Here is a 114,630-nt window from a genome sequence, read left to right as displayed (position 1 = left end):
GTTTCGGCCGCGTACTTGCGCCTTTTCCCCCTTCGCGGGCGGCCGTTCGTCGTAGCAATGTTGCCCCAAAGGGCGTCAAGGCTGCCTCCGGCGGCTGTCCGGTAGTGACAACCGATGGTTTGTCATCCAGGCCGAACGGCTGTTGGAGCAGGGCCCCGACCTCGCGGTTAGCTGTTCCCATGGCCGGAAAACACCGGTTCGGACCGGGAGAGAAGAACGATGAGTGTCGACCTGAGCGAAGCCGTTCAGCGAGGCGGCCATGGCGGCGGCGTTGCCGAGGCGGGACCTGCACGCGTGGCGGGTGCACCTCGGGTTGCCGATGACCGGGAAAGGGTTCCCCGAGGGGGATTCGAAGCGTTCTTCGGGCTTGCCACCGAGGACAACGTGCTCAACGTCGTGGAACCGTTGACCAGGCAGGTCGAGGCGGAGTTCCCGGCGGCGCCGGCCGGACCGCGCTCGCGACTGTCCATTGAGGACGGACCGATCGGCCTGGTCGGCGGCTCGCAAGTCGGCGGGGTGGCACCGCGGATGCTGACCAACGCCGAGCTCCCGGTGGCGGCGGCCGCGCTGGTGAATCCGGTGACGCAGGCGGCGCCGGTGATCGCCGCGAACGAGCTTCGAAAGGCAGGACACGCAGGTTGAGATCGGCGGAGAGGTCCATATCCGCGCCGGCGAGGTGATCCGTTGCTTGCCGTAGCGGGTCTGCTCCAGCGTGTGCCGGAGGTCGTAACTGACGCCGGACTGGTCGATCGGGACGCCGAATTCTTTGCATAGGCGTTGCAAATAAGAAAGCCATTCGACCGGGCCCGCCAATTGCGGGATCCAGCTCCCTTCGTCCTTGAGATCGGACAAAGGGGGGACCTGTTTCTTCGTCAGCGGATGTTCCGGGGGCAGGAGCGCGACCAGCGGTTCGAGCCGGACGAGCCGGTGGTCGAGTTCGGCGGGCACCTCACGGGCGAGGTCCGCGACGCGGCCGAACACGAGGTCGATCTCGCCGCGGACCAGCGGGTCGAGCGAGTTGGCCAGTCCGCGCCCGGCGACCCGTTCGACGGACCGGTTGGTGCGCCGGAAGAGCTGGGCCGACAGGGCGTCCTCAAGCTTCCGGACCCGCTTCGACAGCGCTTGCTGGGTCAGGAACAGGGATTCTGCCGCTCGACCGAAAGGACTGGTGGCCGGCGGTGGCGGCGAACGCCCGCACCTGAGCCGTGTCGAGGACTACCGCGGCACCGTCCTGCTCATGTGTCAGGAAAGGGTCTTTCAAGACGTTTTTCGTCCTGAAAGACCCTTTCCTGACACTCGGCAGGCTATCCGGTCAGGCGCCCGGCGGCCGTTCCCGTACGACGCAGGTCAGCCGCGCCGTGCACGAACGGCGTCCCTGGTCATCGGTCAGCACGATCTCCGCGGTGATGGTCCCGCGGCCGACGTGCACGGGCGTCGCGACGCCGGTCACCCGGCCCGAGCGGACCGCCCGGTGATGCGTGCACGAAAGTTCGAGGCCCATGGTGGCCTTGCCGGTGCCGGCGTTGAGCGCGGCGACCATCGAGCCGAGTGCCTCGGCGACGACGGCGTTGGCGCCGCCGTGGAGGAGGCCGTAGGGCTGGAGGTTGCCCTCGACCGGGATGCTGCCCACGACGCGTTCGGGACCGAATTCGCTGATTTCGAGCCCGATCTTGTCGTTGAGCTGCTGGCCGGCGAAGGCCGGGTCGATCCCGGCGAAGGATTCGAGGGCTTGTTCGGTCACGCAGAGCTCCTTAGCATCGTGAACCCGCGACCGCGCTCGCGTCGCCGGGGCGCACGTTATCGAATTTTTCTCACGTCCTGCCCTGCCGCCCCGATCCCGGGGCCTTCGGCCAGGCGAGTTCCCGCGCTGAGGGAGCCGAGCAGCTCCGCCGACAGTCCGCAAACGACACGACAGGGAGAACTGTCAGACCCTCACCCTAGACTCGCTCTTGTGAGCCCGAGTGAGAACACGACCGTTGCCAACGCCACACCTGCCACCGCACAGGCCGAGCGGCCCAAGCTGCTGCTGATCGACGGCCATTCGATGGCGTATCGCGCCTTCTTCGCGCTGCCCGCGGAGAACTTCAAGACGAAGACAGGGCAGACGACGAACGCGGTGTTCGGGTTCACCTCGATGCTCATCAACCTCCTGCGCGACGAGGCGCCGTCCCATCTCGCGGTGGCGTTCGACCTCTCACGCAAGACGTTCCGCTCGGAGACGTTCAAGGAGTACAAGGCCAACCGCAGTGCCACGCCGGACGAGTTCAAGGGCCAGGTCGGGCTGGTCGAGGACGTGCTCAAGGTCCTCGGCATCCCCGCGCTGACCAAGGAGAACTACGAAGCCGACGACATCATCGCCACGCTCACGACACAGGCGACCGCCGAAGGCTTCGACGTCCTCATCTGTACGGGTGACCGTGACGCGCTCCAGCTGGTGACCGATCAGGTCACCGTGCTGTACCCGAAGCGCGGCGTGTCGGAGATGACCCGGTTCACCCCGCAGGTGGTCGAGGAAAAGTACGGCCTCACCCCGGCGCAGTACCCGGACTTCGCCGCCCTGCGTGGCGACCCCTCGGACAACCTGCCCAGCATCCCGGGTGTCGGCGAAAAGACGGCCGCGAAGTGGATCAAGCAGTTCGGCTCCTTCAACGACCTGATCGACCGGGTCGACGAGGTCAAGGGCAAGGTCGGCGACGCGCTGCGCGAGCACCTCGGCGCCGTGATGCTGAACCGCCAGCTCACGGAGCTGGTCCGCGACGTCGAGCTGGAGCTGGCCCCGTCCGGGCTCGAGCTGCGTCCCTGGGACCGCGAGGCCGTGCACGCGTTGTTCGACGAACTCGAGTTCCGGGTGCTGCGTGACCGTCTGTTCGCGACCTTGCAGAGCGCCGAACCCGAGGCCGAAGAGGGCTTCGAGGTCAAGGGCGAGAAGCTCGCCCCGGGCGCGCTCACGGCCTGGCTTTCCGCGCACACCGGTCAGAACACGCCAACCGGACTGGCGTTCCGCACCACCGGGGCCTCGGTCCGGTCCGACCTCAAGGCCATCACCTTCGCGGCCGCGGATGGCGAAGGCGCGTATGTCGACGTCACGGCCATGGACGCCGAGGACGACAAGGCGCTCGCAGCCTGGCTCGCCGACGAGAAGATCCAGAAGATCGGTCACGAACTCAAAGCCCCGCTGCACGCCGTCAGCGCGCGCGGCTGGACGTTCGCCGGGCTCGTCATGGACACCGTGCTCGCGGCGTACCTGGTCCGCCCCGGCCAGCGAACCTTCGAGCTCGACGACCTCGTGCTGCGCTACCTGCACCGCGAGCTGCGCTCGGAGGCCGACACCGGCGACGGCCAGCTGTCCCTGCTCGACGGCGGCGCCGAGGACATGGAGCAGAAGGAGATCCAGGCCGAGCTGGTCAAGGCCCGCGCGGTCGCCGAACTGGCGGGCGCGCTGACCGAGGAGCTCGGGGAACTCGGCGGCGCCCAGCTGCTCGGCGAACTGGAACTGCCGCTGCTGCAGGTGATCACCGGACTCGAAGCGGCGGGTATCGCGGTCGACATCGAGCACCTGACGGATCTGGAGTCGCATTACCTCAGCCGCGTCACGCAGGCCGCGGACGAGGCGTACGCGGTCATCGGCAAGCAGGTCAACCTCGGCTCGCCGAAGCAGCTGCAGGTGATCCTGTTCGACGAGCTCGGCATGCCGAAGACCAAGCGCACCAAAACCGGCTACACCACCGACGCCGAGGCACTGCAGAGCCTGTTCGAGAAGACCGAGCACCCGTTCCTGCAGCATTTGCTGGAGCACCGGGACGCGACCCGGCTGCGCACCACGGTCGAGGGGCTGATCAAGGCGGTCGCCGACGACGGCCGCATCCACACCACGCTGCTGCAGACGATCGCCGCCACCGGACGGCTCTCGTCGGTGGACCCGAACCTGCAGAACATCCCGATCCGCACCGAGGAAGGCCGCCGCATCCGCGACGCGTTCGTCGTCGGCGACGGGTACGCCGAACTCATGACGGCGGACTACAGCCAGATCGAAATGCGGATCATGGCGCACCTTTCGCAGGACGAGGGGTTGATCCAAGCCTTCAACAGCGGCGAGGACCTGCACACGTTCGTGGCGTCGCGCGCGTTCTCGCTGCCGCCGGAAGAGATCACGCCGGAACTGCGGTTCCGGGTCAAGGCGATGTCGTACGGCCTGGCGTACGGGCTTTCGGCGTACGGCCTTTCGCAGCAGCTGCGGATCTCGACCGAAGACGCCAAAGAACAGATGGAGGCGTACTTCTCCCGCTTCGGTGGCGTGCGCGATTACCTCTACTCGGTCGTGGTCGACGCGGCGAAGGTCGGTTACACCGAAACGATCTTCGGCCGCCGCCGCTATCTGCCGGATCTCAACAGCGACAACCGGCAGCGCCGTGAAATGGCCGAGCGAATGGCGCTCAACGCGCCCATCCAGGGCAGCGCGGCCGACATCATCAAGGTCGCGATGCTGAATGTGCACCGCGCGCTGACCGAGTCGAAGCTGAAGAGCCGCGTGCTGCTGCAGGTCCACGACGAACTCGTCCTCGAGGTGGCCGACGGCGAGCGCGAGGAACTGGAAGCCTTGGTGCGTCAGGGAATGGGCTCGGCTTACGACCTCGCCGTGCCGCTGGAGGTCTCGGTCGGCTACGGGCGGTCCTGGAACGAAGCCGCGCATTAGGGCGTGTCTGACAAATCTCGTTCGTGGTCTTCGCGCCCAGGTGGTTCCTGGCGGCGCGGGCCCTTCGACCGAGTACGTCCAGTACGAGGCCGAAGGGCCCACACCACCAGGGGCCGCCTGGATCACGAACCCCATCGAACAGATTTGCCAGACACGCCCTAGGCCTCGTGAGTGGTAATGGCGGCGAGAACCGTCATGACCACGCACGATCGGTAAGGTATTCCGGGTGACTTCGGAGCGCAGACGCTGGCGGGTGCGGCTGCGCGATTCCCGTGGGCGCGTCCTGGGTGCCGGGACGATGCTCGACGGCGAACACCTCCTCACCTGCGCTCACGTGATCGAAGGCCAGGACGGCGTCGCCGTGGATTTCGTGGCGCTTCCCGCTGTCGAGTCCGGATTCGCCACGCTCGTCGCGCAGGCCGTACCCATCGGCGACGACGGTGGGGACGTCGCGTTGCTCCGGTTGCGTGACGCCGAGGATCAGGTCACCGGCGCGTCACTGCACCGGACGGTGCTCGAAGACAACCAGCGGGTGCGCGCGTTCGGCTTCCCGCAGGGGTCGGACGGCATGTGGTCGCTCGCGACCGTCGTCGGCGACGGCGGGCACGGCCTCGAACGCGTCCAGTTGCACCGGACCCTCGACGCCGAGCCGATCACGCACGGCTTCAGCGGTTCCGCGGTCGTCGCGGACAAGACCGGGCACGTCGTCGGCATGATCGCGACCCGCTACGCGACCGAGGCCGCCCGCGTCTCCTGGATGATCCCGGTCGAGACCATGCTCGGCTACCTGCCGGACTTGCGCCGCTGGGCCGAAGGCAGTCCGGCGATCGACCCCGGTTTCGTGCAGTACCCGGATCCGCCCGTCATCGACAGGTTGTTCGCGCGTGAGTTCGCCGGCTGGCTCGGCGGGCACGGCCGGTCGGACGTCTGGGTGATCATCACCGGCGAGGATGATTCCGCCATCTCCGCCTCGTTGCGCCGCGCCGTCGTCCTCGCCGACCGGGAACAGGGTGCGGGGCGGAGCGCGTCCGGGCCGACGGTGCCGCCGGTGGGCAGCGTCGTCCTCGCCGTCGACGCGGTCGGCAAGACCGCCGCCGAGGTGCGCCGCCGTATCTCCGAACGGCTGGACGTCGTCGCGGATTCGCCGGCGGGCCATCACGGTCCGGGCCGGACGGTCGTCGTCTACGGGATCGACGAAGCGGCCGAACCGGAGAAGCTCGTCGGCGAGGTGATCGTGCCGCTGGCCCAGCGGGCGCATGAACTCGGGCTGCGGCTCGCACTCGCCTTCCACAAGGAGACTTCGCCGGGAGTGACCGTGGTCCGGTCGAGTACCGACGTCCTTCCCGCCGCCGAGGACGACGACGAGGGCCGCCTCGCGCTGCTGGAGATCCGGCTCGCCGAACTCACCCGCCTGGAGAAGGACAACCTCGGCGACGCGCCCCGGTTCACCGACGCCCCGGACTTCCAGGCCAAGGCCCGGCGGCTGAAGGGTGCCTTGACGCAACTGCGGGCGGCGGAGCAGGACGGTGAAGCCGAGTGGGTGAAACGGCATCTGCCCGCCTGCGAGCGGGCTGTCGCCCGGACCGGGGAACGCGCCCGCGAGCTCCGGCGCCTTCTCGACGAGAACCTCGCGCGGCGCGCGGAACTTCGCGCCCGGCTCGACGCGTACGGCGAGATGGCCCGTAACAGTGGCTTCGTCGAAGACGTCGAACTCGATGCCGCCTACGCTCCCGCCTGGCGGATGCTCTTCGAAGGACCGTGCGACCTCGCGGCCGCCGCGGACGCTGTCGAACAGTACGCGAACACCGTACGGAAACGGATCGACGGATGACGGCTTGCGGCCGGGACGGCTGCCCGGGTGTGCTCGGCAAGACCGGCTTCTGCATGGTCTGCGGCCTGCCACCGGGAGAGCCGGTGCGCGCGGAAAAGCCGACCCTGGTGATCCCCGGCCCCAGCGAGGCGCCGAGCAGGGTCGCGAACACGGTGGTCACCCGCTCCCAGCAGATGGCCGGTCACGCGACCGCGGACGACCGTGTCCCGCTGCCGATCGTCGAACTCCGCGACGTCGACGGGCGCCTGCTGACCGATCCGCGGGTGCCCGAGGAGGAACGGTTCTGCGGCAAGCACGGCTGCACCGGCACGGCGGTCGGCCGCTCGGTCGGCGGCGGGCCCGCGCCGACCGAGGGCTTCTGCCCGGTCTGCGGGACGCCGTTCTCCTTCTCGCCCCGGCTGAAGGCGGGCGACGTCGTCGACGGCCGGTACCACGTGCTCGGTTGCGTCGCCCGCGGCGGACTCGGTTTCGTCTACCTGGCAACGGATTCAGGCCTCGGTGGGCTGCACGTCGCGCTCAAGGGCCTGATCAACACGAACAACACCGCCGCCGTGCGGATCGCGGAGACCGAGAGCCAGGTGCTCACCGCGCTGGAGCATCCGAATATCGTCCGGATCCTCAACGTGGTGGAGCACGACGGCTCCCGCTACATCGTCATGGAATTCGTCGACGGCCTTTCGTTGCGGGAGATCAAGAACCGCGGCCGGGCCGGGCTGGATTCCCGCGAGGGACGGCTGCTGGTCGAACACGTCGTGGCGTACGGGCGTGAGATCCTGACCGCGCTCGACTATCTGCACGGCGAGGGACTGCTGTACTGCGACATGAAGCCGGACAACGTGATCCACGGCGAAAAGCGGATCAAGGTCATCGACTTCGGCGCGATCCGCAAGATCACCGACGACGAAAGCCCGGCCGTCGGCACCGAGCATTACCAGGTGACGCCCAGGGAACGGGCGAAACGCGGGCTCACCGTCCGGTCCGACATCCACACCGTCGGCGTGACGCTGCGCGAACTCTTCCAGGCCAGTGACGGCTGGTCGGTGACGCCCGACGCGCGTGGCGTCCGGTTCGGCATCGAGTCGTTCATCCGCGTCCTCGACCGTGCGACCGCCCCGTTCGAGCAGCGGTTCGCCTCCGCGCACGAGATGCTGGTCCAGCTCGACGGCGTACTCGCCGAGGTCCTTTCCTTGCGGGACAGGCAATCCCGGCCCGCCGGGTCGACGCTGTTCACCGAAGGAGCGGTGCTGCTGGACGCGGGCCTCGGCCAGGCGCCGCCGTTGGAACACTGGACCGACGGCGTCCCCGTCTCGCTCGGCGAACGGCCTGCCGCCGGGGAGATCGCCGTCGGCCTGCCGGTGCCGCGCGAGGATCCGGACGATCCGCAGGTGACGTTCCTGCGCAGCGTCCGCGCTCCCGACGCGGCGCGGCTGCTGAAGAAACTCGACAAGGTGCCCAGTTCGGCGGAGGTCGAATTCCGGCGGTGCCGGGCGCATCTCGAACTCGGGGCGACCGTCGAAGCCGCGCTGGCGGTGGCACAGGCGGAAAGACTGCTCGGGGAACGTGCCACCTACGACTGGCGGGTCGACTGGCATCGCGGCCTGCTCGCCCTCGGTGAGGGAGATTTCGAGGCTGCCAAACGGAAATTCGACGCGGTGTATCGCGACATCCCCGGCGAGGAGCCGCCGAAACTCGCGCTCGGCCTCTGCGAGGAGCAGCTCAACGGCGCGGCCGCCGCCGAGCGGTACTACGACGCTTTGTGGGTGCGGGACCGCGCCCAGGTCACTGCGGCGTTCGGGCTCGCGCGGGTCCGGCTGCTGCGCGGAAACCGCGCGGCCGCGGTGGAAATCCTCGACCAGGTCCCGGAGTTCTCGCGGTACGACGAAGCGGCGAGGATCGCCGGGGTGCGTGTGCTGTCCGCGCCGATGCCGGAGACCGGCGACCTCCCGCTGTCGGCCGAACTCGACGACGCGGTGGTCCGGCTGTCCGCATTGGACCTCGACGGCGACGCCCGCGACAGGCTGGAGACGGCCGTGCGTGAGACCGGGCTGGCGGGTGTCCTCACCGGACAGGACGGGATCACCGACGGTGAGATCCTGCGGTCGACCGAGAAGGGCGCGCGCACGGTTCTCGAAAGGTCGTACCGGCGCCTCGCCCATCACGCGCCGAGGCCGGATCAGCACGACGTCCTGATCGATCTCGCCAACTCGGTGAGACCGGTGACCCTGGTGTGAAAGGGGAGCGATGAGCGGGGAGCCGAGTCTGGGCCTCGAAATGCACCAGAACAAGTTCCTGGCCGAGGGGGACCGGGCGATGACCGCGATCGTCCGGGTCGTTTCGCGGGGCGGGGAGGCGAGTGCCGCCAAGACGGCCGCCGAGGTACTGATGATCGACTGCTCCAGCTCGATGCGCTTTCCCAGCACCAAGATCGGCGAGGCCCGGCGTGCGGCCGCGGCCGCCATCGACGTCCTTCCCGACGGGGTGCGGTTCGCGGTCATCCAGGGCACCGACCGCGCGACGATGCTCTACCCGGCCGAAGACGGACTGGTGACGGCCTCCGAACAGACCAGGGCGGAGGCACGCGCCGTCGTCGAACACCTCGCCGCGGTCGGCGGGACCGCGATGGGTGCCTGGCTCGCCAAGGCACGCGACCTCTTCGAGCGCGTCCCGGACGCCGTCCGCCACGCGATCCTCCTCACCGACGGCCGCAACGACTCACAGACCAGGGCCGACCTGATGACCGTGCTGAACAGCTGCGAAGGCCGCTTCGTCTGCGACGCCAGGGGGATCGGTGACGGCTGGGAGCCGGCGGAACTCACCCAGATCGGCCGGGTGCTGCGTGGGAACGTCGACTCGGTCGTCGAGGACGACGCGCTCGCCGACGATTTCCGGCGGCTCGTCGCAAGCGCGATGACGAAGGTGCTGCCCGAGGTCCGGCTGCGGATCGGCACCATGCCGTTCAGCAGGCTGCGGTCGGTCAAGCAGGTGTTCCCGGACGAGTACGACCTCACCGATCGATGCCGGGAGGTCGCCGTCCGGGAGGTGGAACTCTCCCTCGGCGCGTTCTCCGGCGACGAGACACGCGACTATCAGGTGATCCTCGATCTCGACCCCGACCTCGACCCGTCACACGGGCAGGACCGGCAGCTGGCGTGGGCGGAACTCGTGCCCTTGTCCGGGGCCGCGGTCGAGGGTGGCGCGCTGCCCGTCGCCGGGCGCTGGACGCACGATCCGGTCCCGCCGACGCTGATCGACCCGATCGTCGGGGGTTACCAGGGCAAGGCCAAGCTCGGCGAGGCGTTGACGCTCGGCGGCGACGCCCACGCGGCAGGGGATCACGTCACCGCCGCGCGGGAGTGGGGCGCGGCGTTCGTCTTGGCCACGGCGGACGGGGACGAAGACACGCTGCGGCGTCTCAAGGCCGTCGTGGAGGTTGTCGACGCGGAGAAGGGGATCGTCCGGGTGCGGGAAACGGCGCCGCGGTCCGCGATCCTGCATCTCGTCATCCCGTCGAGGGTTTCGGAAATCGCTCCAGGGCAGGAAGATCGGCCGATGTCCGAACCACAGGCCGGTTCCGAGGCCACGCCACCGCCGGTCGCCTGCGCCGAGTGTCCCGCGCTGTCTCCCGCCGGGGCGAACTTCTGCGTCGGCTGCGGCAGACCGCTCGCCGGGGCCGCGTCGTGAGGACGACCGCGACCAGGGTGACGCTGGTCCGGCTCCGCGCGGGCCTGCTGGTGCTGACCCTCGCGGTCCTGGTGACCTCGCTGTGGGCGTTCCACAGTGTCCAGAACACGGCGGAAACGGTCCGCGACCGGACTTCGCAGGCGGTGCTCGAAGTGACCGCCGCGCGGGCCGCGCTGGTGGCCGCCGACGCCGCCGCGATCACGAGTTTCGCTTCCGGTGAGGCGAAACTCGCCGGGCCGGGGCAGGAATACACGAACCAGCTGGCGCTGGCGAGCCAGAGTCTCGCGCAGGTCGCCGAGTTCAACCAGGCAGGCGATTCCGGCGGCAACGCACTGCAAGTGGTGGAGAGCCAGGTCGCGGCCTATTCGGGCTCCATGGGGCAGGCCGACGTCCATTTCCGGCAGCCGGACGCCGCCGTGCTCGGCGCGGTGGACCTGTGGAACGCGTCCCGGCTGCTCCACGCGCCGGGTGGCGTCCTCGACGGGCTGGAAACGTTGCAGGACAAGCAACGTGAGGCGCTGGACGGGCAGCTGACGTCGACCGGCGTGAGCCGCGCGATGCTCCCGTTGTGGCTCCTGCCGGTGCTGGCTCTGGTGATCCTGCTCGTACTGACCCAGCTGTACCTGAAGAAACGCTTCCGCCGGATGACGAATATCCCGTTGCTCGCGGCGACCCTGGTGATCGCCGCGATCGGGGCGGCGCTGGTGTTCACCCTGATCAGCCGGGACCGCCTGGACTCGGTCGGCGAACGGCTCGACGGCGTCGCCGTCGCGCGGAACACGCAGATCCAGGCGGCCGACGACCAGGGGCAGCGGAAACTCGCCGCCCTGCTGACCGAGTACTGCGACGAGGAGCAGGGATGCGGCGTGACCGTCGACGAGTTCCGGGTGAAGGCCGGGCAGACCACCACGGTGGCGACGGACAACACCCGGGTGGCAACGGCGGGCGCCAAGGCCGTGGCCGCCGACGCCGCCGGGGCGGCCGAATCCGGCGGGCGGGAGTTCCTGATCCCGGCGGGCACCCTGCTCGCCGGCGGGCTGGTCCTGCTCGGGCTGCACGGCCGGATCGACGAATACCGGTACCGGCCGTGAAAAGACTGCTGGCCTCGGTGATGGCGTTGTCGCTGGTCGCGGGCGGCTGCTCGGCGTCGGCGGACGACGAGGAGGTGGTCGTTCTCGCGTCGTGGACCGGGCCGGAGGAGATGGCTTTCCGGCAGGTGCTGGACGCGTTCAAAGCCGACACCGGGATCGGCTACCTCTACCAGGGCACCCGCGCCGTCGACCAGGTGCTCGCCTCGGACGTCCAGCGTGGCACCCCGCCGGACGTCGCCGTCCTGCCGAACGCCGGTGTGCTGGCGAAGTACCAGAAGACGGGCGACCTGCTGCCGCTCGACGACGACCTTTCCGCGACCGTGGCGGGCTCCTTCAGCTCGCAATGGGTCACCCTGCAGAAGATCGGCACCCCGAAGTTGTACGCGGTCGCGGTGAAGGCCGATCTGAAGAGCATGATCTGGTACGACCCGGCCCGGCTGACCGGGATCCGCCCGACGACGTTCGACGGTCTCCGCGCGTTCGCCGCCGGGTTGACGGCCTCGGGCAGCACGCCATGGTGTGTCGGGATGGGCGCGCCGCCGACGTCGGGCTGGCCGGGGACCGACTGGATCGAGGACATCCTGCTGCATTCGGCGGGACCCGAGAAGTACTGGCAATGGGCGTCCGGCAGTCTGAAGTGGACGTCGCCGGAGGTCAGACAGGCCTGGCTGGACTGGGGTTCACTGGTCGAGCCCGCCGGGATCCGCGGTGGCGCCGCGGCCGCGCTGCTGACCGACTTCGGCGACGCGGGCAAGCCGATGTTCGCCGATCCGCCGGGTTGCGTGCTCGAACACCAGGCGTCGTTCATCATGAGTCGCTACCAGGGCCATCAGCGCGCAGACGGGACGTCTCCCCGGCCCAGCGCCGATTTCGACTTCCTGCCGTTCCCCGGACGGGACGTTTCGGAGGTCGCCGCCGACCTCGCGGGCATGTTCCAGGACACCCCGCGGGCGCGGAAACTGCTTGAATACCTGGCTTCGGAGAAGGCGCAACGCGTCTGGCCGTCGATACGGGGCGCGAGCGCGTTCTCCGCCAACCGGAAACTCGGTCTCGACGTCTACACGGATCCGGTGAGCCGGAAGATCGCGGACACCCTCACGTCGGCACCCGCCCTGTGTTTCGACGCCTCGGACCTGATGCCCGCCACGATGACCGGCGCGTTCCACCGGGCCGTGCTGGAGTACCTGAGCAACCGGGACCGGCTGGACATCCTCCTGAAACAACTCGACGACATCCGGGCGGGCATCCAGCAGGGCGAATGGCTGAGAATCCACTGTGGACAGTAAGGAGCACCGGTGAACGACCTGACACGGTTCCCGCTCGACGGCGGCGGTTCGGTGGTCGTCGAGATCGATCCCGTCCCCGGTACGTCCCGCGTCTCCCGGCGCGACGACCTCATCGAGGACGCCAAGGGGTCGTTCGAGGCGGCGCTGGCGAACGTGCGGGACGCGGCCGCGTCAGCGCTCGACACCTTCCGTTCGATGACACGGGGACCGGACGAGGTGGAGCTCAAGTTCGGCATCAAGCTCACCGCGCAGGCGGGCGCGGTGATCGCGAAAACGGGGCTGGAAGGGAACTTCGAGGTCAAGCTGAAATGGGTCCGAGACCCGGAGGCCTAGGCCGGGTCGGGTCCGCCTCGGTCCCGCAGAGGCGCAGGGCACTCGTGGCGAGTGCTTCGGTGGCGTCCGTGAGCGTCATCCGGCCCGTGCTCACCGCGTCTCCTGCCGCGTGCCCGAGAGTGATCACGGCGGTGGCCAGCCAGGAGACCGGGAGGCCGTCGGCGAACTCGCCGGATTGCCTGCCCCGGGTGAGGACTCGCTCGAGATGGTCGAGCACCTGGTGGTGGCGGGTCTGGTCCGCTTCGGTGTCGGCCGCCGTCGCGGCGATGCTCAGGAGCTGGGGATAGCGCTGGAGTGTGCGCCAGCTGGCATCGAGCAGGCGGAGCAGCGCGGCGGCCGCCGTTCCCTCGTCCAGCCGCGCGGCGTCCATTTCGGCGGTCGCCTCGGCGGTGATCTCGTCGATCACCGCGTTGATGAGCGCCTCTCTGGTCTTGAAGTGAGCATAGACGGTTTGCCTGCTCACCCCGGCCGCCGTCGCGATTTCCCCGATATTCGCGTTCGGTCGCGTGGCAAGGGTTTCCTTGGCGGCGTGCAGGATCGCGGACGCGCTGCGGTCGGCGTCGGAGCGGCGTCGCCTGCGCCGGGACGTGTTCAGGTCGGACACGTTGTCAATGTTAACCGAGTCGCGACACTAGCGGCCGAGGCCCCGGATCAGCACCATCACCGATTCCCGCACGTCGGCCCGGGTGCGTTTCGGCTGGAACACCTGCCAGTCCAGGGCGACCACGAGCATCGTGCCGAACAGACCGGCCGCGGCCGTCGGGATCTGGACGCCGTCGGGCAGCCGTCCGGCGGCGTCCAGCCGGTGCAATTGGTCGCGCACGATCGAGATGATCTCCTCGCGCAGCAACGTCAGGGTCTCGTGCCACGTACCGGGCGTGCGCCACATCTCGCTCACCAGGATCTGCGAGAAACCGGGGTATTCGGCGATGAACTCCAGCGTACCGTCCACTTGCGACTCGATGACGTCCATCGGGTCGCCGTCGCCGGTGGCCGCGCGCAGGCGGGCGGCGAGCACGCCGACGCCGTAGCGCAGCAACGCGTCGACGAGGCCGTCCTTGCTGCCGAAGTTGTAGTAAACGGTGCCCTTGGCGACCTTCGCCTCGGCCGCGATGTCGTCCACCGTCAGCCCGACCAGGCCCCGGCTGGCCGACAACCTCAGTGTCGCCTCGAACAGCTTCTGCTTCGTCGCCTCACCCCGGGTGGTCACAACGCCAGCTCGGGTTTCAGCGCCGAAATCGTCCAGGTGCGCCGTTTCCGCGCCGCCAGCGTCGAAACCAGGATGCCGCCGACGAGGTAGGCGAGCAGGACACCGATGTCACCGAGGATTTCCATCGACGCGCCACTGTAGAGCAAGTTCCGGAACCCGTCGATCGCGTAACCCATCGGCAGCACGATGTGCAGCGGATACAGCGCGTCCGGGATGGTCTGCCACGGGAACGTTCCACCTCCGCTGACCAGTTGTAACACCAGCAGCACCAGGCCGAGGAACTTCCCGACCGCACCGAAGAAGGCGTTGAGCGCGTGCACCACGGCGGTGAAGGTGAGCGACACCAGCACGGCGAACCCGATCGCGCCGAGCGGATGGGCGACGTTGATGCCGACCAGCCAGGTCACCGCGCCGAACAGCACGATCACCTGCGCGATCCCCAGCACGGCCGAAGGCAGCCAGCCGCCGAGCGCGACCTTGAACGGCGACGCGCCGGCGGTCAGCGCGCGGGTCGAGAGCGGGCGCAGCAGCAGGAACAGCACGAACGCGCCGATCCAGGTGGCGAGGGAGATGAAGAACGGGGCGAGGCCCGCGCCGTAGGTCCCGGCCGAGGCGACGCCGGTGGAGTTGACCGCGACCGGGTCGGCGATGGTGTTGGCGGTGGCCGCGCGGGTGGGGTCGTCGGGGTTCGGGATCTCCTTGAGCCCGGCGGCGAGCCCGTCACGCAGCTTTACCGCGCCGTCGGCGAGCTGATTCGTGCCGGTGACCGCGGACTTCTCGCCGTCGTTCAGTTTCGCGGCGCCGTCACGGAGCTTGGCCGACGCGTCGGCGGCCTGCGCGATCCCACTGGTGAGCTGCGGTGTCGCCGCGGCCAACTCGTGTGCGCCGTCGGACACCTGTCGTGCGCCGGAGGCGAGCTGGGTGAGCTGACTGTTCGCGCCCTGGATCTTCGTGTTCGCCTCGTCCACCGGCGACCGGAGCTGGTCCAGGCGGCCCAGGATCTCCTGCACGTCGGCCTCGGCAAGACCGGCGTCGCGCAGGTCCTTCCCCAGCTGGGTTCGGTAGCCGTCGAGTTTGGCCTGGATGTCGCCGGACGCCGTCGCCGCGAGTGAGGCCGCGACGGCGACCTTCTGGTTTCCGTCGGCGACCTGACCGGCGCCGTCGGCGAGTTTCTTCGTCTGGGCGGGCAGCTGGGCGGTGCTCGATTTCAGCGTGCCGAGTCCGGTCGCCAGCTGGGAGCTGCCGGAGGCGAGCTGGGAAGCGCCGTCGGCCAGCTGTCGCTGACCCGACTGGAGTTTGCCCGCGCCGTCGGCGAGTTGCGAAGCGCCCGTCGAGGCCTCTTGGGTCTTGCCATAGATGGTGGAGAAGCCGATGAGGAATTTGTCCGCGGCCTCGCTGCCGACCTTCTCCGCGATCGTCTTGCGGACCTGCTCGGCCACCTGTTTCGCGATGGTCCCGGACAGATAGTTGTTGGCGTCGTTGGTGGTCAGCGTGATCGTCGCCTGCTGCGGCTGGAGGTTACCCGAGGACAGCAGCGCCGAGGAGAAGTCGCGCGGGATACCGATCGCGAACGAGTAGGTGTCGTCGCGGACGCCCTTGGCGGCCTCCTCGGGGGAGGTTTCATGCCATTGGAAAGTGCCCGACTTGACCAGTTCGTCGGTCACCTCGCGGCCGATGTTGCGCTCCGCGCCTTCGGAATCCTTGGAGCCGGCGTCGGCGGTGAACATCGCCGCGGGGAGCTTGTCCAGGCGCGAATACGGGTCGTAGTTCGCGTAGAGGTAGAAGGACGCGTACAGCAGCGGCACCAGGACGAGCGCGACCATGGCGAGTTTCGGGAGGGTGCCGGCGGACAGCCGGCGCAGCTCGTTGGCGGCGATCCGGACGGGGTTCATTCCTGGTCTCCTGAAGTCTTCTCGGTGTCGTCCGCCACGGTCGCTTCCAGCGTCGTCTCCGCCGGGGTTTCGGCGGGCGCCCAGCGCACCGGGGCGGGCTGTTCGAGGTCACCGCACCGGGCAGGCTGCTGTGGCAGGGCCGAAACCGGGGTGGTGGCGGTCAGCACGATGACGGCGAGGCCGCGTTCGGCGTGCTCGCGGGCGAGCCGCGCCCAGCTGTCGACGTCGCTGGTGTGCCGGTCCGGAGTGTCGAGCACGAGCACCCCGACGTCCTTGCGGCCCGCGGCGAGCGCGGTGAGCAGTCTCGTGCGCGTCACCGCCTCGATGTTCTCGAAGCGGGTGGTGGCGAAGGCGGCGACGTCGTGCCCGGCCAGCCAGCTCGCGACGGCGGCCTTGTTCGCCGGGCGTTTCGCCAGTTCGAGTTCCTCACCGACGACGACCTGCAGTGACAGCGCGCCGTCCGGTTCGCTCACGCCGGGGGAGTCGACGACCGCCACGACCTGCCGCGGATCACCGCCCTCGACGGTCACCGTCCCGGTGGCGGGCTTCAGCCGTCCGGCCAGCGCCAGCCCGAAGGCCGTCACGCCGACCCCCGGCTCGCCGTGCACGATCGCCAGCTCACCGCCCGAGACGGTGAGCGAAGTAGGCGACAGCAACGTGCCGTGGGGCCCGGTGACGGACACCCTGTCGGCTTGAACCCGCACGAAGAACTCCCAGGTCGGTGACTCGTGGAACTTTTAAACTGACTGGTCAGTTCAAAAGTTAACCCCGACCTGGGAGGCGCACAACCGTGCGGGGCCCACGTCACACGCAAGGGTGACGAAACCATCGCAAACCGGACGGCTAGCGCCGCTGGGGCTAGCGCAGGGCCGAAGCCGGATGGACCTCCCAGGACGTCCACAGTGGACGATAACCCTGCCGGTGCCAGAACACCGAAGAGAGCGGGTTGGTCGGGTTGTAGTACAGGTAGGTGCCGTCCGCGCCGTCGGCGGAGAACTCCTTGTGCACCACGCACATCAGGGTCCGGCCGAATCCGCGTCCGCGCAAGCCGGGCACGGTGACCACGTTGTTGACATACCCCCAGCGGCCGTGGGGGAGGAGTTCGGCCTCGGCGGACCCCGGCGTCGAGGCGATCCAGGCGGCGTGCGCGAACGCGGCGATCTCGCCGTGCCGCTCCGCCAGCCACAGCAGCGGCTTGTCCTTGTCGAGGGCGCGTTCCAGCGCCGGGGCGAGCAGTTCGGCCGCGTTCGGGCGCTGCCGGGTGGCGACCTGGCCGATGTAATCGTGCGTTGACACGGCCATGGCGAGCACGTCTTCGAAATCGTCCGGACGTGCCCGGCGCACGGCGACACCGTCGTCCTCCGCCTCGTCGCGGTGGCAGCCGGTGCGCACGGCGAGCGCGGACATCGGCACCAGCCCGTGGTCGAGGAAGGCGCGGATCGCCTCGGCGTCCCGGCTCGGCCAATTGACCACACAGGACGAATCCTCGCCGGGTGATTCGGCGTCCGTCCAGGCCCGCCACGCACGCAGCAGCACGTCCATGCCCTCGGTCCCGGTGCCCCCGATGAACGGGAACAGCTGGCGCACGTCGGCGGCCGACCAGAGCAGCGGGACGTCGTCCGGGCCGTGCAGCTGGCGCTGCACCACGCCGGTGACCTGGACCCCCGAGGACGTGGCGGCGTCCACGCGTTCACCGACAAGCGGGGGTGGCGCGGCCTCGGGCAGCAACCGGTCGATCGCCGCGAACCGCGTCCGGTGCGCGTCGAACAACGTCTTCTCGATTTCCATCCCGTCCCCAGGGGTCGACAACGCCGATCGCCGCTACCGCAGGGCCGTGGCGGGGCTCACCGCCCACGTCGTCCACAGTGGACGATAACCCTGCCGGTGCCAGAACACCGGGGACAGCGGATTGGCCGGATTGTACGAGACGAAGGTACCGCGCAGCGACGGCGAGAACAGCTCGTCGTGCGCGACGGCGGTCAGCGCGCGGCCGATCCCGCGCCCCCGGGCGGCGGCGGTGACGGCGAGCGTGCCGATGTAACCCCAGTCGCCGGGTCTCAGCCGTCCGGCCAGCGCGTCGCCGAAGGCCGGTGAACGCTTTCCACCGGTCACCATCCCCACGGTGAGGCCTTCTTCTTCGGCGATCCAGACGCGGCCGCCGAACTGCAATCCGCGGCGGACCTCTTCGGCGAGCAGTGCCCTGGCGCCGGGCCGCAGGACCCCGTGGCCGACGAACGAGGTGTAGTGGAGTTCCTCGAACCGCAGTCCGACGATCTCCTCCAGATCCCCGCGAGTCGATTCCCGGACGGTCACACCGGGCACGGAGTGCGGCCGTCCCGGTGCGGGCGCTCGGACGGCCAGCGCCAGTTGCGGCGCGAGCCCGTGGTCGAGCAGGGCGCGGGCGACCACGACGTCACGGCTGGGCCAGGTGACCATGCACGACGAATCGGGTTCGGCGTCGGCGAGCGCGATCCGCTCACGCCAGGCCGACAGCAGCGCGCTCATCCCCGCGCCGGCGTCCCGGCCGAGGACCGCGGAGAGGATCTGCAGCCGCGCGGGGCTCCAGAGCCGCTGCCACGAACCCGCCGCGAACCGCACGTGCGCGATCGTCCCGGCGGCGCCGCCCGCTTCGACGGGCTCGCCGGGCGGGAGCGGCGGGGGTGACGGGAGCAGCGGGTCGAGCGCGGCGAACCGCGCCCGGTGCGGTCCCGCCGGAGAGCTCATCCCCGCTGGGTGCAGAAGATCGCCGTGCCGGGGAAGAGTTTGCCGCGCAGCGGGCTCCACTGTCCCCAGGTGCGGGAGTGGCCATCCGGCCAGGCCGGCTCGATGAGGTCCGTCAGCGCGAAACCGGCGTCGGCGAGCGCGCGGACGTAGTCGCCGACAGTGCGGTGGTACTCGACGTAGGTCGCGACGCCCTCTTCGTCGACCTCGACGTAAGGGGTGCGGTCGAAGTACGGCTGGGTGACGGTGAGGCCCTGCGGTCCGGGATCGTCGGGGAAGATCCAGCGCATCGGATGGGTCACCGAGAACACCCACCGGGCACCCGGCCGGAGTACCCGGTGCACTTCGGCGAACACGGCGTCCACCGACGCCACGAACGGGATCGCGCCGAAGGCCGAGCACGCCGCGTCGAAGCTCGCGTCGGCGAAGGGCAGCGACTCGGCCGTCGCCTGCACGAGCGGGACGGCGGGACCGGTCCGCTCGTTGCCATCGCGGGCGTGCCGGAGCATGCCCGCCGACAGATCGGTGGCCACCGCTTCGGCGCCCTGTGCGGCGAGCCAGCGCGAGCAGGCCGCCTGTCCGCAGCCGATCTCGATGATCCGTTTGCCGCCGACTTCACCCAGAAGTGCGACATCGGCCTCGCGGACGCCCTCCGGGCACCAGACGAAGTCCGCGTCGCCGAGGAAACCGCCGTGGGTGGCCTGGTAGTCGTCGGCGTCGGCGTCCCACCATTTCAGGTTCGCGGCCGTCGCCTCGGGGGCCGAGACCGCCCGGTAGGCGACCCCCGCGGTACCGAGCCGTTCCTCGGCCTGCGCGTGCCTTTCGGCCTCCGTTTGCCGCTCGGTGGCGGACTGCTGGCTCAAACCGATATCCTTTCCGCAGGTCAGGGCTTCGACGGAGAGCTTATCCGCCCGGCGTGATCTCGGGGGCGACCCTGATTGTGCCGTGTACAGGGGGCCGCGTAGGATATCTGTTAGCGCAGTGGGTTCGCGCTACTCTTTCCCCCGGTTCGCTCAGCGTCCGGGTCAGGGGGTCGCGCACCGGATGTGGTGATGCTCGCGGTCGTTCCCTGTGGACGTTTGCTTATGCGGTCACCTCATGCCGGAAGAGCCCATGGTGCCCTAACCGCAAACCCACTACTTCCCATCCACCGGAGCAACCCGCCTAATGACGACCGACACCGCCACCGCCCCGACCGCCCCCATTGGGGCCCCGCAAGTCGCTATCAACGACATCGGGTCGGAGGAAGATTTCCTCGCAGCGATCGACAAGACGATCAAGTACTTCAACGATGGCGACATCGTTGAAGGCACCATCGTCAAGGTTGACCGTGACGAGGTCCTGCTCGACATCGGCTACAAGACCGAGGGTGTCATCCCCTCGCGTGAGCTCTCCATCAAGCACGATGTCGACCCGGCTGAGGTTGTCACCGTCGGCGATGAGGTCGAAGCCCTTGTTCTCCAGAAGGAGGACAAGGAAGGCCGTCTGATCCTGTCCAAGAAGCGTGCGCAGTACGAGCGCGCCTGGGGCACGATCGAGGAGCTCAAGGAGAAGGACGAGCCCGTCAAGGGCACCGTCATCGAGGTCGTCAAGGGCGGCCTCATCCTGGACATCGGCCTGCGCGGCTTCCTGCCCGCGTCGCTGGTCGAGATGCGCCGCGTCCGCGACCTGCAGCCGTACGTGGGCCGCGAGCTCGAGGCGAAGATCATCGAGCTGGACAAGAACCGCAACAACGTGGTCCTTTCCCGCCGTGCCTACCTGGAGCAGACCCAGTCCGAGGTGCGCAGCGAGTTCCTCAACGCGCTCGCCAAGGGCCAGGTCCGCAAGGGCGTCGTGTCGTCCATCGTCAACTTCGGTGCCTTCGTGGACCTGGGTGGCGTCGACGGCCTGGTGCACGTCTCCGAGCTGTCCTGGAAGCACATCGACCACCCCTCCGAGGTCGTCGAGGTCGGCCAGGAGGTCACGGTCGAGGTGCTGGACGTCGACATGGACCGCGAGCGCGTCTCGCTGTCGCTGAAGGCGACCCAGGAAGACCCGTGGCGTCAGTTCGCCCGCACCCACGCGATCGGTCAGATCGTGCCGGGCAAGGTCACCAAGCTCGTTCCGTTCGGTGCGTTCGTGCGCGTCGAAGAGGGCATCGAGGGCCTGGTGCACATCTCCGAGCTGGCCGAGCGCCACGTGGAGATCCCGGAGCAGGTCGTCCAGGTCAACGGCGACGTGATGGTCAAGGTCATCGACATCGACCTCGAGCGTCGTCGCATCTCGCTGTCGCTGAAGCAGGCGAACGAGGGCGTCACGCCGGAGACCGAGTTCGATCCCACTCAGTACGGTATGGCCGCCGAGTACGACACCGAGGGGAACTACATCTACCCCGAGGGCTTCGACCCGGACACCCAGGAGTGGCAGGAAGGCTTCGACAAGCAGCGTGAGGAGTGGGAGCGTCAGTACGCCGAGGCTCACACCCGCTACGAGGCTCACATGAAGCAGGTCGTGAAGGCCGCCGAGGCCGACGCCGAGGCAGCCGCCGACGCCGCGACCGGTGTCACCAGCAGCAGCAGTAGCAGCGACTCGGGCGAGCAGAGCTACACCTCCGCTCCGGCCGAGGCCAAGAGCGGCGGCACGCTGGCCAGCGACGAGCAGCTCGCGGCTCTCCGCGAGAAGCTGTCGGGCGGCGCGTGATCCAGGCGCTCAGCCACTAGCTGACAGACAGCGGCCCCGGTCCTCCACGGACCGGGGCCGCTTTCTTTTCTCCCCGCAAGTAGTCCTCTAGTGGCGGTCCATGCATGCGCAAATACCGCAAGTAGAGGACTACTTGCGGTATCGGCAGGGGTGGGTCAGGAAGTGGCGGGCCGGACGGCCGGCACCCAGACGCGTTCGAGCGCCGCGGCACGGGCCTTGCGGCGGAGTCCGGCGAAACTGTGCTTGGCGGGGACCAGGAGCGCGCTCAGCCACGTGCGCCGATATTCGGCGAGGGCTTCAGCCACCCGGCGATGGAGGACACAGTGCACCAGCCCCGGCGAACCGAGCCGGTGCCTTCCGACGTGCTTACCGTCTGCCATCTTTCCTCCGTGTGGGCTACCTTCGCCGCGCACGGTACGCAATCGAAGCGGCGAAGCCGCGTAACCGACCGGCGTGTCACCCGTAAAGGTTGAGTCACGCGTCACTATGAGCTTGCCTTTCGGTCCCCTTTGTGCCGGATGTACTCATCACGTGACCCTGAGCTGTCGCCCCAGGTAGCGCCGCTAAAGCGTGCCTGGCGAATCTGTTCGTTGGGGCCCGCGCCGCCAGGGCGCGAAGGCCGCGAACGAGATTTGCCAGCCACGCCCTAGGCTGATCGTCATGCTGCGTGTGGGCCTGACCGGCGGGATCGGCGCCGGAAAATCGACGGTGGCGAACCGGCTTTCCGAGCACGGCGCCGTCCTCATCGATTCCGACAAGATCGCCAGGGAGGTCGTGCGGCCCGGGACACCGGGGCTCGCCGAACTCGTCGAGGCGTTCGGGGACGACATCCTCGCGTCCGATGGTTCCCTCGATCGCCCCGCGCTCGCCGCCAAGGCGTTCGCCGACGAGGAGTCCCGCAAGCGGCTGAACGCGATCGTTCATCCCAGGGTCGGCGCGCGGACGGCCGAGTTGATGGCGGAAGCGGCGCCGGACGCGATTGTCGTCCACGACATCCCGCTGCTCGTCGAAGGCGGCCTCGCGCCGATGTACCACCTCGTCGTCATGGTCGACGCGCCGGAAGAGGTCCGGGTCCGCCGTCTGACAGAGGCGCGGGGGATGCCCGAGGCCGACGCGCGGGCCAGGATCAAGGCACAGGCGAGCACCGGCCAGCGCCGCGCGGTGGCCGACGTCTGGCTGGACAACAGCGGCGCCCCCGACATCGTCCTCGCCGACGTCGACGCGCTCTGGGCGGACAGGCTGACCCCGTTCGAGGCGAACGTCCGGCTTCGCAAGCCGCGGTCGCCGATGTCGCCGAAAATCACGCCGTACGACCAGACGTGGCCGGTGCAGGCCGAGCGGGCGCTCGCGCGGATCCGGATGGTGGCGGGGGACCGCGCCGTGCGGATCGACCACATCGGCTCGACGTCCGTTCCCGGGTTGCCTGCCAGGGACATCCTCGACCTCCAGCTCACCGTGTCTGCGTTGGACATCGCCGACGAGCTGGCCGACGGGCTCTCCGACGCCGGATTCCCGCGTGCGGAAGGCGAGTGGTTCGACGACGCGCACGGCGAAGACGGCACCTGGCCGAAGCGGTTCCACTTCGGCGGTGACCCCCGCCGTCCGGTCAACCTGCACGTCCGGTCGCAGGAGACGCCTGCCTGGCGGCTCGCGCTGCTGTTCCCGGAGTGGCTGCGGCAGAACCCGGACGAGCGTGACGCCTACGCCGCCGTCAAGGACGCCATGGCAGCGAAGCACGCCGGCGACGGGACCGTCGAGCAGTACACCGACGAGAAGCAGGTCTGGGTCGACGCCGCTTTCACCAGGGCAGACGCGTGGGCCGAAGCGACCGGCTGGACTCCGTAGCGGCTCAGCCGCCGAGGAGGCCTCGTTCGAAGGCGGTCGCGACGGCGGCGGCCCTGTCCTTCACGCCGAGTTTGGCGTAGGCGTGCACGAGGTGCGTCTTCACGGTGGCCTCGCTGATGAACAGCTGTTTCGCGGCGTCCTTGTTGGTCGAACCGCGGGCGATCAGCGTGAGCACCTCGATCTCCCGGCGGCTCAATGGTTCCGGCGCCGGGGCACGCACCCGGCCCATGATCAGGTCCGCGACGGCGGGGGAGAGCACCGCCTCACCGCGCGCCGTCGCCCGGACGGCGCGGAAGAGTTCCTCGCGCGGCGCGTCCTTGAGCAGGTAGCCGGTCGCGCCGGCCTCGATCGCGGGGATGACGTCGGTGTCGGTGTCGTAGGTCGTCAGCACGAGGATCCGCGCGGGATTCCGGAGTTTCGCCAGCTTCGCGATCGCGGCCACTCCGCCGGACCCCGGCATCCGCAGGTCCATCAGTACGACGTCGGGGCGCAGTCGCTCCGCGAGCGCGACGGCTTCGTCGCCGGAGGAGGCCTCGCCGAGTACCTCGAATCCCTGGTCCGCGGTGAAGATGCCCCGCAGCCCGTCCCGGACGATCGGGTGGTCGTCGGTGATCAGCAGGGTGATCGTCATATGCGGGCCTCCAGCGCGATGGCGGGCAGATTGGCCGACACGGCCGTCCCGCCGCCGGGTTCCGATTCGAGATGCAGGGTCCCCGCCAGCCGGGCGACGCGGGCACGCATTCCGGGGACGCCGAAGCCGCCGTCACCCGAGGAGGCGACGGCGCCGGGATCGAACCCGCCGCCGTCGTCCCGGACGTCGACCGTCACCTGATCGGCCATATACGACAACGTGAGCCCCACAATCGTGGCGCCGGCGTGCTTTTCGACGTTGGTCAACGCCTCCTGCGTGATCCGCAGCAGGGTCGCTTCGATCTCGGGATGCAGTGCCCGCGCGGTCCCGGTGGTGGTGAACCGGACCTCGACGCCGGTCCGCTCACCCCACAGCCGGGAAACCTCGCCGAGCGCGTCCGGCAGGGTCGCGGCGGCCAGCGGCTGCGGGCCGAGCGCGCGCACCGAACGCCGTGCGGCGGTGAGGTTTTCGCGTGCCAGCGCCATCGCGGTGTCGACGTGCCGCTGCCACTCCGCGGGATCGCCTTTCGCTTCGGCGGCCGCTTCGAGTTGCGTGATGATGCCGGTGAAGCCCTGAGCGAGGGTGTCGTGGATTTCCTGGCTCAGCCGCTGCCGCTCGTCGAGGACTCCGGCTTCCCGCGCCTGGCCGAGCAACTGCCGGTGCAGCACCGCGTTCTCCTCCTGGGCGGCGGCGAGTTCGTCGAGCACGCGTTTGCGTTCCGCGTGCTGCCGCGCCATCGCCGCGGACACGAGCCCGCCGCCACCGACGGCGGCCGTCTGCACCAGCGTGACCACGGTCCACAACGCGGGCTGGTCGGCGAACGCCCGCAGCGGGCCGCCGTTGGGCATCGTGTTGATCAGCGCGGAAACGGCGAAGATCCCGGTGAGCGCGACTGGCGCGGGCCGCAGCCGCATCGCTTCGAAGAACCCGGTGATCATGAAGATGAGGAACACCGTGTCGCGTGCTTCCAGCACCGCGGCGATCGTCACCAGCCCGGCGAAGGAGACGGCGATGATCACCGGGTTTTCGGCCCATCGCGGCGGGACGAGGGTGAACGACACCAGCAGCCACACCGCGGCGATTCCCGCCAGCCCCAGTGTGACCGTCCGATCGTGATCGGAGAGCACGAGACTGAGCACCGTGCTCAGCGCCAGCAGCGCGTACGGCAGGAACCGCTCGAGCCTGCCGCTCCACGGCCGCCACAGTGATCCCCCGTCGCCCGGCGACGGCCACAGCGAGTCCTGCCACCGGATCCAGCTGGTCATACCCGGAATTCTCGCAGTCCTGGCCAGGAAGACGCCCAGGATTCGGTGCGTCCGGTGACCAGCCAGATCGGCATGTCACGGCTCACGTTGCGGACGCCGAGCGCGTTGTCGACGCGGGACACGATCCGCGCGTCGGTGAACGAGCGTTCCAGCCGCGCCGGATCGGGCCCGACGAACAGCACGTTGTCCGCGGTCTCGGGTGGATGGCCGAAGTACCAGAAACCCCGGCTGGGGCTGTAGACGGCGGGAAGCCCGTACTCGGGGCCGTACCGGTCCAAAGCCCCGGCCTGCCAGTACCCGGCGGTGACGAGGGTGGTGTGTGCCCGCTGCTCCGGTGGCAGCCGGTGGTAGGCGTCCGAGACTGATCGGGCGAGGTCCGGCCAGCCGATCTCTTCCAGCGCGTACGCCGGACGCGGTACGTCACGGCCTTCCGCGAGCCAAGCGGCCGGCCACACCGGCAGCGCGTACGGGAGGCTGTACAGCGCGGAAAGCAGGAACACCGGCCAGGTCGGGATCCAGCGGAACCACAGCGACGGCTGCGACTGTCCGAAGTGGACGGCCGCACCCGCCCAGAGGATCCCGAACGTCCCGGCCGCGTAGTAGTACCGGCCGTTGGACAGGATGAACAGCGCGATCACGCCGACCGCGGCCCAGCCGAGGAACCGGTGTGCACGCAGCCGCGGCGAGAACAGCAGCACCCAGAGTCCATAGAGGACACCGATGACGCCGATGCCGAGCCCGGCCCCGGTCAGCAGGGCGGGCAGGAACCCGGCGCGGCCACTCCAGCCACCGGTGGTCTCGTGCGCGATGACGTCGCCCATCTCCAGTTGCGGCCAGCCGTTCGCGGCCTGCCACCACAGGGTGGGCACGAGGGACAATGCGGCGATACCCGCGCCGATCCAGAGTTTAGGCCTGCGCAAGAGGTCCCGGGGCCCGAAGACGAGGATCGCCACCCCCGCGGCGAGCCAGAACGCGGCGATGAGGAGTTTGACGTTGAGCGCGACCGCGGTGGCCACCCCCAGCCACAGCAACAAATTGTCGTCGCGTGTCCGCATCCACCGCACGAGGAGCCAAGCGATCAGCACCCACAGCGCCGGGTCGATCGTCGACGTGGCCAGGTAATGCCCGCTGCCGATGAACTGCCCGCAGATCGCGTACGCGGCGGCGGCGCGGGTCTGGGCCCGGCGGTCGCCACCCATCTCGTACGCGATGAGCCCGGTGAACACGACCCCCGCGGCCGTCGCGAGGACGGCGGGCAGGCGGAACACGAACAGGTTGCCGGGGGCGAGTGAGTCCATCGCCAACGCCAGGGCCGGGAGCACCGGCGGTTGGTCGGCGTACCCCCAGGCCAGCCGCTTGCCCGCGGAGAGGAAGTACAGTTCGTCGCCGAAGTAGCCGTACCGCCACGCCGTCGCCAGCAGGACCGCCGCGGCCGCGGCGGCGACCAGCGCCACCGGAAGCCGGGCGAACGCCGCACCGGACGCGGTCGGTGTTTCGGCCGCGTTGGCGGCTTCCATCCATTCCTCGCAGATCCCTCGGGTGCCGGTCCTCTCGCACCCTACGTGCCACCTGCGTGGCGCGTCGGCTGTGAGCGGACCGGTGAGGCTCAGAAGCCCCAGTCCGTGAGTCGCGGCCATACCGTGTCCCAACTGCCGGTCCGGCCGGTGGCCAGCCAGATTTTCATACCTTGACTCACGTTCGTGATCCCGGCCCGGTTGTCGAGCGTGCCGACCTCGCGCACACGCGTGAAATACGGCACAAGCACCGAAGCGTCGTTCCCGACGAACAGGATGTCCCGCGCCGATTCCGGCGGCCTCGGGAACGTCACGTAACCGCGATTGGGGCTCGACGGCGACGGTAGTCCCAGCGCCGGTCCATAGTGGTCGATCGCGCTCGCCTGCCAGTACTTCGCCGCGATGATGCCCGTACCGTCCGGATCGGGGACGCCGCGGTAGGCCCGCGCCACCGACTCCGTGATCTCCGGCCAGCCGATCTCCTCGGCGGCGAAGATCGGCCGCGCCCAGTCCGGCGCACTCGCCAAGGACGACCGCGGGAGGATCGGCAATGCCTGCGGGATCGCGATCACCGCGGCCAGGAGGAAGACCGGCCAGGTGGCGATCCACCGCCACCACTTCGAGGCTTGGCCCGCTTCGATCTCGACGGCGGCCGCGGCGAACAGCGGCGCGAACATCCCCGCCGCGTAGTAGTAGCGCCCGTTCGCCAGCAGGAAGACGGCGAGCACCCCGAGCGCCGTCCAGCCGAGGAACCGGTACGGCCGCAGCCGTCCGGACCGAAGCAGCCGCCACAGCCCGTAACCGACGAGGATCATGCCGATCGGGACACCCGCGCTGATCACCAGCGTCGGGACGAACGAGGCCCGGCCGCCCCAGCCCGCGGAGACCTCCTCGGAGATCGCCGCGCCCATGGTGAGCTGCGGCCAGCCGTTCGCGGCCTGCCAGACGAGGGTGGGCGCGACCAGCACGGCGGCGATCACCGCGCCGAACCAGAGTGCGGGACGGCGGAGCAGGTCGCGGGGCCCGAAGGCGACCACAGCGGCCAGCGCGACGACCCAGAACGCCCCGATGAGGAATTTCGTGTTCAGCGCGAGCCCGGTCACCACGCCGCCCCAGAGCAAGAGGCCGTCCGCGCGGGTCCGCACCCAGCGGGTGAGCAGCCAGATCAGCAGCGTCCACAGGAACGGGTCGAGGGTGCTGGTCGCCAGGTAGTGCCCGCCGCCGAGCATCTGGATGGACACCGCGAAGGTCGACGCCGCGATCAGCTGGGCTTTGCGGCCGCCACCCAGTTCCCTGGCGATCAACGCCGTCAGTACGACACTGGCGACCACCGCCAGCATCGCCGGAATTCGCAGGACGAACGGCGAATCGGCGCCGAACGCGTCCATCAGGCGCGCCAGCAGCGGCACCATCGGCGGCTGGTCGGCATACCCCCAGTCCAGATGCCGACCAGCCGCGAGAAAGTACAGTTCGTCGCCGAAATAGCCGTAGCGTCCGGCGGTCGCGGCCAGCACCGCCCCCATCGCCCCGGCGATCGCCAGTACCGGCGTCCTGGCGAACGGCGGGACCTCCGCTCGCTCCCTCTCCCGTTCCCGGACTCCCTCGGCCTCGATGACCACGGGTATCCGCCCCCTCTCGATCGATTTCGCTCGTGATCAAGAGTCCCGCGATACCGGTCGCGGTGGATCCTTCGGTCGGTCGGAGATTTTCGTCCAAGGGGATGAGACAGGGGTCAACCGATCGATGGACCCCGAGGGGAGTCAGTGCCGTCGCCAGCCGAGTGCGATGTCCTTTGTGGACAGCCAGCCGCGCAGGTCGTGGCCGTGCGTGGCCAGCCCGTCCACGGTCGTATGGCTGATGCCGAGCGCGCGTTCGCCGTCGGCGGGGGAGAGCAGCCCGGAAGTGACGGCGGCGAGGAGTTCGTCGATGTCGATCACCTGGACGGATTTCTTGTCCCGCAGCACGAGATCGAGGTAGAGGTCGGTGGCGACCCAGACGCCGTCTTCGCGGCGGATGTCGACGACGTCGAGGTAGAAGTCCTGATCGCGCTCGTAGCCGGCGTTGAACCAGAAATCGGTGATCCGCAGCCCGAGGTCCGGCAGCAGCCACGATTCGAGATAGCGGAACTGCGCGCGCCCGGGAGCGGGCCGCGCCATGTAGAGACCGAACGGTTCTTCGCGGTATTCCTCGACGTCCCTCACGACGCCCTTGGGGTCGGTGTTGGTCTTCGCGGCCGGATCGAAGTACTCGACCTTGGGCGGGTGCAGCGCGGTCATGCGCCCATCTTGGAAGGCTCCGGCGCCCGCGAACACCGCCCAACCGGGTGGACGATCACGGTTTCGGTGTTCCGCCGGGGTAACGCGGCGTGGCCGGATAGGGTGCGCTGGTTCTGCCATCCGGGTGAACGGGGAGACCAAATGTTCGGGATCATCAGGCCGTGCCGTCATCGGCTTTCCGACGGTCTGCACGCGGACTGGATGGCCCATCTTTGCGGCCTTTGCCTTGCGCTGCGCGACGAACACGGACATCTCGCCCGAATGGTGACGAACTATGACGGCTTGATCATCTCGGCGCTCGTCGAAGCGCAGTCACCGCGAGCCGAGGGACGGCGAGACGCCGGACCGTGCCCGCTCCGGGCGATGAAGGGGACTTCGGTCGCGCGGGGCGGCGGTGCCCAGCTCGCGGCGGCGGTGTCCCTGGTGCTGGCTTCCGCCAAGATCAGCGACCACGTCGACGACCGCGACGGTGCCTTCGCGCGGCGTTCCGTCGCCGTGGCCGCGAGGCGGATGGCCACCCGATGGGCGGAGCAGGGGAGCCGGACCGGTACGCGGATCGGCTTCGACACCGCTGTCCTGACCGAGGCCGTCGACCGGCAGGGCGAAATCGAACGGGCCGTCCGTCTGGGTGATTCGGCCGTACTCGCCACCGAACCCGCCGAGCTGGCGACGTCGGCCGCGTTCGCGCATACGGCTCTGCTGGCCGGGCGCCCCGAGAACGCCGCTCCGCTGGCCGAAGCCGGGCGCTTGTTCGGCCGGGCCGCGCATCTGCTCGACGCCGTCGAAGACCTCGCCGAGGACGAGGCCGCCGGAGCCTGGAACCCGCTGACAGCCACCGGCACCGGGCTCGCCGAGGCGCGACGGCTGTGCGACGACGCCGTGCTCGGCGTCGAACTGGCACTGCGCGAGGTGCGGTTCGACCAGCCCAAGCTGGTGCACGCCCTGTTGGTGCACGAACTGCGCCAGGCGGTGCGGCGTGCCTTCGGTCACGGTCACGGCCCTCAGCAGCCGCCGCCGGGCTGGATCGGGCCCGGACCTCAGCCGCAACAGCATCCCCACCAGCCCTACCCGCCCCAGGCCTACCCACAGGGCGGCTATCAGGCGCCGCCTCCCGGGCCGGTGCCGCCGCAGGGTGCTCCCGGTGGCGGAGGCCCGCCGCAGGAGCCGCCGAAGAAGAAGGGGAAGCACGGCGGCGCTCCGACCGACGGTCAGGGCGGCGGCTGCTGGGTACCGAAGTTCCGGGTCCCTCCCGAACCTCGCAACTTCTTCTTCGGTTGTGCGGTCGCCACCTACATGTGCTGTTCGTGCCAGTTCTGCTGCCGAGACCCGTTCCCCGGCCCTTGGAGCGGGAAGCCGCACGGCAGTTGTGACTGCGACTGTGATTGCTGTGACTGCGACTGTGGTTGTTGTGACTGCTGTTCCTGCTGTGACTGTTCGTAACGCGCTGACCAGGCGGACCGGAAACTGTCGGACCCAGCGCCTACTCTGGTTCCCGTGGCTTTCGCATCCGAACACCCCGTGCTCGCCCAGTCGGACCACCGCCCTGTCACCGACATCCCCCGGACAGGCGGCCGGTTCGAGGTGGTCAGCGATTACCAGCCCGCCGGTGACCAGCCGGCGGCCATCGACGAACTCGAACGCCGCGTCAACGCGGGCGAGAAGAACGTCGTGCTCCTGGGCGCCACCGGTACCGGTAAATCGGCGACGACGGCCTGGCTGATCGAGCGCGTCCAGCGGCCGACGCTGGTGATGGCGCCGAACAAGACGCTCGCCGCGCAGCTGGCGAACGAGCTGAGGGAACTGTTCCCGAACAACGCCGTCGAGTACTTCGTCAGTTACTACGACTACTACCAGCCCGAGGCGTACATCGCGCAGACGGACACCTACATCGAGAAGGACTCGTCGATCAACGACGACGTCGAGCGGCTGCGGCACTCGGCGACGATGAACCTGCTGTCCCGGCGCGACGTCATCGTGGTCGCGAGTGTCTCGTGCATCTACGGCCTCGGTACGCCGCAGTCGTACCTGGACCGGTCTTCGATGCTGAAGGTCGGCGAGCAGCTCGACCGGGACGTCTTCCTTCGCGCGCTGGTGGACGTGCAGTACACCCGCAACGACATCGCCTTCGCCCGCGGCACTTTCCGCGCCCGCGGCGACACGGTCGAGATCATCCCGGCGTACGAGGAGCTGGCGATCCGCGTCGAGTTCTTCGGCGACGAGATCGAGAAGCTGTACTACCTGCACCCGCTCACCGGCGACATCGTGAAAGAGGTCGACGAGGTCCGCATCTTCCCGGCCACGCACTACGTCGCGGGCCCGGAGCGGATGGAGAAGGCCATCCACGGCATCGAGGCCGAGCTGGAGCAGCGGCTGGCCGAGCTGGAGAAGCAGGGCAAGCTGCTCGAGGCGCAGCGGCTGCGGATGCGCACCGCGTACGACATCGAGATGATGCGCCAGGTCGGGTTCTGCTCCGGCATCGAGAACTATTCGCGGCATATCGACGGCCGAGGGGCCGGGACAGCCCCCGCCACGCTGATCGACTACTTCCCGGACGACTTCCTGCTGGTCATCGACGAGTCACACCAGACCGTCCCGCAGATCGGCGGCATGTACGAAGGCGACATGTCGCGGAAGCGGAACCTGGTCGAATTCGGCTTCCGGCTGCCCAGCGCGGTCGACAACCGGCCGCTGACCTGGGAGGAGTTCTCGGACCGCATCGGGCAGACGGTGTACCTGTCGGCGACGCCGGGGCCGTACGAGATGGGCCAGGCAGGCGGCGAGTTCGTCGAGCAGGTGATCCGGCCGACCGGCCTGGTCGACCCGAAGGTGGTCGTGAAGCCGACCGAGGGCCAGATCGACGACCTGGTGCACGAGATCCGCGAGCGGGCCGAGAAGGACGAACGCGTCCTGGTCACCACGCTGACCAAGAAGATGTCCGAGGATCTCACCGACTACCTGCTGGAGCTCGGGATCCGGGTGCGGTACCTGCACTCGGAGGTCGACACGCTGCGCCGGATCGAGCTGCTGCGGCAGCTGCGCGCGGGTGATTACGACGTGCTGGTCGGCATCAACCTGCTGCGCGAGGGTCTCGACCTGCCCGAGGTGTCGCTGGTCGCGATCCTCGACGCGGACAAGGAAGGCTTCCTCCGCAGCGGTACCTCACTGATCCAGACGATCGGCCGCGCGGCGCGAAACGTGTCGGGCGAAGTGCATATGTACGCGGACAAGATCACCGACTCGATGCGGCACGCCATCGACGAGACCGATCGCCGTCGCGAGAAGCAGGTCGCCTACAACGAGGAGCGCGGCGTCGACCCACAGCCGCTGCGGAAGAAGATCGCCGACATCCTGGACCGCGTCTACAGCGAGGCCGAGGACTCGGAGGAGACCGTCGCCGTCGGCGGTTCGGGCCGGAACTCCTCACGCGGCAAGAAGCCCGAGCAGGGCGACCGGGTGCGCAGCTCCGGGATGCTCGTCGACAAGGACGTCTCCGGTATGCCGCGCGCCCAGCTGGCGGATCTCATCCAGCAGATGACCGACCAGATGATGCAGGCGGCACGCGACCTGCAGTTCGAGCTGGCCGCCCGGCTGCGTGACGAGGTCTCGGACCTGAAGAAGGAGCTGCGCGGCATGGACGCCGCCGGCATCAAGTAGCCGCGATTAGTCCTCTGGTTGCGGTCCTTGCGTGTGCAACGACCGCAACCAGAGGACTATTGAGGGGTAAGGCAAACGTGGCGTGGTGCCTGGGCTCGCTGTGACCGACTTGTTCGCGGGGTTGGCAGCCGGAGCGAAGGCGTGACTCGCGTGCTCAAGGACGTAACTCGCGTGCTTGAGCACGTAACTCGCGTGCTTGAGCACGCAACTCGCGTGCTTGAAGGCGTAACTCGCCTGCTTGAAGAGGGATCTCACGTGCTGGACGCCGAACTCGGTGTGCGGAGTCTGAGCACGCGAGTTCCGTCTCCAAGCACGCGAGTTACGGCTTTAAGCACGCGAGTTACGTTTCTGAGCACGCGAGTTCTGGCTTTAAGCACGCGAGTTTCGTCTCTGAGCACGCGGGTGCGATGTCGGGCCCCTGAAGAGTCCGCTCCCGCCGCCGAATCCGTCACGCCACGTTTGTCTTATCCCTCAATAGACGCGGGGTTTCAGAGGCGCGGGCGGTTCAGCAGGGTCAGGTCCGCGTCGAAGTCGGGGAACCCGGCCGGGACCGAGTGTGTGGTCACGCCTGGCGAAACCGGGGGCAGACCGGCCCAGCGCCGTACGGTGTTCGTCGCTTCGGCGGCCTGGGCCGCCGGGAGCTGCGCGATCCGGGAGCCGTGGTTTCCGCCGGGCACGGTGTAGCGGTACGAGTCCTTCGTGCCGAAGCCGAATTCGAACGGTTCGGCGCTCCACGGGTCGTTTTCGCCGTAGACGTACAGCAGCCGCTTCCCTTGTGTCTTCACCCAGAAGTCGATGTCCGGCATGGCAAGGTGGTCGAACCGCGGGATGTCGACGGACTTCGGCACGAACGACCGCGACGTGTTTCGGCCCGGGTAGCGCAGGAGGTCCCGAAGGTAGCTTTCGTAGGATTCCGGGGCGCCGAGCTGGTACGAGGCCTGGAAGTAGTACGGGACATAGATACTGAGGTTCTGGTCGGAGTACGTGTTGAGCGTCTCGACGCGTTCGAACCAGGCGTAGACCTGGGCCGCCGGGGCACCGGCCTTCGGGACCGTCGTGCAGTCCGCCTGCTTCTGGTACTGCCAGAAGGCGAAGTACGAGTCGATCACGGAGAGCTCAAGTGACACGTCGGCCGAGCCGACGATCGAGAACGTGTAGCCGTTCTTCGCCGCGTCGGCGGCGGCGAGCGCGGCGAACTCGGAGCGCCGCGTCAGCACGTCGCGCTGGATCGCCTTCAGTGCCGAGCGGCACGCCGGATCGGTGCCGACGTCAGCGAGGAACCGGTTGTAGCGGTCGTGCGAGTTGATGACGTCGTTGGGCGCGACGTAGGGGATTGTCGCGTCGACGTCGTTCGGGAAGAACCTACGGAAGTAGGTCGCCGTCATACCGCCCTTGCTGCCGCCGGTGGCGAGCCACTTGCCAGGATAGATCCGCTTGAACGCCTCGACGGCGCGGTGCTGGTCGGCGGCGGCCTGCCAGATGGTCAGCTGCTTGCCCCAGTCCGGTTTCTCGGGCCGCGACGGGGTGAAGAAGCGGTACTCCATCGACAGCTGGTTGCCGTCGACGATCTGCGTCGGTTCGGAACGGTTGGCCGCTTCCGACACGTTGTACCCGCTCGTGAACGACACCGTCGGCGCGCGGAACTCCTTGTGCAGCAAGGTGAATCGTTGCTGGAAGGTGCCGGCGGACGGTTTGCGGTGATCGACCGGCTGGGTGAACGTGAGCTTGAAGAACCGGTAGCCGGCAGGCGCCGGGTTTTCCGAGACGACGGTCAGGCCGGGAATCCGGCCGAGCGCGTCCTTGATGTCCTCGGGTGCCGCCTGCGCGACCGGGGTCAACCCGATCAACGTGAGAACCGTGACCGCCAGAATCGACCACGCGGCAGTGAACTTCCGCATCCGTGCCCTCCCCGTCGCCGACCTGTTCGGCGGTCGGATACTCACAGAGTCGCCGCCGGGGGGCAATCGGCTATCCGGAGTCCGTCCCGATCACCGGGACAGCACCCGTTCGACGTAGGCCTTGATGGCCGCGAGCGCCTCGGGGGAGCTCCACAGTTCGAGAACGTGGGCGTCGTCTCCGGTGCGGTGTTCGGCGATCCGCTCGTGGAACGGCCGGTGCAGCTGCGCTTTCGTATGCGCGTACGCCGCCGCGGGGATTTCGGCGAGCTTCTTCGCCAGTGCCACGGCGCGGGGCAGGACGTTCTCCGGCGCGGTCACCTCGTTCACCAAGCCGTGTCGCAACGCGTCTTCCGGCAAGTGGGTCTCGCCGAGGAACGCGAGTTCGGCGAGGACGTCGGCGCCGAATCCGGAACGCAGGATCTCCAGCGCCGCCAACGGGAACGGGACGCCGACGAGGAGTTCGGTGATCCCGATCCGGCTCGGGCCCTCGGCCAGGACGCGGAAATCGCAGGCGGCTGCGAGCACGGCGCCGCCTGCGATCGCGTGCCCGTTGAGTGCCGCGACCACCGGGCCGGGGAAGCCGAACACCGAGAGGAACGCGTCGGACAGCGCGGGCAGGAACTCTTCGATGTAGTCCGCGCCGCCGTCGTGCACCCGCCGCAGGTCGACACCCGCCGAGAAGATGCCGCCGGTGCCGGTCAGGACGACGCCGCGAGCCCCGCTGAGCTGGACGTCTTCGAGCCGGAGGCTCAGTTCCAGGCAGAACTCCGTGTCGAGGGTGTTCGCCTTGCCATGCCGCAGGGTGACGACGGCGATCCCGTCTTCGTCGTCCACGCGGATCGAAGAAGTGGCCATGGGCCGACCGTACCCGAGCCGGTGAAGATCTACAGTGGACCGCTCAGTCCGACAGGCGCACGGTGATCGTCGGGCTGAAGGACCGTTTGCGGTTCCAGCCGGTCTCGGCGCCGATGCTCAGCTGGATGGCCCGGTCGGCGGGCGCCCAGTAGCCGGTGCGCACGAAGTACGCGTCCATCGCGCAGAGCCGGTTGCTGGATTTGCGGTTGCAGATTGTTTCCCAGCCCCACTGCCTGCCGCTCTCCTCGACGCCGTTGCGCCGGACGAACAGGTACGGGTTGCCGATGTCGCGGCAGTAGGTGCCGCCCTCGGAGATGTAGAGGACCCCGTCGATCTTGTAGAACCGCTTGTTGTCGAGAAGTGTCACCTGGCCCGAGACGGCGAACCCGACTCGCCCGCCCTTGCCGGAACTCATGGTCCAATCAAGGGAGAATTCTTGGGCGGTGGTCTCTATCGACTGGGTCATGGTGACGTCCCCGCTTTCTTCTCGCGTCGGCACCTTTCCCTGAAGATAAGGATTTCTCAGGCCCCGTCGAAGATGAACGGTAACTTTTCACCCGATGAGTCGATGATCGGAAAATCGATGGTCGCATGCGCATGAATACCCGGGTCCAACCGCTAATGGGTGAAGGTCGCCACGGCCAGTGAAAACCGGGGCCCACCAGGGAAGAGAATTTCGTCTTCCCGGTGGACCCCGGTGGTTTTCGAGTACGGAAACGCTCTCAGCTGGTGATGTCCTTCGTCGCGAACCGGCGACCTGCCAGAAGGAAGAACACCGTGCCGTACAGTGCCGCGGACAACAGGCCGTTGGCCATGTTGGTCCAGTCGATATCGGTCGAGATCAGATCCATCCACGAGAACGCGAAATGCGTCGGCAGGTAGTCCCGCAGCCCTTCCAGCGCGGTGATCTGGTCGAGGATCTGCGAAACAATCGCGACGATCACCGCCCCGCCCACGGCACCCAGCGGGGCGTCGGTGGCGACCGAAAGCAGCATCGCCAGACCGGCCACCCACGCCAGCTGCAGGATGATGTAGATCGTCGCCAGCCCGATCGCGATGAGGCTGTCGCCGAACGACACCGCGTCGCCGGTGGGGCTGATCGCATCGCCCGCGCCGTAGAAAATGACGCCGACCACGAGCGACACCAGCGGCAACAGGATCAGCGCGACCGCGGACAGGATGCCAGAGACGATCGCCTTCTGCCGCAGCACGCGGTGCCGGGGGACCGGCATCGCGAGCAGGTATTTCAGGCTCGACCACGACGCCTCGCTCGCGATCGTGTCGCCGTAGAACAACGCCACGATCATCGGCAACAGGAACGTCCCGGAGACGAACAGCGCGAGTACCACGAAGTTCGGCGCGCTCGCCGTGGCCAGGTCGACGAAGCCGCCGCTGCGACGGTTCGGGTTGGCCTGCCCGATTTCGAACGCGATCACCAGGATGAACGGCAATAGCGCGACGAAGCCCAGCATGAGCTGGGTCCGCCGTCGCTTGAGCTGCCGCTTCAGTTCGACGCCGAGCCGCAGTGTCCGGTCGGCGCGGTAGCCGGCGACGGCACCGTCCGGGCCGACTTCGGTCCGTTCGTGCGAAGCGACCTCGGTCAGCTCCAGCAGGGCGGCCGGGTCGGTGTGCACGCCGTGATCCGCCCGGGTTCCCGGGCCGGAACCATTGGTTTTACTCACCCTTCGGGTCCTCTCCGACCAGCTGCAGGAACGCGTCTTCCAGACGGCGCCTCGGCCCGGCCTGCTCGACCGCGACCCCGGCCCGTACGAGGGCGGCGACCGCCTCGGCGCGAGCGAGTCCGTCGAGGTCCGCGTGGACCAGTTCTCCTTCGACGTCGACGCCGGAAACACCGCCGACCTTGCGCAGCGCTTCGGCTGCTTCGGCGGGCTTGTCGACCCGGAACGTCGCCTCGCCGCTGGACGCGGCCAGTTCACCGACCTCGCCCGAGGCGACCAGCATGCCGCGGTGCATCACGACCACATGCGTACAGGTCTGCTCGACCTCGGCCAGCAGATGGCTCGACACCACCACGGTGCGTCCTGTCGCCGCGTAGCGCTGGAGCACCTCGCGCATCTGGTGGATCTGGGGCGGGTCGAGCCCGTTGGTCGGTTCGTCGAGCACCATGAGCTCCGGCAGGCCGAGCATCGCCTGTGCGATCGCGAGCCGCTGCCGCATACCCTGGCTGTAGGTGCGCACCCGCCGGTTCACCGCGTCACCGAGCCCGGCGATCTCCAGCGCCTCCGCGAAATGCGCCCGCTCCTTCGGGCGGCCCGTGCTCGCCCAGTACAGCTCCAGGTTTTCCTTGCCGGACAGATGCGGCAGGAAGCCCGAACCCTCCACAAAGGACCCGATCCGGGACAGCACCGGCGCGCCGGGCGCGATCAGATGCCCGAAGACCCGGATGTGCCCGGCGGTCGGCGTGATGAGCCCCATCAGCATGCGCAGAGTCGTCGTCTTGCCCGCGCCGTTCGGCCCGAGCAGGCCGAGTACCTGGCCGGGCTCGACGCGGAACGACAGGTCCTTCACCGCGACGAAACCACCCGCGTAGGCCTTGTGCAGGCCTTCGATCACCAGCGGTGTCTTCGCCAGGCTCTCGTCGACGTCGTGCGCGCGGCGGCGGCGGAACGCGGCGATCACCGTGATCGCGATGCCCGCGAGCAGGGTGCCTGCGATCCCGAGCAGTTGCGCGATGGGCGCTCCCACCCCGACCGAGGTGCCGTGGACGACCGGGACGCCGAGCTGCCCGCCGCCTGCCAGCCCGACGCGGAACACCGCGGGCTCCACCGGCGTCGCGAACGCCTGATCCGTGGTGCCGACGACCAGCCGGAGCGAGTGCCCGGCGTCCAGCGGCCGCACGATTCCCGGCAGGGTCACCGTCACCTCGACCGGGCTGCCGTCCGCGGGCAGACCGGAGACGCGGAACGGCGCGACCGCGTTGGCGGGAAGCGCGCGGACGCCCTCGGAGTTGACGTCGTAGAGCTTCGCGAACAGGACGGCTTCCCGTTGCGCCGCGGTCGTGGACGGATCCGCCGAGACCTGCAGGCGGACCGTGGACGAGCCGGCCACGACCGTCTGCGCGTCGAGTGGCCCGGTCGCGAACTGCGCGGCCTGACCGGGAGGGTCCACACTGAACAGTCCGGACAGCCGGGAGGATCCGGCCACCGCGCCGTTCAGCCCGGGGATCCCGCTGACTGCGGCGGGATTACCACCGGCGGGGCGGACGACCGGCTGGGCCGGGCCTGCCAGCGTGAACTGACGTCGTTCGGTGGCGTCCCCGGTGGCACCCGGGTACGCCGGTGCGGTGACGGTCCGGACCGAGGGGGCGCCATTGGCGCGCAACGTGCCTTGGATGTCGTAACTGAACCCCGTGCCGGGATCGGTGCCCTGTCCGGTGAGGGAGAACTTGAGGAAGTCCGCGATCTGCGCCCGCAGCTTCTGCCCTGGCTTCCCGCCGTCGTGGCCACCGGTGTACCAGATCGTGCGGACCTTGCCGCCCGCCGCGGCGACCTGCCTCGCGGTCGCGTCGGACTGGTCCAAACCGAACAGGGTGTCGCTTTCGCCCTGCACCAGCAGGGTCGGCACGGTGATCTTGTCCGTCACGGACGCGGGGGAGACGCGGTGGAGCAGGTCCACCGTCCGCCGGCTCGCCTTCCCGGTGGTCGCGAGTTCCGTGTAGGCCTGGCAGACGTCGGCGGTGAACCGTCCACAAGGATCGGCCGGGCCGGGTGTCGGCCCCTGCCCGTTCGGACCGCCGAGCGGAAGGGACTGCGCCGCGGCACCGGCCGCGGCCGCGCCTTGTGACGCACCGGATTCGCTGGTCTCGTCACCGGCTTCGGGGGCGTCGCTGGACGGAGAGCCGCCCTGCGCCGCACCGGATCCCGCCGAGAAGAAGATGCCTGCCCACGACCGCTTGAAGACGCCGTCCGCGGTGAACGCGCCGGCCGCCGGCGTGGTGGCACCTGAAGGCGCGGCCGAGGCGGCGTTCGGGAAGAGGCCTTGCGCGAGGTCGTTGTAGGTGATCACCGGGGCGATGGCGTCGACGCGCTTGTCGGTCCCGGCGAGCAGCAGCGAGAGCGCGCCGCCGTAGGAGGCACCGGACACGGCCACCTTCGGGTCGCCGTTCTCGCTGAGCACCTCGGGCCGCGAGGCCAGGGTGTCGATCAGCTTCCGGGCGTCGGCGACTTCCCGGGCGGGGTCGTTCAGCGCGATCTTGCCGGTGCTGCGGCCGAAACCGCGGGCAGACCAGGCGAGCACGACGAACCCCTTGTCGGCGAGTTCGCGGGCTTCGGTGGCGACACTGTTCTTGTCCCCTCCGAACCCGTGGGCGAGCAGGACGGCAGGCGCCGGGGTCCGCTCGGGGACGTACAGCGTCGTGTCGATTTTGACGATCTCCGACGAGCCTGGTACTTCGGGCATGTCGAGGATCGCTTCCTGGGTTTTCACTGCGGACGGAGCGGGTTCGCTGTTCGTCCACACGACGGCCGCGGCGGCCAGGACCACCACGACCGCACCTAGCGCGGTGAATCGGGCGCCGCGTGTACGAGGGAGCGGGATTCGGGGCACGGAATGACCGTATTTCACCGAAGCTGAGAGCCACTCGTCCGGCATACACGGACCACACAAGCGTGACGTCAGCGCGTCGCCAGAACGGGTGGTTAACGTGGAGGAGCGGTGAGTGTGACGCGAGTTACGCCATCATCTTGGTGACAAGGGCAACCTTAACTGGCGTCAGACGTACAGACAGGTCAAACTGGACCAGCTGTGAGGGGAGTATTCCTTCGCGGCGGTGTCGTCAGCACGGTGGTCTTCGCAGGCCCCCGGCACCGTCGGCCGGTTCCACCGGCGGAAGAGACCTCCGGTTAGTCGCTGCTGTGCACTATCCGGAGGGTTGGTTACATGTCTGTTCCCCTGTGGCTATGGATCGCCACGGTCGGCGGTCTGCTCGCGCTGATCGCACTCGACCTCGTCATCGTCGATCGCAAGCCGCATGAGGTCACCACCGGTGAAGCCGCCCGGTGGGTCATCTTCTACGTCGCCGTGGCCGTGGCCTTCGGTATCGGTGTCTGGATCTTCGGGGGGCACGACCCTGGCGTCGAGTTCTTCACCGGGTATATCACCGAATACTCGCTGAGCGTCGACAACCTGTTCATCTTCATGATCATCATGACGTCGTTCAAGGTGCCCGCGATCCACCAGCACCGCGTACTGCTGATCGGTATCCTGCTCGCGCTCGCCATGCGCAGTGTGTTCATCGCCGTCGGCGCCGCGTTGATCGCGCAGTTCGTCTGGGTCTTCTTCCTCTTCGGCGCCGTTCTCATCTGGACCGCGGTCAGCATGGTCCGCAACAAGGACGAGGACGAGGAGTACGAGGAGAACGCGCTCACCCGCGGGGTACGCAAACTCTTCCCGGTCACCAACGAGTGGCACGGCCACAAGTCGTTCGTGAAGAAGGACGGCAAACGCTGGATCACCCCGATGTTCCTGGTGATCGTCGCGATCGGCAGCGCGGACCTGCTGTTCGCCGTCGACTCGATCCCGGCGATCTTCGGCATCACCCAGGAGGCCTTCCTGGTCTTCACCGCCAACGCGTTCGCGCTGATGGGCCTGCGGCAGCTGTACTTCCTGCTCGGTGGCCTGGTCACCAAGCTGGTGTACCTGTCCTACGGCCTCGCGGTGATCCTCGCCTTCATCGGCGCGAAGCTGTTCCTGCACGCACTGCACGAGTACCACGTGGTGCCGGACTGGCTGGACATCAACAACTGGGTCTCGCTCGGCGTCATCGTCGTGGTCCTGACGGTCACGACGGTCGCCAGCCTCGCGAAAGCGAAGAAACTGGAAGCCGCCGAGCAGGAATCTTCCGTCGGTAGTTAGAACTGCTAAGGATCGGGTACCGTCGGGGCCGTGCGTCCCGTTGACATCGAAGCCCTGACGGTCCCCGGCACCCCCGCGCTGCGCGGCGACCTGCTGCTCACCGCGGTGAGCAGGCCTGATCTGAAGAAGAACGGCTACCGAGGCGGCCTGCGCCGGATCGATCCGGACGGTGGCGGGGAAGGACCCTGGACCCACGGGACCCAGGACTCCGCCCCCGCCATCTCCCCGGACGGCCGGTGGGTCGCCTTCCTCCGCGCGGAGGAAGGCGGCAAGCCGCAGGTACACGTGATCTCCGCGGCCGGGGGTGACGCGAAGCGGATCACCGGCCTGCCGCTCGGCGTGGGTGTCCCGGTGTGGGCGCCCGATTCCCGCCGGATCGCCTTCGTCGCCCGCGTGCCGGAGCCGGGCCGCTACGGCACGGAGAACGCGGACGGCGAAACGCCGGAACCGGATGAAGAGGCCCCGCGCCACATCACCAAGTTCTTCTACCGTGTCGATGACATCGGTTTCCTCGGCGACCGCCCGCAGCGGCTGTTCGTCGTGGACGCCGTCGCCGCACTGGACGAGGCCGCGCCCGCCGAACTCACTCCGCTGACCGACGACCGGGCCGACGTCGAGCATCCTTCGTGGACGGTCGACGGCGAGTTCGTCCTGATCGCCGCGCCACGCGACTGGGCAGCCGAGGACACCGTCCGTTCGGACGTCTACGCCGTGCCCGCCGAGGGCGGCGAGCCCCGCTTGGTGGTCCGTACCCCGGGGGTCGCGGCCAAGCCGGTGTCCACTCCGGACGGCTCGATCCTGTTCTACGGCACCGAGTTCCCCGGCCTGGACGAGGTAGCCCGCAATACCGGCCTGTGGCACGCGCCGTGGCCCGCCGGTGACGAGCCTTCCACGCCGCGCCGCCTGACCGACGTCGAAACGGTGGACTGCGACAACGCCGCCGGTGCTCCGGTCGTCGTCGGCGACGAGGTGCTCGTCGTGGTCCGCACCCGGGGTGCCGCCGAGCTGCGTGCCGTCCCGCTCGACGCCGACCTGGCCGAGCTGAAGTCCCTGCGGTACCTGGCGGGCGAGTTCGCCGCGGTGAAGTCCTTCGCCGTCGATGGCGAGCGGATCGCCGCGGTGATCGGGACGCCCGAGAGCTCAGGGGACGTCGTGCTGTTGTCCGAAAGCGAGCCCCGTGTGCTCACGGACTACTCGAAAGCGTTGCGGGACATCGGGATCCAGCCGCTGGAGGAATTGGACGCGATCGCGCCCGACGGCTACCCGGTGCACGGCTGGATCGTCCGCCCCGAAGGTGAGGGGCCGCATCCCGTGGTCCTGATGATCCACGGTGGACCGTTCGCGCCGTACGAATGGAAGGTCTTCGACGAGGCGCAGGTGCTCGCCGTGGCGGGCTACGCCGTCGTCCTCGGGAACCCGCGTGGTTCGGCTGGCTACGGCGAGAGCCACGGCCGCAGCATCGTCGGCGGCTTCGGCACCGTCGACGCGTCGGATCTGCTGACCCTGCTGGACGAAGCGCTGGAACTGTCCAATCTGGACAGTGACCGGGTCGGCGTCATGGGTGGTTCCTACGGCGGCTTCATGACCAGCTGGCTCGCCGCGCACCACGGCGGCCGGTTCCGCGCCGCGTGGAGCGAGCGCTCGGTCAACGCCTGGGATTCGTTCACCGGCAGTTCCGACATCGGCTGGTTCTTCGCCGGGGGCTACGTCGGCGACGATCTCGAAGAGCAGCGCAAACGCAGCCCGCTGACCTACGCGGGGAAGATCGACATCCCGTTCATGGTCGTGCACTCCGAGCAGGACTGGCGGTGCCCGCTGGAGCAGGCGCAGCGGATGTACGTCGCGCTGCGGCAGAACGGGGTGGCCGCCGAGTTCCTGCTGTTCCCCGGCGAGGGGCACGAACTCACGCGCTCGGGGCAGCCGCGGCATCGGGTGCAGCGGTTCGACGCCGTGCTGGAGTGGTGGGGCCGGCACCTCTGACCTTCGGGTCGCCGGATGCTGTGAACGGCCCGTTACTTTTGCGAGTAACGGGCCGTTCACAGCATCGCGAGGGGTCAGCTGAGCAGCGTGTAGTTCAGCTCTTCGCACACCCGGCCCAGCGGGACGTCCAGGCCCGGGTGGTCCAGTGGGAGCAGGACGTCCGGCGCGATCGGCAGCGCGTTCCCGGCGGGTGGGTCCCACAATGCGAGCGCGGGCCCGCCGGAGTCCATCGACGATCGGTACCAGACGCCGTCGAGATCGCCGAAAGCGGCGCGGATCGCGCGTGCCCAGGACTGGGTGATCTTCTTCGGGCCGCTGGAAATCTCCTGCGAGGCACCGACGCGGGTCGGCCAGAGACCGGCGAGGTCGAGCAGCCGCAGCGTGCGGGTCGGCCGGACGACGACGAGGCGCGGGCCGCGGGATTTGCGGTCGCACGTCGACGTGGTCTGGAAGACCTCCGCGATGCTGGTGCGCACGGTGAGGCCGAAGTACAGGACGCCGTTCCCGGGGTCGGTCACCGGGCGCCCGCCACGACCTGGGGTCTGCGGGTCGAAGCGGCCATGCGGGAGCGGGCCGCTGTAGCGGAACGTATTCCACTGCTGGGGGTGGTTGCCGTGCGCGGTGAAGATCCTGACCAGCCTGGTGCCGGGGTGCACCGTCACCACGTCGTTGGTGCGGTGCAGCTCCTTGACCAGGACAGAGCGTGCGGGCGGCAGGGGGAGCCGGGCCATACCTCGGGAGTCGTCCGTCCTTGTCGGGTGATCTTGCTCGGTGGGGTCAGCCTACGGCCTACCCCCGACTGAAACTTTCCGTCGTCGGGCAGAACACCTTAGAACGGGGAGCCGAGCGTGACCACCAGCTTGGCGACATGTTCGGGGTCGCCGCCGGAAAGCAGCCATTGGCGTGGGGTCGCGGGGTGGTCGTTGATCACCAGATCCGCCTGTGGCGTGCTCATGAACGCGGCCACGACCAGCGCGGGCTGGTCCTCGGGCACGGCGCGCAGCACGACCTCCAGGCCGGGCAGCACCCCGGAGCCGGTGAACTGCCAGGACGGCAGCCGCCAGCCCTGGTCTTTCCAGCCGGTGAGCCTGCCTTCCTTGAGGCGGTGACGGATGCGGCTGTCGTCGACGCCCAGCGCCTTCGCCGCTTCCAGCACGCTCAGCGCGGAATCGGCGAGTACGGCGTGCGCGGCGACCGTGCGGGCACGGAAGTCCGGTTCGTCCTCGGTGCGGGGAGAGATGTCCAGGCCGACGTCGGTGAGCGCGGCCCGCTGATCCGCCGAGAAGTAATGCGACGGATCGGGGTTCGGCGGGGACAGCCTTCGCGCCGCGTCCTCCACGAGGTTCAGGAACTCGTTGGCGTCGACCTTGAGGCCGGCCTTGGCGAGGACGTTCTCGAGAGCTATGGACATGCGCCCAGGGTAACGCGTCTGTGCGGATTCGTGCGGTCTCATCTCGACTTCGTGGGGAAATTCACCAGAGATGAACACAGAGTGCACGGAATCAAACACGCGCAGTAGGCAATATCGGAACAGTTTGCCCGTATCGGGCGAGGTTGTCCAGTGTCCCGGCTTGACACGCCGTGAAAGCGAACTTACCTTCCGAAAGGTAATCGATTTCTTCCCACCGCTTCGGGAAACCCGGCTGGTTTGGGGCCGGCTTGGGGGAACAAGGGGGTGGGGCGTTCCTGGGCGGCCGGTGCGATCCGGCCGCCCAGGCACGTCGTTCGGCCGGCGTCATTCCCGGCGTGAACTCCGGCGCACGATCAGGTTCGCCTGCAGCGTGGTCGTCGTGGCCTGCCGCGTGCTGTCCCCGATCCGGGCGAGCAGCAGTTCGGCGGCGACCCGGCCCACCTCGTTCGCGGGCTGGGCGACCACCGTCAGCGGCGGGTCGATCAACGTCGTCCACGGCGCGTCGTCGAACGACACGATCCCGATGTCCCGTCCCGACCGCAGCCCGCGTGAGGCCAGCGCTTCCAGGACGCCGATCGCCATCGTGCTGTTGCCGACCAGGAGCGCGTCCGGCGGTTCCGGCTCGTCGAGCAGGCTGAGCGCGGCCAGCCTGCCACCCTCGGCGCGGAACTCCGCACGCCGCGTGAGCGCGTTTTCGATGCCGACGGCGTCGGTGTACCCGGCCAGCCGGTCCTCGGCGGTGCGCACGCCCGGCGGCCCGCTCACGCAGGCGACCCGCCGGTAGCCGCCGTCGAGCAGATGCCGCGTCGCGTCACGGGCGGCCAGCCGGGTGTCGACCAGCACCTGGTCGCCGGTGTTCTCCCGCAACGGCCGGTCGACCGCGACCACCGGGGTGCCGCGCTGGGTCAGCCGGTCGACGTTCGTGGACCGTCCGGTGGGGGAGAGCACGACGCCTGCGACCCGTTCCTGCAGTGCGACGTCGATGTAGCGCCGCTCCTTCTCCTCGTTGTCGTCGGCGTTGCAAAGCACCACCGAATAACCCGCCGTCTGCGCGATGTCCTCGACGCCGCGGGCGATCGCGGTGAAGAACGGGTTCTCCACGTCGGAGATGATGAGCGCGAGTACCGCGGTTTCCTGACGGCGCAGATTCCGCGCCAGCCCGTTCGGGTGGTATCCGAGTTCCGCGGCGGCGGCCTGCACGCGTGCCGCGAGTGCCGGGTCCACAGTGGACTTCCCGTTGAGCGTTCTCGACACGGTCGCCGTCGAAACCCCGGCCTTCGCCGCCACGTCGTTGATGGTGGCCACCGTGACCTCCCCTTCTGAAGGTGTCTTGACACCTTCGCACGGGAAGAATAGCGTCCCCGACAATCGTTACCATCCGCTGATCGCGCTACTCGCGTTCCCCTATCGGAGGTGCAGTGGGCGACCCGGGCCTGGTGCTCGGCATCGACATCGGCACCTCGAGTTCCAAAGGTGTCCTCGTCGATTCCCGCGGCACCGTGGTGGCTAGGGCTTCTCGGCGGCACAGCACTTCCCGGCCTCGTCCCGGCTGGTTCGAACACGACGCCGAAACCGTGTGGTGGCAAGATTTCCTCGCGCTGGCCAGAGAACTCGCCGCGGCCGGGGATCATCCCATCATCGGAGTGTCGGTCAGCGGGATCGGACCGGTGCTCCTGCCTGCCGACTCTTCAGGGAAACCCTTGCGCCCGGCGATCCTTTACGGCGTCGACACCCGCGCTCACCACGAAATCGGGGAACTGACCGGGGAATTCGGTGAAGAATCCATTGTGGAACGTGGTGGCAGCGCGCTGAGTTCGCAGGCGGTCGGGCCGAAATGGCGCTGGCTGGCCAAGAACGAACCCGGCGTCTTCGCACGGGCGCGGCTCTTCCTGATGGCGAGTTCGTACCTCGTGCTGCGCCTGACCGGTGAATACGTCCTCGACCACCATTCCGCCAGCCAATGCGATCCGATGTACGACCTGCGTGAGGCCCGGTGGGCGCCGGACCGGGTGGCCGCGATCGCTCCCGGTGTCGAAATGCCTCGGTTGGCCTGGCCCACCGAGGTGGTCGGTTCGGTCACCGCCGAGGCGGCGGCGGAAACCGGCCTGCCACAAGGAATCCCGGTGACGGCGGGCACCGTGGACGCCTGGGCCGAGGCGACCAGCGTCGGTGTCACCGCGCCGGGCGACACGATGCTCATGTACGGCACCACGATGTTCCTGATCCAGATGCTCTCCGATCCTCGCCCCGGCCGGGGGCTGTGGACGGCCCGAGGGGTGTTCCCCGGCACCTATTCGCTCGCGGCGGGCATGGCCACCTCGGGTGCGATCACCGACTGGCTGCGGGAGCTGACCGGCGGCGATTTCGGGGAACTGGCCGCCAGTGCGGGCAAGGTCCCGGCCGGCAGCCGAGGTTTGCTGATGCTGCCGTACTTCGCCGGGGAACGGACACCCGTGCCGGATCCGGACGCACGGGGCGTCATCGCCGGGCTCACCACTTCCCACGGCTCCGCCGAGCTGTACCGCGCGGCACTGGAAGGCACGGCGTACGGCGTGCGGCACAACCTCGAAGCCATGCGTGAAGCCGGTGGCTCCACGCGGCGGTTCGTCGCGGTCGGCGGCGGGACCCAGGGCGGGGTGTGGACGCGGATCGTCAGCGACGTCGCGCGGATCGAGCAGGAGATCCCCGCGGAAACGATCGGCGCCGCGTTCGGGAATGCCGTTCTCGCGTCCTTCGCGCTGGGGAGGGAACCGGATATCGAAGCCTGGAACCCGATCGCCGAAACCGTCCGCCCCGGCGCGGACGCCGACGTCTACGACGAGTTCTACCCGCATTACCGCGCGCTGTACCGGTCCACAGTGGACATCGCGCACTTTTTGGCGAGGAAGAACTCCCTCGCCTGAACCCCGGTGCCCGGCCCGGGGCTACGACTGCACCCGAGCCGGTATCACTCAAAGTGAGCTATCCGGTTCACCGCGTTTACGCCGATCGCACGATGACCAGGTACTCCGTCCTCCTGGGACACCCAAAAGGGTGAATATCGGGTTTCTTCCCGATAACGGCTAACGCGGAGTCACCTTGGAACGAGAAGTAGTCGACGCGCTCGTTGGAAGCGCGCTCGGACGAGAGAAGACCTCTCCATGGGTGTTCCCACCGCGACCGCTGCGGCATCGGCGCCGGCACCGGGTGCCCCGGGCAGGATGAAACCGCTCGGGACCGTCGTGGTCGTGCTGGGCGTGATGGCCGTCGCCGTCGCGCTGACCGGTTACGTGATGCCGAAGGCGTCCCGGCCGGTGCAGAATCCGCCTGCGCCGCGGGTCGAACAGGCCGCGGCCGCCGTGCGCACCTTGACGCACTCCGTCGTCTACGAGCTTTCCGGCGCGCAGGGCGCGCAGAACGTCACCTACGTCGCGCAGGGCTCGGAGCTCATGCAGAAGACCGAGGTCACGGCGCCGTGGAGCGCCGCCTTCGAGCGCGCGAGCCAGGAAGGCCGCGACGAGTTCTACAGCCTTTCCGCGCAGGGATCAGGCAGCGGGCAGCTGCGGTGCCGGATCCTCGAAGACGGCGTGGTCGTCAGCGACCACACCGCCGTCGCCGCGGGCGCGCCGGTGACCTGCACGGCCTGATCGCGGTTCTGCGGCAATGCTCGTGCTGATCGGCCTCCTGGCCGCGGAAGCGGTCGCGGTCCTGGTTGCCGTACAGCTCGTCGCGGCCGGGCGAATCAACCGAAAGGCGACTGAAGATGCGACGTATCGTTGAACCGCCGCACCATCCAGTTGTCCCCGGACACCACCAGATGTGAGATCGAGCCGTTGTCCGCGCCGAGGAACGCGAACCGGTTCTTCGCGCCGCTGGCGTGGGCGAACACCTCGCCGATGACGCCGCCGTGGGTGAACACGGCGATCCGACGGCCAGGGTTGGCCGCCGCGAGCCTGCTCAGGGCCGCCGTGATCCGGCCGTTGAAACTCTCCATCGTCTCCGCGCCGGGGATGACGTCCCAGCGCTGCTCCTGCCACAGCTTTTCGACGATCGGGTGTCCTTCGTGGGTGTACTGGCGGAAGAGGCCGTTCTCCCACTCGCCGAGGTGGATCTCCCGCAGATCGGCTTCCGTTTCCGGCGTCATCCCGAGCTTCGCGGCCAGCGGAGCCGCGGTCTGCGACGTCCTCCGCAGCGTCGTCACGTACAGCGCGGAGATCCGCTCGTCCGCCAGACGGCTGCCGACTCGTTCCGCGTGCTCTCGGCCTTCCGGGGCGAGGTCGGGATCGGCCTGCCCGTCGACCGTGTCGAACGGCGTGCTGGCTTTGGCCGGGGCCGATTCACCGTGGCGGACAAGGAAGATCTCGGTCGCGCCGGGTGGCGGCGAGAACCGGTGCTGGCGGTATTCGACTTCCTGCTCAGGCGTGCTCATGCCCGGACCCTATCGACACTAGCCCAGTTGCTTGTCGACGAAGCACCAGCGCCAGGTCTCGCCGGGCTCGTGGCTGCGCATCACCGGGTGCAGGGTGTCGTGGAAGTGCTGCGTCGCGTGCTTGCCCGGCGACGAGTCGCAGCAGGCGACGTTCCCGCATTTGACGCATTCGCGCAGATGGACCCAGGTCATCCCGTTCTCGACGCAGACCGCGCAGGCGTCGGGTGAGCTGGGGATGGTCTCCGGCCAGTCCTTGGTCAGATGCTTGCAGGATCCCGCCGTCGCGGCGGGTGTGCGCAGTTCCCGATCGGATTCCGGCAAGGTCTCCTCCTCCCTGTCCAGCATGGATTCCTCGATGTCGAGGCGTTCGAGGATCCGGCGCAGGACATCATGATCGGCCATCCCGGAGTCGCGCGCCTCCAGGAACTTCTCTCGTTCGGTTTCGAGCAGCTTCAGCCGCAGGCGCCGGTACGCGTCGCTCGGCGTCTCGGTCAGGGTGCTCTGCCTGCCGAGCTCCTCCCACGCGGAGTCGGATCGGTGCTGGAGACGGCTGCGGAGCCGTTCGACGATGTCCTCGGGATCGTCGACGGTCCGGATCTTCTCCAGTTCCTCCAGCGCGGCCCTGGTCATGGTGTTGAGCACGGCCGCCTCCTGCAGCGCGTCCTCGGCGGGGTCGGGTGGCGGCAGCTTCAAGCGGCGCACCAGTACCGGCAGCGTCGTCCCGTGCAGCACCAGCGTGCCCGCCACCACGACGAACGCCACCAGTACCAGTACGGCCCGCTGCGGGGTGTCCGACGGCAGCACGAACGCCGCCGCGAGCGTGACGACCCCGCGCATGCCCGCCCAGGCGATCACCGCCGAGTACCGCCACGGCCAGGCGTGACGGCGGAACGTCCGCCGCGCCAGCCCGATCCCGATCATCCAGATGATGCGGGCGACGACCGTCGCGGCGAGTGTGGCGACGCAGATCAGGACGAGGTCCGGCACGCTCAGCCCGCTCTCGCCGACCTCGGTCATGATCCGGCGGACCTGCAGCCCGATCAGCAGGAAGACGATGTTCTCCAGCAGGAACTGGATGGTCTGCCAGTTGAGCCTGCTGGCCAGCCGCGAGCGGCCCGAGAGCATGCTCGGCGACTTGTGCCCGAGGATCAGGCCCGCGACGACCACGGCGATCACGCCGGAACCATGGATCGCCTCGGCGGCCAGATAGGCGACGAACGGGACCACCAGCGAAAGCGCCGTGTCGCTGACCGGATCCTCGAGCCGGGTGCGGATCAGCGCGGCGAGCGCGCCGACGGCGAACCCGATCACCAGCCCGCCACCCGCGGCGAGCAGGAAATCCCCGCCCGCCTGCCAGAGACTGACCGAACCGGCGATCGCCGCGATGGCGGTCCGCAGCGCGACCAGCGCGGCCGCGTCGTTGAACAGGCTTTCGCCCTCCAGCAGCCGGGTCAGCTTGCGCGGCATCCCGACCTTGCGGGCGACCGCGGTGGCCGCGACCGCGTCGGGCGGGGCGACCACCGCGCCGATCGCGAGCCCGGCGGCGAACGGCAGGCCGGGGATCACCAGCCACGCCACGACGCCGACGGCGGCGGTGGTGAAGATGACGAGGCCGACCGAAAGCAGCAGGATCGGCCCGCGGTTGCGGCGGAAGTCGATGAGCGACGTGCGGATCGCGGTCGCGTACAGCAGCGGGGGCAGCAGCCCCAGCAGCACGACCTCCGGATCCAGTTCGTACTCCGGGACGCCCGGGATGTACGAGGCGACGACCCCGACCGCGATCAGGCACAACGGCGCCGACCAGTCGAGTTTCCGCGCCGCGGCGGTGACCAGGAGGACGGCCACCACCAGTGCCACGAGTTCTACCGCGATCTCCACGCCGCTCATCATCACCCGGGAGCCCCGGTGCGCGCGCACCGAGCCCCGGCTACCGCTGTTCGATCCGCACCAGGTTGCCGGCGGGGTCGCGGAAAGCGCAGTCGCGGACGCCGTAGGGCTGGTCGAGCGGTTCTTGGACGACGTCGGCCCCGGTCGCCTGGATCCGCTCGAAGGTCCCGGCCAGATCCGGGGTGGCCAGCACGATGGCCCCGTGGACGCCCTTGGCCATCAGCTCGGCGACCGTGGCGTGCTCTTCTTCGGTGAGCTCCGCGTCGGCGCCCGGGGGATGGAGCACGATCGACGTCCGCGGCTGCTCCGGCGGGCCGACGGAGGCCCGGCGCGGGCCTTCCTCACGCACTTCGAAACCCAAGACGTCGCGATAGAAGGAAAGCGAGGCTTCGAGGTCGTCCGAGGGGAGGAATGACGCGTGAATCGAAAGGGTCATACGGGTCAAGCTAGATCTGCGCGCGGGGAGGCCGCTTCTCTATTCCTGATCGGTCGCGTGACCTGTTTGACGACGCAGCCGGGCATGCCACGGACCTCGTCTTCCGCCTGCTTGCGGTAGGCGCTCGGCGACATCCCGACCAGCTCGGAGAAGCGGGTGCTGAAGGTGCCCAGCGACGAGAAACCGACGTCGAAGCAGATCTCGGTGACGGACATGTCCCCGCGGCGCAGCAGCATCTTGGCCCGCTCGATCCGGCGGGTCATCAGGTAGCTGTAGGGCGATTCGCCGTACGCCGCCCGGAACTCCCGGCTCAGGTGCCCGGCGGAGACGTGGACGCCGCGTGCCAGCGCCTCGACGTCCAGCGGCTGTGCGTAGTCGCGGTCGATCCGGTCGCGGACGCGTCGCAGCAGGGCGAGGTCACGCAGGCGCGGGTCGGGTTTTCCGGTCACCCGGTCAGCGTAACCCACCGTCGAACGGGAGAGGCCCCCTTCGCCGGGCGGCGAAGGGGGCCTGGTGCGACTCCCGGGTCAGAGGGTGATCTTGTCGACGTTGGGGCCGCCGTTCGCCGTGGTGGCGACGGCCCTGATCTTGTTCACCCCCGCCGACAGCGTCACCTTCACGGTTTTCGTCGTCCAGTTCGGCCAGGCCCCGGTGCCGCCGAAACCGACGCCGGACGCGTTCACCGTGCCGTTGACGGAGAAGTCCAGCGGCCGGTTCGCCGTGGTCCCGTTGGCGTACCGGACGACGACGTCGTAGGTGCCCGCTGCCGGTGCGTTGACCGTCCACTCGACCGAACTGCCCGCCACGTTGTCGTAGTTGACGAACCCGCTGCCGGTGTACCCGGCGTGGTTGGACTCCACCGCGCCCTGGGTGATCGCGGCGTCCTCGGCCTGGTAGTCGACCGGGTTGCCGGGGCCGGGGCCCGAACCGTCGGCGGGAACGGTCTGCGTGCCGGTGTTCCAGCCCGAGACCCGTACCGAAGGCTTGGAGCCCTTGAGGTCGGCCGTGCGGTACTTCGCGGTCAGCGTGGTCGTTTCACCGGGCCAGAGGCCCAGCGCGTTGTCGTTCCACTCGACCGGGAGCACTGGTTTGCCCGCCGAATCCACCATCTTCGTGTCGACGTAGAACGCCGGGAGCTTGCCGCCCGAGGTGTTCTTCAGCGTCACGGTCGTGGTGGTGTTCCCGTCGGAGCCCGCCACCGAGTTCGCCGTCGCGCTGACGGCCGACTGGCCGAGGTTGTTCAGCCCCGACAGATCGGCGAAAGCGGACTGGGGGGTGTAGTACCAGTCGCTGCCGGCCCAGTTGAGCGTGTCCGCCTTGGTGGAGAGCCAGTACACGTTCCGGCTGACCTCCTTGCCGGAGGAATCGGTGAGCACCAGCTTGGCAAGATAGGTCGTCGAAAGCCCGCTCACCGCCGGAACGGTGACCGCGGTGGCCTTGGCACCCAGCGCGCCGACCGACAGCCCGGTCTTGGTGTTGCTGTACTTCTCGGTGCCGTCGAGGTTGTACAGCTTCGTGGTCGCCGTCAGCCCGCTCGCCGCGTTCGGTGTCTGGTTGATCACCACGACCGACCGGTTGTCGTGCGAGTACTGGATGTGCAGTGGCTCGTTGGCCTTCTTGGCGCCGTAGTAGGCACCGTTCTGGTCCATGTAGGCGTCGAACAGCTGCCAGTGCAACGAAGTCCACGGGCTGTTGAGCATCCAGTAGATCAGCCCCGTCGACGGGTTCGACGAGTCCGTGTAGTTGCGCGAGTGCGACTCGAATTCCGCACGGACGTTCTCGTACTGCGAGAGCTGAGCCTTGCGCACGAAGTCGTTCAGGTTCGCGGACGCGCCGTACCGTTTGGTGAGCGCGTCACCGAACAGCTTCAGGTTCCCGAAGGTCTCGGAGGACGAGCGGTGGTACTGCGTCGCCGACGGGGTCTTCCACATCGTTTCCAGCTCGCCCGGCGACATCATCCGCTTCAGCGTGTCCATCGTCGGGATGTCGACGCCCGCGCTGGTCTCGGAGTTGAAGCTCCACGCGCCACCACGGTCCTTTTGGGACTTGTCGTACCAGTAGACCGGCGGGACGTAGTCGTACGGGCCGTTCATCTTCATCCCGGACGCGCCGGTGATCGGGGACGGCCGCGCGGACGCCGCCGGGATCACCGGAAGCTGCCAATCGGCGGCCTTCATCGCGTCGAGGTAGCCCTGCTCGATCCGCTTGTCCGGCGCGAAGTCGCTGCCGATGTGGAAGGAGATGACACTCGGGTGGTCGCGCAGGCGTTCGGCCTCGGCGAGCATCGACGCCTTGGCGATCGGGTAGTCCGATTCGACCCAGGGGTCACCCTTTTCGGAGCCGTTGACCTGGCCTTCCCATTTGTCGCAGCATTCCCAGCCGGGCATGGTCAGCACGCCGAGGTCGTCGGCGATGTCGAAGAACTCGTCCGGCTCGATGTGGCCTTCCAGCCGGACCGTGTTCAGCCCGAGGTCCAGCACGTACTTGAGCTTGTCGGCCGCCGCGGTCTCGTTCCAGCGCAGGAACAGATCCGGCGTGTAGCCGCCGCCCCTGATCAGCAGCGGTTTGCCGTTGACGCTGTACTGCCGTCCGCCGCTGGAGTTCAGCGTCGCCTTGACGTCGCGGACACCGAACTTCGACTTCGAGGCGTCGGACGGCGTGCCGCCGACGCTCGCGGTCAGGTCGAGTCCGTACCGGTGCTGGCCGCCCATTCCGGCCGGCCACCACAGGTTCGGGTTGTCCAGGCCCACCAGCGGGAAGGTGAGCGTCTTGCGCTCCTTCGCGGCCAGCGACACGGTCTGGTTGACCGGTTTGCCCGCGACCGTGCCGGCGACGGTCGCCTGCACCGCGTTCGCCGAGTCGTTGCGGACGTCGGCCTTCACCGTGAGATCGGCGTGGTTGAGCGACGAGTTCAGCTTCTGGACGACGTGGGCGCCACGCAGTGCCACCGGGCCACCGCGGCGGACCAGCACGTCACGGACGATGCCCATGTTCTGGTCCGGCGGGGTTTGCGCCCAGTCGATCCAGCCCATCGACAGATCCTTGTTGGGATCGTTGGGGTACACCTTGAACGCGATGCTGTTGACGCCCGCGCGTACCTGCGCGGTGATGTCCAGGTCGTGCCGCGTGTAGGCGCCGTTGACCTGGTCTTTCGCCGCGATCTTGGTGCCGTTGACCCAGACGTCGGCCTTCGAGAGCACGCCGCTGAAGTCGAGATAGGTACGCGACGAGGTGTCGTTGACGTTGAGGTCGGTGCGGTACCACCACGGCACGGCGAAGTCCGACGCCGGGACGTTCTTCATGTTCGTGGAGTAGAAGGGGTCGGCGTACTTGCCGTTCTGTAGTAACCCGGCGTAAACCGTCGATCGCGACGACACCGGGTACCAGCCGTTGGTGGGGAAGCCGGGCTTCGACACCGCTGAGTCATCGCTGACCTGTGCCGAGGACTGGATCGTGAAACCGGGGATCGGGGTGGCGTTGCCCGCGGCGGCACCGACGGACAGCGGAACGGCCACTTCCGCGCCGGTGGCGGCGGGAGCGTTGGTCACCCCGCAGACCGCGGCCGCCAGCGCGGTGACGGTCAAGGCCAGTAACGGGATCCGGGTTTTCTTCTGCCGAAAACTCACGAGCGCGCCTCCTCGGGCACACGGCGGCGGACCTGATCGGAAATCGTTAAGAAAGTTCCCTAACAATGTGGAGGAGATAGTAGCCGCACTGTCACGCGGGGAACAGACCCTTGCGCGGGGTTTGTCAGCGCACGGGTGCCACGTAGCTCCACTGCCCGTCGACGCGGACGAAGCGGCTGTTCTCGTGCATGCTGCCCGCCCGGCGTTCCTGCCGGTAGTGGGCCCGGAACTCCACGGTGCCCTCCTGCTCCAGCAGGCCGCCGCCGGTCTTGCCGAGGATCTCCAGGAACGTCCAGCGCTGACCCGGGTCCAGTTCGAGGTCCTCGGGCCGGTTGTCCGGGTGCCAGGTCTCAGAGAGGTACGCGGTGTCGCCGACGGCGAACGCGCTGAACCGCGACCGCATCAAGAGTTCGGCGGTCGGCGCGGTCGCGGTGCCCCGGTGGAAGCGGCCGCAGCAAACTCCGTAGGGCTCGCCGAGGCCGCACGGGCACCGGGATTCATCGGTGATCACGCGGGGGATTGTGTCATCGCGCCGCCGCGACGGTTTCGAGGTCCCGTGCCTGCTTGAGCCAGCCGGTGAACAGGTCGGCGTCGATGTCGTCGAGCGTGCGCAACTTGACGTGCGCCATCTCGCGAGCGCTCGCCTCGAGCCTTCCGGACGGATCGTCGATGACCTGGCCCTTCCAAAGGGCGAAGGTGACGTACGACGAGTACCCCTTCAGCAGGCAGACGAGGTTCTTTCCGGCCTTTTCGCCGGCGCTCCAGGTCGGGGAGGCGTGGTAGATCGCCTCGACGGAGCCCGGCAGGGCCGCGTTGACGATCGGGCGCAGCGCGGTGGCGACCTCGCGCAGCCCCTCGGGCAGAGCGGCGAGGTAGTCGTCGACGTTCGCGAACTTGGCCATGACTTGATCCCTTCGGTCGGTGTGCTGCTGTCAGCTAACCGTCCGAAGGCTCAAGTTGTCAAGACAAAAAAATTAGTCGGTGGTTTCAGCGGTGCCCATGGCGGCGCATCCACTGTGGACTGCAACAGTGCTCGCAGGGTTCGAGTTCGCCCGGCGTGACCGAACCCCAGGCGAGACGGGTGACGTCGTGGACGTTCTTGCCCTGCCGGTGCGCCCGGCCTTGCCCTCTCCGGAGCCAGGTGCAGTCCGGATCGTTGTGGTACGAGTTCCCTTCGCCGGTCCGGTAGCCGTGGGGGAGGACGTCCGGCGGCGGCTTCCGGCACAGCGAGCACCACGAGATCGGCATGTCGTGGACGCAAACCTCCTCGACGACCTTTTCGGGTTCCTTGGGTTTGGGCTCGCTTTCGACAGGCGCACTCTTGACGGGTGCGCTGTCGACGGGTGCGCTGTCGTCGAGCACACCCCACCACAGGAAGTCGCGTGCCCGGGTCGCCGCGACCAGGTGCTGCCTGCCACGCAGCTCACGACGTTCCTCTTCGGCCTGGCTGCCGGTCACGCCTTCCAGAGTGTTCTCCAGCACCAGCACGGCCTGGAAGTCCAGTCCCTTTGCCCGGTGCACGGTGCCGATCTTGAGCTTGCCGTCGGCCTCGCCGGTGTAGTTCTCCAGCGCCAGTGTGGGGATATTAGCCGCACGCAGGATTTCGGTGCATCGGCTCAGATCCTTGTGGTGGAAGACGATCAAGGCCGAGTGGTCCCGGCGGACCGGCAAACCCCGCACCGCGCTGACCAGCGCGTCGGGCAGATCGCGCGAGGCGCCGCGCCAGGTGGCGGTGGTGCCACCCGCACTCGCGGACTCGGCCGCGCGTAAGGCAACGCCGTCCGCGCCGTCGAGGTCGTCGACCCGGTTCGTCGCGTCGAAGCGCTGTGCGAAGCCCAGTACCTCGGCGCGGTTGCGATAGTTCACCTTGAGGATCTCGCCGCGGCCCTGGACGGGGATCCCGGCGTCGGACAGCCGCCAGCCGCCGGGGTAGACCTGTTGCTGCCCGTCGCCGACCAGCAGGAGCTTGTTCGGACCGTCACCCGCGAGTTCGCGCAGCAACCGCAGCCCGCACAGCGGGATGTCCTGGACCTCGTCGACGACGACGGCCGCGTACGGCGTTTCGAGCGGTCGTTTCACCAGTTCGGCGCGGCCGAGTTCGATGAGATCGTTGTAGTCGTGCACACCCTTGTCGGCGAGACCACGCTGGTAGTGCTCGTACAGACCCCAGACGTGTTCCTTCTGACTCGCGTTGAGCCGCAGGATCCGGCCCCGGCGCGCTGCCGCGAGGTAGCCGTCGAGAGTGCTGATCCCACGGCCCTTGATCACCCGGTCGAGTTCCGTACGCCAGTAGTCGACGCTGGGTTCGAGGATCTGGAGCTGCTCCCGGTAAGCCATCCACGCGAAGCTGAACGCTGTGTCGATCTTGCGCCTGTCCACGTTCACCGGCACGTTCCGCTCGGCGAGGAACCGGCGGACCCAGGCGTGCAGATTGGTGAACTCGGCGCGGCCCTCCAGTTCCGGGGCAAGCCGATCGAAGGCCGTCTTGATGACCGATGGCAGTGAGTGGACGTACGTGGTGAACAGCAGTGGGCCGGTGCTGAGCCGGGCCAGATGCCGGAGCCGGTGCAGGGCGACGACCGTCTTGCCGGTCCCCGCCGGCCCGCTGATGCGCGCGGGCCCCGCGTAGTCGCGTTTGACGATCGCGTTCTGCCGAGGGTGCAAGAAGGTGAGCCAGGAATCGAACGGCCGCCGCTGAGCCGCGCCGAGCTGGTCCTCGATCAGCTCCGTCGCGTCCAGCAGTCCTGCCGCCTCGGGACCACGGTCCGGCAACTGGACCGTCAGCGGCCGGTAGTCGCGCAGCCGTCGCTCCGCCTGCTCGGCGATGAGGGCGACCAGTCGCTGGTTGAGATGGGCGTCGCGCCGGAAGACGCGGTCCAGGCCGGATTCGGTCAACCTCCAGTACACGCCGTCCTGGCGTGCTCGTCCCGAGCCCGAGCCGATCACGACGAGGTGGATCGCGCTCTCGGCCAGAGCCCGCCCCTGAGGTCCGGGTATCCCGGCGAAGCGCTCCTTCGCGTGGCGCAGGACCTGACGCGTCATCTCGTCGTCCGGATCCCCATCGGTGATCAGCAGGGCGAGGACGCCGGTGCGCCCGATCAGGAACGCGTCCGCGCTCCGGCCGTCGTTCGACGGCAGGGTGGTTTTGACCAGCAGCCGCCAACCCGTGCCGGTCCGGCTGAGCAGGGCGGTGAGGACATTGCGGTGCAGCGAGTCCAAGCCGGTGAAGGTTCTCTCGAGCAGCTTCCTGGCTTGTGCTTCGAGCTGCCTTCTCGAGTGCTCGCTCCTGCTCACAGTGCGTTCCGTTTCTCTGGGTGACAGGGTTCAGGGGGCTGGAAATTCGACGGCGACCTCGACGGCGGTCTCCAGCGTCGATTCGCTCGGCCGTCCACCGGCGGGGGCGGCTTCCGCGATCACGACCACCTTCTTGTCCAGTCGCGAGTCGTAGTTCTCACCCGTGAAGCGGGTGCCGGGCCGTCCTTCGCCAAAGAGCGCGAGATCGACGCAGGGGTGACGCAGAAAAAAATCGCTGGACCTCGCCGAAGAATGCGGTCCGCAGTTGAGTTCGCGTTTCGCAGTCTTTTTCAACTGGCGCCATCCGAGGCGTCGCCACGCTTCCGATTGACGTCCCTTTTGGGCGAACTTCTTGCTGGACGTCTTGCCTTTGAGGGTCTGGCTCGCGGCGGAATCCAGGGAGGCGGCACCTCCGCCCGCACTGATACTCACGCCGTCGGCGGCGAGAGCGCCTCCAGCGACCACCGCGGCCGCACTGACCTTGTATTTGACCCAGCGACCATCCGGGCCACGTGGCTGATTGACCATGTAGCGTTCCGTCCCCTCCCAAGTCCGGAACGGACGATCTTGCACCGAGCCCGCGGGAAAAGCTGAGCACTTTGTCACGAATACGCCCGAATGGCCCAGCCGGACTTCGGATTCGGTCCGGTACCGAACGCTTTCTGGAGTTGCGCATGCCGAGGGGGTTCGGCTGTCGCCGTTCTCGGTGATGGCCGCTGCGACCTGACCTCTGGGTTTGTTCATGAAGGAATTGGGACGTTGAGTGTCCCAATTCCTTCATGAACAGGCAGTAACCCGAGATCCCGAAGAGGGCGCCACCGAGGACTACACGCCCTAGGGCCCGCCCACATGCCGGGACAGGAAATATCGCCGCCGTCAAGCCGTTGACCTCGGAGCACGAGCAGAACGAACAGAATGAACAAGGTCACGGAAGGGATCGGCGATGAGCACAGGCCTGGACACCGAGCGATTCACCCAGAACTGGCAGGACTGGAAGACCCAGCGCGAGCGGGATCTCGCCGATCCGCTCGGCTGGCTCGCCCTCGTGTCGCTCGACTGGCTCGACGACAAGCCGCGTGCGTACGAGGGACTGCCCGGCCTCTGGTGGCAGGACGCCGACGCCGCCTACCTCGACCCGCAGGGCGCCGACGTCTCACACGAGGGCGAACGCCTCACCGGGGTCCGGCGGTTCGAGCTGGTCAAGAGCGGTGCGGGCACCCGGGTTGTGGCCGGGGACCTTGAGATCGAGGTGGCGCGTCGCGGCGGTTACCTGATTCGCACGCACGATCCGAAGGCTCCGGTACTGGACGCCTTCCGTGGTGTCCCGGCGTACGCGCCCGACGCGTCGTGGGTCCTTTCGGGAACGTTCGAGGCCTTCGACGAGCCGCGGCCGACAACGGTCGGCGCGGTCGTCGAAGGCCTCAGCCACGTCTACGTCTCCCCGGGCATCGTCCGCTTCGAACACGACGGCGTGGAGCACACGCTCACCGCGTTCAACGGCAAGGAAAGCGGCCTGAACATCCTGTTCACCGACGCCACGAGCGGGGTCACCACCTACGCGGCGAACCGGTCGCTCGCGGTGCCGGCCCCCGCCGCGGACGGTTCCGTCGTCCTCGACTTCACCCGCGCGACGAACCTGCCGTGCGCGTTCACCGATTTCGCCACCTGCCCGCTTCCGCCGTCGGGCAACCGGCTGCCGTTCGCGGTGGAGGCGGGGGAGAAGCTGCCCTACGAGCGAGAGGACTGAACCGCCGCCAGCGCCGTCATCGCCTCCTGTTCGCGCTGAGCCAGCTCGGACAGGAGCGCGGACGCGTCGGTCAGATACCGGACATCGCCGGTTTCTCCCGCCCGCGTGAACAATCGTGCCACTTCGGTCCACAGTGGAGTGATCTCGCGGTACTTCTCATAGGCGGTGCGGAGAGCGGTGTCGTCGACCAAGGTCGTGCATTCTTCGAGGAAGTCGCGGTAGATCCGGCGGAACAGCGCGCCGCCGGTTCCCGCTCGTTCCATCAGGTCAGCGGCCTGCGGGAGGTCGCGGGCGGGATCGCTGCCGCGGTCGAGCCATTTCCGTACCTGGACGGCCGTTTTGCCGATCCCGCGGTAGCCGAAGTTGGCGATGGGCGGGTTGAGGAATTCCGCCGCGTTGGCCCGGACGGCGGTGCGGACGGCGTCGGGCATCGCTGCGGGAGGAGCGTCCGCGGCGATGGTGAACGACAGGCTCTTGGCCGTCATAGGGCCTTTCTCCGCCCGAGCGCGTCCCAGGCTCTCAAGGGACGTCGAAACCTCGCCACCCTGTTGCGTGGTGTCGACGAGGAACGCTTTTTCGTCGTCATAGCCGTACAAGGCGGCGAAGTGCCCTCCAAAGTGGACTTTGGAGGTGAAGTACTCGAGGTGATAGGAGTCGAGCTGGAGGCCGACCGGGACACCGGCGTCGATCTGCTCGGCGACGTTCCGCCACGCCGTACGTGCCGATATGGTTTCCTTGACCCGCAAGGTCAAACCGAGCCGCTCGGTCAGTTTCCGGGTGATCTCCAGCGGTTTGCTGCGTCCGCCGAGGAACGGGAACGGCAGGTTCTTTCCGTCCCAGTAGATGAAGCCCAGCCCTTCACCGAGCCCGAACAGCATCGGCTCGGACAGCTCGATCCCGGCGTGCCGCAGTAGGACGTCGAGGGTGCTGGTCTCGCAATGCTCGCCGCCCGCGGTCTTGATGTCGTCGAGGATCACTGGGTCACCGGCCAGGCGATTTCGGTGCGGTAGGCGTCGGGCGTGACAGCCGGTCCTGGCGCTACGAGGTACAGCTCCTCGGCCGGTCCGGTCGGGACGCGGTCGCGTTCGGCGATCCAGCGGCCCAGCGACCGGTAGGCGGTTTCGACGTCTTCGTAGCCACCCTCGTGGATGGCCGCCGCGAGCAGGCAGCCGGGGAGTTCCCCTGAGTCGATCTCGCCGTCACGCCGCACCGGTTGCTCGACCGGGACGAACAGTTCGACGGTCAGCTCGTCGGGATCGTCGGTGAGGTAACGGGTCCCGGGCGGCCCGGCGGGCGCGACGCCCTGCGCTTCGAGTGCCGCGAACAGCCGTGCGTAGGCCGGTCCGATCAGTTCGGCCAGCCCGCCCAGCGGAGTCCGGACCGTCAGCCGGGCGATCGGCTGCGCGGCACGCTCGCGCTCGTATACATGCAGCCATCGCGTCGGCTCGGCGAGTACGGAGTCGAGCCTGCCGCTGATCGCCGCGAGTTCCGCGGCCCGGACCGCCACCCGGTCGTGATGCCGTTTGATCGCGGCTTTCACGTCGTCCGGGGTGCCCGCCGCGAGGATCTCGGCGATCTCCGCCAGCGGCACCTCCAGTTCCCTCAGCCGCCGGATCAGCCCCGCACGGGCGAATTGCTCGAGCGAGTACCGGCGGTATCCGGTGTCGGAGTCGATCCGCGCGGGCACGAGCAGCCCGAGCCGGTCGTAGTTCCGCAGCGCGCGGACCGACAGCCGGGTGGCGTGCGCGAACACGCCGATCGGCATCAAGGTCGTCATGCGACCAGCCTGAGCCCTCTCCCGGGGAGAGGGTCAAGCCGGTCTGTCTCTCACCCCAGTGACAGCCGATCGAGATCCGGAGCGGACGCGTGATCGTTGTGGAGCTTGATCGTATTAGCCCCCGCCTTCAGCTCGACCGGCAATGACGTCGTGTACTGGGTGTTGTTGCCGGCGCCGTCGACCTTCACCTCGGCCGGAGCGCCGCCGTTGACCGTGACGAAATAGGAACGCGGGCCGTTGACGGTGAAGTCGAGGTAGAGGGTGTACTGCTTCGCCTCCGCCACGGTGACGTTCTCGAAGAGGACGGACGCGTCCGGGTCGCCGCCGATGTTGCGCACCTTCTGCCCGCCGGAACAGACGCCGCAGCTCGTGACGCCGGCGCTGCCGACGTCGTTCGCCGAGTCTTCCGCCTCCCGCATGAAGACCCGGTCCGCGGGCAGCGGGCTCACCCGCACCGGCTTGCTCACCGATTTTGCCCGGCCGAGCAGGTCGAACGACGCCGTGACCGGGATGTCGGCCGGGGTGACACCTTCGGGGGCGAGCAGTGTCCACGAGGCTTCGAGCTCCTGCCCGACCCGCATCGACGCCGCCGTGGCCGGGGCGCCCTGCAGTGTCCAGCCCGCCGGGAGGACTGGCGCCAGACTGACCTTGCCGACGGTGTCGTCCGCGTCCAGCCGTAGTTTCGCGGTCACCTTCATGGCTTGTCGTTCGGGAGAAAGCCATTGCACTCCACCGGGTTCGACGGTCAGCGTCGTCTTCGGCGTATACGACGACGGCGGCAGGGGAGCGACCGCGATCCGGTCAAGGCCCGGTCCCGTGACGGCGTCGCTGAATATCTTGACGGTGTTGGCACCGGCGTTCAACGGCACGGGGATCGCCGTCGACGCGGTGTTCGCCTCGATCGGGACGTCGAGGGGAGCGCCACCGTTGACACTCACGGCCGCCGAGGTCGCGGCCTTGCCCGTGGTGTCGAGCTGGAGCCGGTAAGTCCCGGCTTCCGCGACCGTCACCCCGCGGTAGGTGACCGCGTTGCGCGGACCGCCGCCGAGCCCGGTGACCTGGAACGAACCGGAGCAGGACGAGCACCAGCCGAGCCGGGCGCGGCCGCTGTGGTCATTGCGGAAGGCTTCGGCCTCCAGCGGAACCTGAGCTCCCAGTAGCGAATTCGGGTAGCCGTAGGCCACCTTGATCTCGTCGATCGCCAGCTGTTTGTAGAACGGTTTCGCCTGCGGCCCGGACCAGGTGTTCAGCACCTCGAGTTTGACGAATCGGGTCTGCCGCTCGCCGAGTTCGATGAACTGCACCCCCCGGGCGCTCGGCAGCGCGCCGGTCCGGACCGGTTTGCCCCAGTTCCGGCCGTCATCGCTGACGTAGACACGGTAGTCCTGGATGCGGGCCGAGTCCTCGGGGCGGCCGAACGATTCACGGGCGTGCGTCGGCGACATCTCACGCTGGTTCACCGCCAGGTAGGTCGCCGGCTGTCGCCTGCCGAGGTCCAAAGTGAGCGAGACCGGTTGCTTGCCATCGGCGTCCCAGTAGTTCTCGAAGTTCCCGTCGACGAGGTTCGACGCCGGATGTCCCGCGCGTGACGACGAAGCCGTGGCCTTGATCGTCCGCGAGTCGTGGAAGTACTGCTGCCCGGCCGTTTCCACCTTGAACACCGTGTCATAGGTGTCCCAGTTCTTGATGTCCAAAATGGTCAGATATCCGGCGGATTGGCTGAAACGCAACGGTTTGCCGGTGCGCAGATCGGACACCCCGGTCACCTTGTAGCCGTTGTCGCGCAGGCGGAGCAGATCAGTGCGAGGCTTGGTGACCACGTGAAGGTACTGTGTCTTGGCGCCGGGCTCGACGGTGATGACGCCATGCGCGCCGTCGTTCCAGAAACCAGGCTGCATTCCGCCGTACATGTAGCCACCGCCCTCCTTACCTTGGAGGGACGTTTTGATCGGCGGCACCCAGCTCGCCATGAAGTTGTTGTACGCCTCCTGCTGCGGCGGGAACTTCCCGTTCACCATCGGGGTTTCCGCCATCAGCGACTTCATCGACGATCCGGCGTTGGTGATGTAGCGCCCGGTGGACAGCCGGAAGTCGACGGCCTGATCGGTTCCGTCGTACCACCAGCCGCCGTTGGTCGGCAGCTTGTAGTCGGCCTCGGTGAGCCGTGGCATCGGGGTGAACGCGGCCTGCGGGTAGTCGTAGGCAGGCGTGATGCCGGTCTTCTGCTCGTTGCTGACGGTGTCCATGATCGGCGTGTCTTCGTTGTTGTTGCTCAGCAACCAGGACGGCCGCTTCTCACGGATTTGTTCGTAGAGCTTGTTCTTTTCCCAGTACTCGTTGTCGTTGTCGATCCAGAACCCGGCGAGGTCCGAGTAGCGGTCCATCACCTCGTGGAACAGGTCGTAGCTGTACTTGCCGAAGCCGGGGCGCGTGGTCAGGTCGACCTGCTCGCCCTTGTAGGCGGAGTAGGCGGCGGAATCCAGCGATTCGACACCGGTTTCCTTGTGCCACTGGGGATCGTCGGTCATGTAGAGGATCGTCCGGACACCCTTGGCGTTGCCCGCCTTGACGAGTTCGCCGAGCAGGTCGCGTTTCGTGGCGCAGCTGCCCGGGATCTTCGACGGCCACGGCCGCGCGTAACCCAGCCTGCTGTGGAAGGTGGCGAGCACGATGTAGGAGGCGCCGAGTTTGCGTGCCTCGTCGACCCAGTAGTCGGCGCTCCAGCCGCCCTCGGTGACGGCGCGTTCCCAGGCCGCGCAATCGGTCTGACGCGGTGCGGTGAACATGCCCCAGTGCAGGAAGAGGCCCGCGGTGGCCTCGCGCAGCCACTGCTGGCGAGGATGGTGTACCTCCGCGCTCGCCGTCGTCGTGGTGAGCAGGCCCGCCAGCAGGGCGAGAACGACGGCGATCCAGGCAGTGCGACGCTGAACTCTCATGACCATCCGCTCTCATCCAGGGCGTGGTTGCCGAGAGATCCGATGATTGCGTGTGATATCCGAAGGGTCAAGCCCCGATGAGCGGGACACGGCGTTAGTCATCGGAGGTATGGCCGCGAGAAGGCCCTCTCGCTGCCAGGCGAGAGGGCCTGTCGATCGCACTCAGATGTTGAAACCCGGATGGGTCGCGAAGGCGTTGTCAATCACGAGGTTTCCGCGCTGCCGGGCCCGTTCGCGCAGCGCCGTCGTCGTGCGGGCGCCCTGTGCGAAGAACCACCACAGGTACAGCGCGCCGTACATCCACGCGCCCTCGTAGCTCCAGGTCGAGTCGGCCCCGCTCCCGCCGGCGCCGAATACCGAACCCGCCGGGAAATTCGCGTTGTGCGGTTTGCCGCCCTGGTGACGGGACTCGTGGATCAGCGTCTCGGCGCGGCCGGGAACGTCCTTCGAGTACCAGAAACCCAGGTACACCTCGATCCGGTCGTCGACGAACGGGCCGCTGAACGACCGGGCGATGGCGCTGCCGTCGCCGCAGAGCGACCGCAGGTCGTCACAGTTGTCCCGGACGTAGCGGCGCGCCCAGTTCAGCATCGCACCCGAATAGTCGTCGTTCGCCCAGTCCTGCGCCGAATAGGTCAGCAGGTAACACGCGTTGAACGTGCGGGCCAGCGGCTTGTCGGTGTTGCACGCATCTTCCCAGCCGAAGCCGTCGTCCCAGTAGTCCTTGTTGCCCGAGAAGCCGTATGTGTTCCAGAAATAGTCGATGTAGGTCTGGTTGCAGATCGAGGCGCCGTAGAAATTGTCCCCGGTCACGTTCTTGTCGGGCACGGTGTAAGTGCAATTGGCCATCGGAGATCACCTGTCTGTAGAGAGAATTCGTTCGGTTCAGGAGGGCGGCGGAGGCGCGTCGTCGGCCTGCGCGTCCTTCACGTAGCGCCCGCCGACGGCCTGCGGGACACCGCGGACGTCGACCCGCCGGATGTTCAGCAGGCGCTCGTCTTCGGTGCCGCTGAGCTCCTCGCGTACCCGGGCGGTGAGGTCGGTGTCGCCGGTCTCGGCGATGGCCTGGACGGCCGCCCGCCGCACGGTGAACACCTCGTGCCGGACCTGCCGCAGCAGCAGTTCCTTCGCCGCGTTGTCGCCGGCGGATGCCAGGCGCGCCAACGCTTCGACGGCGGTGGTGCGGATGATCACCTCTTCGCCGACGGTGCTGATCCCGTGTGCCGGGTCGTCCGAACGCTCCGGCGGGATCGGCTGACGCAGCACGTTTTCGAGCACCGAAACGGCCGCGGGGTGCCGCAGATCGGTGAGCAGCTGGACCAGGCCCCAGCGCTCCAGGTACTGCTCCTCGGACAGGGCGTCGTACTGCGCGCCGAGTGCCGGGACGACTTCGTCCGCGCGATCACGCAGCCTGTCGAGGCTCCGCTGATAATTGCGTTCGGCGTCCTCTCCGGAAGCGGCCATGGTTTCGGCGGCCTGGGTGACCAATTCGCCGATTTCACTGTTCGAGAAGCTTCCGAGACCCGAACTGCTCGGGCCTGCTTCGAGGTTGTCACCACCCGGGCCCAAGGAAGGGGTGTCGGGATTGCGTGGGGTCGGCATGAGGTTCTCCTTCGCAGCGGCGATGATGCTGACGGAAGGAAGGAACACGACGCCGGACGGCAGATACCTGATTTCCCGAAAGATGCCTCTTCGGGCGTGCGAGAATTTTCAACGCAAGGATCCGAAAAGGCTTTTGATCACCGAAAGCCGCTCGGTGGTCGAAAAACCTTCACGGATTCTCGCTCGTGATCAACGGTGACGGGTGTCCTGGACCGGACGCCGAGACCGATGGACAGAACGCCTTCGTAGTCGCCGGTGACCGCGACCGCCATGACGTTGCGCAGGTTGCGGGTCCGGAACTTCTGCGGCCCGGGATAGGTCGGATTCCCGGCGCTGTTGTGCGCGGCGGCCGAAGTCGCGGTGGCGGCGATGAAGTACTCGCCGGTCAGTACGTGATCTGGAACGGCCGCATCTGGACGCCTGGGCATCGGGTGGAAGCCCTACACCGGCGACAACCCGCACACCAAGCACCTGCACCTTTCGGTGAAGGCGGGCGCGACCGGCGACGACGACCAGGCGTGGCACCTCGGAGGAACCCCGGACCAGGAGGACGAATTGACTCCCGACGAAAAGCTCATGCTCAAACGAATCTATGGCCAGCTGACGGGCACCGAGGACGTCAAGGCCGGGTTCCCCGGCTTCCCGTCCAAGAAGTACCCGCACATCAGACTCACACCGGTCGACTTCCTCCGCGCGTCGAACAAGGACGCCATCGACTTCAAGCAGGAACACGACAGTCGGTTCAGTGCGATCGAGAAGGTGCAGGCCGAACTGGCGGCGAAGCTCGACCGTGTGCTGGCCGCGCTCGCCGCGAAGGCGTGACACCGCGCGATGAAAGGAGCCCGCCCATGAGCGAGCAGGAGTATCACCCCAGCGCCCAGTTCAATCCCGCCCACCCGGACAACGCGGCGTGGGCGAACGGTCCGAAGCCGCCCGACATGCCTGCCGAGGCTGGCATCGTCGAGCAGTTCAAAGGCGACGAGGTCGCCATGGCGAACGTCCCGGCCGAGGCGGCCATCGTCGCCGCATACGGCGAGCCCGAAGGCGGCGAGAAGCCGAAGATGTCTCGGAAGCGCTGACTCACAGCACAAGGCCCCACCCTCCCGTATGGCGGAGGGTAGGGTCTTTTCTGCGTTTCGGGTGAGCGCGCGAACAGCGACTTCGCTGAGTAGCCCCCTGGTCGCGGAACGATGCCCTATGCTCGGCCGTCGAGGGACGATCGAGATGAACATTAGGGGAGGGGTTCCGCGATGGCGGTCGTTTCGAGGTGGTGTCTTTCGGGCAGAAGGGTAACCCATGCCTGAGGGAGCGCCTGCCTACCAGCCAGGTTTCGACCCGGGCGCGGTCTGCAAGGCCCCGCCCGCCGGTGGGTCATACGGCGAGCCTCTTCCGGAGGGTGCGGGGTTCAAGTACGACGAGGCCACCCTGCACGAACTCGTCAAGGAGTGGCGGGATCTCGCCCAGGAATACCGGAATGACATCGTGGACGCGGGGCACATCGCCAAGGCACAGCCGCCGGGCGCCGAGTACGCGAGCGGGGATAACGCCCAACTCGTCCGATCTTCTGGCGAGGCGCTCATCACGGCTCTGCGGGAACGCGTCGCCTACTGCGAGACGATGGCGGATAAGTACGTGGTCGCGCTCGGCAGGTACGCCACCGCCGAGGAGCGGGCCACCGAGGACATCAACCAGCAGTCGAAGGGCATCTAGTGAGGCGACGCACGATCCTGGTCCTCGGCGCGGCAGCGCTGTTCCTGACGGCCTGCTCCACTCCGAACGATGGAAACCCGACACCGTCGGTGGGCGGGACCAGCCCGGCGCCGTCGAGTTGGGCCGGCCAGGTGCCCGGGCCTGATGTACCCAAGGTGAGCGTGCCGATCGATCTCACCCGGTTCCGGCAGGTACCGTGCGACGCTCTCACCAGCACGCAGGCCCAAGACCTCATCGGGCCGAAAGTCGAGGCCACGCCGCGGAATGAGTCGGCAGGACCTGCGTGTGTGTGGGTCACCCCGTCCACGACGCGTCCTTCGATCAACGTGGTCATCGGCAACGGGCCGGACGGCGGGACGGCTGCCGTCTACGCCGCCAAGGGCGGCGCCTACAAGATCGTCGAACCGCTTGAACCGATCGAGGGCTACCCCGTGACCGCGTACGAGGTGCTTGCCAAGCGCGCCGAGGGCGGATGCGCGGTCGCGCTCGGCACGAGCGACGACCAGACCGTTACCGTCACGGCGGAGCAGTCCGAGGGCAACATCGGCAAGAAGGACCCGTGCGACGCCGCGCGTCAAGCGGCGGTCAGCGTATTGGCCACCCTTCGGGCGGCGAAGTAGCGGAGGCCGAAGACGAGGCCGTCGGCCTAACAAGCCGACGGCCTTTCCGCCGGGGCGTGACTCCCGCCGCGATCAGCTTCCGCCGCATCACGCTGTACGTGAAGCCGAAGCTTGTGGCGACCTCGGGGATGGTCATCCCGTGTTCGTAGGCGATCACCATGCTCCGCAACGCCGGTACGACTGGTGACAGGCCGTTCTTGCGTAGCGTCGTGCCTGCCGCCAGCAGCAGCACCCGCGCCCGGTGATAGGTGAGGCCATGGCGAGCCTTGAGATTGGCGATCGTCGCCCCGTCCTCGTATTCCCGCCGGAGTGTCTCGCCCAGATCGTGCACCGCGATGTCGTTGTTCAGCATTGCCATCCTGTCGTTGGTGCGGGACGCGAGGCCCCGGCGGGTTGCTGCCTCGCCGGGACCTCGCTCCCCATGCGGGCCCGCTCGCCAGGGGCCCTCACCGTGCCTTCTGTCGGGACGCGGTGGTCTGGAACCCGGTCGGCGCACGAGCGAGGGGCAGGCACGTCGACCGGGGGATCAGGTGTGCCGTCCGCCCGGCGGCGAAGCGATGTTGTGGCTTCGCCGATAGGCCGTGTCGCATTCCCAACACGTCTTGAGCGCCCCGGGGCGCAGTGCGGCGGGCTTGTACTCGATGTCGTCGGTCTCGCCGCACAGGGTCGTCAGAGTCCCGCCGGTGAAGCTGATCATGGCGACCCGGTGCCAGGCATCGTCGAGGACCGGTTGAAGCCGGGCCTGATCGAGGTACAGGACGACGCTCATGGCCAGTACCCGCAGACAGGCACACGGACTTCGGTTCCGTCGTCATAGGTCTCGACCCTGACCCATGACGGTTCGTTGCCACACGGGCATTTCTCGTCCGGCAACGGCCGAGCGTTGCGAGTCATGACAACGGCCGGAGGGTTTTCGGTCTTCACGACGGCCGTCCCTGCCGCATCTCGTGACGCTCATGGACGCACGGCGGGCAGAGCTGGTGCTTGGAGTGCCGCGCGACCGGGTGTCTGTCGACCTTCCGCCGCAAGTGCTGAGCGGGCAAGAGGTTCCCCCGTTGGCACCACGGAGTCAGGTGGACGAAGCCGGGATCGGCAAGCTCGCGCTTGAGGTAGTCGTGAACCAAACCGTCGTCGGTGTAGTAGCGCTGTGCGTAGTCGGCTTCGGTGACCCGACTCAAGCCCGCCGCTTCGGTGACGCTCGTCCCCATGGCTACATCCTCACCGTTACTCGTCATGACGTCTTGACCATTTAAAGGTGACATGTGCCGGGCAACTGGTCAAGACGAGCTGGCGAGTGGAGAATGCTTGCCATGATGGATCGCACGAGTGGAGTGCCAGCGTTCCGGCAAGTCGCGACCGATCTTCGGAAGAAGATCCACGCCGGTGAGTACCCACCTGGCGCCAAGCTTCCGAGTGAACGCGAACTGATCGATACCTACGGCGTTTCTCGGCCGACCGTCCGCGAAGCGGTCAACCTGCTTCGCTCCGAAGGCGTGGTCAACGTCGAACACGGACGCGGCGTGTTCGTCCGGCCGCCGTCGAATATCCAGCGTCTAGCGCGGTCGCGGTTGTCGCGTGCAGCACGCGAACGGAACGAAGGCGCCTTCCTGGCGGAGGCCGCGGCGAAGGGCTTTGCCGCTTCGAGCAACATCAAGGTCCGTTTCGAGCGCGCCGATGAGCGAGCGGCCGAGTTCCTCCGGGTGGACGTCGGAACCGAACTGACCGTGAGAGATCGGGTGATGCGGGCCGATGGGCTGGTTGCTCAGCTCGCGGTGTCGCGCCTTCCTCGCGAACTGACGCGCGGCACCCTGATCGAGAAGGTCAACACCGGCGAAGGTGGCGCTTACGCACGGCTCGAAGAGGCCGGTCACATGATCGGCGCCTTCGCCGAACACGTTGGCGCCCGAATGCCAAAGCCTGACGAAGTGACGCTTCTACAGCTTCCGGGCGGCGTGCCGGTCATGACGATCACCCGCGTCGCCTACAGCACGAACGACAGGCCTCTGGAGATGAACGACATCGTCCTTCCGGCGAACCTGTACGAGCTGACGTACGAGTGGCCTGCCGAGTGATCAGCCCGTGAAGAAGCCCCCGGCCGATGGCGGCGAGAATGGGTAGTAGAACGGTCATGTCGGCCTCTCGATGAGGCCCGTCCGGTTTCAGTGCAAACGAAACGGGGCTGCCTATGTTTTAGGCAGCCCCGTTTGGGAACGTCGTCAGCTCACCAGCCGCGTTCGCGCCACTCCGCCACGTGCGGACGCTGCTCACCCAACGTCGAGTCGTCCCCATGACCGGGGTAGAACCACGTCTCATCCGCCAGCTCATCGAAAAGGCGCGAGGACACGTCGTCGACCAGTGACTTGAAGTCCTCCGGCGAGTTCGTCTTGCCTACGCCGCCTGGGGACAGCGTATCGCGTCAACGGTCCACAGGGCAGCTCAGGTGTAGCCCTGTGAGCTACACCTGGCTACACTCATCTCATGAAGGTGATCACTCAGCGCGAGTTTCGTAACAACTCCGCTGCCGTCATGGATGCTGTCGAGGCTGGCGAGGTTTACCACGTCACTCGCAACGGTGTCGAAGTGGCTGAGCTGCGTCCGATATCTCGTAGGCGGCGTCTGACCGCTGAGGAGCTGGTCCAGAGGCATCGAGGGTTGCCGAAGGTCGAAGCGGCCCAGATGCGGCAAGAAGCTGACGAGGTCTTCGGTACCGAAGACCGTGTTGGTTCTGACGACGTGTGGGAGCAGAGTCTTGGCTGAGCGTCACGAAGCTGGTGTGCTCGACACCTGTACTTACATCGACCTTGGTCTGCTTGACCCTGCGGCGCTGCCGAAGATCCCGGAACTCACCGCTGTCACCATGGCTGAGTTACATCAGGGAGTCGCGATGGCGAAGGGGGCTGCCGTCCGAGCGGCGCGTACCGAGAAGCTCGGTGCCGCCATCGTCGATTTCGCCCCGTTGCCGTTCGATGGCGATGCGGCCGCCCGTTATGGAACGCTGGTCGCGCTGGTTCTTGCGGCGAACCGGGACCCAAAGCCCCGGCGGATGGATTTGATGATCGCCGCCATCGCGTCGTCGCGAGCGCTACCGCTGTATACCCGGAACGAAGACGACTTCAAAGGCCTGGGCAGCATGGTCGAGGTCGTCGGTGTCTGAGCAGGTGCGTTCCCGCTAGGGCTGCCCCAGACGTAGGTGCCATCGTTCGAAGACGCCACGCCGCAAGGACTGCGGCGACAGCTTCCAGTCTGACCGTGCCGCTCGCGAGTACGAGCCCCGATTGAGACACGATCGAGCGCAACCGGAGCGTACTCCGCGTAACCCCGTTGCCTCACCAGCCGCGTTCGCGCCACTCCGCCACGTGCGGACGCTGCTCACCCAGCGTCGAGTCATCCCCGTGCCCCGGGTAGAACCACGTCTCATCCGGCAGCTCATCGAAGATCCGCGAGGACACGTCATCGACCAGTGACTTGAAGTCCTCCGGCGAGTTCGTCTTGCCGACGCCGCCGGGGAACAGTGAGTCGCCGGTGAACAGGTGCGGGTGCCCGGCCGGGTCGCGGTAGAGGAGTGCGATCGAGCCGGGGGTGTGGCCGCGCAGGTGGATCACCTCGAGGGTGGTCTGGCCGACCTTGACCGTGTCGCCGTGTTCGACGAGGAAGTCCGGGGGGATCGGCAGCGGCTCGGCGTCCAGGGGGTGGGCGGCGGTGTTCGAGCCGTTCGCGCCGGCGACGGCGCCGAGGGCCTGCCAGTGATCCTGGTGCTGGTGGGTGGTCACGACGGTTTTCAGCGCGGGCCGGTCGGGGCCGTGGCCGATGAGGTCGGAGATCCGGTCCGGGTCGTTCGCGGCGTCGATCAGCAGTGCCTCGTTGTCGGCGCGGCAGACGAGAAGGTACGCGTTGTTGTCCATCGGACCGACCGACAGCTTCGTGATGGTGAGTGCGTCCAGGGTGCGACGGGCGGCGTCACCGCCGGGCTCGACATGTCCGGTGTACGTCTCGACGATGTTCACAGCGCACACGGTAGTCGTTCCCCTGCAATCGGTTCCACCCGCACAGGCGCCGCACAGCCATGACACGTAGGCTCGCGTCGCCTTGCCAGCCGAGCCACAGGACACCCGTGCCCGACCCTTCGACAGTGACACGCACTCCACGCAAGATCAGCTGGGACGTCCTTCGCGTGGTCGCCGTGTTCGCGGTCACCCTCGGGCATGTCACTCATCAGGGTGCTCTGTTGCATCCTGAACTGACGGGGTACCCCGTTCGGGTCACCGCGCAGTTCGGTGCGGCCATACTTTTGGTGATTTCCGCCTTCTTCGTGTGCGCGAGCCTTCGAAAGGGTGAACCTGGGCGGTGGCTGCGGAGCCGGATCGCCCGGCTGGTGCCCGCGTATCTGGCCGCGGTGATCGTCACCTACGTCGTCGCCCGGTACGCGACGATCCGGTTCAGCGGCCTGCCGTTCCCGCCCGGCGTCACCGGGTTCCTGTTCGGCGTCCCGCAAGGGCCGCCCACCGACCCGTCGCCGTGGTACGTCCCCGGCTGGGCCGATCTGCTCGCCAACCTGGGCATGGTCCAGGAGTGGGGCTGGCGTTACGAGCTCTTCTACTACCTCGACGGCGCCTACTGGACGCTGCCGGTCCAGCTGATGGCCTTCACCGCGGCGGCCCTGTTGTGGCCACGCCGCCGACGCACCCATCGGCTCACCGTGGGGCTGCTGTGGACGCTGATCCTGGTCCCGCTCTTCCTCCGGTTCGTCGTGTTCGACCCGGTTTCCAGCCCCCGGTTCGTGGAGACCCTCTTTTACGGTCTCGGCCTGCACCGGGTACACCTTTTCGCGGTCGGGATCGCGATCTGGCTGTGGTCGAGACGACGGCTGGCGCACTGGCATCTGGCGCTCTTCGTGCTCGCCGCCTTTTCCGCGCAGGACCTGCAGGTCTTCCCGTTCCATCAGGCACTCCCGAACGATCCCGAACGCTGGCCGTCGGCCATCGGGTTCGCGATCATGCTCCTGCTGGTGTGCCTGGCCGCGCGCGGGCCGGACTGGCGGGTCCCCGGAATGGCCCGGATCGCCCCGGCTGTCACCTGGCTCGCGGGCATCTCGTATGGTCTTTATCTGGTGCACCAGGAATTGGGTTACATCCTGGCCCGCACCCTGCTGAACGTCGGGGTCCCCGGCTGGCTACGCCTCCCGCTCGTGCTGGCCGCCGCCGTGCTGGGGGGCTGGGCGATCACCGCGGGAGTGGAACGGCCGATCCACCGATGGCTGACCGCCCGCCGCCGCGACCGCCCCGTAGAGCCCGGAAAACCGCAGGTCAAGGACTCGGAATCAGTTTCTGTCGGTGGTGCCTCGTAGCATGGTGGCGGCCGCCCGTGCAGCTCTTTACCGGGACGGCGACCGCAGCTGAGAATGAAACCTGAAGGGACCCTGGCGTGGCTGATCGCCTCGTTGTTCGCGGCGCCCGCGAGCACAACCTCCGCGGTGTGGATCTCGACCTGCCCCGCGACAGCCTGATCGTGTTCACCGGTCTGTCCGGGTCCGGAAAGTCGAGCCTCGCCTTCGACACCATCTTCGCCGAAGGGCAGCGTCGCTACGTCGAGTCGCTGTCGGCGTACGCGCGCCAGTTCCTCGGCCAGATGGACAAGCCGGACGTCGACTTCATCGAGGGTCTTTCGCCCGCGGTGTCGATCGACCAGAAATCCACCTCGCGCAACCCGCGTTCGACCGTCGGCACCATCACCGAGGTCTACGACTACCTGCGCCTGCTCTACGCCCGCGCCGGCAAGGCGCACTGCCCGCAGTGCGGCGAGGCGATCAGCAAGCAGACCCCGCAGCAGATCGTCGACCAGGTGCTCGCCATGGACGAGGGCACCCGCTTCCAGGTGCTCGCGCCGGTCGTGCGCGGACGCAAGGGGGAGTACCTCGACCTCTTCGAGAACCTGCAGCAGCAGGGCTACGCGCGGGTCGTGGTGGACGGGACGATTTACCCGCTCACCGACCCGCCGAAGCTGAAGAAGCAGGAGAAGCACCAGATCGCCGTCATCATCGACAGGCTCTCGGTGAAGGCGAGTTCGCAGCAGCGGCTCACCGACTCGGTCGAGACGGCGCTTCGCCTCGCAGACGGCCTGATCGAGCTGGAATTCGTCGACCTGCCGGAGAACGATCCGCACCGCATCCGCGGCTTCTCCGAGAACCTCGCCTGCCCCAACGGCCATCCGCTGGCGATCGAGGACCTCGAGCCGCGGTCGTTCTCGTTCAACGCGCCCTACGGCGCCTGCCCCGAATGCTCCGGCATCGGCGTCCGCAAGGAGGTCGACCCGGAACTCGTGGTGCCGGACGACGAGATGTCGCTCGGCGAGGGCGCCATCGCGCCGTGGGCGGGCGGCCAGAGCGCGGACTACTTCATCCGCCTGCTCGAATCGCTTTCGGAGACCGTCGGCTTCCGGATGGACACCCCGTGGCGCAAGCTGCCGGCGAAGATCCAGAAGGCCGTCCTGCACGGCGTCGACGATCAGGTCCACGTCCGTTACAAGAACCGCTACGGCCGCCAGCGTTCCTATTACGCGAGCTTCGAGGGTGTCATCCCGTTCCTCGAGCGGCGCCAGGAGCAGACCGAGTCCGAGTACATGCGCGAGCGGTACGAGGGCTACATGCGCGAGGTCCCGTGCCCGGCCTGCCAGGGCACGCGGCTCAAGCCGGAGATCCTCGCGGTCACCCTCGAACACAAGACAAAGGGCGACCGTTCGATCGCCGAGGTCTGCGCCCTCTCGATCGCGGAAGCGTCGCAGTTCCTCGAAGAGCTGGAACTCGGCAAACGTGAGACGGTGATCGCCGGCGCGGTGCTCAAGGAGATCCAGGCGCGGCTGCGGTTCCTGCTCGACGTCGGGCTCAACTACCTCTCGCTCGACCGTGCCTCCGGGACGCTGTCCGGTGGCGAGGCGCAGCGGATCCGGCTGGCGACCCAGATCGGCTCCGGCCTGGTCGGCGTGCTGTACGTGCTGGACGAGCCGTCGATCGGGCTGCACCAGCGGGACAACCACCGGCTGATCGAGACGCTGGTCCGGCTGCGCGACCTGGGCAACACACTGATCGTGGTCGAGCACGACGAGGACACCATCCGCTCCAGCGACTGGGTCGTCGACATCGGCCCCGGCGCGGGCGAGCACGGCGGCCACATCGTCCACAGTGGACCGTACAAGAAAATTCTGAAGAACAAGGAATCGATCACCGGTGCCTACCTTTCGGGCCGCAGCAAGATCGAGATCCCGGCGATCCGGCGACCGGTCGACAAGAAGCGGCAGCTGACCGTCGTCGGCGCGCGTGAGCACAACCTGCGCGGTCTCGACGTGTCGTTCCCGCTCGGCTGCCTCGTTTCGGTCACCGGCGTCTCCGGTTCCGGCAAGTCCACGCTGGTCAACGACATCCTCGCGACGGTGCTGGCGAACAAGCTCAACGGCGCGCGTCAGGTCCCCGGGCGGCACACCCGGATCAACGGCCTCGCCGCCGTGGACAAGCTGGTCCGCGTCGACCAGTCGCCGATCGGCCGCACCCCGCGGTCCAACCCGGCGACCTATACCGGCGTATGGGACCACGTCCGCAAGCTGTTCGCCGCGACCACCGAGGCGAAGGTCCGCGGCTACCAGCAGGGCCGGTTCTCCTTCAACGTCAAGGGCGGCCGGTGCGAGGCGTGCGCCGGTGACGGCACGATCAAGATCGAGATGAACTTCCTGCCGGACGTCTACGTCCCGTGCGAGGTGTGCAAGGGCGACCGGTACAACCGGGAGACCCTCGAGGTGCACTACAAGGGCAAGACCGTCTCCGACGTGCTGAACATGCCGATCGAAGAAGCGGCCGAGTTCTTCGAGCCGATCAAGGCGATCCACCGGCACCTGGCCACCCTTGTCGACGTCGGCCTCGGCTACGTCCGGCTCGGCCAGCCCGCGCCGACGCTGTCCGGTGGCGAGGCGCAGCGCGTCAAGCTCGCCAGCGAGCTGCAGAAGCGGTCCACCGGCAAGACGGTCTACATCCTCGACGAGCCGACCACCGGTCTGCACTTCGAGGACATCAGCAAGCTGATCGGGGTGATCAACGGGCTGGTGGACAAGGGCAACACGGTGATCGTCATCGAGCACAACCTCGATGTCATCAAAACCTCGGACTGGGTCATCGACATGGGCCCCGAAGGTGGTTCCGGTGGTGGCACCGTGATCGCCGAGGGGACGCCGGAGTACGTCGCTTCGGTGGAGGAGAGCTACACGGGTGAGTTCCTGAAGACCGTTCTGGACTGAACCAGGTAAATGCCATGAACGGCCCGTTACTGGCGAATTTTGCCAGTAACGGGCCGTTCATGGCATCGGGAGGGGGAGCTCAGCCCTTCCCCGTCGTCCGGTCCAGCACCGGCGAAGCGGGTCCGTAGTAGAAGGCACGCAGCCGGTACGAAGAGCCCTCCTCACCCGGCATCGTCGCGAGCCCGGCTGTCGTGGTTCCCGGCTCCGACATCTCGATCGGCACGAAGTCCGGAGAGCCGGGTTTCTTGATCTCCACGAGGAAACCGTCCTCGTCGGTCGACCGGTCGTCCCAGGTGAACCGCACCATCTCTTCGGGTGCGGGCTCCGCCCGGAACGCCGCCGGAGCCGCTCCCTGTCCGCCCGAACGCAGCGGCACCGCAGGCCCGGCAGCGGTGGCCGTCGTGGGGCCGGAAACGGTGACAGCCTCCGAAACGGGGCCGTAGAACGGCCGGATCCGGTAGTAGAACCGCGTTTCCGGGATCAGGTCCGGATGCCGGTAGCTCGTCCGCCGTGGCGGAACGAACTGCAGGATCGTGTACTCGCCGTTCGGATCGGTGGTGTATTCGACAATCCGGCCCGCGACGTCCGGGTCGTCGTCGGGCCAGCTCAGGTCGACGCTCACCGGATTTGAGAGCGTCGCGGTGAAACCGGGCTCCTCGGCGCAACCGGCCGCGAAAAGAACCGCGAGCAAAACGGCAGCCAGTTTCCTTGGCACGCCTCAGCCTCCCGGGAATCAGGCGGCGGCGGGATCCGGAGGCGTCAGCATACGAGCGCGCCCGGTGATCGACAAGAGCCCGGAAAACCCGGTTGAACCGTCCCGCGAGCACGGCCGTGTGGGAGGCAAGAGGAGGCGGCCATGGAAAACCGAGGAGAGGCCGGTGCCGATGCACAGTTCGATCGCGGCGCGCGCCGAACGATCCACCTCGCCCCCGCGGGTTGCAGTACTGTCCTCGCCGACCCAGAAGACCGTCGGAAGGACACGAGTGGCGATCGGAGGCCGGCGGCCGAAGAAGGCCAAGGGCGAGGACCTGGTCCGGCACTTGTACGCCGAACACGGGAGAAGCCTGCTGGCGTACGCGACGCGGCTGACCGGGGATCGCGCGGCGGCGGAAGACGTCGTGCAGGAGACCTTGGTCCGGGCCTGGAAGCATGCCGAAGACCTGGAGAACGACGGGAAGGGATCGGTGCGGGGCTGGCTGCTCACGGTCGCCCGCAACATCATCACCGACCGCGCGCGGGCCAGGGCGGCAAGGCCACCGGAAGTGGCGGAACCCGAAGAAGGCGTGCCTGCCCCGGCGGTCCAGCGGGATCACGCGCAGAGCGTCGTGGACTCGATGGCCGTGCTCGGGGCGATGGACGGCCTGTCCGCGGAACACCGTGAGGTACTGGTGGAGATCTACTACCGGGGCCGGACGGTGGCCGAAGCGGCGAGATCCCTTGGCGTGGCCCCGGGTACCGTTAAGTCGAGATCTTATTACGCGTTACGCGCGCTCAGAGCCGTGATGTCGGGAACCGGAAGGGAGGTGGCGCGATGAGTGCGGTGGGACACGACCAGGGCCAGATCGCCGCCTACGTCCTCGGTGGTCTCGACCCGGCGGAGGCGGCCGCGTTCGAGACGCATCTGGCGAACTGCTCCGCGTGCCGTCGCGAGGTGCGGGAGCTGGGTGAGCTGCGATTCCACCTCGACGAGGTGCCGCCGGAGGCGTTCCTCGACGGGCCGCCGGACGGAGGCGATCTGCTCCTGCAGCGCACGCTGCGGCAGGTCCGCGAAGAAGAAGGCGCCGAGGAACGCAAACCGCGGCGGTTCCTCGCCGTGGCCGGTGCGGCCGTGCTGGTCGTCGTGGCGCTGGGCGCGGGTGTGCTGGTCGGTAGACAGACCGCGCCAGAGCCGTCGACGGTGGCATTGCCGGTGCCGACGGCGACGGCCCCGGTGCCGGGAACCCGCGATCTCGCGGCCACCGATCAGGACACGGGTACGCGGCTGGCGGTCCGGGTCGTTCCGGCGGTGGGCTGGGTGCGGTTGCACGCCAAGGCCGAAGGTGTCCGCGAAGGCGAGAAGTGCCAGCTGGTCGTGGTGACCAAGAACGGTGAGCGGATCAACGCCGGCAGCTGGCTGGTTTCGGCGAAGGGCGAAAAGGAAGGCACCGGGATCGACGGTTCCGCACTGGTCGCTCCCGACGACGTGGCCTCGGTCGACGTCGTGACCATGGACGGCCGCAACCTGGTGTCGGCGCGGGTATGACGAGTGCGCACACGGGCCGCGGAGGCGGTAGGTACCGCTTCCGCGACACGTGGATGCTGCCCGCCTCGCCCAAGGCGGTCTTCGACGCCGTCGTCGACCTCGCCGCGTATCCGCTGTGGTGGCGTGACGTCCGTTCGGTGAGCCAGGTCGACGAAGACACCGCCGAACTCGTCTGCCGATCCCGGTTGCCGTACGAGCTGACCCTGCGGATGCATCGCGACCAGCAGGACGAGGGTGCGGGCCGGGTGCGGGTCCTGCTCAGCGGCGATCTCGAAGGGACACTGGACGGCGAGCTGAGCCCGGACGGGGACGGGACCCGCTTGGAGATCACCCAGGAGGTCGAGGCGCGGAAACCGTTGCTGCGCAAGCTCGATCGCATCGCCAGGCCGGTGTTCCGGATCAACCACGCACTCATGATGCGACGGGGACAACACGGATTACGGGGGTATCTGGGAGCGCTGGCGGGCTAGGCTCCGGTCATGCGTGTCGCCACCGTGCAGCCGTTCACCGTCCCGGCGGATCTTTCCGCGAACATCGCCGAACACGCCCGGCTGCTCCGGGTCGCGGAGGCCGATCTCTGCGTCTTCCCCGAACTTTCCCTCACCGGCTTGGAGTTCGACGCGCTCGCCGCCGATCCGGGGCTCTGGCTGACCCCGGACGACCCGCGCCTCGAACCGCTCCGGGAGGCTTGCCGGGCCGCCGGCGTCCATGCCGTCATCGGGCTTCCGCTCCTGGCGGACGGACGGCGGCACATCGGCTCGCTCGTCCTCGGCCCGAGCGGCGAAACCGTTGCCACCTATGCGAAACGCAATCTCCACAATAGCGAAGAGGAGCTCTTCGAACCGGGTACGCGGCAGGTGATCGTCGAGGTCGCGGGCAGGCGGCTCGGACTCGCGATCTGCCTCGACGCCGCCAATCCGGACCATCCGCAGGAACTCGCCGAAGCCGGTGCCGAGGTCTACGTGCTCAGTGCGCTCTTCAGCGAGGGCGAGGAAGACCGGCTGCTCGACCAGGTCGGCGTCGCGACCGGACACGGGATGTGGGTGGTGCTTTCCCAATACACCGGCAAGACCGGCGGGATGGTCGCGTTCGGCGGCAGCGGGGTGTGGAACCCCGGAGGCGACGCCGAGGTACGCCTCGGCGTGGAGGTCTCCGAGTGGGCCTACGCGACGATCACCTCCTGAGGCTTCCGCTCGCGCAGTACCACCGCGGAGACGAAGACGGCGAGCGCGAGCAGGCCCGCGCTCAGGGCGTACGCCGTCCGGTAGCCGCTGGTCAGCGCCTCGGGTACGGCTGTGCCCTCGGCCATCAGGGAACTGGTGCGGGACGCGGCCGCCGTCGCGAGGACAGCGGTCCCGATGGCGGCACCGATCTGCTGGGTGGTGTTGATCAGCCCGGAGGCGACCCCGGCGTCGGCGGGAGCGGCCCCGGACATCGCCTGGCCCATCAGCGCCGGCATCGCCGCGCCGAACCCGACGCCCATCAGGACGAGCGCGGGGAGGACGTCCACCACGTAGTTTCCGTCCGCTTCGACCGTGGCGAGGAAGCCGAGCGCCACCGCGACCAGGGAGAGCCCGGTGACGAGCACCGCCCGCGCCCCGAAGCGGTGATTCAGTTTCTCGGCGAAGACCAGCGACATCACCGCGATCGAGACCGGGGCGGGGAGGAACGCGAAGCCGGTGCTCAGCGCGTCGAGCTGAAGTACCCGCTGCAGGTAGAGCGCGGTGATGAACTGGAAGCCGAACAATCCGGCGACCATCAGCACCATCACCGTATTCGCCCCGGACACCGCCCGCGAGCGGAAGATCCGCAGCGGCAGCAACGGGTTTCGCGCTCTGGCCTGCCGGAGCACGAAACCGGCGAGCAGCAGCAGGGACACGGCAAGCAGCGCGAGCGTGCGGGTGTCGGCCCACGTGTATTCCTCGGCCTTGACGATCGTGTAGACCAGCAGCATCAGCCCACCGGTGACCAGTCCGGCGCCGATGATGTCGGTGCCGCCACGCGGTCCGGCTCCGCGATCGTCCGCCAGCAGCCGGACGGCCAGCACCAGCGCCACCACGCCGATCGGCAGGTTGATGAAGAACGTCCAGTGCCAATCGAGAAGCTGGGTGAGCGTCCCGCCCGCGATGAGCCCGATCGAAGCTCCTGCGGCCTGGGTGAAGCTGTAGACGCCGATGGCCTTCGCCCGCGCCCGCGGTTCCGGGTAGAGCGTGGTGATCATGCCGAGTACGACGGCCGACGCGAGGGCGCCGCCCGCGCCCTGCAGGAAGCGGAACACGATGAGCTGGGTCTGGTCCTGCGCGATCCCGCACAGCAGTGACGCGAGGGTGAACACACTGAGCCCGGCAAGGAAGACCCGTTTTCGGCCGATCAGGTCGCCGAGTCTGCCGGACAACAGCAGCAGCCCGGCGAAGGCGATCAGGTAGGCGTTGACCACCCAGGCCAGGGTGGACGGTGTGAAGCCGAGGTCGTTCTGGATCGCGGGCAGCGCGACGGCGACGATCGAGCCGTCGAGGACGACCATCAGCGAGACAGCGCAGAGTACGGCCAGAGCGAGGGCACGTTGAGGCATGGATCGGCCAATCTGTGACTATTTCCCCAGGTGATGCCTTGGTGCATCCCTTGTAACAGCGCCCATCTTGTGTGACTCTGTTCCCTGCCGGAAGGAGGCACTTTGATGTCCCAGGGGAACACTGATGTGACCGTGCAGGCCAACGTGGTCGACCCGGAAAAACTCGAAGCGTGCACCGTGCTCGAGGTGATCAACCGGATCAGCGGCAAATGGGCGATCGGCATCCTGCTGGAGGCCACGCGCGGCCCGGTGCGGTTCACCGAACTGGAGCGTTCGGTGGAGGGCATCAGCCGCCGGATGCTGACGCTGACGCTGCGGAACCTCGAACGTGACGGCCTGCTCGTCCGCACTGTGTATCCGACGGTGCCGCCGAAGGTGGAGTACGAGGCCACCGCGATGGCGAAGGAGTTGTACGCGTCACTGAGCGGCCTGCTGAGCTGGGCGGAACGTCACCGTGACTCGATCGCCACTTCCCGGGTCGTTTACGACGACAGGGTCAGCGCCTGACGTCTGCCGCGTGCACGGCCCGCTGGACATGCGAGCAGAGCTTGTCAAACCACATCTTCTGGAACGGCAGATCTGTGCTGTTCTCGGCGGACCAGCTCTCCCACAGGCCGCCCGGCCGCAGATAACGCGACGTGTACGCGGTCCTGAGGTCGGCGTCGATGTGGTGCAGGGCCGCGAGTGCCCACGCCTGGTCATAGCGCAGGGTCGGCCGGGCGAGGTAATGGTCCAGATAGGACACGAGGATTTCGGCGTCGGCGAGGGTGCCGAACCGGGCCAGCGCGAAACAGTAGCCCTGCCCGGCGAAGACCAGCTTGCTTTCCAGGAACAGTTCGCGGATCCGCTCGCGCCACTCGGTCCGGCGGTCGGCTCCGATCAGCCAGGCGGCGGTGATTCGAGGACGCCAGTCCGCCTCGAAGAGGGCTTCCAGTTCGTCGCCGGTGATCCGCCGGGCGTCCTCGACCAGGTCGCGCAGGAAGACCTCGCCCTCGGGAGAGTCCGCCATCGCGGCGAAGTTGCCGTGCAGAAGCTGCGAATACCGCGCGGGCACGTAGCGGTCGATGGCGTCCGGCATGGCAGTCAGTTTGCCGGATACGAAGAACCGCGGTGCGAGGACGGGGGACCCTCGCACCGCGGTTCTTCATTTCGCCGGGGCACTACACGTGCGCCACGGCCTTCTCCCGGTCGCCGTCACTGCCCTCGTGGGGATCCGAGGCGTGATCGTCGATCAGGGTGGCTTCGTCGAACGGGGCCTGTCCGCTGAAGACCAGGTTCGCCCGTTCCCGGTCGAACTCCTTGGTCCACGTTCCGACCAGGACGGTCGCGACAGCGTTGCCCGCGAAGTTGGTCAGCGCGCGGGCCTCGGACATGAACCGGTCGATGCCGAGGATGAACCCGACGCCGTCGACCAGTTCCGGCCGATGCGACTGGAGCCCGCCGGCGAGGGTGGCGATACCGGCGCCGCTGACACCCGCCGCCCCCTTCGAGGCGATGATCATGAACAGCAGCAACGAGATCTGCTCGCCAAGCGCGAGCGGCTGGTCCTGCGCCGTCGCGATGAACAGCGTCGCCATGGTCAGGTAGATCGCGGTGCCGTCGAGGTTGAACGAGTACCCGGTGGGCACCGTGATGCCGACGACCGGCCTGGAAACCCCGAGATGCTCCATCTTCGCGATCAACCTCGGCAGCGCCGATTCGGACGAAGACGTCGACAGGATCAGCAGGAACTCGCGGCCGAGGTACTTCAGCAGCGTGAAGATGTTGACCCGCGCGCCGAGCCACAGCACCGAGCCGAGTACGCCGAACACGAACACCAGGCAGGTCAGGTAGAAGCCGATCATGATGACGGCGAGGCTGCGCAGTGCGCCCCAGCCGGTCTCACCGACGACGGCGGCGATCGCGCCGAACGCGCCGACGGGGGCCGCCCACATGATCATCGCGAGGATCCGGAACACCAGCCGCTGGATGTGCTCGATGCCGCGGCGGATCGGTTCGCCCTTGGTGCCGAGCTTCTGCACGGCGAATCCGGCCAGCAGTGCCACCAGCAGCGTCTGCAGGACCTGGCCTTCGGTGAAGGCGGAACCGAAGCTGGTCGGGATGATGCCGAGCAGGAAGTCGACGCTGCCCTCGCTGCCCTCGGCCTGCGTGTGCGCCTTCGCGGCGGCGGCCGGGTCGAGGTGCAGGCCCGCACCCGGGTGCAGCAGGTTGCCGACGACGAGACCGATCGCGAGCGCGAACGTCGACATCATCAGGAAGTAACCGAGCGACAGCAACCCGACCTTGCCGACCTTCGCGGCCTTCGCCACCGATCCGATGCCGAGCACGATGGTGCAGAAGATGATGGGGGAGATCATCATCTTGATCAGGTTGACGAATCCGGTGCCGAGGGGTTTGAGTTCCTTGGCGAGACCCGGCGCGGCGAACCCGACGATGACGCCGAGGACGACCGCCGCGATCACGGCCAGGTACAGGTAATGCATCTTGTCTCGGCGACGCGGCGCCGCTTCGGGCGTTGTAGGCACCTTTGCCTCCAGCTCGGGGATCTCCGGGAATTGCCGGTCACTATCACCCGGCCAGGTGAGCTGGGTCACGGTTGTGTTCATTGAGTTCACGCGAGCGGCTTCCGGAGAATTCCGGCCGGGCGGGCCGGGCGGCCGCGACACGGGTGTGCTGATATGGGCGGATGCCCCCGACGACGCGGACCCGGACCAGACGCGGAAGTCTCGCCCGCCAGCTGCTGATCCTTCAGCTCGTGGTGCTTTTCGTGCTCGTCGCGGCGGGGCTGTCCTTCGCCTACCTCGATTCCGTGAGGGCGACCAAAGACCGGGCGAGGGACCGGGTGACCGCGGTCGCCGAAGCCGCGGCCGACGCGCCGGGTGTGCCGGCCGCACTGTCCACTTCGGATCCGGCCAGGACACTGCAGCCGTTCGCGCAGAGTGTCCGCGCGGATACGGGGGTGGACTTCGTGACCATCATGGACATCAACGGGATCCGGTTCACCCATCCGAATCCGGAGCTGATCGGGCAGCCGTTCATCGGCAACATCGGCGAGGCACAGCGCGGCGGCAAGGTCGTCGAGACCTACGCCGGTTCGCTGGGGCCGTCCGAACGCGTCGTCGTCCCGGTGCTCGGCTCCGGCGGGCAGGTGGTCGCACTGGTCTCGGTCGGCATCACCGTCGAGGCGATCGACGCGGAACTGCGGGAACGCCTGTGGCCGTTGATCGGCGTCGCGGTCGCGGTACTGGTGGTCGGCGGGATCGGCAGTCTACTGGTCAGCGCGCGGCTGCGGCGGCAGACCAGGGGGATCGCGCCAGAGGAACTGAGCAACCTGTTCGAGTATCACGAAGCCGTCCTGCATTCGATGCGTGAGGGATTGCTGCTCGTCGGCGGCGACGGACGCGTGGTGCTGTGCAACGACGGCGCCCGCGCGCTCCTCGGCGTCGGCGAGGACCCGGTCGGGCGGGAACTGTCCGCATTGGACCTTCCGGATGATCTCGTCGAGGCGTTCGGATCGGCGGAGGAGCGCACCGATGAACTCCACCTCACCGAGGCAAGGGTGCTCGTCGTCAGCACCGCGCCGGTGCGGTCGCGCGGCGAGGCGATGGGCACCGTGGTGATCCTGCGCGACCACACCGAACTGCAGGCGCTGACCGGCGAGCTGACCACGGTGCGCGGACTGGCCGAGGCGTTGCGTTCGCAGGCGCACGAGGCGGCGAACCGGCTCCACACGGTCGTTTCGCTGGTCGAGATCGGCCGTCCCGGACAAGCCGTCGCATTCGCGACGGCGGAACTCGCGCTGGCGCAGGAACTCACCGATCGCGTCGTCGGCGCGGTCGCCGAACCGGTGCTCGCGGCGCTGCTGCTGGGCAAGGCGGCGGAGGCGAGCGAGCGCGGCGTCGAGTTCACCATCGCCCCGGACACCGTCATGGACGACTCGGACACCGGCGTCCCGCCCCGCGATCTGGTCACCATCCTCGGCAACCTGATCGACAACGGGATCGACGCGGCGGCGGGAAACGCGGCCGACGGCGAACGGCCCGGCGTCGAGGTCACCGTGCGGTCCGGCGCCGACGGCCTGCTGCTCCGGGTCGCCGACACCGGGCCTGGTGTCGAAGACGTCGAAGAGGTCTTCCGGCGCGGGTGGTCCACCAAACCCGAGGACGGCCACGGACTCGGGTTGGCACTGGTGGGTCAGGCGGTGCGGCGGCACGGTGGGACGATCGATGTCGGACGGGACGAGGGCGCGGTGTTCACCGTGCGCCTGCCATTGAAGACGCCGAAGGGGCCGACACGATGATCAAGGTGCTGGTCGTCGAAGACGAACCGGTGGCCGCCGACGCGCACCGGGTGTACGTCGAACGCATGCCCGGCTTCACTGTGTCCGGTGTCGTCCACTCCGGCGGTGACGCGCTGCGGTTCTGTGAGCGCGAGCCGGTCGACCTGGTGCTGCTGGACTTCTACCTCCCGGACACGCATGGGCTCGCGGTCTGCCGTTCGCTGCGCGCCGCCGGGCTGCCGATCGACGTCATCGCGGTGACGTCGGCGCGGGATCTGGCGCTGGTCAAGGCCGCCGTGTCCGTCGGGGTGGTGCAGTACTTGCTGAAACCGTTCACTTTCGCCTCACTGCGGGAAAAACTCGAGCGTTACGCCGAGTTCCACGGCACGTCGGGCGAGGTCACCGGGCAGGCCGAGATCGACCGGGCGCTCGGCACCCTGCGCACCACCGAGCGGCCGTCGCTGCCGAAGGGGATGAGTGCGCAGACCCTGGAGTCCATCACGGAAGTCCTCGCCGCGGCCGCTGACGGGTTGTCCGCTGGTGCGGCCGCGACCGCGATCGGCGCCTCCCGGGTCACCGCGCGGCGTTACCTCGAATACCTCGCCGACAACGGCCTCGCCCACCGCGAGCCCCGCTACGGCCAGGTCGGCCGCCCCGAGGTCTGGTACAGACCGAAAACCGTATAACGGCCTATACCGCGTCCCGGTGATTATCCTGGGCAGGTGAAGATCGGCGAACTCGCGCAGAAGGCAGGGGTCAGCGTCCGCGCGCTGCGCTATTACGAAGAAGAAGGCCTGATCAGTTCCGGCCGCGAGGGCAACGGCTACCGCGACTTCTGCGACGGCTCGGTCGAGGCGGTCCTGCGGATCCGCGGGATGCTCGACGCCGGGCTGCCGACCCGGCTGATCCGCGAGATCCTGCCGTACCTCGACGGGCCGGAAGACGTGCGGCCCAAGGTGCGGTGCGAATACTTGATCGACGAGGTCGCGCGGCAGCGGGAAGCGCTCGATCGCCGGATCGTGCTCATGACCCGTAACCGTGACGCACTCGACGTGTACCTGCGCGATTTGACCCTGACGCAAACGTGAGGGTTTTAGCGTCGGATCATGACTTCGATGCGTGCCCTACGGCAGAACTCCGCGAACGGACCTGAAGACCTGCACCTGATCACCGACGCACCCGTGCCGAGGCCGGGACCAGGCGAGATCCTGGTCAAGGTCACCGCGGCGGGCGTCAACTTCGCCGACGTCATGCAGACCCGGGGTACCTACGAAGGTGGCCCTCTGGCGCCGTACGTCGCCGGCTTCGAGGGTGTCGGGGAGGTCGTCGCACTGGGCGAGGGGACGACCGGGGTCGCGCTCGGCGACCACGTCCTGGGTACCGGCGGCGGGGCTTTCGCCGAGTACATGGTCATGTCCGCCGCGGGCGTGGTGCCGGTACCGGAGGGCTGGGCGGACGAACAGGCACCGGGGTTGCTCCTGAACTGGGTCACCGCGCTCGCCGCGTTGAAACCGTTGGGGCGCCTGGCTTCCGGCGAGACGGTGCTCGTGAACGCGGCGGCGGGCGCGGTCGGCCAAGCGGCTGTCCGGATGGCCAAGCACTACGGCGCCACGGTGATCGGCACCGCGTCGCCGGGTAAACACGACCTCGTGCGGGCGCTGGGGGCCGATCGCGTCCTCGGCTACGGGGAGGACCCTGGCGCCGTGGATCTCGTGCTCGAATCGGTCGGCGGGGCGAACTTCGCCGCCAGTCTCGCCGCCGCCAAGCGCGTCACCGGGAGGGTCGTCGTCTACGGCTTCGCCGGGGGAGAGGCCGCGATCACCAACCGGGACTTGAACTTCCGGCATCAGATCCACGTGATCGGCCTGCACCTCGGCGTCCTGATCGAGCAAGCACCCGGCATCTTCGCGGACCTGATGGCGGAGTTGCGCTCGCTTATCGCCGCCGGTGTCTGCACGCCGGGTACGCCGACGGTGTACGACCTCGCGGACGGCCCGAAGGCGCTCGCGGAGCTGGAAGCGCGGGCGACGTCCGGCAAGCTCGTCCTGCGACCCTGAACACGGCGGGCCGCCCATCGTTGTATGCGACCACGCGCATGTCAATAGGACGAAAGTGTTGGTAAATCACCAGCTGGCGGAAGCGACGAAAGTTGGTGCCATGTCGTGGGTTTCGCTCCTAGATTCACGAACCATTCCGTTGTCCTTACAAGGAGTGGGTCCATGGCAAGGAAGTTCTTCGTCTCCGCGTCCGTGAGCTTGGCGCTGCTCGCCGTCCCGGTCACCGCCGGACAGGCCACGGCCGCGGTCCAGCCTGCTCAGCAGACCGCGGCGGTAACCACGGTCTACTACGACGCTTCGGGTGCGCCCAGCTTCCGCGCCGCCATCGAGGCGGGCGCGGCGAACTGGAACAACTCGGTGTCCAACGTGAAGCTGCAGGAGAGCTCGTCGGGCGCCACCCTGCGCTACACCGAGGGCAACGACCCCTCGGGCTCGTATGCCGAGACCGACGGCCACGGCAGTGGCACGATCTTCATCGACTACACGCAGGCGCAGGAGTACGACCAGACGCGGATCGCCGCGCACGAGACCGGCCACGCGCTCGGCCTGCCGGACCACTACCAGGGTCCGTGCTCCGAACTGATGTCCGGCGGCGGCCCCGGTCCGTCCTGCACCAACGCGAACCCGAACGCCCAGGAGGTTTCGCGCGTGAACTCGCTGTGGGTCAACGGGCTCGTCGCGGCGGGCGCCATCCAGCGCATCTACAACTGACGCTGTAGTCCGTCACGGCGTTCTAGTGAGGGGCAAGGCAATCGTGGCGTGGTGCCCGGGCTCGTTGTGACCGACTTGTTCGCGGGGTCGGCGGCCAGGGGCGAAGGCGTGACTCGCGTGCTCAAGCACGCGAGTTACGCCTTCAAGCACGCGAGTTACGCCTTCAGGTACGCGAGTTGCGCCTTCAAGCACGCGAGTTACGCCTTCAAGCACGCGAGTTACGCCTTCAGGTACGCGAGTTGCGCCTTCAAGCACGCGAGTTACGCCTTCAGGCACGCGAGTGCGCCCAGGCGCCACTCGCCCGAAGGCGCCACCTTTGCCTTACCCCTCACTAACCCTGGAACTCGTAGGCCCCCGCATCGACCCGGGCACCGGCGTAGACCGGATTCCCGTCGACGTCGCGGTCGTCGTACTTCGTCGTGCCGAGGTCGATCGCCGGGCTTCCCGCCTTCAGCACGAGGCTCGTCGCCGAGGTGAACTTCGGGTCCGCCACCTTGTCCGTGCCGCCGGCCGTGAACTGCCGCAGCCCGCCGAAGTAGACGTTGTGATCCGTCGCTGTGAAGGCCGGATCCGCGTAACCGACTTTCAACGCCGCCTGGACGACGTTCTGCGTCATCGTCAGCATCTGGTTCGTGCAGCCGCCGTAGCAGACGAAACCCTCCGACTCGGCGTTCGAGAGCCGGAGCGAGTTGTTGCGGAACACCGTCCCGAGCACGGGCCCGTTGCCGTCCTCGGCGCCGCGCGTGATGATCCCGCCGCGCGTTTTGGCGCCGAAGACCGCGTTGTACTCGAAGACGTTGCCGGTCGAGACGCCGTCGGGATCCTTGGCGTCCGTGCCGAGTTCGGTGAAGGTCTCGTTGTCCTCGGAGACGTTGTGATGGATGACGTTGCGGGACCCGTAGAAAATCTCGACGGCAGCACCGTCGAGGCCGCCGAAGTCGTCGGACTTCGCGATCGAACCGCTGATCCGGTTCCAGCCGATGTCGGAGTCGTTGCCCTGGACCAGTACGGCGAACGCGCCGGAGTCGTCGTTGCCGCCCGGGGTCACGACGGTCATGTGGTTGTTGTCGACGAGGTCGTTCTGCGTCACCTCGGTGTGGTCCGCCGACGGCGCGATGTACACGCCCGCGCCCGCTCCGGTGATGAGGTTCGACAGCACCTTGTTGCGGTCTCCGGACACCTTCACACCGGCCCACGAGCAACGCCCGGCGTCGGCCGCGACGCCGATTTGCAGGTCTTGCACGCGGTTGTCGTTGCCGGGCAGATCGACGCACGCCTCGGTGTTGCCCTTGACGATCGGGCGGGCGCCGGTGCCGTACGCGCCGATCGTGACGCCCGATCCCTTGACGGTGAGGCCGCCGGGCCAAGCTCCGCCGCGGCGCAGCAGAACGGTGTCACCCGCGGCGAACGTGGTCACGGAGACCTTCGACAGCGATTTCCACGGTGCCTGCTGCGAGGTGCCGCTCGCGGCGTCGCTGCCGAGGGTTTGGTCGACGTAGTAGGTCTTCGGGGCCGCGGCCACTTCTGATGCCGTGAATCCGGTGCTCGCGATCGCGGCGAGCAGGCTCACGGAGAGCAGTTTCCAGGACATTCCGCGGACACTAACCGGGCTCCGCACAAGACTCGTACAAACTTGTCCGCGTTCATGAAGGAACTGGGACGTTGAGTGTCCCAATTCCTTCATGAACAAGCCGAGAACCCCGGCACTCATTCGCGGGCTTGGTCCCGCGGCGATTCGATGGTCAGTGGCACCGACGTATCACCGGTGAGCTGGTTCAGGTGAGTCATGGTGCGGTCCAGGTGCTCGGCCAGGCGCGGGATCGTGCTGGACGGGAGGTAGACCTCGGCGCCGGCGTCGAGGAGGCGGCGGACGGGGCCTTCGTAGCGGACTCCGAGTTCGGCGTCCTCGATTTCCGCGATCACCACCCGGGCCTTCGGGTACAGCGTCCGGAAGTTCGCGATCAGCTGCGGGCTGACCGGCGGTACCAGCAGGACATCGACGCTGGTGGGCGCCGACTTCATGTCCAGCACGACGTAACCGGGGCCGAGCCGATCGGACAAGGCGGACCGCGCCGACTCCGACAGCTTCATCGCGGTGGCCACGACCGTGACGTCCTCGGAGGCCGCTGCGGCGAACCGCTCTTCGTGAACCGTGCCCGTTATCGTCCCGATCGTCTTGCCGTCCCGGGTGATGCGCACGTCCTCGCCATGGCCGAGGGAGTCGAGGAGCGCGACGAGTTCTTCAGGGAGCTGGGTGGCGTCGATCCACCGCGCGGACTGATCACTCATCGTTCCATAATGGCCCCCTTCCCCGCGCGGGGTGCAAGGTACTAGCGAGGCCGTCCCGGAACCCCCGGCCGTGTCTGCCACGGACGCGGTCCGTCCAGCGGCCGGTACTCGACGCCCAGTGCGTCCAGGCGCGGCAGGTGGTGGTCCCGAAGGCGTGGCAGGAACTCCGCGTAGTCCCGGCCGTCCGGGCTGCTCCACGCCACTTCCGCGAAGGCGCTCAACCGTGGGAAGGCGGCGTAGTCGACGCGGCGCACGGTGTCGAGGTGCTCCGACCACACCTGCGCCTGAGTGCCGAGAATCGCCCGGTCAGCGGGGAAATCCGCGGGCACCGGCTCGTAGCCGTAGATGTCCTCCAACGTCCGCAGGTATCCGACGGGGATCGGCTCGTCGGGGTGGTCGGACTGCCGGTGGTCGAGATACACGTGGTCCTCGGGGCACATGACGACGTCGTGCCCGGCCGCCGCGGCGAGGGCACCGGCCGCTTCGCTCTGCCAGGAACCGATGACCATCGGCGGCAGGTCGCCCGCTTCGAGTACTTCGTCCCAGCCGAGCGGACGGCGTCCGCGTTCGACCAGATGCCGGGCGATCTCGCGGACGAACCGGCCGTGTTCCTCGGTCGCGCCGGGGACCTCGTCGCCGCCGAGTGCGATGACCTCCGACGGGAAGATGTCCAGTACGTGGTCGAAAACCGTCCGAAAGAAGTCCACAGTGGACTTCTCCGTGTTCAGAAGGGACGTGCTGATACCCCAGCTCGTCCAGACTTCGTACGGTTCCTCGGTCTCCGGGCCGAGTCCGGGATAGGCGGCGATCGCGGCCCGCGCGTGCCCGGGGATGTCGACCTCCGGGACGATCGTGATCGCGCGCGCGGCGGCGTACGCGACGATCTCACGCAGGTCTTCGGTCGTGTAGTACCCGCCGTGCGGACGACCGTCGCGTTCCGGGCCGTCGTGCCGCCCGACCATGGACGACTTCCGCCAGCCGCCGACCTCGGTCAGCTTCGGGAACTCGGGGATCTCGATCCGCCAGCCCTGGTCGTCGGTCAGATGCAGGTTGAGCACGTTGAGCTTATGCGCGGCAAGCAGGTCGACGAACCGGAACACCTCGGCCTTGGTCCGGAAATTCCGCGCCACGTCGAGTAAACAGCCTCGCCAGCCGAAGCGCGGGTGGTCGGTCACCACCCCACACGGGATCGACCGCTGTCCACGGTGGATGGACGCGGCCCGGAACGCGTCCGGCCCGATGAGCTGCCGCAGCGTCTGGCGGCCGTAGAACTCGCCTGCCGCGTCGGCGGCGTGCAGGGTCACCCCGGACGGGTCGATCTCCAGCCGGTAGCCCTCGGCGGGCAGCCCGGCATCGGCCCGGACGTCCACTTCGGACGGGACGGGGCACTCGCCCGGCAGCGGTTCCACCGAGACGGGACGGGGGAGCAGGGTTTCGAAGCCAGGCATGTCAGCCCTTCACCGCGCCGCCCATGACGGACACGAGTCGTCGTTGCACGAGGATGAAGAACACCAGTACCGGGATGGTCATCAGGGTCGAACCCGCCATCACCGCGCCCCAGTCGGTGTCCTCCGGTTTGAAGAACACGAGAATCGCCAGCGGGAGCGTTTGATTCTCGGTGTTGGAGATGATGAACGTCTTGGCGAACAGGAAGTCGTTCCAGGCGTGGATGAACGACAGCACACTGATCGCCACCAGCCCGGGCGCCACCAGCGGGAAGAGGATCTGCCAGGTGAACCGCATGCGGCTCGCCCCGTCGATCTTCGACGCCTCTTCCAGTTCCTGTGGCACCGCGGCGACGAAACCACGCAGCATCCAGATCGCGAACGGCAGGCTGAACGCCAGGTGCACCAGTATCAGCGAGCCGAGGTGGTTGGTGCCGAACGACGGCGCGACGTCGCCGACCGACCGCATCAGGAAGAACAGCGGAATGGTCAGTGCCTCGACCGGGACCATCTGCGCCACCAGAACCATCACCAGCAGCACGGTCTTGCCGCGGAAGTTGAACCTGGTCAGCGCCACCGCCGACAGGAACGACAGCAGTAGCGACAACGCCACCACCACGACCGCGACGATCACGCTGTTCAGGAAGTACATCGCGAAGCCCTCGCCGCTGAGCACCCGTTCGAAGTGCTCCAGCGTCGGGGTCAGCGTCCACGGGCGAGGGTTCTCCGCCTGGATCTGCCCGGTGGGCTTGAACGCCGAAAGCACCATCCAGTACACCGGGAACGCGACCATCCCGGCGATCACCACGCAGACGATCTCGGCGATCAACCTGCCTGGCCGGGTGATTCGACGGGTTTTCGGCGCTGTCGTCACACCCATCCGGCACCCCGGCGTTGCGACCGGACGTACAGCCCGGTGATGGACAGCAGCAGCAAGGTCATCACGACTCCGAGTGCCGCGCCGAGACCGTATTCCTGTCCGGCGAAGGCCTGTTGATAGGCGAAGACGTTGAGCACGAGGTTGCGCCCGGCCACCCCGCCGCCGTTGGTCATCACGTAGATCTGGGTGAAGATCTTGAAGTCCCAGATGATCGACTGGATCGTGGCGATGGTCAGCAGTGGCCGCACCATCGGCAGCGTGATCGACCACGTGGTGCGCCAGGTCGACGCGCCGTCGAGGTACGCGGCCTCGATGACTTCCTCCGGCACGCCCTTGATCCCCGCGTACATCGTCACCATGACGAACGGGAACGAACACCAGATGACCTCGGCGGCCACCAGCCCGAACGTGCCGTAGGTGCCGTAGGTCCACGAGTGGTTTGCCATCCCGGTGAACCCGAGTCCCGAAAGCACCTCGTTCACCAGGCCGAAGTCCGCGTCGAACAGGAACAGCCAGACGTACGACCCCGCCATCGCCGGCGTCGCCCATGCGGCCAGCGCCGCCAGGAACAGCGGCACCCGCGCCCAGGTACGGACCCGGGTGGCCAGGACGGCCAGCGCCGTCCCGAGCGCGAGGCTGCCCACGACGCAGACCGCGGTGAACCCGACGGTCTTGGCCAGCACCTCCCAGAACTGGAGGTTCTGCAGCAGGTCGGCGTAGTTGCCGAAGCCGAGGAACACCAGCGGCGCGTTGCCGACCGCCTGCGGCTGGCCGTAGTCGTAGAACGAGATCAGCACGAGCTGGTAAATCGGATAGACCAGCATGGCGAGCAGCAGGATGCCGCCGGGAGCCAGGTAGAGCAGGGCGGCCCGCCCGTCCCGGCGATGGCGCGGGGAGCGCCGGGCCGGGGCGGGCGAGGCCGCGGTGCGAGTGGCTTCTTTGATCACCATAGGTAACTCACTGTCAGACGCAGTCTGTCCGTTCAGGTGGTGGTGGGGCTAGCCGAACGCCTTGTTCATCTCGGCGGCGGCGGTGGCCAGCGCGGCTGCCGGGTCCTTGCCGCCGGTCGCGATCTGCTGGATCGCGGTCGGCAGCACGTTCTGCGCGTCGATCTTCGACCACGCCGCGGTGGCGGGAACGAACTTCGTGCCCGCGGTGAGCGTGTCGACGAACGGCTTGACCGACGGGTCGCTCTCGGCGACCTTCTTCTGGACACTGCCGAGCGTCGGCAGATTGCCCATGGCCGTGTACATCTTCTCCTGGTATTTGGCGCCACCGAGCAGTTCGGCGAATTCGACGGCGAGGCTCTTGCGCTTGGTCGCGTTGAACACGCCGAGCAGGTTGCCGCCCGCGAACGCGGGTGCGATCTTGCCTGCCTCGATGCCGGGGATCGGCAGGATCGCGTACTTCCCCTTCACTTGACCGGCTTCGACGGCCTTGCGGTTGAAGTCACCGCCGATCGACATACCCGCCTTGCCTCCCGCGAACGCCGTGATGCTCTGTGTGCCGGTGAGGTTGGCGCACTGCTCGGGCGGGCAGATGTCCGCCTTCAGCAGGTTCGCGTACGTCGTCACGCCCGCCTTCGCCTGGTCGGCGTCCACAGTGGACTTCCACTTGTCGCCTTCTTGTTTGGCGATCTCACCGCCGTGCGCCCACAGGAACGGCAGCATCGCGTAGGTGTACTTGCCACCGACGGAGATGCCGTACAGCTCCGGCTTCTTGGCCCGGATGGTCCGCGCGGTCTCGGTCAGCTCCGCCAGCGTGGCCGGCGGCTTGAGACCGAGTTCGGTGAAGATGTCCGTGCGGTAGTACAACGCGCGGATCCCGGTGAACCAGGGGAGACCGTACGTCTTGCCGCCGGACTTCGCCGTCTCCAGCACCGCGGGAAGGATGTCGGAACCCTCCTTCCACGACGACAGGTCACCGGTGAGGTCGGCCAGCGCACCTGTGGCGGCGTAGCTGGAGACGTCGGTGTTGCCGAACTCGGCGACGTCCGGCGCACTGGCCGGATCGTTGAAGGCGCCGGAGAATTTGTCCGCGCGGCCTTCCACCGGGACCCACTGGACGTCGACCTCGACGCCGGAGTGCGCTGCCTTGAACTCGGCGATCGCCTCCTTGACCGCGGCCTCCTTCGGCGCGCGGTTGGCCTCGTCGAACAGCCAGACCCGGACCGTTCCGGTCTTCTCGTCACCACCGCTCGCGGCGGGGGCGTTCTGCGCCGGCGCGCAGGCCGAGACGAGGCCGAGCGCCGCGAGGCCCGCGATCAGTACGCGAGTTCTCATGGGATTTTCTCCTTATGCGAAAAAGACGGAATTGACCTGGGGGAGAGCCAGTTTCCCGGCGACGGCACCGGGAAGGCCGGTGGCGGGATCACGCGGCAGCCAGCTGAGCGTGCCGGACTTGTCGCTGGAGACGTAGAACCAGCTTTCGGTCGGATCCAGCGTGATATGCCGCGGGTATACCCCGCCGACGGGCGCGTTGTTCAGCAGCTTCAAGGACTTCCCGTCCTCGCCGACGCCGAACGACGCGATCGTGTCGGAACCACGCACCGACGCGTAGACGAACCTGCCGTCCTTGGACGCCGTGATCTCGCCCGGGTACTGCTCGCCGGGCGTGCCCGCGGGGACGGCGGAAACGACCTGTCCGGCAGCCAGTTTCCCGGTGGCCGGGTTCCACGCCGCGATGGTCACCTCGGCACGCAGTTCGCCGAGGATGTAGGCGTACTTGCCGTTCGGGTGGAACACGAGGTGCCGGGGGCCCGCGCCCGAGGGGAGCTTCAGCTGCTGGTTCAGCTTCAGCTTCCCGGTGGCGACGTCGAGTTTGTAGACGTAGACCGAATCAGCGCCGAGGTCGACCGAGAGTACCCAGTTGCCGGTGGGATCGTTGACCACCTGATGCGCGTGGGCGGCACGCTCGGCGCCCTTGTGCTGGGCCAGATCGACGACGTCGCCGAGTTTCCCGCCCGCGAGGATCGGGAGGACGACGACGCTGCCGCTGCTGTAGTTCGCGGCCAGCACGTACTTCTGGCTCGAATGGACGGTCAGATGCGTCGGGTGCTGTCCCTTGGCCGACTTCTTGTTGAGCAGCTTGGGTTTCGCGGGATCGGCAAGGCTCAGCGCGGAGATCTGACCGTTTTCGTCCTCGTTGGTCACGTACAGCGTCTTGCGGTCGGAGCTGATGTCGAACCAGGACGCGTTGCTGATCCCCGGGATCGTCCGGTCGACGACCAGCGAGTTCGTGGCGGTGTCCCGGTGAGCGACATCGAGCCCGTGCCCGGAAGTGGTGTAGCTGCTGAGGTAAATGGCTCCGGTTCCCTTCGGTCCGCAGGTCTGTTCGGAGGCGTTCGCGAGGTGGGAACCGAGAACGGTGGTGAGGCCAGCCGCTCCGACGGCGCCGAGGAAGGTGCGTCGATCGAGTCCGGTCATCGTGATCTCTCCCAGCTTTCAGGTGGTTTAAACCACTGCCATGAGCAATGCTGCCACGCCGAAACCGGAAACGGAAAGGACGGTTTCCAAGACGGTCCAGGTTTTGAGGGTCTGGGGCACGGTCATGTTGAAGTACCGCGAGATGATCCAGAACCCGCCGTCGTTCACATGCGAAGCGATGATCGAACCGGCGGAAATCGCCACGACCAGCAGTGCGAGCTGGATCTGCGAATAGCCGAGCGTCGCCACCGTCGGCGCGACGATACCGCTCGTCGTCACGATCGCGACGGTCGCCGAACCCTGCGCGATCCGCATTCCGCAACTGATCACGTACGCCGCGAGAATGACCGGGAGACCGGCGTTGTCCAGCGAACCCGCGACAGCCTTGCCGATCCCCGTGGCGGACAGCACGGCGCCGAAGAACGCGCCCGCGCCGACCACCAGCAGGATCATCGCGACCGGGCGCAGGGATTTGGCCGAAAGCTCGCTCAGATCCTTGCCGGTCAAGCCGCGGCGCAGGCCCAGCAGCCACGACGCGAGCAGCACCGAGATCGTCAGCGCGACCGCCGGGGTACCGATGAACGCGGCGACACCGGCGGGCGCGGAATTCTTCGGGAGCCAGATGCTGCCGAACGTCCCGGCGAGGATCAGCGCCAGCGGGACCGCGATGATCGCCGCCACCAGCTTGAGTGACGGCGGGTTCTCGTCCTTCTCGCCTTCGTCTTCCGCCGCCAGGAACTCAGCCGGTACGGGGACATCGATGCGCTTGCCGATCCAGGTCGAGTACGCGACGCCGCCGATCAGGAACGCCGGGATACCGCAGACCAGGCCCATCAGGATGATCCAGCCGAGTTCCACGTGCAGCAGACCCGCCGCGGCCACTGGGCCGGGGTGCGGCGGGAGGAACGCGTGCGTGATGGAAAGGCCGGCGAGCAACGGCAGCGCGTACAGCACCAGTGAACGGCCACCCTGTTTGGCGGCGACGTAGACCAGCGGCGCCAGTACGAAGATGCCGATGTCGAAGAAGACCGGGATACCGAAGACGAAACCGGCAAGGCCCATCGCCAGCGGTGCCCGCTTCTCGCCGATGGCACGCAGAAGCGCGCTGGTGAGCACTTTCGCCCCGCCGGAACGCTCCAAAATGGACCCGAGGATCGTGCCGAGGCCGATGATGGCGGCGATATGCCCGAGAATCCCGCCGAAACCCTTTTCCAGCAGAGACTCCGACGCTTTCTGCGCGGAGCCGACGATCTGGCCCACCGGCAGGCCCGCGGCCAGCGCGGTCAGCAGGCCGACCACGATCAGGGCGATGAAGGGCTCGAGTTTGACCTTGATGATGAGGAACAGCAAGACCGCGATCGAGACGGCGGCGAGGGTCAGGAGACCACCCGTCGAATGTTGGAGCCAGTCGATCATCGGGCACTCCCGGGGTTGCGCGGTGTTTGTTGGTGAACCCGCGACCGCGATCGACGTCGGCAGGACGCCGCCTGGTCGTCAAGGTCACGATGAGCGGACAGGGCGTCCTGCCACCGCGATAGCGGGGCCTTCGGCCGGGGCGGGTTCACACGTATGGTCACTTTTGTCAGATACATCTCAGCTCCGCCGACTGGCTCGCAGTGAATGGCCGGCGAGGGCGCCGGTCGGTTGACCATCGTCGATGGCGGCGACACCGTTGACGAAGACATAGGGGATACCGGCGGCCTGCTGCCGCGGTTCGTCGAACGTGGCCGTGTCGGCGACGGTTTCCGGGTCGAACAGCACGAGGTCCGCCGCGTAGCCGGCGCGGACCAGGCCGCGATCGGTCAGCCGCAGGCGTCCCGCGGCACGGCCGGTGAGGTGGGCGACGCATTCGGCGAGGTCGAGGACGCCAAGCTCGCGGACGTAGCGCGCGAGATAACGCGGGAAAGTGCCCCAAGCGCGGGGATGCGGCCGCGCGCCGACGAGAAGCCCGTCGCTGCCGCCGGTATGCGTGCGGTGGCGCATGATCGCCTGGACGTTCTCCTCGTGCCCGACGTGCATCAGGCAGGACGTGCCGAGCTTTTCCGAGAGCAGGACGTCGAAGTACAGTCCCGCGGCCGGTTTCCCGGCCCGCTGCGCCGAAGCGGCGACGGAATGCCCGACGAGGTGGGAGTTCTCGTCCCGGCGGACGCCGTTGATCTCGATGGCCTCCCAGTCGATCGGCACGCCGTGGGCGCCGTCGGAACCGGTTTCCTCGATCTCGGCACGGATCCGCTCGCGGATATCCATATCGGACAGACGAGCGAGTGTCGCGTCGAGTCCGCCTTCGGTCGACCAGCTGGGGAGCAGGGCCGAAAGGTAAGTGGCGCCGGGGAGATAGGGATAGGTATCGAGCGTGATGTCGCAGCCGTCGTCGAGCGCTTGGTCGAGCAGTTCGAGCAGCTGAGGTGCCTTGCCTTTGTTCACCGAGAAGTTCATCGTGGCGTGCGCCAGATGCAGCGGGCAGCCCGAACGCCGGGAGACGTCGACCATCTCGCCGAAGGCTTCGAGCGCACCCTTGCCGTAACTGCGGTGATGCGGGCTGTAGAAACCGCCGCCTTCAGCGACGACCCGGCACAGATCGACGAGTTCCTCGGTGGTCGCGTACATGCCCGGCGTGTAGGTGAGGCCGGACGACATGCCCATCGCGCCCTCGGCCAGCCCGGTCGCGATCAGTTCCTTCATCGCGATCATCTCGGCCTCGGTCGCGGGCCGGTCGTCCCAGCCGACGGTGAGCATCCGGACGGTGCCCTGCGGCACCAGGTACGCCGCGTTGACCGCGATCCCCGCGTCGAGCCGATCGAGGTATTCGCCCACCGAACGCCAGTTCCAGTCGAATCCGGCGGGATCGTCGTTCCATCCGGCGAGTTGCTGGCGCAGCGCCGCGAGGACGTCGTCGTCGACCGGCGCGTAGGAGAGCCCGTCCTGTCCGAGAACCTCGGTCGTGACGCCCTGCGAGAGCTTCGCGAGGTGGTCCGGGTTCGCGAGCAGCTGGAGGTCGGAATGCGAATGCATGTCGATGAACCCGGGCGCGAGCACGAGTCCTTCTGCGTCGATGGTGCGGCGGCCCGCGAGCGAGCCCGGTTCGGCGACACTGGCGATCCGGCCGTCGGTGATGCCCACGTCGTGCCTGGTGAGCGGATCACCGGTGCCGTCGGCGACCAGTGCGGAGCGGACAACGATGTCCATGGTGATTCTTCCTCTGCGGCGAGTGGAGGACGGATCAGAAATGGGTGCGGACGAAATCGAGCACGGTCTCGCCGTCGGGGCCGACGACCGGGATGAGGGGCCACTTGTCGAAGACGGTGCACGGATGCGACAGGCCGAGTGCGATCCAGTCGCCGACCTCGACCGGTGACCCCGGCGGCAGCGTGAGGAAGGTGTGCTGGTCGTTCATCTTCTGGATGGAGTGGCCTTCGAGTGCGCTCGGCGGTCCGTCGCCCTTGCGGATCAGCCGGGGCTCGGGCATGCCTTCGTCGAAGGAGGCGTCCCGTTTGCCGATGGTGAGCAGCGCGAGTTCGTCCGTCGGCTTCGACGTCACCTGCGCCCAGGCACGCAGCGCGGGACGGAACGAGTCGACGCCGCCGATGCGCGGGTGTTCCCCGAGCGGGGAGATCACGCGGTAGAAGCCGTCGTCGTGGGTCACGTAGGCACCGCTGCGGAGGATCGGCAGGACGTCGAGGTCGCCCCAGTCCTTGGTGAGCTCGTCGGCGACGCGGTCGAAGTAGGCGCTGCCGCCACCGGTGACGAGGATCTGCCCGGCGTCGTCGAGCAGCCCCTTCGCGGCGAACGCGAAGATCAGCTCGCGCAGACCGTCCACATAGGAACTGATCAGCTGGAGCGACTTTTCGTCGGTGTGGTGGGAAAGCGCACCCTCGTAGCCACCGGACCCACGCAGTCGCAGGGCCGGGCTCGCGTGGGCGGCTTCGGCGACGGCGAGCGCGGTCTCGGTGTCGCGGACCCCCGTGCGCCCACCTTCGGCGCCCAGTTCGACGAGCACGTCCACCTGACGGCGGGCGCCACGAAGGGCTTCGGTCATCAGCTCGACGCCGCGGACCGAGTCGACCCAGCAGACGAACTCGAAGCCGTCGTCCGCGTCCAGCTCCCGCGAGAGCCACTTCAGACCGGACGGGTCGATCAGCTGGTTCGCCAGCAGGATCCGGGAAACCCCGAACGCCCGGTAGATACGCAGATGTCCGGCGTTCGCGCAGGTGATGCCCCAGGAACCGTGCTGGAGCTGCCGCTCGAACAGCTGCGGCGCCATCGTCGTCTTGCCGTGCGGCGCGAGGGCGATACCGCGCTCGGCGCACCAGCCGGCCATCGTGCGGAGATTGTGCTCGACGGCTTCGTCGTCGAGCACCACGAACGGGCCGAGGAAGCCGTCTTCGAACAGCTTCGCCCCGCGTGCGGCGGCTTCGCCGATCGTGAGTCCGGACAGCGAGGGCGCCACCGAGCGGAAGCGCCAGTCGACGCGCTCCTCCCGGACGGCCGCGACCGCGGCGGAATCGATGGTGCCGGCTTCGAACATGAGGTCCACCTCGGTTGCGTATGTTGCAACGGACGTTGCGCATATTGCGTGGGATAGGTGTAGCATCCGGTCCGCTAGAGGTCAACGGGGTGACGACGAGGAGACGCGGAAGTGACAGGTGAGCCTTGGCCGCCCGGGAATCTTTTGATCTTTTGGGGTCGCGCCCTTTTGGCCGGAGGCCCCGCTATCGCGATGGCAGGGCGCTTTCCAGCCGTGAGGCGCCATGATTTTGCGACGCGCGCCCTGGCAGCGGGATGGCGGTTGGCGCGATGAAAAGCACTGACGTTATGTGCATCGGGGAGTCGATGGCCTTGTTCGTACCGGCCGAATCAGGGCCGCCGGACGAGGTACGGAACTGGGTACGGACCATCGGGGGAGCCGAATCGAACGTCGCCTGCCACCTCCCCGCGCTGGGATTCGCCAGCGCGTGGGTGAGCGCCGTCGGCGACGATCCGTTCGGTCGCGCGCTGGTGCGCGAGATCGCCGACGCGGGGGTGGACGTCAGCGCGGTGCTGGTCGATCCGGCCCGCCCGACCGGGCTCTACATCAAGGAAAGCGGCGCACATGGAAGCCCGGTGCGTTACTACCGCAAGGGGTCCGCCGCGTCCGGGATGGACGCCGGGCTGCTGGGGAAGCTCGATCTCGACGGGGTCCGGGTGATCCACCTGTCCGGGATCACCCCCGCGTTGTCCGACGGCTGCCTCGACCTGGTGCGGGCGCTGCTGGAACGGCCGCGCGGGGACACGCTGGTGTCGTTCGACGTGAACTTCCGGCCCGCGCTGTGGACCGATCGGGATCCGTCGGTGCTGGCCGGACTCGCCGCCCGCGCCGACATCGTGCTCGCCGGGGACGACGAAGCCGAACGGGTGTGGGGGACCGGTGACCCGGAGCGGCTGCGTGCCGCGGTGCCTGGGCCGAAGACGCTGGTGGTGAAGCACGGGGAGCGTGGTGCGACGCTCGTCGAGGGAGACGCTCCGCCGCTGTTCGCGCCCGCGTTGCGGGTCGACGTCGTGGAGCCGGTGGGTGCCGGAGACGCTTTCGCGGCCGGTTTCCTCGCCGCCACGTTGCGCGGCGACGCTCCCGCGACCCGGCTCCGGCGCGGTCACCTGCAGGCCGCCGCCACGCTGCTGACCCACGACGACGTGGGGACGCCACTGCCCGAAGCCGTCGTCGAAGCGCTGATCGGCGCGGATGAGGCAGCATGGGCGGCGGCGAGACTGACGGACAAGGGATTGGTGAGCGGATGAGCCAGAGCTTGGACAGGGCGCTCACCCTGCTGGGCGGACTAGCCCGCGAGGCGAAGACGCTGGATCAGCTCGCCGAGGAGATCGGCGTGCACAAGTCGACCGTGCTGCGCTTGCTGCGGACGCTGGAGTCACACCATTTCGTACGCCGCGAGGGGCAGCGGCACTACCGGCTGGGCAGTGCCCTCTTCGACCTCGCGCAGCAGGCGCTGGAAGACCGCGACGTCCGCCGCAGCGCGCAGTCCGCGCTGGCCGCGCTCAACGTGCGTACCGGGCACACCGTGCACCTCGCGTCCTATGAGGACGGTGAGGTCGTCTACATCGACAAGTTCGAGGGCAGGCATTCGGTGCGGATGTACTCCCGTATCGGCAAACGCGCGCCACTGCACTGCACCGCCGTCGGCAAGGTGCTCGTCGCGGCGATGACACCGGAGAAACGCGCCGACGTGGTCTCGCGAATCGATTTCTTCGTGCGCACGCCGAATACGATCATCACGCCGCAGGCGTACGAGACAGAATTGGATCTCGTCGCCGACCGGGGTTACGCGGTGGACAACGCCGAGCACGAGGACTTCATTCACTGCGTCGCCGCGCCGGTCCGCGGACCGGGCGGGGTGGTGCTCGCCGCCGTGTCGATGTCGGTGCCGAAGGTACTGCTCGACTACGACGGCCTGATGGGGCTCGTGCCAGAACTGGTCGCCGCGGCCGAAGAAGCTTCCGTCCACAGTGGATGGACGGGGAACCGAAAGGGGAAGTCGGAATGAGCAAGACCGCGATCAGCACGGAGAACGCGCCGCAGCCGGTGGCCGCGTTCTCACAGGCGGTCCGCAAGGGCAACATCCTGCAGGTGGCAGGCCAGGTCGCCTTCGACCCGGCCACCGGCGCCATCGTCGGCGAGACCGTCGGTGAGCAGACGGAGCAGACCTTCAAGAACATCGAAGCGGTGCTCGAAGCCGCCGGTTCGAGCCTTGCCGACGCGATGATGGTGCGCGTGTACCTGACCGACGTCGACCACTTCGGCGCGTTCAACGAGGTCTACAACAAGCTGATCGGCGAAGCGCCGCACCCGGCCCGCACCACCGTGTACGTCGGCCTGCCCGCCGGCCTGCTGGTGGAGATCGACGTCCTGGCCGTGGTGGGCTGATCCCGCGCGTGTCATGAGGGGTCCCCATAGGACACTTTTCGTCCTATGGGGACCCCTCATGACACTTGACGGAACCGAGAGAGCAGCCGCGCGCGGAGCACCGCTACTCCCCCGCCCGACTCCGCGCCAGCCGCTCCAGCAGCGGTCGCACACGCGGCGGAACCGGGGTCGACAACGCGATCGACGTCGACGTCCGCCGCACGTACGGCGCCCCGACCACCTCGTCGACCACACGCTGAAGGTCGTCGTTGTCACGCGCCACCATCCGCACGAAGAGATCGCCCTGGCCGGTCGTCGCGTAGACCTCGCACACCTCGTCGATCGCGGACAGCGCCTCCGCGACCTCGGCCCGGCGGCCCTGCGCGATCTCCAGAACGGCGAACGCGGTGAGGCCGTAGCCCATCGCCGCGAGGTCGAGTTCGGGCGGGAAGCCGCCGAGGATCCCGCGTTCGGTCAGCCGGTCCAGCCGGGCCTGCACGGTGCCCCGCGCGACGCCGAGTCGACGGGCGCATTCAAGCACGCCGAGCCGGGGCGAGTCGGTGAGCAACAGCAACAGTCGCGCGTCCAGCGCGTCGAGCATTTCCGGCACGGTCGCCGCCTCCTGCGCAGGTTGTCCGCTGTGACGGCGTCACTCCCGCCATCACTGGGCATAGTGTGCAGCAAAATCTTTGACCATTGCACATTTTGTCCCGCGCTCGGATGCTTCAGTCATGACGCACACAGTGGAACCCCAAGGTGCTCTTGACGACGTGAGCTACGACCAGCTGCGTCAGCTCGTCGGGCTCGTCGACCACGACTCTTCGACCGACCCCTTCCCGGTGAAGTCGATGGACGCGGTGGTGTTCATCGCGGGCAACGCCACGCAGACCGCGTGGTTCTACCAGGTCGCGTTCGGCATGCGGCTGATCGCGTATTCCGGCCCCGAAACCGGGAACTTCGAGCGCAAGTCGTTCGTGCTGAAGTCCGGCTCGGCCCGTTTCGTGATCACCGGTGGCGTCAAGCCCGGCTCCGAGCTGCTCGACCACCACCGCCGTCACGGCGACGGCGTCATCGACCTCGCCCTCGAGGTCGCCGACGTCGACAAGTGCATTGCCCACGCCCGCGAGCAGGGCGCCACCGTCCTCGAAGAGCCGCACGACGTCTCCGACGAGCACGGCACCGTCCGGATCGCCGCGATCGCGACCTACGGCGAGACCCGCCACACGCTGATCGATCGGTCGAGGTACACGGGCGTCTACCTGCCTGGCTACGAGCCGCGCGAGAGCAAGATCGTCCGCCCCGCGGGCGCGCCGAAGCGGCTGTTCCAGGCCGTCGACCACTGCGTCGGCAACGTCGAGCTCGGCAAGATGGACTACTGGGTCAACTGGTACCACCGTGTCATGGGCTTCGTGAACATGGCGGAGTTCGTCGGCGACGACATCGCGACCGAGTACTCGGCGCTGATGAGCAAGGTGGTCTCCAACGGCAACCACCGCGTCAAGTTCCCCCTCAACGAGCCGGCGATCGCGAAGAAGAAGTCGCAGATCGACGAGTACCTCGAGTTCTACGGCGGCGCGGGCTGCCAGCACATCGCGCTGGCCACCAACGACATCGTCGCGACGGTGACCGCGATGCGCGCGGCGGGCGTCGAGTTCCTCGACACCCCGGACTCCTACTACGACGACCCGGCACTGCGTGCGCGCATCGGCGAGGTCCGGGTGCCGATCGAGAAGCTGAAGGAGCACCGCATCCTGGTCGACCGTGACGAGGACGGCTACCTGCTGCAGATCTTCACCAAGCCGATCGGCGACCGTCCGACGGTGTTCTACGAGCTCATCGAGCGCCACGGCTCGCTGGGCTTCGGCAAGGGCAACTTCAAGGCCCTGTTCCAGGCCATCGAGCGGGAGCAGGAGCGTCGAGGCAATCTTTAACGGCGAGGCGCCATCGATCCAGCGTCGAGGCAACCTCTGACCCCGGCAGTTCGCAGGGCGTGAAAGGGCTCTTCATCGCACTTTGTGCGGTGAGGGGCCCTTTCGCTACGTGAGCGGCCCGACTTTGTCGGCCCGGGGTGGTACACCGGATGAGCACTAGGCTGTCTGACGAATCTTCCGGTTCACCGGAACCGGTGGCGTCTTCGAGCCGTCAGTGTGAAGACGTCAGCACGCAGTAGGTGGAAGGGCCCCGATGCCGGACAACGTCGACGCCAGCGAACAGATGGTGGACAACTGGACGAAGCAGATCCAGGAGACCGCCGCGCGTTATCAGGCGATGGCCGCCCGGATGCAGGGCCAGACCGTGACAGAGCGGTCGAAGGACAACAACATCGAGGTCACCGTCGACTCGAAGGGGCTGCTCACCAACCTCGTCATCGCCGAAGCCGCGAGCGGCAAACGGATGGCCGAGGTCTCGGCGCAGGTCATGCGGCTCGTACAGCTCGCGCAGTCACGGATCCCGGAACTGCTGCAGCAGGCGATGGCCGAGACGGTCGGCACCACCGACGAGACGGCGGGCCGCGTGATCGCGGAAGCGCAGAGCACCTTCCCCGAGGCACCGCCGGAGGAGGAGCCCGCCCAGGCGGAACCCGAGCGGCACCACCGCTTCGGCCCCGACGAGGAAGATCCTCCGTCGCCGCCCGCGTCGGGTTCGGCGCCGTCCGCCCCGCCGCAGCCGAAGCCGATCCCGCGGCGCCGCCGCCCGCAGGACGACGACGAGGACGACTTCGGCGGCAGCATCCTTTCTTAGACGTTCATCCGGCCTGGTAGAGGGGAGAAACCATGGCAGGCAAGGGTTACGAGCTCGGCTCCGACCTCGACGCGCACGCCAAGCAGGTCGACGGCATCGCCGACGGTCTGCGCACCGCTGTCGACGCCGCGCAGCAGGTGAGCATGCCGACCGACGCGTACGGCATCATCTGCCAGCCGTTCCGGATGATGCTCGACCCGGTCGAAGAGTTCGGCATCAACGCGCTGAACAAGGCCGTCGAGGCCGCGACAGCGGTGGCGAACAACGTGCGGTCGGCGTCCAACGCCTATCAGACGCAGGACGAGAACTTCGCCGCCGAGTTCAAGAACGCGAAGGTGCCTGACTGATGCCCGAGGGGAATCCGCTCGTCGCGAAGGCGCCGACGGACGGCGACGGCCCGGGGCCGCTGACAGCCGGGAACAGCGAATACGGTTACGCCGCGGGTATCGGTGTCGCCGAGTCGGCCATGGACGCCTTCAACGGCATCTCGAACGGCGACTGGATCGGCGGCGGGCTCGGGGTGCTGAGCCTCGCGGGCGAGCTGGCCAGCGCCGCGATCGACCCGTTCGGCTATCTGATGTCGTCGGTGGCGTCGTTCCTGATGGAGCATATGCAGCCGCTGAAGGACATGCTGGACGCGGTCGCGGGCGACCCGCCGGTCATCCAGTCGTACTCCGAGACCTGGGGCAACGTCGCGAAGAAACTGGAAGACACCAAGGTCGAGCTGACGAACACGGTCAAGAACGGCACTTCCGGCTGGACCGGCGAGGCCGCCGATCAGTACCGCAAGCAGGCCGCGGAGCAGGCGGAAGCGATCAGCGGGGCGGCGACGGTCGCGGGTGGGATCAGCACCGTCGTGATGATCTTCGGCGAGATCGTCGCCTTCGTCCGCGAGTTCATCCGCCAGCTGATCGCGGACGCGGTCGGCAAGCTCATCGCGTGGGTCATGGAGACGGTGTTCTCCCTCGGCTTCGGCACACCCATCGTGGTCGCGCAGGCCGTCACCGCGATCGCCAAGTGGGCCGCGAAGATCGCCGACAAGCTCAAGGAACTGTGCGACGCGATGCGGCGGGTCTCGCCGCTGCTCGGCAAACTGGTCGACGTCTTCGAAAAGATCATCAAGATCTTCGGCAAGATCGCCGGGAAGGTCACCGGGCTCGACGCGCTCAACCCCAAGAACATCAAGCCGGGCGGATTCGCCCACCGCGGTGGCCGCGGCGGGTCCGGCGGGCCCGACGGAGGCGGCTCGGGCTCCGGGGACGGCCCGGACGGCGACGGTTCCGGCCGCGGTTCCGGCGACGGTGACTCGGGTGGCTCCGGCGACGGGTCCAACGGTTCGGATGGCTCCGGCGGCTCCGGAAATTCCAACGGCTCAAACGGCTCGAACGGCTCAGACGGCGACTCGGGTGGTTCGGGCGACTCCGGCCGCTCCGGCGACGGCTCCGGTGATTCCGGATCGAATGGCTCGAACGGCTCCGACGGCGATTCCGGCGGATCGCGCTCCGGTGATTCCAGCTCCGAAACCCCGTCGGGCACCACCACCACCCGAGGCGGCGACGGCGGCGGCTCACCGTCCACAAGGGACGGCGGTGGCGCACCCAGCCGTACCGGCGACGGCGACTCACCGTCCACTTCGGACGGGAAACTCGGCAGCGCACCGGACGGCGGCGGCTCGTCACCGCGTTCCGATGGCGGTTCCCCCGGCGATGGCGGCTCTCCGAGTTCCGCCCGCACCGACACCGGCGGCCCGGCAACACACACCCGGTCCGACGGCGGTTCTCCCGGCCACACCGGCGATTCCGGCACCCCGAACCACGCACCCGACGGCGGCTCCCCGAGCCCGAACCGCGCGGACACCGGCACCGCACCGCACACCCGGACCGACACCAGCGGCTCGCCCAGCCACGCACCCGACAGCTCACCCACCCCGGCACCACACACCCGCGCGGACACCGGCGGCTCCCCGAGCCACGCGTCCGACAGCGGCTCCCCCAGCCCGAACCGCGCGGACGGCGGCACCGCACCGCACACCCGGACCGACACCAGCGGCTCCCCCAGCCACGCACCCGACAGCTCACCCACCCCAGCACCGCACACCCGCGCGGACACCGGCGGCTCCCCGAGCCACGCGGGCGACGGCGGCGGCTCGCCCCGGACGCACGGCGGTGACGGCGGCGGCTCGCCGACACCGCGTTCCGACCCGTCGCCCGGCCACCACGGCGGCAACGACGGCGCCGTCCCCACCCGGCCGACCGACAGCGGCACGACGACCAGCGGATCGGCACCCACGGCACCGCGGCTCGGTGACGCCGGTCCGTCGCACGTCCCGTCGCAGCGTGGCGGTACCGGCGGCGACGCCTCACCGTCCGGCGTCCCGCCGCAGGGTCAGCCGGTCGCGGGCGGGATGCCGCCCCAAGGCGGTCCGGGCGGTACTCCCGGCGGCACCCCGGGTTCGCCCGGTGGCAGGCCGCCGGGTGGCGGCTGGACGGGCACGCCCGGTTCGCCGCGTACCCCGGACACACACGCCCCGCGCACTCCCGACACCCACACCGGTCCGAGCCGCGGTCCCGGCCAGACCGGACCCGGCGGGCGGCCGAACCAGCCGCATCAGCCACCACCGGTGGCCCGTGGCAACGACTTCGGCCCCGTTGCGCAGCCGCACACCGGCACGCCGGGACCCGCTACGCACGGCCCCGGCAACCGGCCCGGCGGCACGGGCCCCGGCAACACCGGGCCCGGCGGCCGCGGACCGGGTGGTCATTCTTCTCCGCCGCGTTCGCCGGACGGGCACGGTCCCGACGGGCACGGTCCCGACGGGCACACCCCGCGCCAGGACCCCGACGGTCACCACGAGAACAGTCCGCACGATCGCGGCCCCGACGGAGAGCCCGACCGTCCGCTGACCCCGGACGAGGTCAACCAGCGGCATTCCGAAGGCACGCCCGCGGGGAGCTCGTACCACCGCGGGGACGGTGACATGGGTGACCTTCCGCACCGGGTCCTGCCGGATCCGAACGGCCACCACACGGTCGACGTGCACGTGACCCCGGACGGGTACGCCCGCATCGGCAACCGCCTGTACACCCCCGAGGAGTTCGCGGAAATCCTGCGCCGCAACGCCGATTACGACGGCCGCCCGATCAGGCTGATCGGCTGCGACGCGGGCTCGAACGACTTCGCACGCCGTCTTTCGCGGGAACTCGACACCGAGGTCATGGCGCCGAGCAGGCCGGCGTGGACCGACTCGAACGGGCGCGTCTTCTCGTCCGACTACGAGATCGGCCCCGACGGCCATCCGCGCCCGAAGATCCCGCCGAACGGCGAATGGGACGTCCACAGCCCCGACGGCACCACCCGCCGGGCGAGCGACGACGGCTTCACGCCGGACACCCCTGAAGCGGGTAAGCGCGACGTGGACGTCGAGAGCGCCCGCAGCCGTGGTGACGGCGACGACGACACCACTCCGCGCCGCGACCAGCCGCCGTCGAGCGCGGATCCCGACAACGTGCCGCGGCGGCCGGAACTGCCGCCCGGCCAAGATCCCGACATCCCGCGGGACCGGAACCCGGATTCGGTACAGCAGGAACGCGATCTGCTCGACACGAACCGTCAGCAGGCCATCCACCGCAATCCGCATCACCAGGCCGATTTCGACCCGCCGACGCAGCACGCCACGCCGGAGCGGATCGGCGGGCCGGACCCGGACAGCAGGGTGCGCCCGCCGGAGCCCGGCGAACGCTTCCCCAACGGCCGGGACCTCGACGGTCCCCGGTCGTACGAAGTGTTCGACAGCAACGGGAACAGGCGCGGCATCTACCACGTGGACGGGAACGGCGACGTCACGCACATCGACACGCACCACCCGAACACGCAGCCGCGGATCAAGGTGGAGACGGACGCCGGCGTCGTGTACCACCCGAACCCGAACTACCACCCGAATCCCGATGTCGCGAATCCCCATCCGAACACGACGTACCGGGTCGAGGTCGACGGCGAGCACCAGACCTTCAGGACTGACGAACACGGCAACTCGCATCCGTCGATCCAGTACCACCGGCCCGACTTCGAGGGCGACACGGTCCCGGTCGGCCGCACCCACGAGCACGCTCCGGGACCGAAGGATTCCTTCGCGAGCGGTGGCCCCTATGCGCCGCACACCCGGTACGAGGTGACGGACACGGCGGGGGTGCACCGCGGCACCTTCTACACCGACGCCGGCGGACATGTCCGCTGGGCGGACGTCGACTCCGGCCGGATGGCGCGCACCAACCCGGACATCGACGCGAACCGGAAGTACAAGGTCGGCGAGGGTGATCCCATCGTCCGCCAGCGGCTCGACCCGAAAGCCGAGATCCCGCACGGGGCGAGGGACGCGGAGCGGTTCCGCGGCAACCAGCAGGTGGACGTCACCCTCAAACGGGGCGAGTCGTTCCTCGACAGCCTGCCAAGGGACGCCAACAATCGGCCGGTTCTCGAGCCGAACAAGAAGTACGTGATCACCAGTGAATACCGGAATCCCGGGCGCGAGACGCACACGCGCTCGATCTACTGGACCGACGCGAACGGCAACGTGGTCGTGGAGACCTTCCGGCCGTCGAGTCCCGACCTCAACAACCCGGCGCCGAACATGGTCTACAACGTCGACGGCGGACGGTTCGTCTATCACACCGGGCCCGGGCCCGAGGTCGACGGCATCGACGGCGTCGACACCGTGCGCGGCCGGGCGAACGATCTGCGGTTGCAGGAGGACGGCGCGGCGCCGAACCGGGATACCTCGGCGCAGTCGGAGTCGAACAAGCAGGCCACCGGGCAGCCGGGGAGCTACGACGGCGGCCATATCTTCGGCAAGCAGTTCGACAGCCCTGGTGAGCTGCTGAACATGATGGCCCAGTGGCGGCCGCAGAATCAGGGTCGGGTCCTCGCCGGACCGGATCACTGGCACGCCTTCGAAGCCGACCTCGCCGGGTTCCTGGAGAGGGGCGCCGGAAGGCACCGGATCGAAGGAATGGACGTCTTCCCGATCCGGGACGGTGGCCAGGTGCCGACCTCGATCCAAGTACGCTGGACCGAGATCGACGCGGACGGTAACCGCAGCGTCCATCTGCGCAGCTTCCCGAACAACCCCCCGGCGAGGCCGTGATGCACGCTGTCGCACCGGCAGAAAGGACCCGCACCCATGCCCCGTGACGCCGAAGAACTCCAGCAGCTGAAGTACGACATGGTGTACGCGCTGTCGGACGCGGCACCCGAGGGCTGGCGCCGGATCGATCTGCTCTGCCGCGCCAACATCGGCGTGCAGGACTTCACCATCACCGTGCTGATGGGCGACGGCGGCTACGCGACCATCGACGTACCGCAGGAAGCCGCGCGGATCGCCGTCCGGATGCGTGAGCTGTTCTACGAGGACGGCGAAGGCACCTGGTTCTCGATGCGGTTCATCGTCGACCCGCCGACCCGGTTCCGGGTCATCCACAATCTCGAATGGGATCCGCGGTGGGCGCCGTCGATCGATCCACTCGGCTGGGTACAGGATCTGGAGGCGTTCCCCCGGGATCCCGAGCACATTCCGGGCTGGCTGCGCGAAAAACTCGCCGAGGCCGGGCATCCGGTGGCCGCGCCGCCGGAAGCGGAACGCACCGGGCCGCTCGACGCCGACGAACAGAACGAACTCTGGGTGCGGCTCGTCAACGCCGTCGCACTGGCCGTTCCGACGGACTGGGCGCAGGTCATGCTGACCTACCGCGTGATCGGCGAGTACACCGAGCTTCCGGTGATGGTCCGCCGCGAGTCCGACGGCGGCCTCCAGCTGTGGGATCTGCCGGAGCAGGTCCCCGGTCTGCTGGCCGAGTTGCGAGCCGGGATGTACCGGCCCGGCCGCGGCACCTGGTTCCAGGCCGTCGCCCACGTGCCGCACGACATGAGCATCGAGTACGAGTACACCTGGGACGATCAGCCCGCGTGGGACGGTGAGCCGCCCGCCGCGTCGTTCGCCGCGGAGCTGGCCGCCTTCCCGCGCGACGCGAAGATGATCCCGGACTGGCTGAACGAACGCCTCGGCACCTCGGGCACAGCCGTTCCCGGTGAGCAGGCCGATCCCGAAACCGCCGCCAAGGAAGCTCTCGGCACGGCAGCGGACGCGGCGGCCGAGCTGGAACTGGACCCGTCCCGGTACAGCGTCGGAGAAACCGCCGACGGCGCCTGGTGCCTCGTGGCCGAGGACGGCCGCTGGGCGGTGTTCCAGGCCCAGGGCACCGAACGCGGCGAAGAGGCCGTTTTCGACACGGCGCGGAAGGCCGTCCGGTACTTCGTCGGGTATCTGTACCTGAACCAGGCCGCCCTCCGCGGCGAGCTGCCGCCGGACGCCAAGCGGCCGACCGAGGACTGGCCGATCCAGCCGGTCGGCGGTGACGTAGGCCTGCAGCTCTACGGCGGGAAGCGGATCGTGACGCTGCCGCCGGGTACCGAGATGGACCGCTATGGCCGTCCGGACGGCAACACGCTCTACGCGGCGCGGACCGAGTTCACCCACCGGTCGCAGCCTGCCGAGGAGCAGCGGTTCGAATACCACGTCTACCGGACGGTCCGGCCGGTGCGCGCGATCGTCGGTTCGCCGATCGCCTGGTACGACCAGGCGGGCGGCGGTACGGCGTATGTCCTCGAACGGTCGATCGCGGAGCTGCTCGCCGACGGCTCCCTCGTGGAGATCCCGCAGGCGACCACGCAGCCTCCGCCGCCGCAGGCCTGAGGGAACGGCCGATGACCACACCAGGGCAGCTCACCCCGGAGCAGCAACAGCAGATCGTCGCCCAGATCGGCAACGGGCTGGCCTCGATGGCCACGCCGGGCTGGCGGCGGCTGCGGACCGAGTACCGGGCCGTCGGCAGGCACCTCGAAACCGACGTGCTCATCACCGGCCCCGACGGCGTGACGCGGTCCGTGGCGCCGCCGCCGGAACTGGTCCAGCTCCTCGGGACGCTGCGGGCCGGGATGTACCAGCCCGGCCAGGGCACCTGGCTCGGGGCGTCGCTGACCTTCGACACCGTGCAGGGCACGTCCGTCGAGTTCGCGGTCGAGCAGGAGCCGTCGTGGCGGCGCACGCCACCGCCGATCGGTTTCCAGGACGAACTCCGGTTTTTCCCGAGGGCCGAGCAGAACATCCCGCCGTGGCTGCGGCAGCGGGCGGGTATGGAGCCCACCACACAGCCTGCCGAGCCGTTGGTGGCCACCCCGCCCGCCGAAGCACCGGAAGGGCTGCGCTCGGCGCGCGTCTACGACGGTCTCGACGAGTCGGGCCGCCCGGTGGTGAACCGCGAAGCGCTGTCCCCGGCCGAACGGGACCGCGTGCTGGCGTACCTCGACGGCGCGCCGGTCGTGCTGGCGTCGCGGACCTACGACGCCGACGCGTTCGCTCCCGACCGGGAACCGTCGGTGCCGCTGAACTTCCGCACGGACGGCCGGTGGTACTGGCCGGGCGCCGTCGCCTACTACCTGCGCGAGCACGACGTGGCGCCCGATCCCGGGCTGCTCACTCACATCCGGGCGCTGGCGTTCACCCTGCCGGAGGTCGGCGAGCCCGAACGCGAACTCGCGGTCGCCGCCATCACCGGCGGGCAGCGGTGAACCTTTCGAAGGTCTCTCACGTATTCACAGGGAGCGGGGATGATGTCACCTGACGAATACGTCACGTGACAAGTTCACCATCCGGGTACTCTTGGCGTCGGCGGCGAAAGTGACCAGGGAGCGCGCATGGCACGGGGGAACATCGGCAGGGTCCGGGCGACCCGCTCCGCCGGGGTGCTCCCGGTCGTGCTGGCCATCACCTCGGCCGCCCTGCTGACCGGCGCCGCCGTCTACACGGTCGACCGCGCCGGCTGCGTGGACCCGGGTCAGTACATCCGGCACGACAACCACATCGAGCTCGTCGGCGGCTGCGTCGACGGCTCCGAACTACCCGCGGCGCCGCGAGGGACTTCGCACGAGGCCGACGCGAAGCCCGGCGTACAGCCTAGCAACTTCCGCCCGTAGACGGGCGATTCTTCCCCCCTGCACCGCGCTGACCAGCACGAAGAGAGCAAGGGACCTTTGCTGCTACTTTCCAAAAGAAAGTAGCAGCAAAGGTCCCTTGCTCTCTTTTCTGGGCCAGGCGGCGGTCAGCC

Annotated in this window: 101 protein-coding genes and 3 pseudogenes; 46 read left to right on the top strand and 58 right to left on the bottom strand. The window is 68.2% G+C overall.

What is annotated here, in order from left to right; all coding sequences use genetic code 11:
- Positions 1-219: 219 nt before the first annotated feature.
- Positions 220-642 carry a hypothetical protein gene (locus AB0M65_RS01970; protein ID WP_364020039.1) on the top strand — a complete coding sequence of 141 codons (423 nt, stop codon included), beginning with the start codon at positions 220-222 and terminating at the stop codon, positions 640-642.
- On the opposite strand, the pseudogene AB0M65_RS01965 reads toward AB0M65_RS01970, so the two are convergent.
- Both AB0M65_RS01965 and AB0M65_RS01960 read right to left on the bottom strand, forming a co-directional pair.
- Positions 617-1,246 (bottom strand): annotated as a pseudogene (locus AB0M65_RS01965) (LysR family transcriptional regulator); the annotation flags it as partial. The gene AB0M65_RS01970 and the pseudogene AB0M65_RS01965 sit on opposite strands and share 26 nt — an antisense overlap.
- A 66-nt stretch (positions 1,247-1,312) precedes the next feature.
- Positions 1,313-1,741, bottom strand: coding sequence for a hotdog fold thioesterase (locus AB0M65_RS01960; protein WP_364019937.1), 429 nt, complete (start codon positions 1,739-1,741; stop codon positions 1,313-1,315).
- A gap of 210 nt (positions 1,742-1,951) precedes the next feature.
- Between AB0M65_RS01960 and polA the strand changes: the two genes are divergently transcribed.
- The 7 genes from polA to AB0M65_RS01925 all read left to right on the top strand — a co-directional run bounded on the left by polA (position 1,952) and on the right by AB0M65_RS01925 (position 12,915).
- A complete protein-coding gene (gene polA / locus AB0M65_RS01955) occupies positions 1,952-4,693 on the top strand; it encodes a DNA polymerase I (RefSeq protein ID WP_364019934.1) in 2,742 nt (913 codons plus the stop codon).
- A gap of 226 nt (positions 4,694-4,919) precedes the next feature.
- Entirely contained in the window at positions 4,920-6,524 is a 1,605-nt protein-coding gene (locus tag AB0M65_RS01950; RefSeq protein WP_364019932.1) for a serine protease, read from the top strand.
- On the top strand, positions 6,521-8,755 hold the full coding sequence (locus AB0M65_RS01945) for a tetratricopeptide repeat protein (protein WP_364019929.1): 2,235 nt from the start codon (positions 6,521-6,523) through the stop codon (positions 8,753-8,755). The genes AB0M65_RS01950 and AB0M65_RS01945 overlap by 4 nt, the downstream gene beginning before the upstream one ends.
- Before the next feature lie 10 nt (positions 8,756-8,765).
- Positions 8,766-10,205: a VWA domain-containing protein gene (locus AB0M65_RS01940; RefSeq protein WP_364019926.1), complete on the top strand. Its 1,440-nt coding sequence runs from the start codon at positions 8,766-8,768 to the stop codon at positions 10,203-10,205.
- On the top strand, positions 10,202-11,296 hold the full coding sequence (locus AB0M65_RS01935; RefSeq protein ID WP_364019923.1) for a hypothetical protein: 1,095 nt from the start codon (positions 10,202-10,204) through the stop codon (positions 11,294-11,296). The genes AB0M65_RS01940 and AB0M65_RS01935 overlap by 4 nt, the downstream gene beginning before the upstream one ends.
- A complete protein-coding gene (locus tag AB0M65_RS01930; protein ID WP_364019920.1) occupies positions 11,293-12,582 on the top strand; it encodes an ABC transporter substrate-binding protein in 1,290 nt (429 codons plus the stop codon). Before AB0M65_RS01935 ends, AB0M65_RS01930 begins: the two co-directional genes overlap by 4 nt.
- A gap of 9 nt (positions 12,583-12,591) precedes the next feature.
- Positions 12,592-12,915, top strand: a complete 324-nt coding sequence (locus AB0M65_RS01925; RefSeq protein ID WP_364019917.1) for a CU044_2847 family protein — start codon at positions 12,592-12,594, stop codon at positions 12,913-12,915.
- Here AB0M65_RS01925 and AB0M65_RS01920 read toward each other — a convergent pair.
- The 7 genes from AB0M65_RS01920 to AB0M65_RS01890 all read right to left on the bottom strand — a co-directional run bounded on the left by AB0M65_RS01920 (position 12,881) and on the right by AB0M65_RS01890 (position 19,601).
- Positions 12,881-13,519 (bottom strand): TetR/AcrR family transcriptional regulator, encoded by a 639-nt coding sequence (locus tag AB0M65_RS01920; protein ID WP_364019914.1) that lies wholly within the window; start codon positions 13,517-13,519, stop codon positions 12,881-12,883. The genes AB0M65_RS01925 and AB0M65_RS01920 overlap by 35 nt on opposite strands.
- Before the next feature lie 27 nt (positions 13,520-13,546).
- Positions 13,547-14,125 (bottom strand): TetR/AcrR family transcriptional regulator, encoded by a 579-nt coding sequence (locus AB0M65_RS01915; protein WP_364019911.1) that lies wholly within the window; start codon positions 14,123-14,125, stop codon positions 13,547-13,549.
- On the bottom strand, positions 14,122-16,017 hold the full coding sequence (locus tag AB0M65_RS01910) for a YhgE/Pip domain-containing protein (RefSeq protein WP_364019909.1): 1,896 nt from the start codon (positions 16,015-16,017) through the stop codon (positions 14,122-14,124). The genes AB0M65_RS01915 and AB0M65_RS01910 overlap by 4 nt, the downstream gene beginning before the upstream one ends.
- Positions 16,014-16,721 carry an ABC transporter ATP-binding protein gene (locus AB0M65_RS01905; RefSeq protein WP_364019906.1) on the bottom strand — a complete coding sequence of 236 codons (708 nt, stop codon included), beginning with the start codon at positions 16,719-16,721 and terminating at the stop codon, positions 16,014-16,016. The genes AB0M65_RS01910 and AB0M65_RS01905 overlap by 4 nt, the downstream gene beginning before the upstream one ends.
- 154 nt (positions 16,722-16,875) lie before the next feature.
- The gene (locus AB0M65_RS01900; protein ID WP_364019903.1) at positions 16,876-17,805 is read right to left on the bottom strand and encodes a GNAT family N-acetyltransferase; all 930 of its coding nucleotides are present in this window, start codon (positions 17,803-17,805) and stop codon (positions 16,876-16,878) included.
- 33 nt (positions 17,806-17,838) lie between these two features.
- Positions 17,839-18,741, bottom strand: a complete 903-nt coding sequence (locus AB0M65_RS01895) for a GNAT family N-acetyltransferase (protein ID WP_364019900.1) — start codon at positions 18,739-18,741, stop codon at positions 17,839-17,841.
- The gene (locus AB0M65_RS01890) at positions 18,738-19,601 is read right to left on the bottom strand and encodes a class I SAM-dependent methyltransferase (protein WP_364019897.1); all 864 of its coding nucleotides are present in this window, start codon (positions 19,599-19,601) and stop codon (positions 18,738-18,740) included. Before AB0M65_RS01890 ends, AB0M65_RS01895 begins: the two co-directional genes overlap by 4 nt.
- A 304-nt stretch (positions 19,602-19,905) precedes the next feature.
- Between AB0M65_RS01890 and rpsA the strand changes: the two genes are divergently transcribed.
- Positions 19,906-21,417 (top strand): 30S ribosomal protein S1, encoded by a 1,512-nt coding sequence (gene rpsA / locus AB0M65_RS01885; protein ID WP_364019894.1) that lies wholly within the window; start codon positions 19,906-19,908, stop codon positions 21,415-21,417.
- Between the two features lie 155 nt (positions 21,418-21,572).
- Here the strand turns inward: rpsA and AB0M65_RS01880 are convergent, their stop codons facing one another.
- Positions 21,573-21,797, bottom strand: coding sequence for a hypothetical protein (locus AB0M65_RS01880; protein WP_364019891.1), 225 nt, complete (start codon positions 21,795-21,797; stop codon positions 21,573-21,575).
- Between the two features lie 280 nt (positions 21,798-22,077).
- Here AB0M65_RS01880 and coaE point away from each other — a divergent pair, with 280 nt between their 5' ends.
- Positions 22,078-23,262, top strand: coding sequence for a dephospho-CoA kinase (gene coaE / locus AB0M65_RS01875; protein ID WP_364019888.1), 1,185 nt, complete (start codon positions 22,078-22,080; stop codon positions 23,260-23,262).
- A gap of 4 nt (positions 23,263-23,266) precedes the next feature.
- Here coaE and AB0M65_RS01870 read toward each other — a convergent pair whose 3' ends face one another.
- From AB0M65_RS01870 to AB0M65_RS01850, 5 genes are all read right to left on the bottom strand, one after another.
- Complete coding sequence (locus AB0M65_RS01870) at positions 23,267-23,893, bottom strand: response regulator transcription factor (RefSeq protein ID WP_364019885.1); 627 nt, start codon at positions 23,891-23,893, stop codon at positions 23,267-23,269.
- Positions 23,890-25,158 carry a sensor histidine kinase gene (locus AB0M65_RS01865; protein ID WP_364019883.1) on the bottom strand — a complete coding sequence of 423 codons (1,269 nt, stop codon included), beginning with the start codon at positions 25,156-25,158 and terminating at the stop codon, positions 23,890-23,892. The genes AB0M65_RS01870 and AB0M65_RS01865 overlap by 4 nt, the downstream gene beginning before the upstream one ends.
- Positions 25,155-26,675, bottom strand: coding sequence for a glycosyltransferase family 39 protein (locus AB0M65_RS01860; RefSeq protein ID WP_364019880.1), 1,521 nt, complete (start codon positions 26,673-26,675; stop codon positions 25,155-25,157). Before AB0M65_RS01860 ends, AB0M65_RS01865 begins: the two co-directional genes overlap by 4 nt.
- An 89-nt stretch (positions 26,676-26,764) precedes the next feature.
- On the bottom strand, positions 26,765-28,291 hold the full coding sequence (locus AB0M65_RS01855; RefSeq protein WP_364019877.1) for a glycosyltransferase family 39 protein: 1,527 nt from the start codon (positions 28,289-28,291) through the stop codon (positions 26,765-26,767).
- 141 nt (positions 28,292-28,432) lie between these two features.
- On the bottom strand, positions 28,433-28,948 hold the full coding sequence (locus AB0M65_RS01850; RefSeq protein WP_364019874.1) for a DUF402 domain-containing protein: 516 nt from the start codon (positions 28,946-28,948) through the stop codon (positions 28,433-28,435).
- A gap of 141 nt (positions 28,949-29,089) precedes the next feature.
- Here AB0M65_RS01850 and AB0M65_RS01845 point away from each other — a divergent pair, with 141 nt between their 5' ends.
- Together AB0M65_RS01845 and uvrB are read left to right on the top strand one after the other, a co-directional pair.
- Positions 29,090-30,388, top strand: a complete 1,299-nt coding sequence (locus AB0M65_RS01845) for a DUF5685 family protein (protein WP_364019871.1) — start codon at positions 29,090-29,092, stop codon at positions 30,386-30,388.
- Between the two features lie 54 nt (positions 30,389-30,442).
- Complete coding sequence (gene uvrB, locus AB0M65_RS01840) at positions 30,443-32,602, top strand: excinuclease ABC subunit UvrB (protein WP_364019868.1); 2,160 nt, start codon at positions 30,443-30,445, stop codon at positions 32,600-32,602.
- Positions 32,603-33,090: 488 nt separating this feature from the next.
- Here the strand turns inward: uvrB and AB0M65_RS01835 are convergent, their stop codons facing one another.
- The 5 genes from AB0M65_RS01835 to AB0M65_RS01815 form a co-directional block, all read right to left on the bottom strand.
- A complete protein-coding gene (locus AB0M65_RS01835; protein ID WP_364019865.1) occupies positions 33,091-34,500 on the bottom strand; it encodes a S28 family serine protease in 1,410 nt (469 codons plus the stop codon).
- Positions 34,501-34,590: 90 nt separating this feature from the next.
- Complete coding sequence (locus AB0M65_RS01830; protein ID WP_364019862.1) at positions 34,591-35,355, bottom strand: enoyl-CoA hydratase/isomerase family protein; 765 nt, start codon at positions 35,353-35,355, stop codon at positions 34,591-34,593.
- A gap of 43 nt (positions 35,356-35,398) precedes the next feature.
- Complete coding sequence (locus tag AB0M65_RS01825; RefSeq protein WP_364019859.1) at positions 35,399-35,821, bottom strand: hypothetical protein; 423 nt, start codon at positions 35,819-35,821, stop codon at positions 35,399-35,401.
- A 256-nt stretch (positions 35,822-36,077) separates the two neighbouring features.
- Entirely contained in the window at positions 36,078-37,037 is a 960-nt protein-coding gene (locus AB0M65_RS01820) for an ABC transporter permease (RefSeq protein WP_364019855.1), read from the bottom strand.
- Positions 37,030-39,939 (bottom strand): alpha/beta fold hydrolase, encoded by a 2,910-nt coding sequence (locus AB0M65_RS01815; RefSeq protein ID WP_364020036.1) that lies wholly within the window; start codon positions 39,937-39,939, stop codon positions 37,030-37,032. The genes AB0M65_RS01820 and AB0M65_RS01815 overlap by 8 nt, the downstream gene beginning before the upstream one ends.
- Before the next feature lie 315 nt (positions 39,940-40,254).
- On the opposite strand from AB0M65_RS01815, the gene AB0M65_RS01810 reads away from it, so the two are divergent.
- Both AB0M65_RS01810 and AB0M65_RS01805 read left to right on the top strand, forming a co-directional pair.
- On the top strand, positions 40,255-41,229 hold the full coding sequence (locus AB0M65_RS01810; RefSeq protein WP_364019853.1) for a TerC family protein: 975 nt from the start codon (positions 40,255-40,257) through the stop codon (positions 41,227-41,229).
- A gap of 30 nt (positions 41,230-41,259) precedes the next feature.
- The gene (locus AB0M65_RS01805; protein ID WP_364019850.1) at positions 41,260-43,209 is read left to right on the top strand and encodes a S9 family peptidase; all 1,950 of its coding nucleotides are present in this window, start codon (positions 41,260-41,262) and stop codon (positions 43,207-43,209) included.
- A 74-nt stretch (positions 43,210-43,283) separates the two neighbouring features.
- Here the strand turns inward: AB0M65_RS01805 and AB0M65_RS01800 are convergent, their stop codons facing one another.
- The 3 genes from AB0M65_RS01800 to AB0M65_RS01790 form a co-directional block, all read right to left on the bottom strand.
- Positions 43,284-43,940 (bottom strand): RES family NAD+ phosphorylase, encoded by a 657-nt coding sequence (locus AB0M65_RS01800; RefSeq protein WP_364019847.1) that lies wholly within the window; start codon positions 43,938-43,940, stop codon positions 43,284-43,286.
- A 98-nt stretch (positions 43,941-44,038) separates the two neighbouring features.
- Entirely contained in the window at positions 44,039-44,620 is a 582-nt protein-coding gene (locus AB0M65_RS01795; RefSeq protein WP_364019844.1) for a DNA-binding protein, read from the bottom strand.
- 324 nt (positions 44,621-44,944) lie between these two features.
- The gene (locus AB0M65_RS01790) at positions 44,945-45,925 is read right to left on the bottom strand and encodes a LacI family DNA-binding transcriptional regulator (protein WP_364019841.1); all 981 of its coding nucleotides are present in this window, start codon (positions 45,923-45,925) and stop codon (positions 44,945-44,947) included.
- A gap of 113 nt (positions 45,926-46,038) precedes the next feature.
- On the opposite strand from AB0M65_RS01790, the gene AB0M65_RS01785 reads away from it, so the two are divergent.
- Together AB0M65_RS01785 and AB0M65_RS01780 are read left to right on the top strand one after the other, a co-directional pair.
- Positions 46,039-47,523 carry an FGGY-family carbohydrate kinase gene (locus AB0M65_RS01785; protein WP_364019838.1) on the top strand — a complete coding sequence of 495 codons (1,485 nt, stop codon included), beginning with the start codon at positions 46,039-46,041 and terminating at the stop codon, positions 47,521-47,523.
- 237 nt (positions 47,524-47,760) lie between these two features.
- Entirely contained in the window at positions 47,761-48,246 is a 486-nt protein-coding gene (locus AB0M65_RS01780; RefSeq protein ID WP_364019835.1) for an MmpS family transport accessory protein, read from the top strand.
- A gap of 95 nt (positions 48,247-48,341) precedes the next feature.
- Here AB0M65_RS01780 and AB0M65_RS01775 read toward each other — a convergent pair whose 3' ends face one another.
- From AB0M65_RS01775 to AB0M65_RS01735, 9 genes are all read right to left on the bottom strand, one after another.
- Positions 48,342-49,028: a histidine phosphatase family protein gene (locus AB0M65_RS01775; protein WP_364019832.1), complete on the bottom strand. Its 687-nt coding sequence runs from the start codon at positions 49,026-49,028 to the stop codon at positions 48,342-48,344.
- A gap of 18 nt (positions 49,029-49,046) precedes the next feature.
- Positions 49,047-50,915: a Na+/H+ antiporter gene (locus tag AB0M65_RS01770; protein WP_364020033.1), complete on the bottom strand. Its 1,869-nt coding sequence runs from the start codon at positions 50,913-50,915 to the stop codon at positions 49,047-49,049.
- Between the two features lie 40 nt (positions 50,916-50,955).
- Entirely contained in the window at positions 50,956-51,351 is a 396-nt protein-coding gene (locus tag AB0M65_RS01765; RefSeq protein ID WP_364019829.1) for a VOC family protein, read from the bottom strand.
- A gap of 5 nt (positions 51,352-51,356) precedes the next feature.
- On the bottom strand, positions 51,357-51,800 hold the full coding sequence (locus tag AB0M65_RS01760) for a helix-turn-helix transcriptional regulator (RefSeq protein ID WP_364019826.1): 444 nt from the start codon (positions 51,798-51,800) through the stop codon (positions 51,357-51,359).
- 78 nt (positions 51,801-51,878) lie between these two features.
- Positions 51,879-54,977 carry a CBM35 domain-containing protein gene (locus AB0M65_RS01755; protein WP_364019823.1) on the bottom strand — a complete coding sequence of 1,033 codons (3,099 nt, stop codon included), beginning with the start codon at positions 54,975-54,977 and terminating at the stop codon, positions 51,879-51,881.
- 124 nt (positions 54,978-55,101) lie between these two features.
- Positions 55,102-55,488 carry a YchJ family protein gene (locus AB0M65_RS01750; protein ID WP_364019820.1) on the bottom strand — a complete coding sequence of 129 codons (387 nt, stop codon included), beginning with the start codon at positions 55,486-55,488 and terminating at the stop codon, positions 55,102-55,104.
- 13 nt (positions 55,489-55,501) lie between these two features.
- Positions 55,502-55,879, bottom strand: a complete 378-nt coding sequence (locus AB0M65_RS01745; RefSeq protein WP_364019817.1) for a DUF1801 domain-containing protein — start codon at positions 55,877-55,879, stop codon at positions 55,502-55,504.
- An 85-nt stretch (positions 55,880-55,964) separates the two neighbouring features.
- Positions 55,965-58,271: a UvrD-helicase domain-containing protein gene (locus AB0M65_RS01740; protein WP_364019814.1), complete on the bottom strand. Its 2,307-nt coding sequence runs from the start codon at positions 58,269-58,271 to the stop codon at positions 55,965-55,967.
- Positions 58,272-58,301: 30 nt separating this feature from the next.
- Positions 58,302-59,015: a hypothetical protein gene (locus tag AB0M65_RS01735; protein ID WP_364019811.1), complete on the bottom strand. Its 714-nt coding sequence runs from the start codon at positions 59,013-59,015 to the stop codon at positions 58,302-58,304.
- 199 nt (positions 59,016-59,214) lie between these two features.
- On the opposite strand from AB0M65_RS01735, the gene AB0M65_RS01730 reads away from it, so the two are divergent.
- Entirely contained in the window at positions 59,215-60,018 is an 804-nt protein-coding gene (locus AB0M65_RS01730) for a DUF1684 domain-containing protein (RefSeq protein ID WP_364019808.1), read from the top strand.
- Here AB0M65_RS01730 and AB0M65_RS01725 read toward each other — a convergent pair.
- The 6 genes and pseudogenes from AB0M65_RS01725 to AB0M65_RS01700 all read right to left on the bottom strand — a co-directional run.
- Positions 60,000-60,995 carry a BtrH N-terminal domain-containing protein gene (locus tag AB0M65_RS01725; protein WP_364019805.1) on the bottom strand — a complete coding sequence of 332 codons (996 nt, stop codon included), beginning with the start codon at positions 60,993-60,995 and terminating at the stop codon, positions 60,000-60,002. The two genes, AB0M65_RS01730 and AB0M65_RS01725, sit on opposite strands and share 19 nt — an antisense overlap.
- Positions 60,992-61,795 (bottom strand): MerR family transcriptional regulator, encoded by an 804-nt coding sequence (locus AB0M65_RS01720; protein WP_364019803.1) that lies wholly within the window; start codon positions 61,793-61,795, stop codon positions 60,992-60,994. The genes AB0M65_RS01725 and AB0M65_RS01720 overlap by 4 nt, the downstream gene beginning before the upstream one ends.
- Positions 61,796-61,845: 50 nt before the next feature.
- Positions 61,846-64,737 (bottom strand): CBM35 domain-containing protein, encoded by a 2,892-nt coding sequence (locus AB0M65_RS01715; RefSeq protein ID WP_364019800.1) that lies wholly within the window; start codon positions 64,735-64,737, stop codon positions 61,846-61,848.
- 156 nt (positions 64,738-64,893) lie between these two features.
- A complete protein-coding gene (locus tag AB0M65_RS01710; RefSeq protein ID WP_364019797.1) occupies positions 64,894-65,580 on the bottom strand; it encodes a hypothetical protein in 687 nt (228 codons plus the stop codon).
- Between the two features lie 36 nt (positions 65,581-65,616).
- On the bottom strand, positions 65,617-66,333 hold the full coding sequence (locus tag AB0M65_RS01705) for a hypothetical protein (protein WP_364019794.1): 717 nt from the start codon (positions 66,331-66,333) through the stop codon (positions 65,617-65,619).
- A gap of 137 nt (positions 66,334-66,470) precedes the next feature.
- A pseudogene (locus AB0M65_RS01700) lies at positions 66,471-66,722 on the bottom strand (hypothetical protein); the annotation flags it as partial.
- A 166-nt stretch (positions 66,723-66,888) separates the two neighbouring features.
- On the opposite strand from AB0M65_RS01700, the gene AB0M65_RS01695 reads away from it, so the two are divergent.
- The 4 genes from AB0M65_RS01695 (at position 66,889) to AB0M65_RS01680 (ending at position 68,663) form a co-directional block, all read left to right on the top strand.
- Positions 66,889-67,155, top strand: a complete 267-nt coding sequence (locus AB0M65_RS01695) for a hypothetical protein (RefSeq protein WP_364019791.1) — start codon at positions 66,889-66,891, stop codon at positions 67,153-67,155.
- Positions 67,156-67,181: 26 nt separating this feature from the next.
- On the top strand, positions 67,182-67,412 hold the full coding sequence (locus AB0M65_RS01690) for a hypothetical protein (protein ID WP_364019789.1): 231 nt from the start codon (positions 67,182-67,184) through the stop codon (positions 67,410-67,412).
- Between the two features lie 217 nt (positions 67,413-67,629).
- A complete protein-coding gene (locus AB0M65_RS01685; RefSeq protein ID WP_364019786.1) occupies positions 67,630-68,043 on the top strand; it encodes a hypothetical protein in 414 nt (137 codons plus the stop codon).
- The gene (locus AB0M65_RS01680; protein ID WP_364019783.1) at positions 68,043-68,663 is read left to right on the top strand and encodes a DUF3558 domain-containing protein; all 621 of its coding nucleotides are present in this window, start codon (positions 68,043-68,045) and stop codon (positions 68,661-68,663) included. The genes AB0M65_RS01685 and AB0M65_RS01680 overlap by 1 nt, the downstream gene beginning before the upstream one ends.
- Here the strand turns inward: AB0M65_RS01680 and AB0M65_RS01675 are convergent.
- From AB0M65_RS01675 to AB0M65_RS01665, 3 genes are all read right to left on the bottom strand, one after another.
- Positions 68,629-69,015, bottom strand: coding sequence for a hypothetical protein (locus tag AB0M65_RS01675; protein WP_364019780.1), 387 nt, complete (start codon positions 69,013-69,015; stop codon positions 68,629-68,631). The genes AB0M65_RS01680 and AB0M65_RS01675 overlap by 35 nt on opposite strands.
- Positions 69,016-69,189: 174 nt before the next feature.
- Complete coding sequence (locus AB0M65_RS01670) at positions 69,190-69,432, bottom strand: hypothetical protein (RefSeq protein ID WP_364019777.1); 243 nt, start codon at positions 69,430-69,432, stop codon at positions 69,190-69,192.
- 151 nt (positions 69,433-69,583) lie between these two features.
- Positions 69,584-69,871 (bottom strand): hypothetical protein, encoded by a 288-nt coding sequence (locus AB0M65_RS01665; RefSeq protein WP_364019774.1) that lies wholly within the window; start codon positions 69,869-69,871, stop codon positions 69,584-69,586.
- Positions 69,872-69,973: 102 nt separating this feature from the next.
- On the opposite strand from AB0M65_RS01665, the gene AB0M65_RS01660 reads away from it, so the two are divergent.
- On the top strand, positions 69,974-70,735 hold the full coding sequence (locus AB0M65_RS01660; RefSeq protein WP_364020030.1) for a GntR family transcriptional regulator: 762 nt from the start codon (positions 69,974-69,976) through the stop codon (positions 70,733-70,735).
- Positions 70,736-70,884: 149 nt separating this feature from the next.
- Here the strand turns inward: AB0M65_RS01660 and AB0M65_RS01655 are convergent.
- Positions 70,885-71,076: pseudogene (locus AB0M65_RS01655) on the bottom strand (MBL fold metallo-hydrolase); the annotation flags it as partial.
- A 65-nt stretch (positions 71,077-71,141) separates the two neighbouring features.
- Here AB0M65_RS01655 and AB0M65_RS01650 point away from each other — a divergent pair.
- Entirely contained in the window at positions 71,142-71,420 is a 279-nt protein-coding gene (locus AB0M65_RS01650) for a type II toxin-antitoxin system prevent-host-death family antitoxin (protein WP_364019772.1), read from the top strand.
- Positions 71,413-71,817, top strand: a complete 405-nt coding sequence (locus AB0M65_RS01645) for a type II toxin-antitoxin system VapC family toxin (RefSeq protein ID WP_364019769.1) — start codon at positions 71,413-71,415, stop codon at positions 71,815-71,817. Before AB0M65_RS01650 ends, AB0M65_RS01645 begins: the two co-directional genes overlap by 8 nt.
- Before the next feature lie 172 nt (positions 71,818-71,989).
- Here AB0M65_RS01645 and AB0M65_RS01640 read toward each other — a convergent pair whose 3' ends face one another.
- Positions 71,990-72,667, bottom strand: coding sequence for an MBL fold metallo-hydrolase (locus AB0M65_RS01640; RefSeq protein ID WP_364019766.1), 678 nt, complete (start codon positions 72,665-72,667; stop codon positions 71,990-71,992).
- 107 nt (positions 72,668-72,774) lie between these two features.
- On the opposite strand from AB0M65_RS01640, the gene AB0M65_RS01635 reads away from it, so the two are divergent.
- Both AB0M65_RS01635 and uvrA read left to right on the top strand, forming a co-directional pair.
- Entirely contained in the window at positions 72,775-74,007 is a 1,233-nt protein-coding gene (locus AB0M65_RS01635) for an acyltransferase (protein WP_364019763.1), read from the top strand.
- Positions 74,008-74,084: 77 nt separating this feature from the next.
- Positions 74,085-76,940 (top strand): excinuclease ABC subunit UvrA, encoded by a 2,856-nt coding sequence (gene uvrA / locus AB0M65_RS01630; RefSeq protein ID WP_364019760.1) that lies wholly within the window; start codon positions 74,085-74,087, stop codon positions 76,938-76,940.
- 79 nt (positions 76,941-77,019) lie between these two features.
- Here the strand turns inward: uvrA and AB0M65_RS01625 are convergent, their stop codons facing one another.
- A complete protein-coding gene (locus AB0M65_RS01625; RefSeq protein ID WP_364019757.1) occupies positions 77,020-77,655 on the bottom strand; it encodes a fibronectin type III domain-containing protein in 636 nt (211 codons plus the stop codon).
- A 268-nt stretch (positions 77,656-77,923) separates the two neighbouring features.
- Between AB0M65_RS01625 and AB0M65_RS01620 the strand changes: the two genes are divergently transcribed.
- From AB0M65_RS01620 to AB0M65_RS01605, 4 genes are read left to right on the top strand one after another with little or no spacing between them, the layout of a single operon-like run.
- The gene (locus tag AB0M65_RS01620; RefSeq protein WP_364019754.1) at positions 77,924-78,475 is read left to right on the top strand and encodes a sigma-70 family RNA polymerase sigma factor; all 552 of its coding nucleotides are present in this window, start codon (positions 77,924-77,926) and stop codon (positions 78,473-78,475) included.
- The gene (locus AB0M65_RS01615) at positions 78,472-79,182 is read left to right on the top strand and encodes a zf-HC2 domain-containing protein (protein ID WP_364019750.1); all 711 of its coding nucleotides are present in this window, start codon (positions 78,472-78,474) and stop codon (positions 79,180-79,182) included. The genes AB0M65_RS01620 and AB0M65_RS01615 overlap by 4 nt, the downstream gene beginning before the upstream one ends.
- Complete coding sequence (locus AB0M65_RS01610) at positions 79,179-79,652, top strand: SRPBCC family protein (protein WP_364019747.1); 474 nt, start codon at positions 79,179-79,181, stop codon at positions 79,650-79,652. Before AB0M65_RS01615 ends, AB0M65_RS01610 begins: the two co-directional genes overlap by 4 nt.
- 9 nt (positions 79,653-79,661) lie before the next feature.
- Entirely contained in the window at positions 79,662-80,366 is a 705-nt protein-coding gene (locus AB0M65_RS01605) for a carbon-nitrogen hydrolase family protein (protein ID WP_364019744.1), read from the top strand.
- On the opposite strand, the gene AB0M65_RS01600 is transcribed toward AB0M65_RS01605, so the two are convergent.
- Complete coding sequence (locus AB0M65_RS01600; RefSeq protein WP_364019741.1) at positions 80,345-81,754, bottom strand: MFS transporter; 1,410 nt, start codon at positions 81,752-81,754, stop codon at positions 80,345-80,347. The two genes, AB0M65_RS01605 and AB0M65_RS01600, sit on opposite strands and share 22 nt — an antisense overlap.
- Before the next feature lie 105 nt (positions 81,755-81,859).
- Between AB0M65_RS01600 and AB0M65_RS01595 the strand changes: the two genes are divergently transcribed.
- Positions 81,860-82,261: a helix-turn-helix domain-containing protein gene (locus tag AB0M65_RS01595; protein ID WP_364019738.1), complete on the top strand. Its 402-nt coding sequence runs from the start codon at positions 81,860-81,862 to the stop codon at positions 82,259-82,261.
- Here AB0M65_RS01595 and AB0M65_RS01590 read toward each other — a convergent pair.
- Together AB0M65_RS01590 and AB0M65_RS01585 are read right to left on the bottom strand one after the other, a co-directional pair.
- The gene (locus AB0M65_RS01590) at positions 82,251-82,832 is read right to left on the bottom strand and encodes a DUF6000 family protein (RefSeq protein ID WP_364019735.1); all 582 of its coding nucleotides are present in this window, start codon (positions 82,830-82,832) and stop codon (positions 82,251-82,253) included. The two genes, AB0M65_RS01595 and AB0M65_RS01590, sit on opposite strands and share 11 nt — an antisense overlap.
- An 82-nt stretch (positions 82,833-82,914) precedes the next feature.
- Positions 82,915-84,237, bottom strand: a complete 1,323-nt coding sequence (locus AB0M65_RS01585; RefSeq protein ID WP_364020027.1) for a cation:dicarboxylase symporter family transporter — start codon at positions 84,235-84,237, stop codon at positions 82,915-82,917.
- Positions 84,238-84,440: 203 nt separating this feature from the next.
- On the opposite strand from AB0M65_RS01585, the gene AB0M65_RS01580 reads away from it, so the two are divergent.
- From AB0M65_RS01580 to AB0M65_RS01560, 5 genes are all read left to right on the top strand, one after another.
- Entirely contained in the window at positions 84,441-86,054 is a 1,614-nt protein-coding gene (locus AB0M65_RS01580) for a sensor histidine kinase (protein ID WP_364019732.1), read from the top strand.
- A complete protein-coding gene (locus AB0M65_RS01575; RefSeq protein ID WP_364019729.1) occupies positions 86,051-86,719 on the top strand; it encodes a response regulator in 669 nt (222 codons plus the stop codon). The genes AB0M65_RS01580 and AB0M65_RS01575 overlap by 4 nt, the downstream gene beginning before the upstream one ends.
- A 36-nt stretch (positions 86,720-86,755) precedes the next feature.
- Positions 86,756-87,121 carry a MerR family transcriptional regulator gene (locus AB0M65_RS01570; protein ID WP_364019726.1) on the top strand — a complete coding sequence of 122 codons (366 nt, stop codon included), beginning with the start codon at positions 86,756-86,758 and terminating at the stop codon, positions 87,119-87,121.
- An 18-nt stretch (positions 87,122-87,139) separates the two neighbouring features.
- Positions 87,140-88,090: a zinc-binding dehydrogenase gene (locus AB0M65_RS01565; protein ID WP_364019723.1), complete on the top strand. Its 951-nt coding sequence runs from the start codon at positions 87,140-87,142 to the stop codon at positions 88,088-88,090.
- A 162-nt stretch (positions 88,091-88,252) separates the two neighbouring features.
- Positions 88,253-88,801: a snapalysin family zinc-dependent metalloprotease gene (locus AB0M65_RS01560; protein WP_364019720.1), complete on the top strand. Its 549-nt coding sequence runs from the start codon at positions 88,253-88,255 to the stop codon at positions 88,799-88,801.
- 331 nt (positions 88,802-89,132) lie between these two features.
- On the opposite strand, the gene AB0M65_RS01555 is transcribed toward AB0M65_RS01560, so the two are convergent.
- The 10 genes from AB0M65_RS01555 to AB0M65_RS01510 form a co-directional block, all read right to left on the bottom strand.
- On the bottom strand, positions 89,133-90,392 hold the full coding sequence (locus AB0M65_RS01555) for a choice-of-anchor Q domain-containing protein (RefSeq protein WP_364019717.1): 1,260 nt from the start codon (positions 90,390-90,392) through the stop codon (positions 89,133-89,135).
- Positions 90,393-90,508: 116 nt separating this feature from the next.
- On the bottom strand, positions 90,509-91,090 hold the full coding sequence (locus tag AB0M65_RS01550) for a hypothetical protein (RefSeq protein ID WP_364019715.1): 582 nt from the start codon (positions 91,088-91,090) through the stop codon (positions 90,509-90,511).
- Positions 91,091-91,131: 41 nt separating this feature from the next.
- Positions 91,132-92,538, bottom strand: coding sequence for a beta-N-acetylhexosaminidase (locus tag AB0M65_RS01545; protein ID WP_364019712.1), 1,407 nt, complete (start codon positions 92,536-92,538; stop codon positions 91,132-91,134).
- Position 92,539: 1 nt separating this feature from the next.
- Positions 92,540-93,415 carry a carbohydrate ABC transporter permease gene (locus AB0M65_RS01540; protein ID WP_364019709.1) on the bottom strand — a complete coding sequence of 292 codons (876 nt, stop codon included), beginning with the start codon at positions 93,413-93,415 and terminating at the stop codon, positions 92,540-92,542.
- On the bottom strand, positions 93,406-94,365 hold the full coding sequence (locus AB0M65_RS01535) for a sugar ABC transporter permease (RefSeq protein ID WP_364019706.1): 960 nt from the start codon (positions 94,363-94,365) through the stop codon (positions 93,406-93,408). The genes AB0M65_RS01540 and AB0M65_RS01535 overlap by 10 nt, the downstream gene beginning before the upstream one ends.
- Before the next feature lie 48 nt (positions 94,366-94,413).
- On the bottom strand, positions 94,414-95,697 hold the full coding sequence (locus AB0M65_RS01530; protein WP_364019703.1) for an extracellular solute-binding protein: 1,284 nt from the start codon (positions 95,695-95,697) through the stop codon (positions 94,414-94,416).
- 12 nt (positions 95,698-95,709) lie between these two features.
- Positions 95,710-96,840, bottom strand: a complete 1,131-nt coding sequence (locus tag AB0M65_RS01525) for a lactonase family protein (RefSeq protein ID WP_364019700.1) — start codon at positions 96,838-96,840, stop codon at positions 95,710-95,712.
- A gap of 27 nt (positions 96,841-96,867) precedes the next feature.
- The gene (locus tag AB0M65_RS01520) at positions 96,868-98,256 is read right to left on the bottom strand and encodes a gluconate:H+ symporter (RefSeq protein ID WP_364019697.1); all 1,389 of its coding nucleotides are present in this window, start codon (positions 98,254-98,256) and stop codon (positions 96,868-96,870) included.
- Positions 98,257-98,433: 177 nt separating this feature from the next.
- Positions 98,434-100,026, bottom strand: coding sequence for a D-aminoacylase (locus tag AB0M65_RS01515; RefSeq protein ID WP_364019694.1), 1,593 nt, complete (start codon positions 100,024-100,026; stop codon positions 98,434-98,436).
- A gap of 34 nt (positions 100,027-100,060) precedes the next feature.
- Positions 100,061-101,365 carry an amino acid deaminase gene (locus tag AB0M65_RS01510; RefSeq protein WP_364019691.1) on the bottom strand — a complete coding sequence of 435 codons (1,305 nt, stop codon included), beginning with the start codon at positions 101,363-101,365 and terminating at the stop codon, positions 100,061-100,063.
- Between the two features lie 269 nt (positions 101,366-101,634).
- Here AB0M65_RS01510 and AB0M65_RS01505 point away from each other — a divergent pair, with 269 nt between their 5' ends.
- The 3 genes from AB0M65_RS01505 to AB0M65_RS01495 are packed head-to-tail and all read left to right on the top strand — an operon-like array spanning position 101,635 to position 103,753.
- The gene (locus AB0M65_RS01505; protein WP_364019689.1) at positions 101,635-102,612 is read left to right on the top strand and encodes a sugar kinase; all 978 of its coding nucleotides are present in this window, start codon (positions 101,635-101,637) and stop codon (positions 102,610-102,612) included.
- The gene (locus tag AB0M65_RS01500; RefSeq protein WP_364019686.1) at positions 102,609-103,373 is read left to right on the top strand and encodes an IclR family transcriptional regulator; all 765 of its coding nucleotides are present in this window, start codon (positions 102,609-102,611) and stop codon (positions 103,371-103,373) included. The genes AB0M65_RS01505 and AB0M65_RS01500 overlap by 4 nt, the downstream gene beginning before the upstream one ends.
- The gene (locus AB0M65_RS01495; RefSeq protein WP_364019683.1) at positions 103,370-103,753 is read left to right on the top strand and encodes a Rid family detoxifying hydrolase; all 384 of its coding nucleotides are present in this window, start codon (positions 103,370-103,372) and stop codon (positions 103,751-103,753) included. Before AB0M65_RS01500 ends, AB0M65_RS01495 begins: the two co-directional genes overlap by 4 nt.
- Positions 103,754-103,856: 103 nt before the next feature.
- Here the strand turns inward: AB0M65_RS01495 and AB0M65_RS01490 are convergent, their stop codons facing one another.
- Complete coding sequence (locus AB0M65_RS01490; RefSeq protein WP_364019680.1) at positions 103,857-104,342, bottom strand: Lrp/AsnC family transcriptional regulator; 486 nt, start codon at positions 104,340-104,342, stop codon at positions 103,857-103,859.
- Between the two features lie 121 nt (positions 104,343-104,463).
- On the opposite strand from AB0M65_RS01490, the gene hppD reads away from it, so the two are divergent.
- The 7 genes from hppD (at position 104,464) to AB0M65_RS01455 (ending at position 114,499) form a co-directional block, all read left to right on the top strand.
- The gene (gene hppD / locus AB0M65_RS01485) at positions 104,464-105,663 is read left to right on the top strand and encodes a 4-hydroxyphenylpyruvate dioxygenase (RefSeq protein WP_364019677.1); all 1,200 of its coding nucleotides are present in this window, start codon (positions 104,464-104,466) and stop codon (positions 105,661-105,663) included.
- Between the two features lie 253 nt (positions 105,664-105,916).
- Complete coding sequence (locus tag AB0M65_RS01480) at positions 105,917-106,474, top strand: YbaB/EbfC family nucleoid-associated protein (protein ID WP_364019674.1); 558 nt, start codon at positions 105,917-105,919, stop codon at positions 106,472-106,474.
- Positions 106,475-106,506: 32 nt separating this feature from the next.
- Complete coding sequence (locus AB0M65_RS01475) at positions 106,507-106,821, top strand: type VII secretion target (RefSeq protein WP_364019671.1); 315 nt, start codon at positions 106,507-106,509, stop codon at positions 106,819-106,821.
- On the top strand, positions 106,821-111,614 hold the full coding sequence (locus AB0M65_RS01470) for a hypothetical protein (RefSeq protein WP_364019668.1): 4,794 nt from the start codon (positions 106,821-106,823) through the stop codon (positions 111,612-111,614). The genes AB0M65_RS01475 and AB0M65_RS01470 overlap by 1 nt, the downstream gene beginning before the upstream one ends.
- Positions 111,615-111,650: 36 nt before the next feature.
- On the top strand, positions 111,651-113,219 hold the full coding sequence (locus tag AB0M65_RS01465; RefSeq protein WP_364019665.1) for a TNT domain-containing protein: 1,569 nt from the start codon (positions 111,651-111,653) through the stop codon (positions 113,217-113,219).
- An 11-nt stretch (positions 113,220-113,230) separates the two neighbouring features.
- Positions 113,231-114,094, top strand: coding sequence for a ferredoxin (locus tag AB0M65_RS01460; protein WP_364019662.1), 864 nt, complete (start codon positions 113,231-113,233; stop codon positions 114,092-114,094).
- Positions 114,095-114,220: 126 nt separating this feature from the next.
- Positions 114,221-114,499 carry a hypothetical protein gene (locus tag AB0M65_RS01455; protein WP_364019659.1) on the top strand — a complete coding sequence of 93 codons (279 nt, stop codon included), beginning with the start codon at positions 114,221-114,223 and terminating at the stop codon, positions 114,497-114,499.
- The last annotated feature ends 131 nt before the right edge of the window (positions 114,500-114,630 follow it).

It is taken from the genome of Amycolatopsis sp. NPDC051071 (assembly GCF_040682875.1).
Lineage (GTDB): Bacteria > Actinomycetota > Actinomycetes > Mycobacteriales > Pseudonocardiaceae > Amycolatopsis.
Note: the sequence above shows the minus strand (reverse complement) of the source record. Positions and strands in the feature narration are given on the sequence as shown.

What these genes read in the sequence shown, in the direction of transcription:
- AB0M65_RS01605 (WP_364019744.1), top strand. Translation starts at nt 79,662, where the DNA reads ATGCGTGTCGCCACCGTGCAGCCGTTCACCGTCCCGGCGGATCTTTCC.
- AB0M65_RS01715 (WP_364019800.1), bottom strand. Translation starts at nt 64,737, where the DNA reads ATGGTCATGAGAGTTCAGCGTCGCACTGCCTGGATCGCCGTCGTTCTC.
- AB0M65_RS01765 (WP_364019829.1), bottom strand. Translation starts at nt 51,351, where the DNA reads ATGACCCTTTCGATTCACGCGTCATTCCTCCCCTCGGACGACCTCGAA.
- AB0M65_RS01800 (WP_364019847.1), bottom strand. Translation starts at nt 43,940, where the DNA reads ATGGCCCGGCTCCCCCTGCCGCCCGCACGCTCTGTCCTGGTCAAGGAG.
- AB0M65_RS01810 (WP_364019853.1), top strand. Translation starts at nt 40,255, where the DNA reads ATGTCTGTTCCCCTGTGGCTATGGATCGCCACGGTCGGCGGTCTGCTC.
- AB0M65_RS01830 (WP_364019862.1), bottom strand. Translation starts at nt 35,355, where the DNA reads ATGGCCACTTCTTCGATCCGCGTGGACGACGAAGACGGGATCGCCGTC.
- AB0M65_RS01595 (WP_364019738.1), top strand. Translation starts at nt 81,860, where the DNA reads ATGTCCCAGGGGAACACTGATGTGACCGTGCAGGCCAACGTGGTCGAC.
- AB0M65_RS01530 (WP_364019703.1), bottom strand. Translation starts at nt 95,697, where the DNA reads ATGAGAACTCGCGTACTGATCGCGGGCCTCGCGGCGCTCGGCCTCGTC.
- AB0M65_RS01900 (WP_364019903.1), bottom strand. Translation starts at nt 17,805, where the DNA reads ATGGAAATCGAGAAGACGTTGTTCGACGCGCACCGGACGCGGTTCGCG.
- AB0M65_RS01495 (WP_364019683.1), top strand. Translation starts at nt 103,370, where the DNA reads ATGAGCAAGACCGCGATCAGCACGGAGAACGCGCCGCAGCCGGTGGCC.
- AB0M65_RS01515 (WP_364019694.1), bottom strand. Translation starts at nt 100,026, where the DNA reads ATGGACATCGTTGTCCGCTCCGCACTGGTCGCCGACGGCACCGGTGAT.
- AB0M65_RS01555 (WP_364019717.1), bottom strand. Translation starts at nt 90,392, where the DNA reads ATGTCCTGGAAACTGCTCTCCGTGAGCCTGCTCGCCGCGATCGCGAGC.
- AB0M65_RS01770 (WP_364020033.1), bottom strand. Translation starts at nt 50,915, where the DNA reads ATGAGCGGCGTGGAGATCGCGGTAGAACTCGTGGCACTGGTGGTGGCC.
- AB0M65_RS01670 (WP_364019777.1), bottom strand. Translation starts at nt 69,432, where the DNA reads ATGAGCGTCGTCCTGTACCTCGATCAGGCCCGGCTTCAACCGGTCCTC.
- AB0M65_RS01880 (WP_364019891.1), bottom strand. Translation starts at nt 21,797, where the DNA reads ATGGCAGACGGTAAGCACGTCGGAAGGCACCGGCTCGGTTCGCCGGGG.
- AB0M65_RS01685 (WP_364019786.1), top strand. Translation starts at nt 67,630, where the DNA reads ATGCCTGAGGGAGCGCCTGCCTACCAGCCAGGTTTCGACCCGGGCGCG.
- AB0M65_RS01470 (WP_364019668.1), top strand. Translation starts at nt 106,821, where the DNA reads ATGCCCGAGGGGAATCCGCTCGTCGCGAAGGCGCCGACGGACGGCGAC.
- AB0M65_RS01870 (WP_364019885.1), bottom strand. Translation starts at nt 23,893, where the DNA reads ATGACGATCACCCTGCTGATCACCGACGACCACCCGATCGTCCGGGAC.
- AB0M65_RS01575 (WP_364019729.1), top strand. Translation starts at nt 86,051, where the DNA reads ATGATCAAGGTGCTGGTCGTCGAAGACGAACCGGTGGCCGCCGACGCG.
- AB0M65_RS01850 (WP_364019874.1), bottom strand. Translation starts at nt 28,948, where the DNA reads ATGACCGCGCTGCACCCGCCCAAGGTCGAGTACTTCGATCCGGCCGCG.
- AB0M65_RS01940 (WP_364019926.1), top strand. Translation starts at nt 8,766, where the DNA reads ATGAGCGGGGAGCCGAGTCTGGGCCTCGAAATGCACCAGAACAAGTTC.
- AB0M65_RS01720 (WP_364019803.1), bottom strand. Translation starts at nt 61,795, where the DNA reads ATGACGACCTTGATGCCGATCGGCGTGTTCGCGCACGCCACCCGGCTG.
- AB0M65_RS01690 (WP_364019789.1), top strand. Translation starts at nt 67,182, where the DNA reads ATGAGCGAGCAGGAGTATCACCCCAGCGCCCAGTTCAATCCCGCCCAC.
- AB0M65_RS01615 (WP_364019750.1), top strand. Translation starts at nt 78,472, where the DNA reads ATGAGTGCGGTGGGACACGACCAGGGCCAGATCGCCGCCTACGTCCTC.
- AB0M65_RS01465 (WP_364019665.1), top strand. Translation starts at nt 111,651, where the DNA reads ATGCCCCGTGACGCCGAAGAACTCCAGCAGCTGAAGTACGACATGGTG.
- AB0M65_RS01500 (WP_364019686.1), top strand. Translation starts at nt 102,609, where the DNA reads ATGAGCCAGAGCTTGGACAGGGCGCTCACCCTGCTGGGCGGACTAGCC.
- AB0M65_RS01545 (WP_364019712.1), bottom strand. Translation starts at nt 92,538, where the DNA reads ATGCCTGGCTTCGAAACCCTGCTCCCCCGTCCCGTCTCGGTGGAACCG.
- AB0M65_RS01560 (WP_364019720.1), top strand. Translation starts at nt 88,253, where the DNA reads ATGGCAAGGAAGTTCTTCGTCTCCGCGTCCGTGAGCTTGGCGCTGCTC.
- AB0M65_RS01845 (WP_364019871.1), top strand. Translation starts at nt 29,090, where the DNA reads ATGTTCGGGATCATCAGGCCGTGCCGTCATCGGCTTTCCGACGGTCTG.
- AB0M65_RS01730 (WP_364019808.1), top strand. Translation starts at nt 59,215, where the DNA reads ATGAGCACAGGCCTGGACACCGAGCGATTCACCCAGAACTGGCAGGAC.
- AB0M65_RS01510 (WP_364019691.1), bottom strand. Translation starts at nt 101,365, where the DNA reads ATGTTCGAAGCCGGCACCATCGATTCCGCCGCGGTCGCGGCCGTCCGG.
- AB0M65_RS01600 (WP_364019741.1), bottom strand. Translation starts at nt 81,754, where the DNA reads ATGCCTCAACGTGCCCTCGCTCTGGCCGTACTCTGCGCTGTCTCGCTG.
- AB0M65_RS01675 (WP_364019780.1), bottom strand. Translation starts at nt 69,015, where the DNA reads ATGCTGAACAACGACATCGCGGTGCACGATCTGGGCGAGACACTCCGG.
- AB0M65_RS01945 (WP_364019929.1), top strand. Translation starts at nt 6,521, where the DNA reads ATGACGGCTTGCGGCCGGGACGGCTGCCCGGGTGTGCTCGGCAAGACC.
- AB0M65_RS01660 (WP_364020030.1), top strand. Translation starts at nt 69,974, where the DNA reads ATGATGGATCGCACGAGTGGAGTGCCAGCGTTCCGGCAAGTCGCGACC.
- AB0M65_RS01480 (WP_364019674.1), top strand. Translation starts at nt 105,917, where the DNA reads ATGCCGGACAACGTCGACGCCAGCGAACAGATGGTGGACAACTGGACG.
- coaE (WP_364019888.1), top strand. Translation starts at nt 22,078, where the DNA reads ATGCTGCGTGTGGGCCTGACCGGCGGGATCGGCGCCGGAAAATCGACG.
- AB0M65_RS01910 (WP_364019909.1), bottom strand. Translation starts at nt 16,017, where the DNA reads ATGAACCCCGTCCGGATCGCCGCCAACGAGCTGCGCCGGCTGTCCGCC.
- hppD (WP_364019677.1), top strand. Translation starts at nt 104,464, where the DNA reads ATGACGCACACAGTGGAACCCCAAGGTGCTCTTGACGACGTGAGCTAC.
- rpsA (WP_364019894.1), top strand. Translation starts at nt 19,906, where the DNA reads ATGACGACCGACACCGCCACCGCCCCGACCGCCCCCATTGGGGCCCCG.
- AB0M65_RS01610 (WP_364019747.1), top strand. Translation starts at nt 79,179, where the DNA reads ATGACGAGTGCGCACACGGGCCGCGGAGGCGGTAGGTACCGCTTCCGC.
- AB0M65_RS01710 (WP_364019797.1), bottom strand. Translation starts at nt 65,580, where the DNA reads ATGGCCAATTGCACTTACACCGTGCCCGACAAGAACGTGACCGGGGAC.
- AB0M65_RS01535 (WP_364019706.1), bottom strand. Translation starts at nt 94,365, where the DNA reads ATGGTGATCAAAGAAGCCACTCGCACCGCGGCCTCGCCCGCCCCGGCC.
- AB0M65_RS01580 (WP_364019732.1), top strand. Translation starts at nt 84,441, where the DNA reads ATGCCCCCGACGACGCGGACCCGGACCAGACGCGGAAGTCTCGCCCGC.
- AB0M65_RS01665 (WP_364019774.1), bottom strand. Translation starts at nt 69,871, where the DNA reads ATGGGGACGAGCGTCACCGAAGCGGCGGGCTTGAGTCGGGTCACCGAA.
- AB0M65_RS01650 (WP_364019772.1), top strand. Translation starts at nt 71,142, where the DNA reads ATGAAGGTGATCACTCAGCGCGAGTTTCGTAACAACTCCGCTGCCGTC.
- AB0M65_RS01835 (WP_364019865.1), bottom strand. Translation starts at nt 34,500, where the DNA reads ATGCGGAAGTTCACTGCCGCGTGGTCGATTCTGGCGGTCACGGTTCTC.
- AB0M65_RS01825 (WP_364019859.1), bottom strand. Translation starts at nt 35,821, where the DNA reads ATGACCCAGTCGATAGAGACCACCGCCCAAGAATTCTCCCTTGATTGG.
- AB0M65_RS01550 (WP_364019715.1), bottom strand. Translation starts at nt 91,090, where the DNA reads ATGAGTGATCAGTCCGCGCGGTGGATCGACGCCACCCAGCTCCCTGAA.
- AB0M65_RS01565 (WP_364019723.1), top strand. Translation starts at nt 87,140, where the DNA reads ATGACTTCGATGCGTGCCCTACGGCAGAACTCCGCGAACGGACCTGAA.
- AB0M65_RS01745 (WP_364019817.1), bottom strand. Translation starts at nt 55,879, where the DNA reads ATGGCCAAGTTCGCGAACGTCGACGACTACCTCGCCGCTCTGCCCGAG.
- AB0M65_RS01505 (WP_364019689.1), top strand. Translation starts at nt 101,635, where the DNA reads ATGAAAAGCACTGACGTTATGTGCATCGGGGAGTCGATGGCCTTGTTC.
- AB0M65_RS01735 (WP_364019811.1), bottom strand. Translation starts at nt 59,015, where the DNA reads ATGAACAAACCCAGAGGTCAGGTCGCAGCGGCCATCACCGAGAACGGC.
- AB0M65_RS01460 (WP_364019662.1), top strand. Translation starts at nt 113,231, where the DNA reads ATGACCACACCAGGGCAGCTCACCCCGGAGCAGCAACAGCAGATCGTC.
- AB0M65_RS01895 (WP_364019900.1), bottom strand. Translation starts at nt 18,741, where the DNA reads ATGAGCTCTCCGGCGGGACCGCACCGGGCGCGGTTCGCCGCGCTCGAC.
- AB0M65_RS01475 (WP_364019671.1), top strand. Translation starts at nt 106,507, where the DNA reads ATGGCAGGCAAGGGTTACGAGCTCGGCTCCGACCTCGACGCGCACGCC.
- AB0M65_RS01455 (WP_364019659.1), top strand. Translation starts at nt 114,221, where the DNA reads ATGGCACGGGGGAACATCGGCAGGGTCCGGGCGACCCGCTCCGCCGGG.
- AB0M65_RS01520 (WP_364019697.1), bottom strand. Translation starts at nt 98,256, where the DNA reads ATGATCGACTGGCTCCAACATTCGACGGGTGGTCTCCTGACCCTCGCC.
- AB0M65_RS01540 (WP_364019709.1), bottom strand. Translation starts at nt 93,415, where the DNA reads ATGGGTGTGACGACAGCGCCGAAAACCCGTCGAATCACCCGGCCAGGC.
- AB0M65_RS01775 (WP_364019832.1), bottom strand. Translation starts at nt 49,028, where the DNA reads ATGAGCACGCCTGAGCAGGAAGTCGAATACCGCCAGCACCGGTTCTCG.
- AB0M65_RS01795 (WP_364019844.1), bottom strand. Translation starts at nt 44,620, where the DNA reads ATGTCCATAGCTCTCGAGAACGTCCTCGCCAAGGCCGGCCTCAAGGTC.
- AB0M65_RS01860 (WP_364019880.1), bottom strand. Translation starts at nt 26,675, where the DNA reads ATGGAAGCCGCCAACGCGGCCGAAACACCGACCGCGTCCGGTGCGGCG.
- AB0M65_RS01780 (WP_364019835.1), top strand. Translation starts at nt 47,761, where the DNA reads ATGGGTGTTCCCACCGCGACCGCTGCGGCATCGGCGCCGGCACCGGGT.
- AB0M65_RS01970 (WP_364020039.1), top strand. Translation starts at nt 220, where the DNA reads ATGAGTGTCGACCTGAGCGAAGCCGTTCAGCGAGGCGGCCATGGCGGC.
- AB0M65_RS01590 (WP_364019735.1), bottom strand. Translation starts at nt 82,832, where the DNA reads ATGCCGGACGCCATCGACCGCTACGTGCCCGCGCGGTATTCGCAGCTT.
- AB0M65_RS01705 (WP_364019794.1), bottom strand. Translation starts at nt 66,333, where the DNA reads ATGCCGACCCCACGCAATCCCGACACCCCTTCCTTGGGCCCGGGTGGT.
- AB0M65_RS01525 (WP_364019700.1), bottom strand. Translation starts at nt 96,840, where the DNA reads ATGACCGGACTCGATCGACGCACCTTCCTCGGCGCCGTCGGAGCGGCT.
- AB0M65_RS01585 (WP_364020027.1), bottom strand. Translation starts at nt 84,237, where the DNA reads ATGCATTACCTGTACCTGGCCGTGATCGCGGCGGTCGTCCTCGGCGTC.
- AB0M65_RS01865 (WP_364019883.1), bottom strand. Translation starts at nt 25,158, where the DNA reads ATGACCAGCTGGATCCGGTGGCAGGACTCGCTGTGGCCGTCGCCGGGC.